The following is a 115,343-nucleotide window of genomic DNA, read 5'->3' on the forward strand; positions in this document are numbered from 1 at the left end:
TTGCTTGCTTGCTTGCTTGCTTCGTAAAAAATATAGCAGGAGAAAATTAATACCCTACATTTTGTTTCAACGTTCCTTTACTGTTATCGATTACAGCTTGCGGAATTGGCCACAATTCATTTTTTCCAGCTTTGAACGTTCTATTTTCAGAGAAAAAACGGTCCGTTAGCGACGTGTAAGTAACCTTGCCTGTTTTAGGATCCACCGCACCTTTTGACAGCGCGCCATTGACAGGACCGTTCATCACATCTTTGGCTATTCCCCAACGAATAATATCAAAGCGACGGCGTCCTTCTCCTGCGAATTCTACACGCAGCTCGCGACGAACCAACTCACGCAGTTTGCTCTGACCACTGTAAACTGCTTTATCTACTTTTGGCATCTTTGCGCGTAGACGAACCAGATCGATATTGTCATATACGCTATTATCAATGATCCCCAATTCAATCTTTGCTTCCGCATTTAACAAAAGCATTTCGGCATAACGCATCACAATAATGTTGGTACCCACGTTCCAAATGTTCGCATAACTGCTCGGATTTTGGATATATTTCTTATAGTTGTAAGCTGTGCTAGATGCATTATCTGGACCAGATGGATAATCTTCCGATTTCGGATTTAATGGATCGAAATATTTACCATTGTACAGTGCTCCTGGATAAACAATTGTTGCACTCAGGCGTGGATCTCTTTTTTCATAGGGATTGGCAGGGTCATAAGATTTCGACTCATCAATAGTCTGTCCATCGGCAGTTTCGTAAGCATCTACCAAGCTCTGTGTTGGTACAATAGACCCCCATCCTCCCATCGAATTAGGCAGCATAATACCGAGTGAAGTGTATCCTTGAACATTTACCAAATATTCGATATTCATCATAACCTCACTGTTGTTTTCATTTGCCTCTTCAAATAGGGTTGCATAATCATCGAATAATTTATAATTAGCCGAAGAGATGATCTCCTGTGTTGTATTGATGACATCCTGATATTTCTTTTCAAAAGCATAACAGCGAGCCAACAAACCAAGGGCGGCACCTTTTGACATCCGCCCGCCTCCCTTAGCAAACGACAAATCTGCTGCAGCTTCTTTCAATTCTTTTTCCACAAATTCCAATACTTCTTTTTGCGTATTTGCAGGCACGAACGAATTTTCTGTGGTCAAAGTTTTCGTAATGATAGGTACTCCCCCAAATAAGGTCGCCATATCAAAATACTTATATGCGCGTATGACGCGTACCTCAGCGGTCAGCCGTTTCTTTTTTTCAGCATTAACCGGCGATTTTTCAATATTTTCAAGGATATAATTAGCACGACGGATATGCTCGTACGTATAGCGTGCCTCTGCGTTTCCAGAGTTTGTCGGTGTTGCCGTCCCATTTCCCAAAGCTTGGAATCCTTCCCAAGGGAAATCACTATTGGAGTTATCCGAAGTACAGTCCATGTAAAAGATCTGTGTACCGTCTTCCCAAGCAGATCCTTCGGCCAGCTTACCGTCGCTTCCCCTTGTACCGCTGTACAAACCTGTTACAGCAAAATCGGTTTCTGCTTCCGTTTTCCAAAAATTATCGGCATTATATGCATCCAACGGTTCCTGATCGAGTTTTTGACAAGAGAACAATAAGGTGGCTACGCTCAATGCAATCGTTATATTTCTAAGTTTCATGATTTTCAATTAAAAGTTTACGTTAAGACCAAACACATTTGTTTTCACTTGTGGGTAGTAATTACCTCTAGAATCCGCTGGAGCCTCCGGATCAAATCCTTTAGCAAAACCAGTAAAAGTCAAGAGGTTTTGCCCACTATAGTATACCTTAGCCCCTTTAATACCGATTCTATCCGTAAACGTTTTTGGTAAGGTATAACCGAAGGTAATGTTCTTCAAGCGGACATAACTTGCATTCTGTATCCAAAAATCGGAAGGAGTGCCTGAAGGACTATTTTGTGACCAACTGGTCAATGCCCTCGGCATCGATCCATTTGGATTGGTCTCTGCATTGAAACGATCTGCAAAAATGGTTGTCGGTTTATCAGATCCCGAGATCCCGCCAATGGCTTCACCCCAAAGATAGCCCTGTACTTTAGCGGCCCCTTGGAAGAATAGGCTCAGATCAAAGTTTTTATAACTCATATTGGACGTCAGACCAAAGATGAATTTCGGATCAGGCGAACCTAGATATACACGGTCATTTCCATCGATTTTTTTATCGCCATTCTGATCTTTATAGATAATATCACCAGCACCTACAGTTCCATTTACGCCTTGAATGCCACTGTTTTTATATTCTTCATCCGAACGATAGATTCCTGCTGTTTCGTAGCCATAAAACGAACGGATTGGTCGGCCCTGCTCATAGATATAGAAAGTTCCATTGACCTGTGGTTCGTCGCTCGCCCATTTTTTAATCTGGTTGTTGATATAAGAACCGTTTGCGGCAATGCTATATTTGAAATCTCCGATACTATTTTGATAATTTACTTGTAGCTCTACCCCATTATTTTGTACTTTCCCTGCATTTTGGTAAGGTGCTGGAAGACCATATAAGTTCGATACAGGCAGTTTTAACAATACCCCATCAGTTTTACGGTCAAAGTATTCAAATACAAAGCCTAGATTATTTTTGAAGTTCAGGTCCAAACCAATGTTGGTGCTTGTCGTTGACTCCCATTTTAATATTGGGTTTGCCGATTCTACGATGGCTCCACCGGAACTGATCTCACCACCAAAAGAATAGTTATAACCAGGAGAAATGGTAAATAAGCCTGGATAATAAGCGTCTGAAGAAGGATATGAATTGTCTGATGTTGCCGCTAATTGTTGGTTTCCTAGTTTACCCCAACCGCCCCTTAATTTCAATTCTGAGATTACATCAGACAACGAGGATTCTTTAAAGAAATCTTCTTGAGAAATACGCCATCCTGCTGAGAAAGACGGGAATGTACTCCAACGATTGCTTCCCAAGAATCGCGATGTTCCATCACGTCTCACATTGGCTTCCAATAGGTACTTATCCGCAAATGCATAATTGATACGACCGAAGAAAGAGCGTAATATTAGCTTTTTGGCTCCCCCATCGACTTTCATTCCGTCTTTGCTGCCCAAATTCAGTTCTGAAAAATCATTATTTAAGAAACCTTGTGCATAAGCACTGGAGTAATCCGCACGGAATGTTTCATCCATAAAACCACCTAAAACATTGATCTGATGGTCAGCAATCTTTTTGTCATAGGTCAACAAGGTTTGAAAAGTCAATCGTTCAGATTGAAAGTTGTAAACAGTCAGATTATTCACCCCTTGCTTAGGTCCCAAATCACCGTTCGGTGCATAGTATTGGATGTCTTTGACGAATTTGGAAGACATATTGTCGATCGGTTGAAAGCCAACAACTTGTTTGATCTTCAATCCATCCATAATCTTAAATTCACCGGAGAAATTGACCTGCGTATGTTTATTGATCATATTGTCCTTTGCCTCCAGATCCATCCAAGCGATTGGGTTACCGTCGCTACCACGACCATACACACCATTGCTATATTTGTATGGAATAAAACTAGGAATACGATTTACCTGTCTAAAGATCTGTGCCATGTCACCTGTATAAGGGTTTACGGGTTCGGTAATACGTTGATAGTTATACGCCAGCCCTAAATCAAATCGAAGTCTGGAAGACACTTTTGCCCCCACATTTGTGCGTAAATTATACCGGTCCGAACTCGCTACTTTAATAACACCTTTCTGCCCTAGATAGCCTCCGGAAGCCATATACTGCACATCTTCTGTTCCTCCTGTAACCTGCAAATTATGCGATTGCTGGAAACCTGACCCTTTATACAACAACCCTAACCAATCTGTATTGGGATGACCGTCCGGATCAGATCCATTTTTGAAAAGTTCTAGATCCTGCTGGGAGAAACGCTGCATCTTCCCTTCATTTTTAAGAGCCTCGTTTAAGATGACAGCATGGTCATAAGAGTTCATATATTCCGGTAGACGTGTTGGATCCTGAATACCGGCATAGCCTGTATAATTCAATTGCGGCTTGCCACTACCGCCCTTTTTCGTCGTAATCAAGATAACGCCGTTTGCAGCCTTAGATCCATAAATTGCTGCACTAGGTCCATCCTTCAGTACCGAAACACTTTCAATATCGTTGGGGTTGATGTTATTCATCGAGCTTTCTATTCCATCGACAATAACAAGCGGATTTGCATTATTGATAGTACCTAGGCCACGGATTCGGATCGTACCGTTGTCTTTACCGGGCTGTCCTGAATTTTGAGTAATTGTTACACCCGAAAATTTACCCTGGATCGCTGAGGATACATTTGTAACGGGACGGTCCTGTAGATCCTTTGACGTGATCGCCTGTACAGCACCAGTTAGATTTACTTTCTTTTGTTTAGCGAATCCCACAACGACCACTTCCTCCAAAGCCTCATTATTACTTTCCAGCTGAATTGATAGGGTCGTTCCTGTAACTGTCACTTCTTTGGTTTTGTAGCCAACGCTGCTAACAAGCAAAATATCTCCCGCTTTAGCTCGAATTGCAAATGTTCCCTTTGCATCTGTCGATGTCGATACCGATGTCCCTTTGACCGAAACAGTCGCAGCCGCAAGAGGACCATCTTCTGCGGTTACTTTCCCGGTAACTTGGTTCTGAGCGGCCTCTTTTGCTGTATGTTTAAATGCAATCGGCATTTCTTCGGCCCACAAATTTTGCGAAGACGCAACAAGAAGAGCAATAGCAAGCAGGCTTACCTTTTGGTTACTTGTAAATTTTGAAATCATAATTAAATAGTTAGTAAAATTGAGTCTGTCAGTTTAGTATTAGAGTGACTGGTTCAGTACGTTAAATTAGAGGGATATTTTATGGGAACAAAACAATGGTGTCACGAAATCGATTGCGCAAATAACGCAATCGATTGTCTTTTATTTATTGAAATTCACTTTGTCACTTTTTTAGTATAAAAAACAATGCAACCGGCTGCATCCAAGCTGAAACGCTGTTGTTATATTAAAAACAAATACTTATATGTTCCATTAATACTTTATTAATGGACTATTAATTGGGTTAATTGTAAATAGCTAATGGAAAACAACTATCTATAACAAAAGCGCTGTGGATCGATGATCAACAGCGCTTTTTACTTTTTTACTTTCTGGCGTGATTATGCTGGTAAGCAAGCTATGTTAGTTTCCCCAATTTCGATTTGCTCTATTCCCCATCACAAATTCCAATGTGCCACCTTTCAGCACGTCGGCATGGGTCAGCTGTGGAACGTTCAGCGGCTGCCCATTTAATTTCGCCGATTGAATGTATTTGTTTTTTGCAGATGCATTCTTGCCGATAATTACAAAAGACTTGCCATTAGGAAGCTGCATGCTCACTTTCTGGAAAAATGGAGAGCCGATGCTGTAGGAAGTCAGACCTGGTGTTACAGGATAGAAGCCCATTTGGGAAAAGACCACAAAAGCTGACATCCCTCCACCGTCTTCATCGCCCGGTACCCCCATAAGATCGTTTCTAAACCACTCACCGATCAGTTTATGTATCCGTTTCTGTGTCATCCAAGGTTGTCCGGCGTAATTGTAGAGATAAGGAATATGCAAAGCCGGCTCGTTCGCCATGGAAAATTGTCCAACATTACCTGTATGATCGGGAAGCTGCGCATAAAAATCAAATTTCGACCGACCCAAAGGTTGCTGAAACATCTCATCAAGGTATTTGACAAACAATTCATTTCCCCCCATCAATTTGATCAGATCCGGAATGTTGTGCTGTACATCCCAACGATATATCCACGCATTGTTTTCACCATAATACTCCCGTGCTCCCTGTCCGCCAGAAAACACATAATCAAAAGGCATGATAAAATTTCCTTTGTCATCTTTGGGATGGAAAAATTTGGTCTGTTCGTTGAAAAGATTTCTATAATTGAAAGATTGCTTCATAAAGAGATCATAGTCAGCCTGGTTACCCAATTCTTGAGCAAGCTGTGCCAAGCACCATAAGTCGTAAGAGGTACCCAAGGTTACAGCGACAGGCTGTCTCCGTTCAAAACCGTTTACTTCTGGTATCGTTTCTTTCTCACCTGGATATAATGCTGGAATATAGCCTTTCTCCTTAAAAAATTCGTCTAATTTCCCCGCGGCTTTTCCCGACCAAGGAGCTAGCGTCTTTTCTGTAATCGCACCTTTTGCTGCCAGATAGGCTTTCTTGATGTCAAAATTACGTACTCCTTTGCGGTAAGCATCCAACAAAGTTGCTACACCATGATTGGAATTCATCCGTCTACTATCACCCGTAATCTCAGGGAAAGTAGGTAACCAAGGCTGCTCCATCTGTTCAGACATCCGGACAAAAGAATTGAGGATCAAGGATTCTGTGCCAGGCTCTAACAGTACCCGCAATGGATGATGTGCCCGGTAGGAGTCCCAGATCCAGTCATCGGTAAAAAAAGGTTTGCCCTCGTCCTGATGGACCTTACCGTCGAACGCACTATAATAACGGCCATCCTCAGAAATATTGACTGGCCTTTCGTAGGTGCGGTATAAGGAGGTATAAAACACATGTTTATTGGACTCATTGTCGCCTTCCACGGCAATTTTACCTAAAGCGTCGTTCCATATTTTACGGCCTTTTTCAGCCAGCTTCTTTTGATCAAAGTCGCTGATTTCACGCTTTAAATTGGCTTTTGCCTGTGCGACATCGATAAATGAAACACCATATTTCATGCGCAAGCTAGTCCCTGCCTGATTGAACTCCAATACCATACACGAATTCTTACCAACAGCTTCTGTTGCATTTTCAAGTTGTTGGCCTTGCAGTCGCTTTACCGCAACAGGCTTGGATTCGGGAATAGCATAAATATACACATGCGTTCCATTACCAATATCCTGTGTACCCGAAAGTCCCTGTCCGTCCCATTGAAGTTTTCCTTCCTGCGAGTTGAACTGAAGATATTTTGTAGAAGTTGTTTGAAACGTAAAGGTATACATCCCCGACTGATGCGACAGCGCATAGTCTACCTGAATATTCTCCTGATCCAACAGCACCGAATAGGCATACGGATGTATTTCCTCCTGATCGTAACTATACAGTTGTACCGGTTTCAAACTGCCTGGCAATTTCACCATGGGACTAAGATTGAATGCCGATTTTCCACGATGGCTGGTAACGATAAGCGGCAGACCGAACAGACGGTCTGACGTATAGTCTCCACGCTCAGGATAAACGCGCAAAAGGCTGTTTGGCAAGTGGACTGTTGGATAGATTGGCACCAATAAATGGCTGATGTTGCCCATATAAGGATTGACATAGTCAACATAATCTTTCGTCATTTTAGCCTGGGAAAAACCTTTTAGCATATTGACCGAAAGAAGAGAACAACAACATATTGTGCGTAACAATGTATTGGTTTTACGTTTGATATTCTTCGTTAGCATTTTAAACAATTAAGTATTTGATGGTTTAAGGGCGAAACAGTTGTTCCGCCCCCTAAAGTTAATTTTTTTTGGCAACATATTGTCTTCGCGCCCATCGATTATTTGGGACCTGTCAATAAATCAGTCTGCTTTACCTTCTTGATACTGCCGTCCTTGTTGTACTCCAAGCGGTCTACGCAGATGGAATGAAGCCCATCGTTGAATTCGCCATTTTTTTGTGACAATTCACTGTGATGGTAAAAAGCATACCATTTACCTTTGAACTGCAAGATAAATGTTGATTGATGTAGTGCGTAAAAAAAACGCTACGCTTTACGACTTAATTTGGATGTTGAACGATTATCCCTATATTCGACAAGCCAATCCCATAGGGAACTTGTGCGATATAAACCAATTTATCAATAGCAGGACATCATGAACATCCTAAAACCTTATTTACTTATCCTTCTCCTACCATTTATTTATTTTGACAGCCTTGCACAGTCCGCAACGAAGAGTATCGATCTTTCCACCTATGGTGTTGTTCCCAACACGGGCACAAATAGTACGGCATTGGTCAATAAAGCTATTCAATCCATCTTCAGCAAGATTGGCAAGAAACAACCTATTATTTTAAAATTCAAAAAGGGACGTTATGACTTTCATCCAGAAGGGGCGCTAACCCGCGAATACTACATCTCCAATCACGATCAGGACAACCCCAAAACCGTAGGTATGGCATTTGAAAATTGCGACAACATCACAATTGATGGACAAGGATCAGACTTTATCTATCATGGACGCATGTTACCTATCGCATTGATCGAGAATAAAAACCTCACGTTGAAAAATATCCACATCGATTTTGAGCGCCCTCAGATCTGCCAGGTCAAGATTTTACAAAACGATACAATCAACGGTACAATTACTTATCAAACTGCACCTTGGGTAACCTATACGATCAAAGACAGCATATTTTACAATACCGGTGAAGGCTGGCAACTGAGACCGACATCGGGGATTGCCTTTGAAGAAAAGACCAAACGGATAGTCTATAATACAAGCGATATCCGCGTGGGCACAACCAAAGTGAAAGAGCTCTCTCAGGGTATTATTCAAGCGCAGCAATGGAAGAATAGCAAGCTTATACCGGGTACCGTCGTTGCCATGCGCGCGGGATTTCGTCCCAGTCCGGGCGTATTTGTCCATAAAGGAAAAAATATACGACTTGAAAATATCGCCGTCCATTACGCCGAAGGCATGGGTTTGCTAGCTCAATTAACGGACAACATCACATTGGAAGGTTTCCGAATTGCACTTCGCAGCGATCAGGATCCGCGTTATTTTACAGCTCAGGCCGACGCAACACATTTTTCGGGTTGCAAGGGTGTTATTGTATCGAAGAATGGACTGTATGAAAATATGATGGATGATGCCATCAATATCCATGGCACCTACCTGAAGATCACCAAACGACTAGACGACAAAACATTGGTCGGTCGTTATATGCACGATCAATCCTACGGATTTGACTGGGGCTACCAGGGGGATACGGTCCAATTTATCCGATCCAGCACCATGGAACTCTGGGACCAGAAAAATAAGATCCAATCCATTAGCGTTTTACGCGAGAAAGCCTCAGAGCCAATCCGCGAATTCAAAATCACCTTAAGTACTGCTTTGGATCCAGCTATTGACCCAACAAAAATGGATATTGGCATCGAAAACCTCACATGGACTCCAGGTGTACTATTTAGCGGCAATACCATTCGTCACAATAGAGCCCGGGGAGCTTTATTCAGTACGCCAAAAAAGACCCTGGTAGAAAACAACCTGTTTGATCATACTTCAGGTACCGCTATTCTCCTGTGTGGCGATGCCAATGGTTGGTATGAAACTGGCAGCTGCCACGATATTCGCATCCGAAAAAACACGTTTATCAATGCCTTGACCAATATGTTCCAATTTACCAATGCGATTATATCGATCTATCCAGAAATTCCGGATTTAAAAAATCAGCAGAAATACTTCCATAGCCATATCGTCATCGAAGACAACCGCTTTGAAACCTTCGATAAGCCTATTCTTTACGCCAAATCAGTCAATGGATTGGTCTTTCGCAACAATCAAATCAAGACCAATAAGGAATATCCTGCATTTCATTGGAATAAAAAGCCCTTATTTTTTGAACGTGTCGCAAATAGCATTATTTCAAACAATACGGTAAATGGCAAACAAAGTGATTTAGAAACATTGGATCAATAACAAGTCCCGATATTTAAACTATAAACTGTCCCTATGTTATTTCGCAAAAACAATTCATCGTTCACCCTTGCGGTGTTATTCATGGGTATGTGTGTAGGAGGCCATGCGCAAACTGTCAACCGAACAAAAGTTAAGCAGAAGCACCAATCGGTATCCACAACAGAACGCCCCAATATTGTCGTGTTTTTTGTGGATGACCTCGGTTGGCAGGACATGTCCGAACCATTTTACAAGGTCAAAACACCGATCAACGAAAAGTTTCATACCCCCTATCTGGAAACATTGGCCAAAGAAGCCATTAAATTTACCAATGCGTATGCGACACCGGTGTGCACACCTTCCCGGGTGAGCTTTCTGACCGGTTTAAATGCTGCTCATCATCGTGTCACCAATTGGACCCATCCTAAAGCTGACACCCCGACCGATAGCAAAGATGAATTGTTGAATCCACCGGATTGGAATATCAACGGACTAAGCCCTGTACCCAAAATACCACATACGATATATGCTACTCCATTTCCAAGCATCCTTAAGGCCAATGGTTACTATACCATTCATGTGGGTAAAGCACATTGGGGATCTGCCGGAACACCTGGTGCCAGCCCTTTAAATTTGGGTTTTATGGTCAATATTGCAGGACACTCCGCTGGGCATCCACAAAACTACTATGGCGAGCAGAATTACGGAAACCTTCCTGGTAAAGCAGGTTATCAGGCAGTTCCCGACCTTATGGAATATCATGGCACATCCACATTTCTAACGGAAGCCTTAACCCGGGAGGCGCTGAAGGCACTGGAGGAGCCTATACGCCGTAAGGAGCCTTTTTTCCTTAATTTTTCAAACTATGCGGTGCATGTCCCGATCCAACCCGATCCACGTTTTGTGCAAAAATACCTCGACCGTGGCTTAGATTCCACTGAAGCAGCTTATGCGTCACTGGTCGAAGGTTATGACAAAAGTATGGGTGATATCGTTCAATTTCTTAAAGACAAAAACCTATACGATAACACCGTCATTATTTTCCTTAGCGACAATGGCGGACTAAGCCTCAGCCCTATGCGCACCGGACCAAGCCATACACAGAACCTGCCATTAAAAGCTGGGAAAGGGTCGGTTTACGAAGGTGGAATCCGGGTTCCTCTGTTGATCAAACAGGCCAAACAGCACCCTGCAAGCACAGATGCTACCCCTGTTATGGTCGAAGATCTCTTTCCAACGATTCTCAGTTTAGCCAAAATAGATCACTATCAGCTCGTACAGGAAAAACCAGATGGAAAAAATCTTTTGCCATTAATGGAAGGCAATAGGTCCGACAATTGGAACAGCCGTCCATTGGTATGGAATATTCCCAACAAGTGGACCGTGCCAGACGGCCCTGGAATTAACTTTTTCTCGGCAATAAGACAAGGTGATTATAAGTTGCTTTACGATATGAAAAATGGGAAGCTTGAACTTTATAACCTCCAGCAAGATATCGGTGAGCTCAACAATCTTGCCCCAAAAATGAAAGGAAAAACCAGCGAGCTCAGCAAGTTACTTTCGGATATGCTCCGCACGTGGAAGGCTCAGTTACCGACCTACAAAGCTACAGGACAGCAGATCCCCTATCCTGATCAAATTAAGCCGATGGATTAAGGGGCCTGCTTTGATGACTTATACAGCGAAGCCCCGATACAACGAAGCCCCGAAAGTACATATCGGGGCTTCGCTGGTTTATCCTCTCCTTCGAAGATACGATTTAGCAAAATCTGTTGCTATCCTGACAACTATCCTTTTTTTTCTTTTTTTGCAGATTCAATCAGTTCACGCATTTCTAATTTAATGAACATTAGGGGTCTTTTATTAATTTAAAATATTATTAAACCTTGACAATAAAAACCGAATTTTTTATGGCTCTGCAAGCATAAAACAAGATAAATTTCAGTACTCATCCAAAAACAAATGTACTTTTGACTATTTATTCGAAAAATTAAAAGTGAATTCTATTTTAATTTTATTCAACCTAATTTTGAGTTAATTACGGCTCAAAAACCAATTTCTTATGAATATAAGCCCAAATGATGATGTCAAATGTTTAATGAATTTCAAAAGATTAAACACAAAAAATAAAAAATACCTACAGATCTTGACCTTATTTAATAAAATCTGTAATATTGAAAAAAAGTTACATTCCTAAACCCTACCAACCCAAGGAATTCAACTTCACGCTATCATATCATGAAAAACGATAAATATCCAGCTCATAATGATGCAAGCTTGTTAGCTAAGCTTCGAGAAGGCGATTTAGAGGCTTTCAATATTCTGTATGATAAATATTGGTCTTTACTTTTAGATGAATCTTACAAAAGGCTCGAAGATTTGGCTTCCTGTGAAGAGATTGTTCAGGATGTATTTATTGAACTTTGGGAACACTGTCTCAGTAGAGAAATTCACAACCTGAAATCCTACCTCATTGCATGCATGAAATACAAAGTCTTTGAAACCTATAAGAAAAACAAACGCAGAAATATCCTTATCGAAGAAAATCATCACCTTTATCGAAGTTATGAAATTCTGGAAGGAGATCAGTATGCCGAAAAGGATTTAAAATCTTTAATTGAACAATGGGTAGCCCATCTCCCACAAAAAAGAAAAGAAATCTTTAAAATGAGATACTTAGATGGACTTACCACAAAAGAAATTAGTGATTTGACAGAAACTTCCCAAAATACAGTTCAAAATCACCTCGGAGTATCAATTCAAAAATTAAAAAAACTTGTTATCCAACATTTTTTGACGCTACTATTAATTTTATACAGCTGTAAATAAGCAAATTACAAATAAACACCAATTTAGACTAGTACATTTTTTCCTGTTAGGGGCACTATTTAAGTGAACATTGTACTAATCATATGCAATATCCTAACCAAGAGCTCGAAAAGCTAATTGACAAATACTTAAAAGGCGAAGCCAATTCGGAAGAAATAGACGTCGTGGAACGTTTTTTCGATTCATTTTCATCCCGACCGAATTTAAGCAAAACACTACCCGATCATGTACAGAAAGCACTCAAAGCACGCATTCATGGCAGAATTATAAAGAAACTGACTCGGAGGAATCAGAAAATATTCAATTTCCCTAGAATTGCAGCAGCTGCAGCTATCCTCTGTATCGCTTTTACATCTCTTTATCTTTACAAAATTACGCAATCAAACAATCAAGAACTAACGCTAACAAACGGACAACAGCAGCGAATTGTTCTAGAAGACGGTACAAAAGTTACACTTAATGCGTCGAGCAAAATAATCTACCCCGCCTCATTCAAAGATTCCAGCACACGTGAAGTTACTTTGATCGGGGAAGCATTTTTCGATGTCGCCAAAAATCCATCCAAGCCCTTCCTTATTCATACACCAAGAATGGAAATTAGCGTTCTGGGAACCGCTTTCAATGTGCGCGATTATGCCGAAGAAAATAATGCCGAAACAGCTTTGGTACGTGGCAAAGTATCCATTTGGAAAAAAGGAACTGACAATCAGAAATTTATATTAAAGCCCAAAGAAAAGTTTGTGATCAGAAAGGTATATGGAGTTGAAAAGGAATTCCCATCGACAACTACTAAAACCGCATCGGCTCCCATGGCAATAGCTATTCAGCCATTTTCCATCTCTGAAAAAGACGGATCCGCTTTAGAAACCGAATGGTTATTAAATCGGATTACCATTCAAGATGATAGATTACTGGATATCGCCTTAAAGCTAGAGCGCATGTATGGCGTGGAAATTAAAATTACATACAAAGCAGTTGCCAACCAACGCTACTCAGCAACATTCGAAAACGAACAACTAGAAAATATCCTAAAAGCATTACAAACTGTCAATTACTTTCAAATTAAAAAAACGGGGAAAAATCAAATACAACTATTCTAAAAACAATCAACCTATATAACTCACATGAACAAAACAAAACCCAAATTTAGAAAAGAGTCGAGATTGGCTTTACTGCTCATTTGTCTTAGCGCCATGCATATACAGAGCTTCGCCTATTCTCAAACTGAAAAAATTGATGTCTCCGTCCAGGGAGGAAAACTCGAAGATGTATTTCAAACAATCAATGACAAGAGCAAATACAAAATGTTCTTTAGCAAATCGACTCTCCCAAACTCGACAATCAATATTGTTGGAAAGAAAATCAGTGTAAAAGATCTTCTTTCCCAGTCTCTGGCCGGGAGCAACCTAACATGGGAAGTATTGGACAATGATATTATCGCTATAAAAGAAAAAAAACAGAATCAGCAACACATTGCGGGCCAAGTAGTCAATGAAAATGGAACGCCTTTGGCAGGAGTATCTGTTATCATAAAGGACTGGCAAAAAGCAGAATACCGCAATATGCAAACGAGTACCGCAACGGATGTCAATGGACAATGGGGGCTGCGTATTCCAAATGACGATGTCATTATTACTTTTTCTTTTATTGGTTATCAGAAGGTTGATATCACTGCAAAGCAGCTTATTGCCAATTCTACTCCTATTAAACTGAAACCGGAAGAAGGAAGCTTAGAAGAAGTGGTTGTTATTGGCTACGGTACGACAACACGTAGACTGAATACGGGATCAGTTGCTTCGATCACAGCGAAGGACATTACCTCTCAACCTGTAAGTAATCCCCTTGCCGCACTATCGGGAAGAATGTCCGGTGTATTGATCGCCCAAAACAATGGTGTGCCCGGAAGTGCTGTTCAGATTCAGATTAGGAATCAAGCGTCATTAAGTGGAACAACCTCTGGTTCAATACCGCTATACGTGGTTGATGGAGTTCCATTTACCAATTTTAACGGCGGACAACCTGCAACAGATAACCTCAATTCATTTGGTATCTCAGCTTCTTCAGGCGGCTTAAGTCCCTTCAGCATGATTAATCCAGCGGATATTGAACGTATCGATGTCTTGAAAGATGCCGACGCTACAGCGATCTATGGTAGCCGGGGCGCAAATGGTGTCGTATTGATCACCACAAAAAAAGGATCTGCAGGTCGTACTCGCATTGGTGTCAACTTTAACACCGGATTTACCGAGGTCAACCACTTTATCCCTATGTTGAACCTAGAACAATATCTCACGCTAAGAAAAGAGGCTTTTGCTAATGCTGGAGTTACACCTACAGCCGATAACGCTCCAGATCTTATGTTATGGGATCAGAACAAATCGACAGATTGGCAGAAAATGCTGATTGGAAACAAAGGACATATTACCGACGTTCAAGCGAATATGTCTGGTGGAAACGAATCTACCCGCTTTTTCTTTAATTCGGGATATAGACGCGAGAGTACTGTTTTTTATGGAGATAGCAAAAACAGTCGCTTTACCTCACGGTTAAACTTGGATCACACCTCCTCTGACAAAAAATTCAATGCCGCTTTATCAGTTAGCTATGCCAACGACAATTCCGATATGCCTTCCTCTGATGTCACATCTCTCTACAATTTGCCCCCCAATTATCCAATCTATGGTGACAATGGAAAATACTATTGGTTACCGTCATCAGCTTTTATTGACAACCCAATCGCCTTGCTCGAACGGAAATACTTTGGTAATACCAATAATCTGATCTCAAATGCCAATCTGAGTTACAAAATTATACCTGGACTGACTGCAAAAGCAAATTTTGGCTATACCATCACACAGTTGAACCAAAATAATCAACGCCCAATTACTTCCTTAAACAACACCGTCTCCAACCCGCTTGGATCTTCCAGTTTCTCTAATACAAAGGCCGAAAATTGGATTATTGAACCGACATTGGATTATGTAAAAAGTATCGGCGAAGGTAAATTTACGGCATTAATTGGAACAAGTTTTCAGCAAAATTCATCCCGTTCACAGACAACCAATGGTTCTAATTATTCAAACGATGCACTTTTAGGTTCGCTCAGTGCCGCAGGATTATTCACTGCCAGCAATAACCTCGTATATTACAAATACAATGCACTATTCGGAAAAGTAAATTACGACTGGAAAGAGAAATATTTGTTTAATGGAACTTTTAGAAGAGATGGCTCATCTCGTTTTGGACCTAAAAACCGATTCGGAAATTTTGGAGCAATAGGGCTAGGATGGGTCTTTGGAAAAGAGGATTTTATACAAGATAATCTAACGTTTTTAAGTTTTGGTAAATTGAGAGCGAGCTATGGAACTACAGGTAATGATCAAATTTCAAATTACCTTTATCTTCCACTCTACTCTTCAACAACCGCATATCTGAATAATCCTTCCATGAATATTGGAACACTTCCAAATGAATATATCAAGTGGGAAACAACCAAAAAACTGGAGTTTGCTTTAGATCTAGGTTTCTTGAAAGATCGAATTTTGTTTACTGGAAACTTTTTCAGAAATCGTTCTTCTGACCAGATAACTGATTTAGTTTTAAGTACTCAAACGGGCTACAACAGTTACAAAGAAAACCTACCGGCATTGATCCAAAATACAGGCTTGGAATTGGAGTTGAACACCACCAATATTACAAATGAAAATTTTACATGGAAAACATCTGCTAATTTCACGTTTTATAAAAACAAACTTGTCGAATTTCCTGGAATTGAAAACACATTTTATTCAAGTAGCTTTCTAGTTGGCGAGCCGCTCAATATGGTCCGTTTGTATCACTATCAAGGTGTAGACCCCGCAACAGGAAGAGCGTTATACGAAGACCGCAATGGCGATGGGGCTATAACGGGCGATGACCGATACGTTGCTAACTTAGGTACACCTTTCTATGGTGGATTTAACAATACTTTTTCCTACAAAGGCTTCGAGCTCGGCGTATTCTTTCAATTTAACCACCGCTTTGGAGTAACTAAAATCCTCAACACGAGACCTGGTGCTATGCTCAACCAAAATGATTACTGGTTGGACAGATGGACACCAAATAACAGCAATACCAATATCCCGGGAGCAATTATCCCGACAATACCGGCATCTTCAGCTGATGGAGTTGCATTAAGCAACTCTTATAATCAATATACCAGCTCTGATGCTGTCTATGGGGATGCTTCCTATATTAAATTGAGGTCTGTCAATTTATCTTACAACCTGCCCAAAAGCTGGACTTCGAGATTAAAAATGTCTAATTGTAATGTATTTATGCAAGGGCAAAATCTCTTTACTTGGGCCAAGAACAAATATGTCCTGGATACCGAAACGACCGTGCAAGGCGGTCCATCTGGTTTAGGAACTGGAACGATTGCCCAAGTATTGCCTCCATTGCGGACGATTGTATTTGGATTTAACTGTCAATTTTAAAACTAGAGATCATGAAATTAAACATCAATAAAAACATATTATTATTAGCAATTACCAGTGGAAGTCTTTTGACCAGCTCCTGCGAAAAATTTGTGGAATTGGGCGCTCCACCGACACAAGTTGTAGCTGGCGAAGCATTCTCTACAGATGCTTCTGCAAATAGTGTTATACGCGGATTGTATACCACAACATTAAGCATCAATCTCGCCGGGACTTCAACCTTTTATACAGGAATCGCTGCAGACGACCTTCAATACAATGCGGCTGATGCAAATACCTCGGAATTCGCCAGCAATAACCTGCTGAACACAAATGGGAATGTCGCTAATTTCTGGTCAAATTGCTACCAACTTATCAAGAATGCAAACAATGCGATATCGGGTCTCGAAGCATCCACCAGCCTTACCCCAAGTGTAAAAGATCAGCTCCTGGGCGAAGCGAAATTTTTTAGGGCTTATACCTATTTCTATCTCGTCAACCTCTATGGTGATGTGCCATTGCAATTACGTGATGACCTCCACGCTTTTGAAGATGCAATTCTTCCGCGAACTTCTGCACAGCAAGTATATGATCAGATTATTGCTGATCTAAAAGATGCGGAAAGTAAGATGGCGACGGCCTATGATGCAACGGCAAGCCCGAGAGGAAGAGCTAACAAAACTGCTGCAAGCGCACTATTGGCAAGAGTTTATCTCTACCAAAAGGATTATCAAAATGCCGAATCTTATGCGACCAAAGTATTACAGTCATCTGATTATGGCATGCCGACACCAGATAAAAATTTTGTAAACTCAAGTAATGAGGTTATTCTTCAACTTGGCAATCAAACGGGAGTAACGACATTTGGCTCCAATTATATTACCGCGGCTACAGCTACACCCGGCTACACTCTACCGGACGCTGTGTATAATAGCTTTGAGACATCTCCGACGGTTGACTTAAGAAAAACAAATTGGACAAGTTCAAAAACGGTCTCCAACAAAATCTATTATGCCATAACCAAATATAAAGTATCCTCGGGAACAGGTTCCGAATACCATATTATGCTTCGCTTAGCCGAGCAGTATCTTATTCGCGCGGAAGCGAGGGCTAAACTGGGAAAACTTGCCGAAGCCCGAACAGATGTGGATGCTGTCCGTTCTCGCGCTGGACTTGCAGGACTTAATTCAAGCTTAAACCAAACACAATTACTATCTGCAATAGAAATGGAACGCCTGCACGAATTTTTCGGTGAGTTCGGCCATCGTTGGCTCGACCTCAAGCGGACCGATCGTGCTACCGCTGTATTGTCTCCAATCAAATCAAACTGGCAGGCCACGGATGTCTTGTATCCTATTCCACAAGCCCAGATTTTGATCAACAATAAACTGACACAGAATCCAGGATACGAAGATTAATGAATTTAAAAAATCATACAGACAAAAAATGAAAACAAAAATCTTAACGGCTGCGTTGGTGTTTTCGCTAACAGCATCTTTTGCACAACAACCAGCAAAAAACAAATACCAACAGTATCTCCCCATTATAGAAAAAGGTACGTTGGTACAAAAGGATTCGCTTGCTAATGTATTAATGAGCGAATTAAAGACGTATAAATCGGAAGAAGACTACCGTACTACAATCAACATTTTGCGTTCTTTAGGGAAGGAAGATCTGCAGGCATCTGCAGAAGTACTGGCTAAGAAAAAATATCCAAAAGGATCACTAACCCGTGATGCCTTTATCACAGATGTTTTTTACAATGCAAGTACGCCAGTACAAAAAGAAAAAGCGTATAACGACCTTATCAAAAAATGGCCAGTTAAAAACTTCAAGGAAGAACCACTGACTTATGATTATGTATTGGCTAATTTAGCACAAAGTTTCGCGAACGATGGGAATGCACAAAAAGCAATATACTATCTAGGAGAAATGAAAGAACGATTCTGGCGCGGAAATGGATATATCCCTGTTGGTCAAATCCTCCTGAGGACAGGTGATACGACTACTGCAGCACCACTCTTAAAAACTGCTATGGATGATAGTTATTACTATTTAACCCTTCCAGAGAATCAAAAAGACAATAAGGCTCGGTTTGCGGCCATGGGATATGCAAGCTCCATGTCAGCTTATGTCAATATACTTGTTTCACAGAAAAAATTTACAGAAGCACTAGGTTATATAGAAAATGCATTAAATGCAGCACCAGAGCAAGCGGATGGTCTAGCGATGGTATACTACAAATCTTTAATGGGCACAGGAAGAAAGCTTGAGGCATATAATATTCTCACCAAGTTATATGCTAAAGGACAATTTGCGGTCGAAAATGATCTTAAAAAATTATATACTGAATTGAATGGATCTGTTCAAGGTTACGAGAATTTTAATGCATCCTTAAAAATAGAGTTAACGCAAAACATTCGCAACCATATCAAAGAAATGGCAACTTTTAAACCTGCACCTAATTTTGAATTACTCAATCTTAAAGGCGAAAAAGTATCCCTAGCCAGTTTAAAGGGAAAAGTTGTGGTATTGGATTTTTGGGCAACTTGGTGTCAGCCATGTATCCGTTCATTCCCAGGAATGAAGGCAGCACAGGACTCTTATGCAGATGATAAGGATGTACAATTCTTATTCATGAATACCTGGGAGCGTGATAAGAACTATAAGGAAAATGTGATATCCTTTATCACCAAGAATAATTATCCTTTTGAAGTTCTCTATGACGATCAAAAAGATCCACAAACCGGAGAAGTTATGGCCGCGAAATTCGGAGTCAAAGGAATTCCAGCAAAATTTATTATTGATAAGGAAGGAAATATACGTTATTTTCTTACGGGATCTACCCCAAATGTAGATTACATTAAATTAGAAATGAAAGAGCTCATCGAAGCCGCTAAAAAACCTTACAAAGGGTAAAAAAAGGGGGCGTCCAAAAAGATCGGACAGCCCCCTTTTTTTTAATATCCAGCCAACTATAATCCAACCAACTCCCGAGCGTAAAAGAAGAATTTTTATGGGCTTTAAGACTTTCTTTATATTGTGGATCGGATGAATCCGCCGAAATGAGCCATACAGCACATAAATTTGAGCTATCAGCAAAAATAGATCTGTCTAAGCAGTCTTATCTTTGTTGCTATACAATATGCAGATGGCAACAAGAAACAACAGGAAGAAGTGGCTTCTATTTTTGAAAAGAACAATCTTAGGACTGGGAGTTCTCATCGCTCTTATCGGACTATATATGATGCATCCACAATTCGGCAAAAGACCCTCGGGTGAAAGACTTCAACGCATACAGCTATCGAAACAGTTTAAAGACGGAAAATTCCAGAATAGCAGCCCTACACCACAGCTCACGCAGCCCTGGACCGTAGCCCTATACGATTATTTTTTTAAGCGCTCGAACGAAACAAGTCCCAAACATACTATACCAACAGTGGATATCGACTGGGAAAAGTTGTTAAGTCAGCCTCATGGGCTTGTTTGGTTTGGTCACTCCTCTTATTTCCTTCGTCTCGATGGTAAGAACATACTCGTCGATCCTGTTCTTAGTGGCAGTGCTTCCCCTATTCCAGGAAGTGTAAAAGCGTTTAAAGGAGCCGATGTCTCTACCGTATCTGCTCTACCGCCGATTGACTATCTATTTATATCACATGACCATTATGATCACATGGATTATAAGACGTTAAAGGCACTACAACCCCGGGTTGGAAAAGTCATTGTTGGCCTTGGTGTTGGCTCCCATCTTGAATATTGGGGATATCGTCCTGAACAGATCATCGAAAAAGATTGGTGGGACGAAATCAACTTGGGTGATGGTTTCAGTGTAACAGTTGCGCCCGCCAGACATTTTTCAGGCCGCAGTATATTCACTGCCAACACATTATGGGCATCCTATGCGCTCCAGACACCTTCCATGCGGCTCTATTTAGGCGGGGACAGCGGCTACGATAACCACTTCAAAGAGATAGGTAATCAATTGGGCCCTTTTGACCTGGCTATATTGGAGAATGGCCAATACGACCTCAGCTGGAAACATATACACATGATGCCGGAGGAGGTTGTCCAAGCGGCACATGATCTCAAAGCTTCCTTACTGTTTCCGGTTCATTCGTCCAAGTTTGTGTTGGCCAATCATGCCTGGAATGAACCTTTAGAACGCATTTCTAAGGAAGCAACACAACAACAACAGCCTTTGCTTACCCCCATAATCGGCCAGGTCATTGACCTCGATCAGCCCCCTTTAACACCTAGTTATTGGTGGCGGAAATAATTTTAAGCAACGGAATTGATAGTCGCTGGTGTTATGCCAAACTTCTCCTTGAAAGAAGCATAAAAATGAGAAAGGTTTTCAAAACCCAGATCAAGATAAAAATCAGCAGGTTTTTGTCGCTTATTTTCAATTAGATAATAAGCCTCAGAAAGACGTCTTTCTTGCAGCCATTTTCGGGGAGAGGTCTGGAATATTTTCTCAAAATCACGTTTAAAGCTTGCTAAACTCCGCCCTGTTAGTTTCGCAAAGTTTTCTAAAGGCACATTGTACCGATAGTTTTTAACCATAAACTGCTCGAGATCAATCTTATGCGGCTCCGAAAAGTCAAAAAGCAGGTCTTTTAACTGTGGATAGCTTTCCAACAACAAGGTGATCAATTCATAGATCTTGATATTTTCCATCTGCGGGCTCACTCGGTCGATGGCTTCCGCATAGGGGGTCAATGACTCAAAATAACTTTTTATAAACAGGTTACTTTCCAGTACAACATTGGACTCACCCTGATACTTTTTGTCCGAACTGAGGTGATGGTCCATCGCGTATTGCTTTAGCCGATCAGCCCCCAGCAATACTGAAACAGATTTGTAAATATTATTTTTCGCGGGATATTTAAAAGCTTTGGCCAGTTGGTTTCTACGGGCAACCACAATCTGCCCTTCTGTCGCCACCAATTTTCCTTTCTGATGGTCCAGATGTGTTTCACCAGATAACTGAAAAAAAACGACATGTTCGGGAATGAACTGTTCGTGCCCAAATGCTTTCTCGACATAACAGGAATACAAAAAGGCATTCCCAAAATCTCTCTCTTCCATGCTCAATACGATTTATTTTAAACGGCTATGCGACTATGGGTACCAATCGCTAAAATCAGTCCCAGTCTAAAGGTAGCAAATATCTCATACCTTTTGCAAAGTCTAGTTGTCCAAAAGCTCAAAATATATTTGCCGCACAGCTCAAATCAAATCGCAAAAAATGCCACACAGAAATCCACCAATTTTAATAAAGCCTGCGGTTCAATCAAGACACTTCTCGTCCATAAAAATTTGTATTTCATTACGAAACCATTCGGACTGATTACTATTTCTTCCATTAGGCTTAAATAACACAAACATGGCCTACCTTTACAGCATAACAACTTCATAAATTATGTCCAAAATTTCACATGCTCTACTTTACTGCCTATCTTTTCTTTTACTGGGCAACACGCTATTTGCACAATCCGTTTTTTCAAAGAAGGTCCTCGAACAGAGTCAGCTCGACTTTGTCAATCTTGGATTCGGTATGTTCATCCATTATGGCATGCCAACTTTTATGGAACAAGACTGGTCCGATCCCAATGCCGCACTTGAACTGTTCAAATCTCCGAAGCTCAACGCAGATCAATGGGCTAAAGCTGCCAAATCGGCCAATATGAGCTATGGTTGCCTAACCACCAAGCACCATAGTGGCTTCCCGATCTGGAATACCAAAACAACAGATTATAATGTAATGAACACGCCTTTACATCGTGATGTTGTTAAAGAATTTACGGATGCTTTCCGCAAAAATGGTTTGCGTGTTATGCTTTATTATTCCATTTTGGATATGCATCAGGGCATACGTCCACATACCATTACCAAAGCGCATATCCAATTGATCAAAGATCAGCTGACGGAATTGTTGACCCAATACGGAGAAATCGACGCCTTGGTCATTGATGGATGGGACGCCCCTTGGTCGCGTATTTCGTACGATGATGTTCCTTTCGATGACATCTATTATCTTGTCAAATCACTCCAACCGAAATGTTTGTTGATGGATCTCAATTCGGCAAAATACCCCGGTGATGCGTTGTTTTACACCGATATCAAATCGTACGAACAAGGCGCGGGTCAATTTATCTCCAAGGAGCATAACAAATTGCCGGCAATGGCCTGTCTTCCCTTACAGCAAAATTGGTTCTGGAAAACATCGTTTCCGAACACCCCAGTTAAAAATGTCAATGAATTGGTCGAGAAATTTGTAATTCCGTACAACAACGCGTATTGCAACTTTATGCTCAATGTAGCACCAAATAGTGATGGTCTGATGGATCAAAATGCGCTTGATGCACTGAAGACAATCGGTACATTATACAAAAATAAACCCAGCTACAACTCATTACCAAGTTACCAGGCACCAATAGTCGACCACAATATGGCCAAACAAGTACCTTCATACAGTAGCTGGAGCGAAGATATGAACATTATGGATTTTGCCAACGACGATAACTTTGGTAGTGCCTGGGTCTCCAATCCGGCAGTCAAAGATGAAGTATGGTATGAATTGGATTTTGAACGTAGTAAAGCTTTCAATAGTGTTGTTATTACCGAAGGAAAAGACAATCCTTCACAGTATAACTTATCCTATCTGAAAGATGGAAAATGGCATCCTATCGCGGTTACAGCGGTACAACAGGGCCGCATCAAGATCTTCCGCTTTGATGAAGTACTGGGACAAAAATTACGCTTCAGCATCAAACCTGAAAAAGGTCATGCGGTCGTAAACGAAATCGGCGTTTACCAAGAAAGACGCTAACAAGCCAAAAAACTTTCATCAAACTGAACAATACACCCTTAGTAGTAAAAAGAGGCTCCTTGCAATGCAAGGAGCCTTCTTTTATTGGGACTAATAAGTTAAATTCCTATTTACTCCAACCTGGGTTTTGTGTCAGATTTCCGTTCAGCACAATCGCTGCAGACGGAATTGGGTAAAGGTATTGCTTGTTGTTGTCATCCCAAGTACGCTTCACAGCTTTAAACCATTCCAGGTGATTGTCCGAAGTCATTGTCTGGAAATTGGTACTTTTACCCCCTATAGCCACCTTGGCTACTCCTGCAGGAACAGTTATCGAAGGAGCTGATTTACTTCCATCATAGAACACGACATCTGGAGTTCCATTGTGGTCGATATCAATCAGCTTATCTAAAGCAGGGATATAAATTCCCGTCCAAGGCAAATTTGCCATAAGCGGTCCAAGTTTCCATCGCTTCAAATCATTGAAACGGAAACCCTCCAGGGCTAATTCCACCTGTCTTTCACGACGTATTTCTAAAAGCACGGGGCTATTGACTTCGGGGAAGAAGGTATTTTTCAAGTAGGTATCCACTTTGGTTGGCAGTGTATTCGTTCCACTTGTTATTCCTGCCCTTGAACGTAATGCTCCAATAGTTTTCGACCAATCCGCATCATTGAACGTACCTAGTTCCTGTTTCGCTTCAGCATAATTTAATAGTATTTCAGCATAACGCATTAAAGGAACTGCATTAGTATTGTAACCGCCATTGTCGTAATAGGGATCGTCTAAAGTATACTTGATCGGTTGATACCCCGTATAAGTAAAACTTGCAAAATTTGGGGGAGCAGGCTGTCCATTACGGGAATATCCTGGCGTCCGGATCAACTGCGCCAAGCGCAAGTCGCGATTTTGACACTCCTCATAGAATTCCTCAGTCTGAAAGTTCGGTCTATCCGTATAAGGAGTACCGTCAACATTCAAAAAACTATTGATAAAAGGCCTTACCAAACTTAAACGTGGACCGTAGGTTGCAGATGTCCACCACCAGTTGGCGTCGTTCAAAAGCGCAAGATCTTTACTGAAAGTTACGGCCAACATAACCTCTTTTGTCACTGGAGTATTACTGGTAAACAACTGTCGCTGTGATGTTTTAGGATCTGCGGAGATATTAAGCCCATAAGGACCATTTTCCATTAAAATCTTGCCAGCGTCTACCGCCATCTGGAAAAATACTTCCGGCTGTGTAGCCAAATTGAGCTTTTGGTATTTACGAAATGTTCCTTCGAACAGCGCGATTCGGGTCTTCAAACCCAGTGCTGTCCATTTATTAACCGTACTACCGTCGCCCGCCGTATTTGTGATATTGGCGTAGGCAAAGTCCAGATCTTCCATGATGTGTTTCATGACCACTTCGCGCGAATCCCGTGGTGCTTTAAGAATATCCGTCTCATCAACCGCCAAAGGGTGATCTACCCAAGGCACATCGCCAAAACGAACTACTTTCTCATAATAGAACCAAGCTCTGAAAAAGCGGGCTAAGCCGATATAATTATTTTTGATGGCATCGCTCAATTTGGGACTATTACATTTAGCTATCAATTGGTTGATATTACGCAGGGTAGTCCAGGACCACCCCGAACTGATCTCAGCACTGTAAGCGCCGCCGACCATAAAATCATTGAGGCTATTTACGGCCGAATAGTCAGCCATAGCGTCACCTTTATAAGCGTCACTACCAGAGGTAATATTCCGATAGAATGAGTTGCTGTAATTTTTTAATCCACTTTCGCTCCCGAAGATATCCTCCTCGGTGGCACCTGCCTTCGGCAGCTCGTTTAGTTCACAGGAGGAGAACAAAAGCGCAACAATAGGTATATAAAATAATTTTTTCATGATATTAAAAAACTATAAGCCAATAGATAAATTAAAACTAACACTCTTCATAATCGGATAGTTAAATCCGTCGCCAGAACCCGTTCCGATCTCGGGATCAGATTTGCCCAGATTACCGACATCGAGATCCTTCGTTTTTTTGTAAAGAGGCGACCAGGTCCATAAGTTTTCGCCCGAGAGTCCAGCCCGAAGACTACTGATTTTTAACCTGTTGGTTACAGATTTAGGAAAACTATATCCGATCTGTATATTTTTCATCCGTATATAGGCTACGTTCTGCAGATATCTTGTCTGTGGCGTTGTTTTGATAGATTCATTGTACCCAGCATAACGAGGAAAATAACCGTTTGGATTGTCTTCAGTCCAATAATTGTTGAGGTGCCATTCCGGCAAGTTGTTGTAAGGTCGATTGTATTGTCCCCAAAAAATAGATTCATTGCTCGGATACCAATTCTGCTTACCCACACCCTGGAAGAAAGACGAGAAATAGATACCTTGCCAATCCAGATTAAGGTTAAAACTATAGATATATCGTGGATCGGCATTACCGATTACAGTTCTGTCACCATGGCTATAAATCGTATTATTTCCATAATCAATTACACCATCACCATTTAGATCCGCAAAACGTACGTCACCTGGATATATTGTACCATTGTTTGACGATTTGATCAATTTTTGTTTTGCAGCACCATCAATTTCCGCCTGATTCTGAAATAAACCCTGCGTTACATAGCCCCATATTTCACCAATTCGCTGACCTTCATAATACGATCCATCTTTGATTAAACCCTCTTTATTTTCGTAACGGTCTATATTGGATCTATAATCAGCCAAAGTACCCCTTACGGACCAATTGAAAGGACTACCGTTCAGATCGAATCTATCCTTATAAGTCAGGCTCACTTCAAAACCTTTTGTGGTCATGTCAGCATAGTTTCCTTTCGGCGACTCCGCACCAAAGATGTCAGGCAAAGCTACACCTAAGGTATACATATTTAAGGTCTTGCGTTGATAGATATCGCCCGTAAAAGTCAGTTTTCCATTTAAAGACGATAGATCAAGACCTAAGTTTGCCGTGCGCGCTGTTTCCCAAGTTAAGTTATCCGGGATCACCTTAGGTACCGAGGTATATGCCGGCTTCTGTCCGTTCAATACCCGATCCATAATCTTGATCTCGTAAATATCCAAATAGGAATACGGATCGACATTACCATTACCCAATGAGCCATAGGACGCTCTTAACTTCAGATCAGAAAGTGCTCTTTTGTCCACCTGGAAGAATGGCTCTTCAGAAATACGCCAGCCCACGGATGCGGAAGGGAACAGTCCCCATCGTTGGTTTGTCGGAAATTTGGACGAACCATCGTAGCGGCCATTGAATTCAAAAAGGTAACGGTCCTTGAAAATATAATTGGCACGCATAAATACCCCGACATTACGGTACTTGTTATATCCCGCTGTCGCTGTGGTATTCTGCCCTACTGCCAGGTTGATATTTTCAACATCATCATTGAGTAGACCTGTTTTGGTAATATAGGTTGAATTATACGTACGCTGCTCATAATTGTATCCGAGCAAACCTTTAAAATAATGATCGCCTATTGTGCGTTCATATTCACTGTAGAGATTTCCAAACAAGTAACGGTAGCGTTGGTCTACTTGATAAATATTGTCGTTCATACTTGTTTCCAACCGCAACATTTTTCCCTCCTGTGTGCTATACGGAACAGGCACACGGACTCTTACCGAATTAAAATCGCGATTTCTAAAAGTCAGATCCCCTTTAATGCGGAACGTATTGTTGAAAAACTTAGTCTCGAAAGAAGTTGTGTTGCGGAGATCCTGATTAGCCGTATTCGTACCATTTTTACCATAGATAAAATCCCCTACTGTATAGGCTGCAGAGAAGCTCATAGATCCATCAGGGTTAAAGATCGGCGAAGAAGGGTGTCCCTCATCGGCAATATTGCGCCAGATATTTCCACCTTCACCAGCAGTCGATGGGTCTCTGTATTTGGCATAATTAAAATCGATATTATTGCTTATCCGTAACCAGTCGGTGACCTGAAGTCCTGCTTTTGCACGGGTATTATAGGTCTTATATTTATCACTGTTGTAGCGGTACAGGCCATTGTAGTCGTAAGCACGTCCAGAAATATAGTAATCCATTTTTTCTGAATTGCCACTGATGGACAGGTTGTGATCCTGGACAAACGTATTGTCCTTGATCAACGTACCGTAATAATCTTCATTACCGTAGTATACATAATTACCCTGATCGTCGACAGTGACCTGTTCGGTAATGCCCTGTTCTTTTCTTCTCTTAAATTCTTCCAGCCAATCTGTTGTAAAGATCTGTGTCTTGTTGAGCTTGCTCGGAATCGAAGAATAATTGTTCCAGGCATTATAGGCTGTAAAGAAATGCGAAGCATATTCGTAACCATCTGTCACGAATTTGGGCAACGTTACAGGCTTTTGGAAGGAGCCACTTCCTGAATAGTTGATCGAAGTTTTTCCGGACTTGGCACGTTTCGTTGTAACCAAAACTACCCCAAAGGTACCGCGGGAGCCGTAAATCGCAGATGAAGCCGCATCTTTGAGTGTAGTTACACTTTCAATATCATTGGGATTGATCGCCGAAAGGTCACCCTCGACACCATCAATAAGCACAAGTGCACTTCCACCCTGACCAATGGAAGTTGTCCCACGGATATTGAAACTTGGTGCCCGATTGGGCTTACCATCTGCAGGAGTTACATTCAAGTTAGGAATTACACCTTGGAGCATCTGGCTTGCATTACCCAGTACGCGTCCCTCAAAAGCTTCTGATCCCACTTGGTCTACTGCACCGGTAAGATTCACTTTTTTCTGCGTACCATAACCGACCACCACAACTTCCTCCAGTTCGGTATCTTTGGATTCCATGATGATATCGATCTGCCCTCCCGTCACGCTGACGATCTTTTCACTGTAGCCTATCCCTGTCAATTTGAGTCTTTGCCCTATAGTGGCTTCAATCGTGAACTGACCTGCTACATTCGTTGAGGTTGTTTTTTGGCTGGTTAAATTGGTAATGGTAATTCCTGACAAGGTTGTTCCGTTTTTGTCTTTTACCACCCCTTTCACGGTAGATTGAACTGCAATACTGTGCACCTCTTGATTCAATTTGACATAATCGCGCTCTACATTAGCCCAAGTGGGGTATGAGAGACCCAATGCCATACTGATTAGTAATGTTTTTTGCATTTTTAGTCTGGTTTAGAATTTTGCATCAAAGTTGATGCTTTGACTTGGTTTATAATTTACCGTAATGTTAACAAATATTTAATTAATATCAACAACATTACTACCTAAACAGGTTTAGCACACCATTAAATAATCAAAATTTATCTTTTAGATAACATAAATCATAAAAACAAGTATTGACACACCTAAAAGTTAATCCATTCAATTCAAAAACCTAAAGTCCCATTTTTCATCATCCAGAAATACACTAATTGACCGAGAAGGGATTCCGCAAGATCCATTGTTTAGTACATTTTTTCTTTCCCTGTCTTTCTTGAACTAGTTCAATGAACAGCAAAATTAGCCCGCCTAAATTTGGGTATACAACAAATGCTTTGGGTATCTCTAAAGGATAACAGCAACTCCAAAGCGGTGAATAGATCATTGACTTATCAGATTATTTTAATACGAAAAACAAATTGACGATATATCGTCAATTTTAAAAACCAACAAAACACCATAGAAAACTAAAAATCAAAACAATAAGGAAAAAGGTAAAAGATTTGAATCTCAACAATTATCAAACAACAAAAAATTCATATTTATGAAACCATCACTAGAACTATTGTCGCCAAGCAACCATGCATTGGTATTGATCGACTTCAAAGGCCAAATGGCATTTGCCACAAAAAGCATTACCATGGAAGAACTCCGTAATAATGTCGCCGTAATCTGCGGAGCTTCCAAGATTTTCAATGTGCCGACCATCGTAACCACAGTCGCGGAAGAAAGCTTTTCAGGTCCTGTTTTTCCGGAAATTGAGACATATTATCCACAAACCAGTACAGATTATATCGACCGAACCAGTATGAATACCTGGGAAGATGAGGCCGCTTACCAAGCCATAACAGGCACAGGTAAGAAAAAATTGGTACTGGCCGGTCTATGGACAGGTGTATGTATTGTTGGGCCAGCCTTATCTGCACTAGCGGAGGGATATGAAGTTTATGTCATTGCCGATGCCTGTGGTGATGTAAGTCAAGAGGCACATGAGCGTGCTATGCAACGAATGATTCATATGGGTGTAAAACCGATCACTGCTGTACAATACCTTCTGGAATTACAACGCGACTGGGCCCGTCAGGAAACCTATGTGGCTGTAACAGATCTCATGAAAAAGCATGGTGGCAGCTATGGCTTAGGGATTCATTACGCCCACAATATGCTAAAACACGGTTAATTCAATTGTAAAAAAATACTCATTCAAAATCGTACCTCGTGCAACAGCAACAGACCATATTCAACTACATCCGTCAAGCGGTGGTCGTATTGTCGATACTCATCCTATTTCCGCATTTTTCCAAGGGTCAAACCTACAAATTAATGCGTTTCGAGGAAGATTACAGCGCCCTCGCAGACAGTACACGTCATGGTTATCAAAAGCTCAAATATAGCCCTTTAACTGCTGACAGAAAATTATGGCTTTCGATGGGTGGCGAGGCACGGTTGGAATATGTCGATTTTAACAATGAGGACTGGGGACGTGTAAAACTTGGGCATAACAACTTTCTACTGCAACGCTATAGCCTTCACGCCGATCTACATTTCGGAACGCGTCTCCGTCTTTTCACTCAACTTCGCTCAGCCCTGCAGCATGGCCGCAAAAATGGTTCACGCCAGATCGATGAAGACCAATTGAATGTACAGAACCTATTTATAGATGGAACGCTGTTCAAACAAAATGATAAATCAGTATTGATTCGCCTTGGCAGGCAGGAGCTTGACTATGGCTCCGGCCGCTTAATCTCCGTAGGTGAAGGCCCAAATGCCAGAAGATATTTCACCGGAGCAAAACTAGCTTACAACAGCAGTAAAGTGAATATTGAAGCATTTGCCATGATGGCAGATACCATTAGACCGGGCATATTTGATAACAAACCATCCAAACAGGTCAACCTGTGGGGAGCTTACGGTAAATTTATTATTCCTCAACAGGCCAATCTCGACTTATATTACATCGGCATCTATCGCGATCGTTCGGCTTTTGAGGAGGGTATAGCACAAGAAACCCGCCATACTATAGGAACCCGGATCTGGAAATATGGCGGTGGATTTATTTACAACCTTGAAGGGGCTTATCAATTTGGATCTTTTGGCCACGGTAAGATATCGGCATGGACTGCTTCCGTCGATATCGGCTACCTCTTTGAAAATACGGTACTCAAACCATCCATCAATCTACGTAACGACTATATTTCAGGGGACAAAAAGGCTGGAGATGGCAATCTGCAAACTTTCAACCCCATTTACCCCAAAGGCGGATACTTCGGTTTTAGTCCACAGATCGGTCCCGTCAACTTGATTGACATTCACCCTTATGCCACGCTAGACCTTCTTCCCAAACTCAAGATGCAGGTTGACGTAGTTTTCAACTGGCGGCATACCTTACAAGACGGTTTATACAGGCCAAGCGGATCTTTTAACCTGCCTGGATCTGCTTCGCGTAAACGCTATATCGGCACAGCTTATCTAGCCAACTTTACCTACGCCGCCAGTAAGCAATTGTCGCTGGTAACAGGTATTCAATATTTCAAAACCGGCGCTTTTATTGAAGACATCATTAGCACACCAAAAAATGGAATTTTCTTCAATAGCAGGATCGCCTTTAAATTCTAAAATCATGAAAACAATAAAGAGACTCTTTCAAAAGAAAACATGTCAATGGGCACTGATCGCCTTGCTTGGCACCCTGGCGGTCACTCCGATACAATCCTATGCACAAGTAACGGCGGCAGCTCCTATTAAAACCACAGCAATAGGCACAAGTACCATCTGGGGAAATGTCGATGGACTTGCTATTGAAGGTCTCGTTCAAGGCCCTTCGGCTGCTGCAAGTGATCTGCAGGTAGCCTGTGTATTTGAATATACCGAGGGCGATATCTTTATCTCCCCACCGGCATTGCCTGCCGCATTGAATGGTCTAGTACATTTAGATGAAGCTTTACATGGTACGTTAACTGAAATACGTAAAACAGGAAAATTTAAGGGACATGCACTTGAAACCATCCTCTTAGCTCCAAGCCAAAAGGGCACGCTCGCAAGTAAAAAACTGTTGTTGATTGGGCTTGGCAAACGGGAGGACTTCCATGCTGAACTGATGAAGGATGTAGCCCATGTTGCCATGCGCGAAGCGCTTAGATTAGGTGTCAAAGATTTTAGTTTTGCGAGTGATCTCAAAGATGCGGGTGTGGATTCGCCGACTGCTCTGGTCGCAGAGAATGTTGTTCTCGGTTGTATCGATGCCTTCAGAACCCAAAAATGGTTGGGCGAAAAAAATATGGATCAACAACCGGTATTAAACAAGATCACGTTATTAGCTGGACCGGCATTTTTTGAAACTGCTGGCGAAGGCATCAAAAACGCGATTTCTTCCTTAAACAATTAAACAAACCAGACTATGAAAGCAGACCTTATTCTATATAACGGAAAAATAACCCATTTCGGCCACAACCAGGAAGCAGTCACTGCTGTAGCGATCCAAGATGGTAAATTTGTTGCAATCGGTTCGGATAGCGATGTCCTTAAGCTTGCCAACACACAGACAAAATTGATTGACCTAGGCGGTAGACGTGTTGTACCGGGTATCAACGATTCGCATATCCACCTGATCCGTGGTGGACTCAATTATAATCTTGAATTGCGCTGGGATGGTGTTCCATCATTAGCCGATGCACTACGTATGCTCAAAGAGCAAGTTGACCGCACGCCACATCCCCAATGGGTTCGCGTAGTGGGCGGTTGGTCCGAGTTTCAATTTGCCGAACGTCGTATGCCAACTTTGGCTGAAATCAATGCCATAGCACCCGATACACCCGTTTTTATCCTTCATCTCTATGACCGCGCACTGCTAAATGCTGCGGCACTGCGTGCCGTAGGTTACACCAAAGACACACCCGCTCCTCCAGGCGGAACCATTGAACGGGACAGCCACGGCAATCCCACAGGATTGCTGATTGCATCGCCCAATGCCATGATCCTATATTCAACCTTGGCAAAAGGACCTACACTTCCCTACGAAGAGCAGGTTAATTCGACCCGACATTTCATGAAGGAACTCAATCGCTTTGGAATTACCAGCGTTATCGATGCTGGTGGCGGTTTTCAAAACTATCCCGATGACTACAAAGTCATCCGTGATTTACATAGCGAAGACCAGCTTACGGTTCGTATCGCCTACAACCTTTTTACACAAAAGCCCAAGCACGAATACGAAGATTTCCAGCAATGGATAGACAGCGTTCCTCTCCACCAAGGCGACGACATGTACCGCCACAACGGCGCTGGTGAAATGCTTGTTTTTTCTGCAGCAGATTTTGAGGATTTTCTGCAGCCTAGACCTGATCTCAGTGAAAATATGGAAGCCGAACTCGAAAAAGTTGTTCGCTTACTCGTGAGTAACCGATGGCCATTCAGATTACATGCCACATACAACGAAAGTATCAGCCGCTTTTTGGATGTATTTGAGAAAGTCAACCGCGACATTCCGTTTGACGGATTGGCCTGGATTTTCGACCACGCCGAAACAATAGACGAACGTAATATTGAACGAACCAAAGCGCTAGGTGGTGGTATTGCCATCCAAAGCCGCATGGCCTATCAAGGTGAATATTTTGCAGATCGATATGGCGCTACTGCGGCCGAACAAACACCCCCTGTCAAAAAAATGCTGGCCATGGAAGTTCCTGTAGGAGGTGGATCCGATGCAACCCGCGTGAGCAGCTACAATCCCTGGGTGTCCATGTACTGGCTTACCGCAGGAAAAACTGTTGGTGGACTCCAGCTATACCAAGATAGCAAGCTTGACCGCATGACAGCGCTACAGCTCTATACCAAAGGGAGTGCTTGGTTTTCACAAGAACAACAAAAAAAAGGAGATATTGCTGTGGGAATGCTAGCTGATTTAACGGTACTTAACAATGACTATTTTACGGTAGAAGATGAAGCTATTAAGGAGATCGAATCCGAACTTACAGTCGTAGCGGGCAAAATTGTCTATGCAGAAGGTGATTTCAGTTCCTTCTCTCCCCCACCGATCCCCATTCTACCCGATTGGTCACCTACAAAAAGCTACGGTGGTTATTATAGTGTTTCGAAAACAGCTCAAAAAAGCAGTACAACTGCATCAACAGCTCAAAGTAGCATTGTAAATTCCATCCATCTGTGTAGCGGCAGCTGTCAGGTACATGCACACGATCACAATCAAGCCCGAATGAGCAATATCGCGATAAACAATTACACCGCATTCTGGGGAGCCCTAGGCTGTTCATGTTTTGCATTTTAAGACACTGGAAAGATGGAAATACTTCAAAAACTTTTTTACACCGATTTGGGCAATACGACCAATAACATTGCCATACTGATCTTTCGAGTTCTATTTGCCTGGGAATTATTGACCGTGCACGGTCTCAAAAAAATTCAGAGAGGCCCACAAGCTGAACCTGAACATATCCCAAATCCTTTGCAGCTACCCGAAAAACTAAACGCCGCAGTAGCCCAGTTTGCAGACACTATTGTTCCTTTTTTTATTGCACTTGGCTTATTTGGAAGGTTAGCGCTACTACCGACAATAGGAGTCACCGCAGTTGGTTATTTTGTCGTCCATCGTCACGATTCACGCGAAGTGCGCGATATTCCATTTATGTACACACTTTGCCTTTTGCTCCTCTTGCTCACCGGCCCAGGAACTTATTCAATCGATCATTACATTTATCAACTGCTCACAAAATAAACATATGAAACCCCATATCGGAATACACGAAAATAATCTAGCTGAATCGGCACATATTCTTTCTAAACTCTTAGCCGATGAATACCTGCTCTATACGAAAACGAGGAATGCACATTGGAACATTGAAGGAGCCGATTTTTACAACAAACATCTCTTTTTTGAAGCGCAGTACAACGAACTCGATGAGCTGATTGACAGTCTTGCTGAGCGCATCCGCAGCCTAGGGCATTATGCACCTGCCAGCCTAAATCAGTTTCTGGCGCTGACACAGTTAACCGAACAGAAAAGGTCAGGCAATGAAAGTACTGCTTATATCAAAGAATTATTAATGGACCACGAAAGCATTATTGTTTCATTGCGCGAAAACATCGACCATTTTGCAATGGCACTAAAGGACATTGGAACAAGCGACTACGCAACAGGACTTCTGGAAACTCACGAAAAAATGGCTTGGATGCTACGTGCGCATTTATCATAAAATCATGGAAAATCAAAACAAAGCACATATAACGACACTTGTTCTCACACTTGTTGGGGGGTATTGTGACACTGTTACTTTTGTCGCAGCTGACAAAATATTTTCGGCCCATGTGACAGGTAACTTTATCGTCTTCGCCTATCAGCTTATCAATGGCGGAGATATCACGGCCTGGATCAAATTAGCAACCTTCCCTGTATTCGTCACCGCAGTGATGGCAGGCGGATGGCTTTCCTCACGCTCTCATAAGAAAAATACCGTCCTCTTTGTCGAAGCCCTATTACTTGTTATTGCAGGTTTGCTGGCAATTGTTCTTCCAGTAGAGGCTTCCAAAACCGTGATGTATAGCTTGGTTATGCTCGTCGTATTCGCTTTGGGCATGCAAAATGCATTCGGAAAACTATTTGCCAAAGCAACTCACGGACCGACAACCATGATGACCGGAAATGTGACCCAAGCATCGCTAGACCTCTGTGTACTTATCGCCAATAAATTTAAAAATCCAGACACCAACGTCAGCTTTGGGAAGCAGCTGATTACCTTATCAGGTTTTTTCATCGGATGTTTGGCGGGAGCCTATTTTGGTAAACAACTTGGATTAACTTCTATTATATTTGCAGGTATAGCGATGCTCGTCTGTTATTTCCTCTCGAAAGACAAGGATCAATAATTAGGATAAAAGCATCAAGCAAATAGAGCAAGCTACCAGTAGAAAGATAGCTTGCTCTATCTTATAACGTATGTCACCTTAATGAGAATTTATCTAATACTTAGCATTTTTATCCTTTCGATCTTTAACACATTCGGTCAGGACAACACGACTATTCATCGTCTGCTAGACAGCATATCGCATGAAAAGGATCCCGGACAAAAAGCTCGTATGCTTTATGATGCCGCTAAATGTTATCTGGAAAAACCAGGTGAATCAAAAAAAGACCTAGACAGTGCCTTATGGCTTAATGGGACATCCCAAAAACTGCACCTCTCAGTCAACCTTAAAACCGAAGCCGCGCTAAATATGCTTCTGGATGCCCGAATACAAGAGGAAATGGGTAAACCTGACCTTGCAAAAAGCCAGAAAAAGGCTAGTTTACTTTTTGCAAACGCCCATCAGCTTGCTAAAGCCTCGGCCATGATTTACCTGTCTATGGCTAACGACATCAAAGATGTGGACTTTCATCAAAAGACCAGCTTATTCCAGCAAGCGTTAGAACAAGCCAAAAAGACAAGTGACAAATCACTTGAGCCCAAAATCCTGATGGAACAATCCAGCTTCCTTTCCAATTATGGGGATTATAAAGGTGCCATAGCAACTGCTCATCGAGCCGCTGTATTAAAAAAACAGACCGGCGATAAAAATATCAGCCAGGAGCTTGTGTCCGTTGCCGGTAATCTCCGGATGCTCCTGCGCCTCAAAGAAGCTTTAAAATATGCACTCGAAGCCCGTCGGGTAGTGGAAAACGAAAGCACAACGACAACCAAAGATGATTTAGCTGCCGTGTACAATATTGTGGGATTGATCTATTACGATCTTAAATCCAATAAAGAAGCCCTAGAAAATTATCAAAAGGCATTTGAAATCGCCAAAAGTCAAGACGACAGATATGGCATCCATACGATCACACTCAATTTAGCGACTATTCTATCGCGTCTCAATCGTGTTTCAGATGCACTGAATCTGCTTGATAATGTCACCAAAGATTACGCGTCCGATATCTATTCCATACGCTATGCCTATCTGTATACCATGCTATACACAAGAAATAAAAACACAAAAAAAGCTTATCCCTATTATCAGGAACTCTTAACCTATTACAAGACCGGGAATATCACTGGGCAGGAAAGGCATATCATGATGATTGGAATCGCTAGCTATCTTTTTGCAGATGGACAGATCAAACAGATGTACCCTTACCTCGAAGAAATAGAGCGATCAATGACCAAAGAAAGCAGTCTGCTCCGTGCTTCCGAATTGCGGAAACTCTATTATCTGGCCGACTCCGCCCGCGGTGATTTTAAATCCGCATTCAAAAACTTGGCGGCTTTCAAAACTATCAGCGATTCCATTAACAGTGTAGAGCGGGCCAAGGAGCTTACCGCCTTACAATTAGATTATGATACCGAAAAAAAAGACCATGATATCGTCCTCCTCAAACAAAAAGGTCAGCTGCAAAAATCACTGCTTGAACGGGAGGCTATTATACGAAACGTATTCATAGGCAGCTTCGTTGTCCTGTTGATCTTCGCAGGCTTTTTGTATATCCAAAATGCCATAAAAAAAAGAAGTAATGCAAAACTAACGCTCAAACAGGAAGAAATCAATGCCCAGAATGAAAAGCTAAAACAGCTGATCGCTGAAAAAGAATGGCTACTAAAAGAAATTCACCATCGCGTCAAAAACAACATGCAGATTATTATCAGTCTGCTCAATACACAATCGGCTTATCTTGAAAACGAAGACGCCATCAGCGCAATTCAAAATAGTCAAAATCGCATGCATGCGATGTCTCTGATCCATCAAAAACTATATCAAACAGACAACCTTTCTCGCATTGACATGAAATGGTATATCCAGGAACTGACCGAATATCTCAAAGATAGCTTTCAATCCGAAAAATCAGTTAAATTTGAGATTCAGGTAGATCCGATTACACTGGATGTTGCACAGGCGGTCCCAGTTGGGCTTATTCTCAATGAAGCAATCAATAATGCAATCAAACATGCTTTTGCTCAAAGGGAGGGAACTGTTTTTATCAGCTTCAGGCGAATCAAAGCTACTCCTTACGATCTCTTGCTCAGCATTGCCGACAATGGTATCGGGATACAGAAAGATCTTAGCAGTAGTGATAGTGACTCTTTTGGCATGAATCTCATGCAAGGGCTAACTTCCCAGCTTGACGGAGAATTTAAACTCACATCTGACCAAGGTGTTTTCATTACCATTCAATTTTCACAGAAAGAAGGTGAAATTTAAGACGAATTTTATGCAAAAAGGAAACAAGATCTTAATTGTAGAAGACGAATTTATCGTCGCTAATGATCTCAGGATGATCCTCAAAAAAAACGGTTATGAGGTCGTTGGTATAGCGTCTTCTGTGTCGCAGGCCAAGACAATTATTGCGACAACAAAACCGAATTGGGTCCTACTCGATATCCTATTAAAGGGAAGTGAAACAGGTATCGACCTCGCTATTGAACTGAACAAGCTGGAGCTACCATTCCTATTTATCTCGGCCAATACAAACCAAGGTATTTTAGAAGCGGTGAAAGAGACAAGGCCCTATGGTTTTTTGACAAAACCATTTCGCGAAAAGGATCTTTTCATTATGCTCGATATTGCCAATGAAAGGCTCAATTCGGAAAACAAGGCCGAGGAACCGAAAATTAAGTCCATTGAAAACAGAAGCTTAAAAAATCAGCTCATCGGTACAAGCCCAGCCCTTAATGAGGTACTTTCACAGGTCGAATTGGTTGCTCCTACAGACACCTCCGTCTTGCTCCTCGGCGAAAGTGGCACAGGTAAAGAAAAGATTGCGCAGTCATTACATCAGCTATCGTTGCGCAAGCAGCAGCCTTTGGTTGTAGTCAATTGTGCGGCCATACCACTATCCCTTATGGAGTCTGAATTATTTGGTCATGAAAAAGGAGCCTTTACAGGGGCACAAAATAGAAGAATTGGTAAATTTGAACTTGCCGACGGGGGAACCATCTTTTTGGACGAAATAGGTGAACTACCGTTAGAAGCGCAGACCAAATTACTCCGTGTGCTCCAAGAACAAGAAATTGACCGTGTAGGTGGAGAGCTGCCCGTCAAGATCAATGTCCGTATTATCGCGGCGACTAACCGCAACCTGGAACAGGAGGTCGCCTTAGGCAACTTTAGACTGGACCTCTATTATCGGCTCAACATCTTCCCAATTGCTATTCCGCCACTTCGAGAGCGAACTGGAGATATTGAGGTGCTGGCCAATTATTTTCTAGCCTTTTACGCCACGAAACTCAAGAAAAACGTCACAGCCTTTTCTGCTCATGTACTTGCCAATATGCAAGCTTATCCATGGCCGGGCAATATTCGGGAGATGCAGCATCTTATTGAAAGAACCGTTCTGCTTGCAAAAGACCCTATCATCAACGACATGGTATTTATTGAACACCTGGAAAGTAAAATCTCAGATTTTTCATCTCAAAAATTAGCATCCCTTGAAGAAATTGAACGAGAGCATATTTTGCGTGTACTTGAATCATGTAAGGGCAAAATTTCAGGCCCAGGTGGAGCAACAGAAATCTTACAGATCAGTTCATCCAGTCTATATAGCAAAATGAAAAAATTCGGAATTAAATCCGACTTTTATTGATAACAAGATAGCAAATGACCATCATGCAGCATACAGCCGTAGGATCAGATCCGCAAGCGATTTATAATCGCATTCAGCAACGCGAAATAGAGCAGCTTGCTCAAATTGCTATTCAGCAGAAAATGGCTCCTATTCATACCCTAGCCGCATTGGATTTGCTTCAAAACGAAATCCAAATCTTTTTGGGACAAAATTGGCTTTCGCTATTTATTGCGGATAATCGCGAAGTTAATTATAGCCTTCTTTTTCAATCCAAAAATAAGGCAAAAACAAGCAAGAACGAATCACGTAGCTGTAAAGACACATTCTTTAAAGATTGTATCCTTTCCGCTGAACCCATCCTGTTCCGAGCCAGCGAGATTTTAAAAGCAGATAAATCCTTTCCGGCAAGCTTTGTCCACGTCATTCAAGAGGGAAATAAAGCAATTGTATCCAAAGCTTTTCGTGTACATGACCACTACTGGGCGATCTTAAGTCTAGGCTACAAAAGGCTGGAACATATCGATCCTCAGCTTGAGTATCGGATAAAAAACTTTATCCCACAGCTTGGTATCAGCATCGGCAATATTCTGATGCACGAACGTTCGGCACATGCAGCCTTAACAAACATGCCCAGCAGCCCAGCGCAGCCTCAGGGTTTCCTGCAGAACGAGGGTTACGGTAAGAAATCAGAGGCCTCAGAGCCGCAGATGATCGGCGAGAGTGACCTGATACAGGCCATAAAATCGCAGCTCAAAATGGTAGCACTATCAGAAATGAACCTGCTTATTCAAGGTGAAAGCGGAACTGGCAAAGAAGTAGCAACCCAAATTATACATCATTTTTCACTCAGATCGGCTCGTCCCCTAATAAAAGTCAACTGCGCGGCTATTGCGCCCACATTGATCGAAAGTGAGCTTTTTGGACATGAAAAAGGTAGTTTCAGCGGTGCTGTAAAGCGTAAAATCGGCAAGTTCGAACAAGCCCACGGCGGAACACTTTTTTTGGACGAGATTGGGGATCTCCCTTTAACACTCCAGGCAAAACTTCTCCGTGTGTTGCAGGAAAAAGAAATTGAGCGCGTGGGAGGAAATAAAAATATTCCTATCGATGTCCGTATAATCTGTGCCACACACAAGGACTTACAAGCTGAAGTGAAGGCCGGCAACTTTCGATCCGATCTATATTACCGGATCAGTGCATTTCCAATTACCCTTCCATCCCTTCGTGAACGACGGGAAGATATCCCTCATTTAATCCAACACTTCCTCTTAAAACATGCCGGAGAAAAACCACCTAAGCAAATGAGTAAAAAGGTATTGCAACGCCTCCATCTACATTCTTGGCCTGGCAATATTCGCGAACTTGAACATGTTATTGCACGTTCGATTCTATTGACTGAAGATTCAACTATAAAAAAAATTGCGCTATTGCCTGACGCTGATTTTGTAGGAGAAAGCAAGGTTCCGGATTTCCGTCTACAAACCCTGGCAAACTTTGAAAAAGAATACATTCTTTGGGTATTGCACAACTGTAAAGCGCGTATTTCTGGCCCAAATGGGGCGGCGACCATACTCGGTATTCCAGCCACAACGCTTCAATCCAAAATGAAAAAGCTGGGCATTGGCAAAAAGTTTTCTTACTCCAAGGAATAAAATGAAAAAAGCCATTCCCGTTTATGGAAATGGCTTATACAACTATTTAAAAACTATTTTTAGATCAACAGAAATCTTATTTCTCGATAAAATCCAAAATATCCTTATTGATGGTCTCCGCTTCTGTAGTAGGCATTCCATGCGGAAAGCCAGGATAGGTAATTAAAGTGCCATTTTGGACCAACTCAGCAGCTCTTCTACCCGTTATATCAATCGGTACGATCTGATCATCTTCACCATGCAATACTAAGACAGGAATCTCGACTTTTTTAAGTTCTTCCGTAAAATCAGTTTCAGAGAAAGCTTTGATACAATCATAGTGAGCCTTAATACCGCCCATCATTCCTTGCCGCCACCAGTTATCCATCACGCCTTGTTGTACATTTGCTCCATCGCGGTTATAACCATAAAAAGCGAGGGTAAAATCCTGAAAATACTGTTGTCTACGTGTTGCAGTATTCAATCTTATTTCGTCAAAGACCTCCATAGGTACGCCATCAGGGTTTGTTGCACTCTTAGCCATTGTGGGGGTAACCGCACTGATCAATACAGCTTTTGACACCCGAGAAGTACCATGATTGGTTATGTAGCGCACGACCTCGCCGCCACCTGTTGAGTGGCCAATATGGATGGCATCTTTTAAGTCCAATGCTTCTACCAATTGTGCAATATCCGACGCATAGGTATCCATCTCATTTCCTGTCGCCGTCTGTGTCGAGCGACCATGACCCCGGCGATCGTGTGCGATCACACGGTACCCTTTTTCGAGGAAGTACATCAGCTGCGCGTCCCAATCGTCGCTGGATAGAGGCCAACCATGATGAAATACGATCGGTTGTCCTGTTCCCCAGTCTTTGTAATAAATTTCTGTTCCGTCTTGAACTTTGAATGTTGCCATGATGATTAGTTTAAGAATTTTATTATTTACATGATATGTTAATGGGATTGCAATTTATAGTCCAACAAACATATATAACTGTATTTAAACGCATTATAAAACAAAAAGTAAATTTATAAATAACGATATATCGTTATTTATACAGTCGGTTCATCCGTTTTTTAAGATAGGTTCTATTTTCCTGCAAAAGGCTTCTCGCCGTGTGCTCAACTGTATTTAAATAGTAATCATATATTCAGTTTTCACCTAATATTTGAACCAGATCTTCCGCGCCACCGTCAAATTTCTGTCCGTTGACAAAAAATGTCGGTGTCCCATTAACGCCACTCAGCATACCACTTTCAAAATCGCCATCTACCCGATCCTGTAACGCCTCGTCCTGCATATCAGATTTGAACTTCGACATATCCAAATCCAGTTGCTCGGCGATATCCAACAGTAATCTCGCACTTAACAAGTTCTGGTTTTCAAAAATGGCATCATGCATCTCCCAAAATTTTCCCTGCAAGGCCGCCGCCTCCGCCGCTAATGCTGCGGGTTGAGCATAAGGATGCATTTCCGAAAGTGGGAAATTGCGGAATACAAACCTGATCTGGCTTCCCAGTTCGGCCATCATTTCTTTTATTATGGGATGGGCTGCACCGCAATGTGGACATTGATAATCCCCATATTCAACAATGGTCAGATCGGCCTGGCCATTTCCCAATATATGGTCAGCATTGCTGACCTTCGGTTTCAATGACATAATTATTTTAATTTAAGATTCTCCAATGCTTCGATAATACCGTCTGCACCTGGATTGACCGCAGTCGGAGATAGATAACTCCAAGCGATAACCCCTTCCTTATCAATTACAAAGAGTGCGCGCTTGCACTCACCTTCTTCTTCATCGTAAACACCATATTTTTTGGCGACATCTCCTTTAGCTTCAAAATCGGCTAGAAGTGGAAAATGTAGTTTTCGGGACTGAGCGAACGCCATATGACACCATTTGCTGTCAACGGAAATACCCATAATTTCGGCATCATATTTCTTAAAATACTTGAGCATTTCATTATATAGTGCCATCTGATCGCTGCATACCGGACTCCAATCTGCGGGGTAAAATGCCAATATCACATTATGCCCCTTGAATTCTGATAAGCTAATTTTCTGATCGGGGGTCGCATACAAGGTAAAATCAGGGGCAACATCATTTTTTTTTAACATACTAATATCTTTAAAGTGTAAGCAATATTGGCATTCCAGTCTGCCTGTTTATATATTTATAACTAGATCTGTGCCACCATAGTATAAAGGTGTGAACAGTTAAATTTGTTTTATTTAGTTTCAGGTTTGATAAAGATCTGACTTTCCGGAAGTCCTTTAAGGAATGAGTTTCCGATCCAAAAATCATTTTGAGCTGTCTCTCTCATACATCATAAATTATTTAGATTCAGAATTCCTTGAAAAGGCAGAAATTATCGTTCAACACAGCCAACTTTAGACTATTTATTTAGCCATTTACGAATCAGCTTTGTATATTTTGGCATGACAACATAAACCATCAAAAACACAATCGTACCAGAGATTAAGAGTGTATCCGAAAAGTGATTGAAGGATAAATTTAAAGCGCGCAATAATGGCACGAGTAACATGGGTGTACAAATGGATAATGGATAAATAGCAGACCAAGTGACAAGATATTGTTTCCAGCGAGGAGGGATTTTTGCACTATTCTCTGGGACTTCAAAAAGAAAATCCAAACCCGACTGGATCTGATAGTGATCGTGGCGACGAAATAGTGGCTCAACCTTTTCAATCCAGCGCTTTCGTTCCGTCGATTCTAGCCACATTTTGAGATGGTCGACCGTGTCAAAACGAATAATGATCGTATATACAAAAGTCAATTGAGGAATAGGCCTTACGATCTGAAGATCAATAAAGCCCTTTGCATGTCTAGTTAATGGCATAATCTCTTCAAGCCATTTTTCATAATCATAGATTTTATCATCCAGAATATGATGTGTGATTACAGCGGAAGCGCCTTGGTTTTCCATAGGATCAGATAAAATTAAAATGCACGTTGGTATTGCCAGGGTATTGCTATTTCTTCTCCGAGTATTTTTGCTGCATGTAAGGAAAAATAAGGATCCCGAAGGTGCTCACGAGCAATTAGTATAAGATCGGCCAAACCGTCTGTAATAATAGCATTGGCCTGCTCAGGTTCATTGATCATTGTCGCTGATGATGATTTCAACTGCCATCCTCCTTCTGAAACAGCCAAAGGCAGCATCCGTTCTTTTGGATTACATTCAGTGAGTAGCAATCCTGCTCCACCAATCGCACGGCTGCCCAAGTGGACAAGAGGCCAATCTCCTGGTATACCCTCAGTCGCACTATACTGTTGCGTAGGCGATACCACAATTCTGTTCTTAAGGTAAGATCTCGTAGTCTTATTGTTGAAAAAAAATTCATACTATTAGTTTTTTGGGTTCTTTTGCTCATAACTGATCTACTATTTTTTTAAAATTATAGTTGTTGAGCAGGAAACTTTACCATTCATCAAGACGGTCGATTCTTTTTTCTGGACCATCAGGCTATTGGTTTTCATAACATATTGATTTAATGAAAAAGCGCTATTACTCTTCATTCATTTAAAATTACCCAATTTTTTCTTTTTGCTGTATAGATTTTGTCGAACCGGCAAATTCAGTCGTTGAAAGGATGGTAATCCACGATCTGACTACAAGATCCGTTGATCTGCCTACATCCAAAATCGGTGGATTGGCCATCTTTGTATCATCAATTTATTTAAAACAGAAACACATGAAATCACAAAAAGTATGGTTCGTCACTGGTGCCTCCAAAGGGCTTGGTCTCAACCTCGTTAAAGAGCTGCTCGCCCAAGATTATTCTGTGGTTGCCACATCACGAACAAAACAGGCGCTGGAAGATGAAATCGGCAATCAGGAAAATTTTCTGCCGCTTGAAGTCGACATTACCGATGACAGCGACGTTGCCCGCGCTGTACTCTCGGCCATTGATTATTTTGGACGAATTGATGTACTGGTCAACAATGCCGGATATGGTCAGACAGGCACTCTAGAGGAGCTCAGTGACCGGGAAGTACGCCGCAACTTCGAAGTGAATGTCTTTGGATCACTTAATGCCATCCGGCATATCGCTCCCCATATGCGACGCCAACAATCGGGACATATTTTCAATATCGCATCTATCGGCGGACTCGCAGGAAATTACCCAGCTTTTGGTGTTTATTGCTCCACCAAATTTGCTGTCGCAGGCTTTACTGAAGCCCTCGCTGTCGAAATGGAGCCTTTTGGTGTACACACGACCTTGGTGTATCCCGGCTATTTCAGAACTGATTTTTTATCTGAAGGATCCTTACATACCGCAGCCAATCCGATCGCAGCTTATGTAACTGCCCGAGAAAACGAAGCCACCCATCTGCATCAGATCCACGGGAATCAGGCAAACGATCCCCAAAAAGCAGCAACCCTATTAATCGAGCTTAGCACGCTGGAGCAGCCTCCAGTCCATTTTTTAATGGGCGAAGATGCGTATGAACTGGCCAAAAATAAGATCAACATGCTTAGGGCAGAAATCGAAAAATGGAAAAGTTATACCGTGTCAACAGGTTTCGAGCATTCCGTATAACAGCTTAGTTCAGCATAAGGTGCTTCCAAGGATATTTCACAATAATCAAATTAGAAATTCAGTAAATTTACAACATGGAGAATACATTTCGCTTTCAATCCCTTTCGGAATTCCACAGCTTTTGCGGACTACCTAAACCCGAACATCCATTGATCAGCCTGGTTGATTATAGTCAAGTACATTACCCTGTGAATGATCGCAAATTGAATTGGATACAACATTTTTATTCGATCGGTTTAAAGCGAAATGTAAATGCCAGGTTCAATTATGGACAGCAGCACTACGACTTCGACTCGGGCATACTCACCTTTGTCTCACCCTTACAATTTCTAAAAGTGGAGATCAATCAGGAAGTACAGGCGCAACCCAGCGGCTGGATCCTGTTGATCCATCCTGATTTTCTTTGGAACAGCGAACTGGCAAAACATATTCACTCCTACGATTTTTTCCAATATCAGGTCAATGAAGCCCTTTTTCTTTCAGACAAAGAAGAAGCCATCATTGTCGATATTCTGCAGAATATCGAAAAAGAGTACCAGTCTAATATCGATAAATTTAGTCGTGAACTCATTCTCAAACAGATTGAACGCTTGCTGATTTACGCCGAACGATTTTACGAGCGTCAATTTATCACTCGCAAACGATCGACCCAAGAGCTGGTCACCAAGTTTGAGCAAATACTGTCAACACAGTTTCAGCAACACATACTTGTGGAGCATGGCGTACCAACCGTCAGCTTTTTGGCGCAGCAGCTCAATTTATCACCAAACTATCTGGGCAGTTTGCTGCGTATCTACACACAACAAAACACCCAGCAGCATATTCAGCATAAAATGATCGAGTATGCCAAATTAAGATTAAGTACAAGTTCCCTCTCCATCAGTGAAATCGCCTATGAACTGGGGTTCGAACATCCACAGTCGTTCAGTAAGGTCTTCAAAAAGAATACCCAACAAAGCCCCGTGGAATTTAGGCAACTGTTTCAGTAAAAAAGCTACTTTGTAAAGCGATCAATTACCAGCATTAATTAAGGCTGGAAGCAAAAATTCGCTGACGATCCGGTCGACCTGCCTATGCGCATAAGCTTGACCATAGGCACTAGCTGTAATAACGATCACATATGGAATGTCGTTCATAACAATAATGTAATTCCCGCCATTGCCAGCACAATAATATGCTTCATACGCCTTATTTCCAACATTAAAGCACTTGTTCCAAAACAGATAACCATAATATTCTTTCTCCCTTTCAGGAATCATAAGCTGTTTCGAAAGGCTCTTTTGAACCCAGGCTTGCGGAAGGATCTGCTTACCATTCCAGCGCCCACCGTTCTTATAGAGCTGGCCGTACTTCGCAAAATCAAGTGCATTCATACGAATACCACCAGCAGTATTTGGCAGTCCTTGCGGGGTGTGTTCCCAGCGGTATTTCCGTATTCCCAATGGAACAAACAGTCTTTTGTCTGCATAGGATTCCAATCCACCTTCTACTTGTTTATGGAGCAGATCTCCCAATACAACGACTCCGGCGGTAAAATAATGCCATTGTCGCTGCAGAGATTTTCGAAAAGGAAGATCTAAAGTAAAGTCTAACCAATTTGTTGTAGGATACATATTTTCCTCATTACCGGGGCTATTGGGATCTTCATCGTTACCATCAAAGCCAGCACTCATGGTCAACAATTCACGAATGGTTGTTTTATTTTTACCTGGATCAGGATGTTGATATTTTGTAAAATCATAGCATTGATCCAGTGTTTGATATTCGTCCTTGACAAAGCCATCCGCAATGGCCATCCCGGTTAAAGTCGATGCAAAGGTTTTGCCGACGGACCGGGGATCATGCAGGCTATCCCTATTTTCACCATTGAAATATTCTTCTATCAACAGATTTCCATGTTCCAATACCACAATTCCGTTTACCTTTTTAAAAATCCCCTCTTCAATCATTCCTTTTAGCTGCTGCATCCTACGGCGGTCAAACTTTGCTTTTGATAAATTCAACCCAGGATAAGACTCCGGCAACTGTAGCCTATATTTATCCGGATTTATATCCGGGTTCATGCTGACAGAAAGCTGCAGTTCACCACTTGCAATGATACCACCAACAACCAGATTATCAGTATTTACGTAAGGTCTGATTTCCATCTTAAGATGATGTTTTCCATCCGTTAACGCCTTTTCACCACCATTAAAAAGAAAACGATTCCAGAAAGATTCAGACCAGGATCCCTGTCCATTGATTTGATCGATCAGGGGACGTTTCAAGATCGTCTCCTGTTGCTGTATCTCCTGCTGAGGTGCGCCAGGAGATAAATTGCTTCTGTAAATTACTTTTCCATCTATCCATAACGTAAACTGAAAATTACCCTGTTGAAAAAGTTCGGTCTCCGTAAGCTTCGGCGCTAGGATCTTTTGATAATAGAGCAATGGCTTTTGAAGTTTGATAGCAAAAAACAGATCACTTTTCGGTGAGAGCACATAATTAGGCATAAACTCTTCTTTTTGCAACCGCTCCCGCGAGCTTGTGAACAAAATTTCACCAGGCATTTCCTGATCAAAGTGAACCTGTAAAGTATCCCGCTTCGATTGTTGTTGCGCATTAATCAACAGTGGATAACAGAATAAAAAAAATAAAGCAAGATATTTCATAAGGCTTTTTCCAGTCTATTTGTGTAAAAATAGCATTAGCCAAATGAATAAAATAGAATGAAATTAACTTTTTAAGCGTTTATCTTGTTGCGATATTCCCCAGGTGTGGACCCAAACAAACTTTTAAAACAACGTATAAAATGACTTTGATCCGCAAAACCTGATTGATAGCCTATTTCGGTTAGCGAAAGAGTCGGTTCACGCAGCAGCAGCACCGCATTTTCCACTTTCAATTTGCGGATATAATCACCCATCGTTACACCAAAATACCGGGAAAATTCACGGGACAGATAAACGGGATGTAGATCGATAGTATGGGAGATAGTCGTCAGATTCAGCTCACTGCTAAAATTCGCCCGCAAATAATCACGCAACGTATAAACCCATTGCGGAATTTTACGTTCGCTCACTATCCGATCGCGATGCAACAAAGAAAACACATGTAACAACAAACTGTCCATTGCAAGTCCCGAACTATTATCCTGATCAAAAGATTCCCAAAAGAGTTTATGGAAGAGCAGCCTTACCTCTGGCAGATGAATATCCATATTGCCTTCCAGCAGATGCAGCGCCGCCATCTCGTTCCAGTGCCAGTGTGGACTTAGTTCAATATGAAAACCCCGGGTACACCCATCTGGTTTTCTATTGTAGTGAGGGTCTTGCCAATTATGAAAAAGCAGGTCCCCAGCACTACAATGATGAATCCCTTTTTTGCTCCCCTCGAGCAAATTCCCTTCCAAAATAAACGTGAAATAAGGGTTTTCATGGTAATGCCAGTCCACTTTTTCCAGTGGATAAATAGCATCTGAAACAAGTAGTTCATTGGAATTAAATTTCCTATTTATAGCACCGTAGTAGGTACCTGCACTGAGCTGCTCCACGTCTTACTTTATTCCGCGTAATATCCCGCTACGCCAATGCCAATCGTCCAAAAGAACTTTGACTTTTTAAGGTCCTCCAGCAGCATATCCGCATTGTCTTCGTATTCGCCATCGGCTTTGATTTCCTCAATCTCCTCCTGAACATCCTCTTCAGTAATCTGTCTCCAGACACCAACAGAGCTATTTAAAAATGTATAGCAATATCCCGCTTCGGCATCATCAACCTCACCCGCATTTTTATCACGCAGGATGCTTACAAGTTCGGTCGCTTCGACCTGAAACGGATTAACACCATAGATACTGATTTCAGTTTTTTCTGGATAGGGTCCATTGATGCTTTCTATAAATTCCAATGTTCCCTGATCATTAAAATCAAGTCTCAATTCGAGTTCATCATAATAATATTGGTCGTCCAGCGCATCTGAAGGAGCACCAAGTACATTTTGAACTTCAGCACGGCCCGCACCGAGATTAACCTGACCAATACCTTCAATTTGAATCCCAACAAGTGGGACTAGTTCGATCTTTTTCATCCGTATTCAGTAAATTATAAAAAGGATACCTGCATAAATAACACTTGAACATCTGCTATCGTTTTATCCAATAATGAACATAGCTACAGCTTTATGCTGACATAAATTTACACTAATTCCCATTAAATAATTATTAACATTTTTAACTTTTCTTACGATCCTTAGCGCACATGATAATTCGCATACTCAGCCAATTATGACTAACTTTAGGAATGCATCAAAAATCGACGATTATGCAACAGACGCTAGCGACATTAGACAGTTATATCCAAAATCTAAGACCTGAACTGTATACCGATCTACAATCCCCGTTATCGGCAGAAGATTTTAGGGCCCTTGAACAGAAATATGATATTGAAATACCTCATGATCTTAAAGCACTCTATCGCTGGAAAAATGGGCAGCGCAATACAAGTTATGAAGCCTTTGTTAACAATTCGACTTTCATCCCACTAGAAGAGGCGCTGGATACAGCGCAGGAATTGACAAATATGATTGGTATGGACTTTGAAATCGAAAACTGGTGGAATGAACGTTGGATCCCTATATTCCACAACGGCGGTGGAAGTTATATCTGCTATGATCTAGGTGGCATCTTTACCGGACAGGCAGGTCAATTGATTGAATACTGGAATAAAGACAATGACCGGAATGTTATTGCACCTAACCTCGAAGGTTTTTTAGGGCTACTTAACGACTATTATGCCCATACGCCTAAAGAAAAATTCGATGATTTTTTTAGCCTAGATACCACAGGCGAATATCCCAAACGGTTTAAGGTGGACTAACAGAAACTCATCGCCCTCATTTTTTTCTCTCGATGAATTTTTAAATTTATTATACCTTTTCCCGCTGTTTCTCTTTGGAACCACAGGATAAAAACAGCGTCAACATACAATAAAGAGTAACAAAAATTAAATAAATCCTTAGCTTCATCATACTATTGGTCTTTACACTAAACCGAAGAAAACAATAAATGCTGATTTCAAATGACAGCATCAACAAGATGCCAACCATAATGGAGATGCAAAATTTCATCCAGTTCCACACATTAATAAGTTAAAATCAAAAGATATACTGTTTTTATAGAAGGTAAAATAGGAATTTAAACGAATAGATAATAACTTTGGACAGATAACACACCGTCCGTTATACGAATCAGGCCTTCATGAAATCGAAAAAAGTAAATACTTGCGACCACTCCTGCCTTATGTGCCGTTATGTCCTACAAGACTGGCTTGGACAAATCGACCTGCACCGAACAAATATCAGATTGAAAAAAGGCGAGCAGTTTATTACCGAAGGGCAATCGGTTCGGGGTATTTATTTTGTCCAGTCTGGACTTGTCAAAGTTCACCGCAATCTTGGAGATAAGGAAACCATTGTTCGTTTTGCAAAAAAGGGAGATATCGTAGGCCATCGCGGTATCAGTACTGAACAAACCGTCTATCCCATTTCGGCAACTACCTTGGATGTCACGCAGCTCTGCTTCGTGGAACTGCCATTTTTTCTGTCCACACTGCGCATAAATCCCGAATTGAGCTATCGGCTGATGTTATTTTTTGCCGACGAACTACATCTTTCTGAGCAAAAAATGACCAACCTGACACAGCTTCCTGTTAAAAACCGACTTGCTTGGAGCTTATTGTTACTCTACCGTATTTTTGGCGAGGAAAACATGGACGGATATATCGGTCTCACCTTGAGTAAAAAAGATCTTTCGTCCTATGTAGGCACTACTTACGAGACCGTTTACCGCATGCTAGGTGAACTTATCGATCTAGAGGCGATAGCGATGGACAAAAAAAATATCTTTATTAAAAACTTCCAGCTTTTGCATGATCTTTCGGAAGAAAATATGGGGAGTGAAACAGCCTAAGACGGCTAACGACTCCCCAATCCATATACTTCCCTAAAAATACATCACACTAAAATTTATAGCCTAAACCGACCCCCAAACGCCACTTGCCATCAGCAGTACCCGTTTTCGCCGCGTAAAATGCGGGCAGCTGAATAGCAATATGCCGGAATACGGCCGTCAGACCAAAGCCTAGAGACGGGGTGACCCAGGAATTCTTTGGCTTCCCTGCTTCAACCTTATCTTCTTTAAGTTTTAAGCTCGGCAATAAACCCAACAACAGGCAACTTTTCGGGCTGAATATATATTTCACCGCTGGTCCAGTACAATTGATATAAGCACCATGATCAGCGTATCCTGCCACGACAATTCCCTCAAACAAACTCCCTTTGACTGTTTTTTCCTGACTGTAAGACTCCATGCTAATAGCTAACAATAGAAGTAACATGAATAATTGTTTTATCTGATGCATAAAAATCTAGTTTTGTGAAGTCGACACTTTTTCTTTTTGATGATAGGTATAATAGATAGCCATCCCTGTAAACAGCAATCCGCCGACAATATTTCCAGCTGTTACAATCAGCTGATTGCACAGCCACCAGTCGGAGATAGTCACTTTTGCACCGAACATCATCCCGGCAGGAATCACAAACATATTGACCACTGCGTGCTCATAGCCTAATGCAAAGAATATAAAGATCGGAATACCTGCAGCCAGTATTTTGCCAAGAGTAGACTTAGACGTCATGGACATCACCACCCCCATACAGACCATCCAATTACACAAAATAGCTTTAACAAAAGCCGAAAACAAGCCTGCTGCACCATGGGCGCTGTATCCAAGCGTTTTCTTTTCGCTGATCAGGATCAGGCTCTGTTCGATGTTTCCGAGCTGGCTCGAATGTCCAGTTTCTGTACTAGCAGCCCAAAATAAAATCGCAAAGAGGACACTTCCAAGCAAGTTACCTAGAAAAACCCAGAGTAAATTATTGGCCATAGCCTTAAAATTGATTTTACCTTCAAACCAGGCTAAAGGTACGAGAGAGAAGCTGCCTGTCACCAATTCCAAACCGAGGATGACGATAATAACAAACCCTACAGGAAAAACGAATGCACCGACTAATCCCAATCCTGTCTGCGAAGTGGCCAAAAGTGCGAGTGTAACAGAAATTGCCAATAAGGCACCTGACAATGCTCCCCGTATCAGTAGATCTTTGACCGGAAGCGAAGATTTGTAGATAGCGGTGTTCATCATGGCACCAGCTACCTCTTTAGGGCTAATATAATCCATCGTATTTTTGTTTTAAAAGGTTTTAGATTCAATTATTTTTATTTCTCCTAAGCAGTCATCCCAATAAAAACACTTCCGTTTTCCACCTTCACAGGATAAGTCTTAATGGCACATTCGTCACCCGAAAGACATTCGCCTGTATCCAACGCAAAGGTTTTCTTATGGAACGGACAGGCGACTTTAGGCGTTTCACCCAAAGAGCCCAGCATGCCGCGGCTTAAAATCATCTGCCGTTTATGCGGACATTCATTTTGTGTGGCATACCACTCATTGCGGCGGGCGAAATAAAACAGCGCCACCTGTTCGTTATTCAATTTAAGACAGACTCCACCATTTTCAATAGCATCTTCTATCCGACAAGCCTTCAGCCATTTCATGTCAATTTGCGTATTCATATGATTTCAATTAAAAGGTTTAGCGATTTTATATTTAATAGGTACTGACGTTCCAATCAGCAGCTTTTTTTTGTCCGCGAAAGCTGTCAAAGCGAACAGTTTCATCCTTCTCTTCGGGTGCATTAACAAAGTGGACAAAGCGTTTGCGAATTTCCGGATTCTCCACTGCTACCTTCCATTCACAGCGATAACTATCGACAAGCAGCTGCATATCCTGCTCCCAGGCCTCCCCCATACCCAGGCCATCCTCTACCACAACATTCCTTAAATAATCTATTCCGCCTTCCATTTTATTGAGCCAGGTAGCAGTCCGGGTCAGCGGATCCGCAGTGCGGATATAAAACATCAGGAAACGGTCAATGTAACGGATACAGGTTTCACTATCGATATCCGATGCAAGCAGCAAAGCATGCTGCGGCTTACTTCCGCCATTACCGCACACATAGAGGTTCCAGCCTTTTTCCGTCGCAATAATTCCAAAATCCTTACTCTGCGCCTCGGCACATTCGCGGATACAACCACTAACAGCCGACTTTATCTTATGTGGAGCACGAAGACCACGGTAACGTTCCTCTATCCGTATCGCAAAAGAAACACTATCGTGCAGCCCAAACCGACACCAGGTACTGCCCACACAGCTTTTGACAGTCCGTAGTGCCTTGCCATAAGCATGTCCGCTTTCAAAGCCGGCAGCAATAAGTTCTTCCCAGATAAACGGCAGATCATTGAGATGTGCACCAAATAGGTCAATGCGCTGTCCGCCCGTAATTTTTGTGTATAGGCTGTACTTCTTAGCGACTTCCCCGATAACAATCAGTTTATCTGGGGTAATTTCACCTCCCGGAATGCGCGGAACAACTGAATAGGTCCCACCCTTCTGTATATTGGCCAAATAACGGTCATTACTATCCTGAGCCACATCATTACCCTTGCCAAGAATCATTTCGTTCCAAAGGCTCGCTAGCAAGGAAGACACCAGCGGTTTACAGACTTCGCAGCCATGTCCGCGGCCTAGCGCATCCAATACATGATCGTAACTTTTCAGCTCATGGATCTTGATCAGGTCATATAGTTCCTGGCGGCTCAGATCGAAATGTTCACAAATGGTACTCCGGATATATTTCCCTTGCTGTTTCATCGTATAATTGACCAGGTCCTTGACCATCGGCACGCAGCCGCCACATCCCGATCCAGCCTTGGTACATTTCTTTACCGCATCTGCATTTTCACAATGACCAGTTATCACAGCATCACAGATCTGTGCTTTAGTGACACCTTCGCAACTGCAAATCAATGCCGCATCAGGAAGAGCCTCCAGACCAGCAGAAGCCGACTTACTTTCGCTCTGCTGGCCCAAAAGAAGGAGTTCAGGGTGTTCCGCCAACGGCAGGCTATTATTGACCATCTGAAGCAACATGTTGTAACTTGCCGCTTCCCCGACAAGTATCCCACCCAGCAGACGCGTTCCATCTTTACTTACGTTCAATCGTTTATAAATACCTTTATTACGATCCTCCAATAAGATCGTGCGTGCATAAGGCTCACTGATAAAAGCGTCTCCAAAACTAGCCACATCAACTCCCATCAGTTTCAGTTTGGTGCTCATGTCAAATCCCTTAAAGGATTTCTCTTCCCCCACAATATGAGATGCCGCAATTTCAGCCATTTCATAGCCCGGTGCTACCAGACCATAGATCATATCATTCACTAAGGCACACTCACCGATAGCATAAACTACAGGATCAGAAGTCTGCATCTGCGCATTAACCAATATTCCGCCCCTTTCACCAACATCCAGTCCAATTTTCTTGGCCAGCTCATCACGGGGACGTATACCTGCTGAAATCACCAATAAATCCGTCTCTATCGACGAACCATCCTGAAAAGCAATCCCCGTCAGGCGATCATCCCCCAGCAATTGGCTTGTCGACTTTTGCAATAAACAGGTCAAGCCTAGTTCTGACAACTTTTGTTGCAACAACATACTGGCGCTATCATCAATCTGACGCGGCATCAGGCGTTGGGCAAATTCGATCACGGCAGTCTCTTCCAGACCAAGATCCACCATTGCTTTCGCAGCTTCGAGTCCCAAAAGTCCACCGCCCATTACTGTACCACGCTTCGCTTTTGCCGCATAAGCTTTGATCAGATCCAGATCTTCGATGGTACGATATAGAAATACCCCTTCCTTTTCAATGCCCGGAATCGGTGGAACAAAAGGAGCAGAACCAGTCGCAAAAACCAGATAGTCATAATTGACTGTGATACCTTTTTGAGATTCCACTTCTTTTTTTAATCGATTTACAGCAACAATTGGATCATCTAAATGAATTTTTACATTATTTTCCAAATACCACTCATTTTTTAACAAGAAAAGCTCGTCAATAGACGAAATTTTGAAGTAATCTGTCAAATGAACACGATCATAAGCTCGTATCGGCTCTTCTGAAAACACAATTATTTCCAGATCGTTTATTTTCTGCTTTAATTTTTCACAAAACTTATTACCGACCATACCATTACCAACAATAACAACCTTTTTTCTTTCCATAACTGCTATTTTTTATGATAAAAATTCAATTTAATATTTTAACAACACTAATTTATGCAATAAAAAATTAAAAAATCAAAATAAATATGATTTTAGTAATATTTTTTCAATAAAAAACTGTAAATAATTGTAGTTTTTATGATTTATATCAGATTTTTTAATAGATTTACATATAATTCAACAACAAAAACAACAATAACATGGAAAAATTAAGCACAACATCGTTATTTATTGTAGGATCTGGCCCTGGAGACCCCGAATTACTCACCCTGAAAGCATATAAAGCAATAGAAAATGCACAAGTGATCTTATATGACAACTTAATTAATAAAGAAATCCTTCAAATAGCAGATAAAAACTGTTTAAAACACTATGTCGGCAAGCATCCTTACGGAAAATACGTGCCCCAGGAAGAAATCAATAGGCTCATCCTTCACTATTGCGAAAGATACGAAAGAGTGGTACGGCTTAAAGGTGGCGATCCCTATCTTTTTGGGCGCGGCTTTGAAGAATGGCTTACCGTACAAAACAGATCAATTAACATGACCTACATTCCGGGCATCAGCAGCATGCAAGGCGCCGGCCTCAATGATATTCCGCTGACACATCGTGGTGTAAGTGAAGGCGTATGGGCATTAACAGGTATGAAAAAGGACGGATCCCTATCTGCCGATCTGGCCCTGGCAGTTCAGAGCAGATCTACTGTAGTCATCTATATGGGAATGCGTAAGCTCGATGAAATAGCACGCACCTATGTTTTGCACAGCAAAGGAGAAACAGCCGCAGCAATTATACAACATGCGAGCTTGCCGCAACAAAGACAGGTGCGTTGCAAAGTCAAGGATCTCGTCAGAATAAGCAAGGAGCATCAGATAGGGCATCCTGCTATCATTATCATCGGCGACGTAGTGGATCTGCAGCAAACATTGACAGTTGCTGCCGAACAGCGGCGCATTATTTAGGATCGATTATAGCGTTACTTGAAATATAAGTAAAGCCTATTATTATCCACTTTATTGCCGGACTAAAACAGACAAAGGTCATCAATACCTGCGAAGACTTTAATATTATTATTATTTGGAAGCTTTATATCATCTACCAAATCTCGTCAGATTTGTCGCTGTCAATTGGCTAGACAATCTGCAGGTCCATATTTCTAAAGAGATTCAATTCGGAATCATTTGAGTCCAGGTCGGTGATCAATGCCGTGAGCGAATCTATTGGACACACCCTAAACAGTTCACCTTGATATAGCTTATTCTGGCTGGCTAAGGCTATTGTTTTCTTTGCACATTGAACCATCATCTTTTTGGTTTCTCCATCTGCAGCTGACGCCGCCGAAACACCGAGCTCAGGATCTACAGCACAAGTTCCCATGATAAAGATATCGGCATTATACTTAGCAACTTCCATACAGGTTGTGATGCCTGAAGTTACAGCTAGATCGGGTTCAAAATGACCACCCAAAAAAATAAGTTCCACATTTTTGAACTTCTCGAGCAGTGGCACGATGGAAAAATTATTTGTAACCATCCGAACCCGGATATCCAATGGCATAGCATTCACTACGGCCCGCGTCGTGGTGCCACCATCCACAAAAAGAGTCATGCCATCTTTCAGAAACGGCTGTACTTTTAATGCGATAATATCTTTTTCTTTGGTCAGAAACGATTGCCTATCCTGGAAAGTCAGTGGATCTTTTTCTCGCAGTATAGCACCGCCCCTGGTCTTGGAAAGCAAGCCGTTCCGATAGAGAAGGTCTATATCGCGGCGGATGGTATCTTCCGATACCGCCAACAACACCGCCAGCTCTTCAAATTTCACCTTCCTCCGGACCGCTAATTCGCGGAGGATTATCTCAAAACGTTCTTCTTTTAACATGCGATTACTTCCTGATTTTATAGATAAGAGCTACCACTAGAAAAAGCAAAGCTATTGTTTCGAAAGCAATGATCAAAGAAAAATGCTGCGCAATAGCCCCCAAAAGCGCGGGGCCCGCCAGCTGACCGGCATAACCCATTGTTGAGATAACCGGAATGGCTACCGTCGGCGAAAGTCCTCCAATCCGTCCACCCTCGCTAAAAAATACAGGTACAATATTGGCGGCTCCCAGTCCCAAAAGGACAAATCCAATGAGCGTTAGCGATAACCAAGGACTACACACTACGATCAAAATGCCCAACGAAGCCAACAAGCTACCACCTATCACCACAACCTTACTATTCAGTTTACTTACTAATCGGTCTCCCTGCAATCTCATGACCGCCATCGCAACGGAGAATGCCGCATATCCAATTCCCGTAAACTCAGGAGATACTCCTTTGTGATCCCGCAAGAAAATAGCACTCCAGTCCAACATCGCTCCCTCAGACAAAAAGGCAATGAAACACATCAGCCCAAGTATCAGCACACTCCACCTAAACCATTGAAATCCCTTTTTTGAAACCTGAGTTTCATCAATAGGAGAAAACTGGACAATGATTTCTTTTTCCCTTTGATAGCTCAGCAACTTTCGATATTGTAAGATCAGTAGCAGTATTAATAGAATAGCTATGGTAACTGCTGCATAAATAGGAATTAACCCCATCTTTATCAGAAAACCCAAGCCGATCGATCCAAATAGCCCTCCAACACTGAACAGTCCATGTAAAGATGACATTATCGGTTTACCTATTGCATTTTGAACCTGCACACCATGTGCATTCATGGCCACATCTATACCACCTATACTGCAGCCAAATATAAAAAGAACACAGGCCATCAAATAGCTATTGGTTACCATCAACAGTACAGGGAGCACTACGGCAGCTATCAAACCTGAAATCAAAATCACTTGTCTGCTCCCAACTTTCCCGATGAAAAACCCGGAAAGCGGCATCGTTAATAGCGCGCCACCTCCCAAGCACAGCAGTAAAAGCCCCAGTTCTCCGTCATTCAGACCAAGACGGTCCTTGGCAAAAGGTACCATCGGTGCCCAGCTTGATAACGCGAGGCCACATACCAAAAACATGACCTGTGTCGCTACCTTAGCCTTTAATATCGATTCGTTCAACATATCTGATAATTTTTATATTGCAATATTGTGCAAATTTGCATAATATTGCAATATAATTAAACAAAAAGATTTGACATGCGAATAGAACACCTCGCCCTATGGGTCGATGATCTTGAGAAAACACGTGCTTTTTATGCCAAATACTTTGGTACTGTAAGCGGAGAAAAGTACCATAACCCGAAGAAGGGGTTTTCATCCTACTTCCTTAAATTCCGCGAATCCGGCGCACGTTTGGAGATTATGAATCGTATTGATATTACTACTGCCGCGGCGGATAGGAGCCTCAACAAAGGCTATACCCATCTGGCCATTAGCGTCGGTGGAAAGGATGCTGTCGATAATCTGACCGAGCAATTACGGTCGGATGGTTATATCGTCGAAAGCGAGCCGCGTACTACGGGGGATGGTTATTATGAAAGTGTCGTGCTTGATCCGGAGGGAAATCCGATAGAAATTGTAGCTTAAATAGTTCAAAAAAGTAAAGCATCCCGGACACTATCAGGATGCTTTACCTTATTCTGCATGAAAAGTAAGCCTAAAAGGCTCTAATAAGGGCTTCCATTAGGATTTTCTTATGACAGGATCGATCCAGTAATAGTCATGGTTGGTATGAGCGAAAAACTCCATCGGCGTAACATGGCAATCAATGGTATCACTGAGCCCGTCGTCGGTATAAGTGACCACATCTTCGGATGGCATCACCATCCCGCTCATAATGGCTCCATAGTCCAAGCAGTGAAGATCAGATATCAGTACATTAACTGTGTGGGCCAGCGTCCATTTTTCCATTTCTTCCTTGCTAACACGTTTCACACGCTCGGCCAAAAACCGGGCTTCCTCCAGCTCTTTTTCGACACTGTCCGGAAAAAAAAGCAACAGGAAGGCTTCATACTTATCAAATTCTTTATTTCGGATTGCTTCATTTCGCAGAAACAGCTTCTCGCCCATCTGTCCGTACTGATCGGCATATTTTTTCAGTTCCATTTCGGCTAGTTCCTTATCCGACCATTGCTGCAATTCTGAAAGTGCATGGACCTCGGTACCATGGCCATCACACTGATTGAGATACGCCCAAATATCGCCCTGTACGACTTTGGGCTTCCTGTGCTCCAGCACATTGTATCCTTGCGCTACCCATGCTTCTATTTGTTCCCTTCTCATCTTAAGCTGTTTTTTAAAAATAAACAACAGCGCAGCTGCAATGGTTTTCTTTTTTCTATTTGAGATTTCTGGCTTTCAGTTCCGCATCCACCGCTTTTTCATTCTTTCCAAAATATTTAAAGAACAAAATGGCCAATATCAATGGGAAAATTGTAGGCCAGGTTAAACCGGCTACGAATATACTGTAGGCAGCGATCCCCAAACAAAAGCCAATAATTGATGCATTGATTATTTTCGTGGGTTTAGCTTTCTTTTTGAGAACCAACAACTCTTCATTGCTCAGTTCATTTAATTTCTTTTCTTCCATCTGGTCTGTACTTTTATAGGTTAGTTATTTTATATGTTTGATGCGAATATAATTATTTAAATGAGCAATAAAAAAACACAAAAGGTTGGAAATTAGCAAAAGAATAGCGCAAAAAAATAAAAAAGGTCGGATGAAAATGGAACACCCGACCTTTTAACTAAGTTACTCCTTACATGGATACCTATAGGACAACAGCCGCAGACATATGGTTTGTTTTTTACAATTTTGTATCAACTTCTGTTCAACCAGTCTTCACCCAATCAGCTCTTGCATGTACTTTTCAAAGCCCATGCAACCAATATAGGCTGAAAAAATAAACGGGCAAGCCGCTTTCCATCCGTATCCAATCCAAAGCCGTCGCGATGGTCTTTATATTGAGCAATATTTCCGGGAAACACAGCTGCAAAAAACGCTGCTGCGATTTTTCCAACGTTCGATCGATGTTTAGCAGGTGCGAAAATCAGTGTAGCACCCAAAGCAATTTCCGCAATACCGGAATATACAACAGTATCATCTTTGGAGATCGGAACCCAGTCCGGCACCTGAGCCTGAAATTCCTTGCGGGCGAAGGACAGATGTCCAATACCGGCTACCACCAAAAAGGTACCTAGACCAACTCGTGCAATCTTCTGCATAGGTGAATTATTCATAATCTTTTACTTAGAGGACATCATTCCACTCGAAATAGTTTGTCCAACGCTGCGGATTATTTCACCTAAAAAATATATATTTGATTAAATAAAATTAACCATATCATGCACTATTATCCCTTAAATATACACAAATACATTATTTTCCTCCTTTTTACGTCCCTTGTGATTCATGCAAAAGCACAAGAAACAATTGTCACTTATATAAAGAAAAATCGTGGTATTACTGCTATAAAAGATTCAGCCGCTTACACAAACATTATTCGTTTAACAGCAAATGAATTGGGGCTTTACGAGGTAAACGATTACTATCCAAATGGCAATTTAAAAAGACATGGCTGGACAAAAGTAGCTGACCCACGAAGATTATATCTGGAAGGCATTATTGAAAGTTATTACAACAATGGCAACCTAGCGGTATCAGCCGGATATAAAGACAATAAACTGAGCGATACTGTAAAAAGATACCACGAAAATGGTCTTTTAAGAGAAATTAGATTTTTCTCCAGTTCTGAAGCCAGTCCCAACGAATTTCTTTTTCAGGACCAGCATAGCCGACTAATCTATTATGCTGATTCAACAGGCCGAAAGCAGGTCGAAAATGGAAATGGCACGTTCGAATTTAAAAACAATATAAATACTGAAAAAGGTGTATATGTTGATGGATTACGTCAAGGACATTGGGAAGGTACTTTAAAAAAAGGAAAGATCAAGTTTGAAGAATGGTATGAAAAAGGTGTGTTAAGCAAGGGAACCAGCACAGATAGTATGGGCAATGTGCATCCCTATACACGTCGAGATGTCCAACCGGAATACCCTGGCGGGATAAAAAACCTTATGATCTTTATTGCCCAGAATTATAAATATCCCAAAGAAGCTTTAAATGCAAAAGTATCAGGACAACTTCTCATCAGTTTTGTCATTGAAAAAAATGGTCTGGCGAATGAATTTGAAGTGATTAATGACCTCGGGTATGGAACAGCAGCAAATGGTATAGCAGTACTGAAGAAAGCCGAAAAATGGGCTCCGGGTTATCAATACGGTATGCCTGTACGTGTGCAGTTTACCATTCCAATCCGTTTACATACAGGTCCCGCTCCAAATTAGCCCTGATCATAATCGTCTGGACTGCATCTGCTTCAATACGGCCTTCATTTTTTCCTGATAGAGCTTATTTGACTTCGATAATTTCACAGCTCTCTGTTGTTCTTCTTCTGCCTGCGCATAAAAGCCAACCCGATACAACAATAAAGCCATCGTATAACGGAATGCTGGCACATCAGGTTTGAGATCTATTGTTTTCTTTTGCCAACGGATCGCATCAAATATAACCGAAGGATCATTTCTCTCAAAGGCCAAGATCTGTTTAGCACCATAATTCAAATTATTTGCCAGGTCATCCTGATAATATTTACGTCCTTTACCAACCAACGATTTGAACTCCGCATTTTGTGCACTGTCCAACACAAGTTGATTTCCTGAAAAATTGATCTTTCGATCTTGCGCAAAATCCATTCGAGACAAGGAATCGGGGTCCACCTTATAAAATGATTGTTCATAATAATTCCTTGCCATCCGGACGTAAGACAGACTATCTTTCATTAGCCTTTTATACTCCAAGGGATAATAACCTTGGGAATTGGAAGCGCGCAAATAATTAGATGTCCATGTCGTATAGGCAAAATAACCAACGTTTTGAGCTAATGAAAAGTTTCTCTTGTCAAGCGATTCGCGAAATGTCCGCTGAATAATTCTATTGTTTATTTTTTTACGAACGGGCAATGGCAACGAGGAATACAGACTATCCACCATTTTACTATTGGTACGTGCCAATAAATAAGATTTACTATTATATACAGGGCCACAGCTCAATAAAAAAACAACCGTCTCAAAATTATTCAATTGCTCTATCGTCAGCTGTGCTATATAGTCACTCAACAGTTGCTGGTCTGTATATTGATCAAATGTCTGATTATAGCGGAGTATTTTGTTCAGCAAGGACTGCTGACGGATCCCCTTTCGATATTCTGCTATAAGCTTACCGAGAGTTTCAGCTTTTGCAAGCGTATTTGCCGAGTCTATGAGTCTTTCCAGCTCATCTCCCCCATCAACCGCCTTGTCTATTCGTAAAATAGGAATCCCATCTTTATCAGTAACAAGGTACATCGGTTTGTTCAAATAGAAAGCCCGTTGCAACGGATGGTCAAATTCATCCCGATCCACCTGAACAATTCCCGACACAAACTGCGTACTGAGGATATCTTTTGCTTTTTTTGAAACAGAGCCTCTAAAAGGAATAAACTGATCGTCCCGTTGATGAACCACCAAGAACATCGGCTTATTTTCCTTTGCTGCGCGCTCCAGCAGCTGTAAATAATCTTCTTTTTGCGGAAATGTCTGCTGCTGTGCTATTGCAGGGTAAACAAACACCCAACACAAAAATATGAATACAGCAGATTGGAACTTGAAATGATTCATTATCTATGAAAATTAACTAGCAATAACTTATGATATAATTTATAGAACTGGATAAAAGTTTCAATTCTTCTATTCAAGAGACATCGAATTGGGAGGCCAAGCGAACAATTAAATAGCAAAAATGAATGTATAAAGCTAATAAAATACAGGCAAAAAACCACAACGAATTTAACTCTATATATAAAAAATTAATAAAAAAAGAAAGCTCTGCAATAGCAGTTCCCGTAAGCCACTAGACAAATACCGATAAAAAAAGCTTTGATAGCTAAACAGCGGCCGATCTACGAAGAGCAGGCCGTCGGCCTGGGAACGGGCTATCTCATGAAATTTAATTTTAAAGGAGAGCTTATTGCTCAACTTCGTTTAGGAAAAGATAGCGTTTATCATCCCGGGGGGATAGATTTTGATGGTCAATATATTTGGATCCCAGTCTGTGAATATCGTCCCCACGGCAGGTCGCTGATTTACAGAATAGATCCGACTACCATGGAAGCGAAGGTTGAATTTACGGTAGACGATGCCATTGGAGCCCTTGTTTGCGATCGAGATCGACATGAACTCGTTGGTTTCAATTGGGATGCTATGCAGTTTTATACGTGGAAACAACAATTGCTCGATCGTGGTAAATGGCATTTAAAATCAATCTCTAACAATAATCAGCATTTTATTCATTTTCAGGATGGACAATATGTGGGTCAAGGTTTGATGATTTGCTCCGGGGTCAACAGTTTTTTGAAAGATCCCCACGCAAAGGAGCGCATCGTAATCGGGGGCATTCAATTAATGGATATTCATACCTATCAGAGCACCTATACCCTGCCAATCCACTTAAGAAGTAAAACAGGTCGCATTATGACAAGTAATCCTTTTTACACCGATGTCGTTGACGGAAAGGTCTGCCTGTACTTTGTGCCCGATGATGATCAATCCACACTTTACATGTATGAGATAACTAATTCCAAATCATGAATTGCTCTGGGAGTCGCTATGGCTGAAATTGATATCAGACAAATACAAAAGAAATTAATTCGATGGTACACAAATTTGGTACTAAAACATTTATCAATAGTCTCTGGAATGTCGATAAACTGGTTTTGAATGATCCAGCTGAATTTGGCAAAGTGCATCAGAACGGGGCAAATATAGTCCAAGCAGATTATCCTGAATTATTACTCAGACACCTTCGTTTACATAAACTTCACCAATAGATTACAATTTATCCGGAAGTCTATCGTCCATACTAAAAATAAAAAACCACCCTTATTATGACTTTCGTTCCGTGAGGCAATAGCTGCTCAGATCAGCTCGTTTTATTACGAATAAATAACCCCCGAGTCATATTATTATTTTATTTGACCAACTCAAAAAAAATAATTTAAATTTATTACAACACAAAAATGTTCATTACAAAATTCAAATCCATATGGAAAATATTTTGATTTATATCGTTGATTCGACAGAGAAATCAATCGCGGTAAACCACACATTAGCCGATCTCGACCGCAATAGTGACATTCGTATTTATGAGTCTATAACCATCCGAAAAACAGATCAGGGTGGTTTTGACGTACTGAAAGACGCGACAGAAGAGGGCGGCTGGAAAACACTCGGCGGAGGTGCCATCGGTGCATTGATCGGTATTGTGGGCGGTCCACTAGGTTTATTGCTGGGCGGACTTACCGGAACATTTATCGGGGCGACGATGGATACCGAAGAATTTGTTGTGTCGACCGATTTTATTGATCAGGTCAATAATAGCTTGCAAGTGGGGGAAATAGCAGTGATTACTGTTGTTGACGAAACAAGCCCAGATTTCGTGGATACAGCTTTGCAACCCTTGGAAGGACGATCCTTCCGGACGAGTGTTGATGAGGCCTATGATCATTATCAGGAACGCGTAGAAAAGGCGGCTTCCGAAGAACACGCAGCGGAAAAAGCCAAACGGGAAGCCAAGAAAGCCGAACGGAAAGAAAAACGTGCGGAACTCCGCGAGAGTGTCAAGAAAAAGATTTCAGACTGGTGGGACAAACTTTAATTTAAGCATCTTTAACTTCAAGCAGCTTCGGCTAACGATAAGGGCTGCTTGGAGTTTGGGAAAAATCGCCAAAACTCCACCCCTAGCAAAACGGCGTTTGAAGTAAGCGACAAAAAGACAAAAAACGCAAGGATCGTAGTGAACAGGCGAATAAATAAACCGCTTGATACAGATACTCAAAAGGACAGGACCAACTCACAGGGTGGTAAACAGAAGATTTAGACTTTTGAAGAACGTTGCACTACTTTTGGTTTTACCCCGAAATGCTTCTTAAAACTTGCTGAGAAATGCGCAGGATTGTTATAGCCTAAAAAGCGTGAAATTTCATTTATAGGCCGGTCTCCTTGTGTAAGTAAGCTCCTAGCTTTTTGCATTCTCACCTTGGTCAAATGCCCATAAATGGTTGTACCATAGCAGAGCTTGAAATATTTCTTTAAATAGTTTTCATTCGTTCCTAATTCAGCAGACAATTGCGATAAAGATGGCGGATCGGTCAAACTATTTTCTACTATTCTTTTTGCTTCCGCCATCAGTTTTTTCATTTCCGTACTAAGGCTATTATCCGTTCGAGACACCGTATTACCAAGTTTATGCTGGTCAAATGTTCGCGCCAATAACTCCATGAGTTTACCAAAACAAAATAAGGATTCCATTCCTGATCAAGCTCCGAATTGAGCAACTCGGTTATAATCCTTTTCTGCTGTACACTGATCAAAGCCGAATTGTCAAACAGGATGCCCGATCGCGACGATTCTAAAAGCATATGAAGTTTGGCCAGAAAAGGGCTTTCCTGCGTCAAAAATGACTCGAATAAGGAGACCGGAATATTGACTTCAACAAAACTTTCTGCAGGATGTTATACTGCCGCGCTTTGGAGCAGTTTACACCATCAACCCACAGATCAATCTATATGGAACTTACGTAAAAGGCTATAATCCGCAGACAGCTTCGGCACTGGCAAACCCTAATGCCGAAGGTCCATTTGATCCACTCGAAAATGACATGACCGAATTTGGATTAAAAACAGCCTGGTTGGACGGAAAACTCCAGGCAAGTACAGCTATCTATCAGATCAATCAGAAGAATACGCTTTACCCCGCCCCCACTGCCGACAATGCAGATTTAATGGAACAAATCGGAAAAGAAAGATCGAAAGGGATAGAGTTTGATATTCAGGGTCAAATTCTCCCGCACTGGAGCGTTATTGCCTCCTATGCCTACAATGATGCAAAGATTACCGAAGGTGGAAATAATGAAGAACTGAACAGACAAAAACCAAATGCGCCTCAAAATACGGCAAACATCTGGACCAGATTCTCCATTCCTTCCGGAAAAGCAAAAGGCTTGGGAATCGGCGTCGGGGCCAATTATGTGGATAAGCGAAACCTTTCCCTTAACCAGAACCAGACCATCCCATCCTACAGTTTACTGAACGCAGCATTATATTATACCATTGGAAAAGTACAATTGCAGGCCAACTTTAATAATATCACCAATAAAACCCATTGGGTAGGTGGTTACGATTATATCCGTCTATTTCCAGGTGCACTACGTAATTTACTATTTACACTAGGCTATACCTTTTAAGCATGACTTTAAAAAAGATGATCTTGTTTTTACACCGCTGGATCGGATTATTGTCCGGTCTGGTGGTTTTTATCGTAAGCATTACAGGCGCTATTTATGTATTTGAAAAGGAACTATTTGCCCTATTTCATCCAAGTTATGTAACGGTAACGGCACAGAAAGGCAAGAAAATACTTCCCCTTTCCGTCTTAAAGGCAAATGCGCAGCGTGTCACCGATCATACCATTACCATTATCCGTGTTCCTGCTACAGATGATCAACGACAAGTTCATCTATTTGAAGCACTTAAGCGCCGTCCAAAGAACGATGTCGGGGGTGTATTTGTAAATAAAGAAATCATCTATTGGGACCGTATTTTCGTAGATCCCTACAGCGGCCGCGTTTTAGGAAAAATAGACGTTGAGACAAACTTCTTCTGGATTGTAAGGCAGATCCACCAATTCCTTTATCTCCGGCGCGACGTAGGGAGCGCAATCGTAGGGAGCAGCGTCCTGCTGTTTATCATTACACTAATTTCGGGGCTTTTCCTTTGGTGGCCAAAAAATCGGAAGGTAGCTGTAAAGCGGTTAAAAATAGATTTCAGCGCGAAGTGGAAACGTCTCAACTATGATCTTCATCAAGTACTTGGCTTTTATGCATTTTTGTTCGCGATTGTCATCGCATCAACCGGTTTGGTTTGGTCCTTCAAGTGGTGGGAAACTAGCATCTACTGGCTTATGGACGGTAAGCGGCCCAATACGAAAATAGAAGAACCAAAAATTCAAGGCAGCCCAGTGACAGAATCACGTGTAGCACTTTTAGACCTGATATGGTCTGACGTTCTGAAAAAGGACAGTACACATCAGGGCGTTTTGATCAATTTGGTTCCCGAAACTACTCAAGCTAATGTAAATATCTATACGAAAGGAAATACCTGGTGGTCGGCCTCCGATGCCTATGCCTATGATCTTCGGAATGGGAGTGCATACTACAAACGCCTACAAAATGATAAAACACTGGGCATGAAATGGCGAAACTCCAATTACGATATTCATGTCGGAAAAATAGCCGGGTCTACAGGCATGTGGATCGCTTTTGTAACAAGTTTAATCTGTGCCTCTCTGCCGGTAACAGGTTTCTACATTTGGTACGGTAGAAAATTTAAAAAGAAAAAATCACGCTTATAGCACACAGGTTTACAGCCCTCTGGGCAAATAGTTAACGTTCTGCTGTTCAAAAAATTATTTATATTTTACGTCGACTTCATCATAAACTTTTTTCTCAAAATATCCCGCTTATGCTTCACACGATATAACCGCTTGAAACAGAAGTTCCGTCTAAATAACACGACTACCCTTAAAGAATTTCTAAGAAGACTACTGCAAACAACAGAAAGAAGTTTTTTCACCCCGAACGGGTATAAAGTATGTAAAAAATATAAAAATTATACCCGATACAGTATAATTTAAGAATATTTACTATATTTATATCAGATAGGGTATAATTATGGATTCATTACGCGTGTTTGTAAAACAGAAACGAAAAGAATTAAAGCTAACACAGGAAGATTTAGCTGCGAATGCTGGAGTCGGCTTAAGGTTTGTGCGTGACCTCGAGCAGGGAAAAAAAACATTACGTTTAGACAAAATAAATGACATATTGGCGTTATTCGGTAAAGAAGTTGGTGTAATTGATCAAATTAAAGAGTGATGGCACGCGAAGCAAAAATATACTTTCATGATGACTTGGCAGGATATCTCATTGAGACAGATCATGGTTATTCATTTAGTTATGATAAGAATTATCTAAAAAAAACTGATCCACAACCTATCAGTCTAACTTTACCGATTTCCGAAAACACGTATTATAGCAATATATTATTTCCGTTCTTTGATGGATTAATTCCTGAAGGATGGTTATTGGAAATCGGTGAAAAGCATTGGAAAATCAATCCCAGAGATCGTTTTGCGCTGTTGATAAACCTATGTCGAGACACTATAGGAGCAGTTTCTGTTTATCCGATGGAGGCGGAAAACGATGGCTAATTGTTTGTTTTGCTATAAACCAGTTGAAACAGGAGACTATCATACAGCATGTTCAAGAGTGTTTTTTGGAACAACTCAAGTTCCCTATTTGGAGTTGGACCAGGAAAAATTGAAAAAATTAGGCGAAGTTACTGTAGCTGAGCGATTGGCAATAACTGGCGTACAGCCAAAAATATCACTCAGTCTAAATGGAGAAAAGGGCAGTAAGCGACTTACCTTAGTTGGTCTTTCGGGAGATTATATCCTGAAACCTCAATCAAAAGAATATCTACTCATGCCAGAAGTAGAAGATCTAACGATGCACCTCGCAGCGTTATTTAAGATAGAAACAGCAAAACACGCATTAATACGAACTTCCACAGGAGAACTGGCCTACATTACAAAACGATTTGACCGTAAGAAGGGCAAAAAAATCCACGTTGAAGATTTATGTCAATTATCGCAGCTTATGACCGAGCAAAAATACAATAGCTCCTATGAACGCGTAGGAAAAATCATCAAGCAATTTGCTTCCAACACCGGATTAGATGCAATCAAATATTTTAGGCTCGTACTGTTTAGCTTTTTAACTGGAAATAACGACATGCATCTCAAGAATTTTTCACTCATGCATACGAATCATGGTGTTTTATTATCTCCAGCATATGATCTCATCAATGTTAACTTAATCTATCCAAAAGATAAGGAAGATATGGCTCTCACATTGGGTGGTCGTAAACGAAAAATAAAACGTTCAGATTTTAACCAGCTTGCGCAAAGTTTGGGAATTCCTGAACTGGTCAGAGACAATATATATTCCTTATTCACGACAATAGGCACCATACCGATATCTTTAGAAAACTAAATAATTTCTTTCTTGATATTTTCATCCGTTTTAGGATGTGCCATGATTTCAGCTGTATTGCGCAACCATATTTGATTGGCAAAATGTAGATTCAAAAACTGTTGTGGCCTACCCGTACTATCTGCAAATTGACTCGGCAATAAGGTAGAAGAATTACTTGCAAAAATCGTTTTGTCAGCAGCCAATTGCGCTGCCTGTTTGTAAAAATCCTTTTTTATTTGGATTTCTTCTGGAATAGCTTCAATAAGCAAATCGGCATCTTTAAGCGCTTCCTCCAGATTACTCGTATAGCTCAAATGCTCCTTTGCCGCTGCTATTTGTGCATCGGTAGCTTGAATATCGATACGATAATTTTTTGCTAAATCATCAAATTTTGATTTTGCTCTATTTACAATCTCCGCATTGATGTCATAAACGGTAACATCAAAACCGTGAAAAGCAGTCTGAAAAGCGATTTGATAACCCAAAACACCACTACCCGCTACGGTGATTTTTTTATTGAATTCATTTGTACGACAATTAAAGTTTATAAAAATTAGGGTCAAAGGCTTCTTGCAAATTCGTTGGCTCTCTTCTTTTTTTATGATTAAGATCGTGCCTTGCCGTGGAAGAAGTGACGTATGCCGATTGCCTTGCTCTTTGCAAATTGCCTATAGGCGCATTTTCTTCCAACGTGCGGAATGGTGTAAAAGATAAATTTTCCATCACATCAAAATTGCCATCTACAGGAACCTGTTGTTTCGGAATTCTAATTTTTGCAACCGTTTGAAAAGGCGATAATTCCTGCGACCATTCTTCGGTCAGATCATTAATCGGCATCTTTTTTAGGTCTTTGCACAACTGAATTTGCAATTCAAAAGTCAAATCGTTTTTCGCAATTTCTTTGATAATCCCCTTGCGGTAAGGCCAATCGGCACTATCTATATCAATATCTTTTTCGGTAATAAGATTTTGAGTTTCGACAGTAGGTGCAATTCGAATTTTCGCCATATAATCGCCATGACGAACAGCACCCATACTGTAAAATTCATACAAAAAACTGTTTATAGAAGGGATTTTTTCAAATGTTTTTAAAGCGCCCAATTCCTTTAATGCTTCAAAATTTGGGAAAGCTTTTTTGTTTTCAGTCACCCATAAAGTGGCAAATTCCAACTTACCCAAAGCACCTCTTTCAAAGAAATCGTTTAGCTGTAAAAATAACTTCGAAATAAACACATAATGTGCTGCCGTGTTGCAGAAAAACACTGGATTATTAATCAAATTATAATCAACATTAGGTGAATCTTCCTCACCCGGAGCTAATTTTTTACCTTTAATACCAAAAATTTTCAACGCAAAACCCTGTGCATTTCCGCTTAATTTATCGGGCAACACACGAGATGATCCGTTCGAAAACCGCACGACAGCTTCGTATTTTCCAGCTTGCTTATAAATGCCTTGAGCCAGTTCTTCGGGTAGATTGGTTAAAATTTCAACCTCTGCTTTTAGTGCGGCATAGCCATTGGCATGCGCATCACGCGTATGGTGTGCTATTTTACTAATCTCAGGCGTATTTCTGATATAATCTTGAATATCTTTATTAATCTTAGCTATATATTTGTCAAAATTCGCAGGAATTTCTTCTAAATCATAGCTGTATTTTATATTTTCGCTCATGCTTACATTTTTAGCTGTTACAATTCACTGATCCATTTTAGAGCGGAAATACTCGGAATAAAACAATATTCACCACCTTTTACTAAGTTGAACGTTTGCAAACCACGGTATCTTTTCACCAATGGATCGGCAGGCATCGTAAACAATCCCTCTTTATCCTGAACGCCAATCATTGGGTCTTTTTCGGTTCCCAAATTCTGAGAATTCCCATCATTTGCCCATTGTTTTTGCAAAAATTCAAGCGTTCCCATCGCATCAGCACTGATACCCATGAAATATTGACCCCGCTCTTTGCCATCATCCTTGGTAACTTCTGGTGGAACAATGTCCCCAAAAGTCACACTACGTCGAATAATGCGGTGCAGACGCTCATCTTCCAACACAAATGATTTGGAATCTCTAGGATTCATTCTTCGGATATGCGAACTGAAAGGACATTTTTTACCATCTTCATCCCCTTTGAAAGAGAAATGATTGTTCTTGTTCATATCCTCACCAAGCTCTTTATCGTCTTTATCCGCCGACAAAACCAGCGGAGCACCACTTCGCCAACGTCCCACCATTTTCGCAGCCAAAAGTTCGCCCTCTTCGGCAGAATTGGTATTTTCTTGAATGTATTTATTGAAATCGGCAACTTGACTTTGGTATTTTCTAAAAATCATAAACGAGCTGTTCTTGCCCAAAACATCGGGTTGCGGATACGGTTTCGTAATGTCGCCTTCGCCAGGGTAGCCCAACACAAATTCGCCAGCTTTCAAGGGTCTATCAAAACCTGGAGGAACATCAATACCGCTGCCTTCAATTTCGGGATTGCTGATGCCATCGCGGAATCCAAAGACATTTTTCACTTCTTCGGTCGCCCCAAAATCGTGACTAATTAAAACCTGAACGCCAGAACTATCGTGTAATTTGGATTTAAACTCTTCAAATTTTGCCTTCCAATCGGTTTTGTTATTGGCAATAATAGCTGCCGCAATATGGATGTTGGCATTTTTGAAATCCCTCTCCCAATTTTTAGGATCATTAACCCCGATATCATTTAAAAAACCAGCCCTTTTAGCCATTCCTTCCTTGAAAGATTCAGGAAAAGAATCCAAAGAATCTTTGGGAAGGCCAATTTTCTCCAATCCTTTATAGGTGAAGGTAATAGAAACCGAAGAGCCGTCATTTTGATCCCAATTTTCTGCTGAATTCACCAAAGGAATTAGGTTTTTCAACGTCTGTTTTGCGTTAGTCGCATCTTTAATCTCCAAAAGAGCCACTGTACCGTAATAAGGAATTGGTCTGCTTCGGAGTACCAAAGCCTGAATTTCTTCTAATGCTATATTGACTTTATCCCTATTGAAAATTCTTTTTAAGAAATCTATTGCCATAATGAATCTATTTAGTAGGGTTATTTTTCAATTTTGTTCGCGTCGTCAATAGCTTTATTTAGACCAGTGATGATTTTGTCGTTTCTGCGAATATCATTCACCGTTAAGTGCGGAACCCCCACATACCAACCTGTAGCCGTGATTTGTTTGCTTAAAATAAAATCTTTAATCGTAGGATCTTTGATACCCGGCCAGCCTTCGATATTCCCAAAAATAATGTCCATCAACTGTGGAATTTTTGTAGCGAAGTCGTTGATATAAGCATCCCAATCGCCGTCATAAGCGGTACAGAAAAGAATTTTTTTATCATCATCGAACAATACAATTCTCAAATCGTGAAGCGTACCTACTTTGGTTGCTCCTTTCAGGTTTCCGTTGGCAATTTCCATGATTTTACGCAGGTTGTCTGCACCTCCTGGTTTCAAATCTGCCATAGCGGTAAGCTCTGAAACACGACCCGAACGCAATCCTTTTCTACCTGCCGAAGTGGTAGAATGATCGTAACCATCTTCAATTCCTTCGGATAAATTTGCTTTAATAAGCTCTGCTGTAAGTTTTAAATTATCAAATAGTGACATAATATGAGTGTTTTTAATTTATAAATTCATTCTTGCTGATTGATTTGAAATGACACGAATAGATTTCTCATTTCAGCTTAGGATGCTTTTAAATTCTATACATTAACAATAAGAAAACACATATATAATGTAGTTGATCTTGTTTTTGTACATATCTAATTTCATATATTATAGACCTTAGTAGCATTAAAACAACGTAGTTAAGAAATTGTTTTTTGTGATTAAAATATATCTACATATGTGACTTAATACAAAGCGCTTTGTCCTTTTATTTTGTAGTCATGTAGTCACGTGTTTTTTAAAACTTTTCAATTACAATGAAAAATCGGAGAAAATACTCAACAAACAATTCACCTCATTAGCTCCTCTTATTGCATACTCAAGGTTTAGTTGACTATCATGCCTAAAATAAGGCTCAATATAAAATAAAAGGACACAAATGATATATTCAATGATTAATAATAAAAACCCAAACGATACAATTCGCACACCTCTTTTCATATTTTGTTAAGCTAGTCTACTATAAATCACTTTCATACTTGTTCCTCTCTCAGAAATCATACTCACATTAAATGATCCAGAATTAAAGAATGAAGTGTTTTTTTTGGCCTTTTTTTTACTGAAGCAAATATATAACTTTATTTACTTGGAAATAAAAATTGTAACCATTACTGAAGATCTAGCTCAATTCACCAACAAATAATTATATTCTCCATAGTTGATAATATAATATACCAGTTGGCGATCCTAACCGCTTCAGCAGATTGGACGATTGATATGGCAAAATTAGCGATAAGCACATGAAAAACTTCGACAGAAACGGAAACGAGTACAAAATGAAACCCCAATTAGGAACCTATGTTCCTTTGGTTGCTATATTTTCTATTATGACCCTAGTTGGGTTCATCAAAATGCCGGAATCCCCTTTCAAATGGTGGATGCTGGGAGTTGTCGTAATCTTGATGATTTCCCTGCTTAGAGCCTATTTTATCATTGACATGGACAGAAGGGAAATGCGCGTCCGCAAGGGACTTTTAGGCAAAGAGGTGACTGTTCCGCTGGAAAGCCTACAGGGATTTACAATCCATAAACTCAAGCAGTACGGCCTCATCACCGTGAGCGTATCGCTTCACGCCCGTTATCGAAATGAAGATGGTAAAGAAAAAAAGGTGGAGCTCGCACAGCACTATTTTACAAAACCGATACAGCGGATATGTAATGAGATCGACGAAATCATCGCTGAAGAGAATAATCGGTGATCCGCTTATCCATAATCCTTAAGCCTGTTGAAACGACACTCTTTCGATTATGCCCGATTTAAGAATCCTAAAACGACAATTTCTACATGTACTGAAACGCGGAACAGGTGAAGCATATCTGATTGTAAAAGAGCATCCTGAAATTGACTTTTCAAATCAAATTATACAAGGCGCATTAAACATTTTCGCCTATGACGGACAGTCTGAAGGTGACCGGGCAACTTATATTTTTGAGATTATTTCTATTTCAAAACAAAAAGACAAAATCCGTAAAGCCGTTTTGCAGGGCTTGGCAAAAGAACAGGATGACACCTGGAATCTGACACATTTGTTTGCCCTGGCAAAACTTTACGCGCAGCAAAATGACACCGAGGCAAAACAAGCTATTTATGACCGGTTTTTAAACAATCCGATCGTCGGCGCTGATTGGGTCGGCGCTCATGAAACACTAGAACTTGATGGACTAAACGGCTTATTTTACGTAGCCGAGAAATTTGGAAAACACATTGAACAACACCCTGACGATTGGCAAGACGATGGCATCATTCGGCATTTTCAAGCAGAAAACCAAAGCATACAGGTTGCTGAAGAACTTAAAAAGAAAGCCCAAACCAATAAGTTCATTCGATTTTACCTTGACAACATACAGCGAACAGAAATAAACCAGAAAACACAGCGGACAAAACCCCAAAAATACAAAGACATCATTGATGAAGTGTTAAATAGCAAAGCCCGGATTTCTTTTGCAAGAATGAGAAAGCTAACAGAAGAAGAGATAAACACCATTGCAAAGCATCTTTTGAAAGAAACGGACCAGGGAAATATTGAACGCCTTTTGGATATTTTTGACTTTCACAAATTTCCTTATGATAGCCAATTCATTTTAGACTTTGCTAAACAAAAGGGAACAGGCAAAAACAGCATAGCTGAAAATGCCCTTAATGCACTAAAACATCTAAAAAGCAAAGCCATTAGAGACTTTGCTCTGGAGAAAATACAAACAGCCAAAAATCCGATTGACTATTTAGAATTGCTGATTTCTAATTACAGAAGTGGCGACTCGAAGCTACTGACCGAAATCGCCGAAAAGGCAAAAAATGAACACGAAATTGAGCGATTGGCAGGGATATACACAGCTATTTTCAAAAAAAACAACACCAAATCCTGTAAAAATCCCCTTGAAATCCTGTATAGCAAAATGAATTGTGCGCTTCACAGAAAAGATATCATAGAAGTCCTGCTGCATAACAACGTTCTCTCCGACACGATAGAAAAAGAACTTCACTATGACTGCAACCTGGAAACAAGGATGATAGCTCTTCAAGCTGGGTTGCAGCATCCTAGTGACCGTAATTTCTGATTAAATTCTCCAGCACCTTATTGTTCAAAGCCGTGGAGCACTTAGATATTATTATCTTTTTTCTTGAAAACAGTTCATTTGGCTCAACAAGGATATAAATCCCTATATAATCATCAAACTGCAAAAATTTATTATTGATAAAGCAATAGTAACTTATAGACATGAGCTGTGATTTAGCATATCCATCTTTAAGTCTCCAACCACTATTTTCCTTGGTGAAGTATTCGAGTAGAAAATCTTCTAAATTATGACTTTTATAATAATTAGCTACTTTGGAATCCAATAAAAAACAATCAGCGCTACTTAAAATACGCGTATCATCTACCTCTATTTTTTGGTTCAAAGCTAAATCCAAAAACTTTTCATAAGACAAGTTTTTCGGATTTTCACGATGAATTCCCCACAATGCAGGTTCATTAATCATAGCGACTTTGCCATTATTGCATCGAACAAAAAAGTCAAAATCAAATCTTGAGGGCGTTGTTCTGTCATCATAAGCCATTTCATAAATTATCCTTGAATCAATGCGCTTTGTATTCTTATTTCTAGAACAAGAGCTTAAAACGATGAACGCTATCAATATAAATTTTAACATATTTATTCAGATCATTCCGGATCAATCCCAACTATTTTCCTATTGCTAAGTTTGCTATTATCTGATTAATTTCTTGTTGTTCTTCAACAATCTCCGGATCAATCTGGATAACAGTGTCAATAGTGTAACTGCAATAAACTACTTTATTATCATCTGCAAAAATCCAATTAAAAAAAATTAACGCTTCGCCGCTATTTTCCGATGACGAGATATAATAAAGATAATATAAATCAAATGACTTGGATAATTAAATTTTGTCCACCCTCGGTTGGAAACAAATGATTATACTTCATAGCGGTTAATTTACAAAATTCTCTACACTTCCGATCATCAGATTCAAGGAGCCTTTTTCTACTGAGTTGTCGCATTAAGGTCGTTAGAACTCCTTCCTTATCTCCTCCGCAAACTTATTACCCTTTTCGGAATAAACAGCATGGAAAATGCAATGATGACCGTATTTGGACTTAGGAAAATGAAAAAGTCAACAGTTAAAAAAGCCACATCTCCCGACGTGGCCTTCACTTAAATAAACATAAACATATGAACCATCACCTAATCTAGCGGTTCCAACTAACTCTTATTTCACATTCACATTAAATGTAAACGTCGCCTGCACGGTTTTCGCTCCTTCGTACGTATACACCAGTGCCTGCTTAATGGTATATTTCTTTCCAGCTGCCAGAGCTCCCGGATATTGTCCGATCGAGAACGTTATCGTACTTGCGTTAAATTCCGAAAACAAGCCCGCACTAGCGCCCCAGTTGGTGACGGCCCCGGCAGGCGTAAACCAATGCCCGTAACCCGTGGCCGTATTGTTGGGATTTAAACTTCCATTCGGCTCCACGGCATAGAACTTAATTTTTCCACTGCTCATCAAACCCGCCAGGTCTGCCGAAGGTATGGCCAAGGCCTCCCCTAGCTGCGCTGCATTGACGCTTACTTGCGTACCCGAATACCCTGTAGCATCTGCCGGGAAGCTCAGGTCATAATTCAATGCGATATCTTTCGGCTGACTGCTCACCTCATTGTATCCCGTAGCCGTTGTACCCTGAATTTTGATTTCGTAAGGCCATTGCTCATCGTTGCTGTCGTCATCATCCCAGGCATGTGGCTGGTAAACAGAGGGGGCACCAGTGACCACAAACCAGAGGTTGCTGCAATTGGCCGGAACAGTAAACGCTATCGTATTCTCCGTGCCCTCCGTCCGATCACCATATACCCGCGTGCCGTCTTTCAATAATGCCACATAACCATAGCGCCATCCGGCACGGCTGGCATCCACCGGATTGAATCCAGCAGCATTTGGCAGTCCCTTAAAAGCTACCGAAACCTGGGTTCCCGCAGCCGGAACTTCCAGCGGAATCACATTGTACCCCGTAGTACCCGGACAACGATCATAGGCAACGCGAAGACTACCGTTGGATTGACGCGTAAATTTGGTCGTCAGCTTACCGATATAATTCTTCCCATACTCCCGGATGCTGTTCAGGTCCCAGGTCACAAAGTGGGCCGCCGCATCATAGATTTCATTGTTGAACTGCTTCACATCGATACCCGTTATACGCATATAAGCCTGCACCGGATCTTCGGGTTTTAAAGCTTCGCGCCAGATGCGGCCAATCATATCGATCCCATGTTTGCTGGTCCAATACCAATGGATGAAATAGCTGGCATAACGATATTTCTCGTGATGAATATGACGATGATAATTTTCGGTATAGACGGGAAAATCGGCTCCCGAAAATGCCTGTGCGGGATAGGTTTGGTAGGCCTGCCATTGCGCGGTCTGCTCCCAGAACCCGTTGCCGCTGGTTCCGCCGTAGCCGTAACGAAATCCATGTCCGCCTTTCAAATCTGCAAATACCTGATATTGAAAACTGTGCCCGATCTCGTGTGCAATCACGGCACCTACCGGCTTACAAGTCGCCGGATTAATCCACAGTGCCCCTATTGTATCGTCGTAACCGCCGCCATACGCCATCCATTCTGTCGTATAATGCACAAAAATCATCATTTTGTATTTATCCAGATTGGATCGGTTCACTTTGCGTTCTGCAAACTTCAGCGTGCCGACGTTCAATGCGTAGAACTGTTCGGCCTTGGCCAAAAGATCATCAATATCGACGCGATATTCTTCAGGTACGGTGTTCGCATTGGGATCGTTCTTCCCATAACTTGCACCCCAGAACACGATAAAATGCTCCGACTGACGGCTGCGCGAATAGGACCATTTGCTCCCTTTATCGTTATAATCCATGCCTTCAAATTCTTTGGGCTTATAAATCTTCAAAGAATCTGTTCCCACAGTAACGGGCGGCGTGGTGACCTCTTCCTCGACAGGAAGCGCTACTTCTTTTTTGCTGCATCCCTGCGAAAGGAAAACAAGTGCTGAAACCAGCGTCAGCAGGACTTTATGCAATACGATACTTTTCATCATTTGAGCGTTTAATAGGTAGAGATCAACTATGTGTAATGGTCAAAAAACGGAAGCGAACGGTATAGGTACCACTTCGGTAGAATTTAATGGTCGATACGGGGTTAAGATTACGTCCCAGCGTAGTCGCCGTACCAACAATACGGTAATAAGAAATGGGATCACCCGACCAAAATTCTGTACCTACATAAGTACCGTTCATGATGGGATACACCAGACCCGAAACATCTGGATAGCGATACACCAAGCCCGTATCGGTAACTTCCTCCGGATAGTAAGGCGACCAATTTTTGAATGTCGGCCGGTCCCCACGTTTGATGACCTCGCCTTTTTTAGGATTGAAGGGCTTGCCGTTTTTATCTTCCCATTGATATACAATTTTGTTTTCTCCTTCCGCCTGATGCTCTACGACGATCTCATAGTCTGTATACGGTAGAAAATTGGATTCGGCCCCGTAGTCCGAACTCGTGCACGACTTAAATAAAATATCTTCCTTCTTAGCACCGATGACATTAAAGTTCAGTATATTCTTAAATTTTTTCTGTCCGGCGACATTGCTCACCTCCACATCGATCGTGTATTGTCCCGGGGTCACAAATTGCGTCGCCTGTGTAAAACCCACGCGACCACCGGTCGCATTGAGCATCATCGGTGGATATTTAGCTTTGCCGATCTTGGCATTCAACAGTTCCAGGGTGGTATCCCGCCAGGTGATCTCAGCGAGGTAGGTGGATATCTCATGTTCTTTTGAAAATTCTGTTGAGAGCTCGCCGGTTTCCTTGTTCCTTACCGCAAGCAGATTTACGGTCAGCGGGGTTGTGCTTCCATTGGCAACAATGGCATCCGTGTACACCACTGCCCCCTGATTGACTTGCAGATTCTCCACATTATAGCGTATATTTTCACTTAAATAACCTATTTGATCACTCTTGCAGGAATCCAATAGCCCGAGGGATAAACCTGCTAAGCCGATTATAAAACTTCGTTTTTTCATCTGTTTTATTTTTTCATGTGTGACGAAACCATCCGGTTGATTCAGCACAGCAAAGGAATCAACCCTGATAGGTTCATAATTTATTTGATCTTAATGTTGAATACAAAAACAGCATTCAAATCACCCTTTGTTTTCGACTTGTACACGAGGGATTGTCGTACCGTATAGGTACTACCCACCGTTGTTTGCCCTGGATATTGCAGTATATTAAAGGTCATCGTTGAGGTTGCCAGCTCAGATACAATGCGTGCATCGGCACCCCACGAACAGGTCTGCCCTTTGGCATCGAACCAGTGTCCTGGTGCGTTCGCGGTACTGTTTGCATTTAAGTTACCATCAGGCTGCACGGCATAATAGGTGATGTCCTTGCCTACCAATGCGGATATTGCCCCACTCTCTACGCCATAAAAGCGTGCTAAACGCGGAAGCAAAACGTCTACTGTGGTGCCAGTATAACCGGCGGCATCGTATTTAATGCTCAGGTCGTAGGTAAAAGTCAGTGTAGCACCAGTTTCTACAATTTTAGGCCCCGTGAGGATCCGCGGCACAAAATCGCCGATAAACGTATGTGTATTGGCCAATACATTCAGCGTTGTTCCTGAAGCCATTTTTATCCCGGTTGTCTGACAATATACTCGCATATCCGCCTGATCATCTTCTTTGACCGTCACAATACCGTCTGGACTGATCTGATCGGCCTCGCCACGCACTTTCACGTAGTACAGGTAATAAACGGGCTGTGAGGACCAGGCTGCTTTGGGCTGCTTTTGCTTATGATAGAAAAATCCACCCACATTGGCCGCATTGCTGATCGTCGTATACGCTGTGCTGGCCGTTTCCAAATTGTAAGGGGCATCGTTGTAGATGTATGCCCTGACCGAATCTACAGGGATTTCGTTGAGAAACTGGTCAAAAGAATACTGTGCATTTTCGTCCACATACTTTACAGAGTCTGCCTTCTGTTTATAATAACGGTTGACCGAATAATCCGAAGGCGCCCAAAAGGTTTTCGCCTTGTTGATTTCGTCTTTGAGTTTAAAATGGTCAATCACCAGCAGCAGGGTATCAAACATCCCATTGGGATGAGCCGCCAGATAGTCGTAAGTAGACAGATTGACTTCGGCTGTATGGAGGCCGTCATCCGTCAGATAAGCTGCTTTCTTGCAACCGATCACGGTCAGTCCAAAAGCCAGCAGCAACGCAAATCGATATAAGGTTTTCATTTTTTCAGGTTTAGTGGTTTACATATTGACAGTTCCCCAGTATGGTGTCTGATTCAGCAACGGATTGGTAGACAACAACGATGGATCAAATGGCCAAAGGTATTTCTTCGCATTAAATTGCGCCTGGTTCATTTTGCCTTCCGGAAATTTATAGACATTGAAGTGTTTATACAACCGCACGAGATCGTAATAGCGATGACCTTCCAGAAACAGTTCGCGCGCTCTTTCACTAAAGATGGCCTCAATAAGCGGTTCCTCGTTTGTGTAGGCAGGCAGTCCAGCTTGCGTGCGGATTTCATTTAAGATGGTTTCTGCGGAGCTATTTTTACCTGTTGCGGCCAATCCCTCTGCCATAAGCAGCTTAATGTCGGAATAGCGAAAGATGATGATGTTATTTTTAAATATCGCATTGGCATTTGACGCATTACTCGAAAACTTAACATTCGCATATTTTGTGCACAGCGCATAGTTACTGTTATAAGCAATATCAAACACACTTTTAAATCGTTTATCGTTGCTGTCTTTAAAGAGCGTTTTAATATAATCCTGACTGATTCTTAAAATTGGATCTGTTAAAGACCGAAAATAAGGCCCGGCTAGCGAAAAGTATCCTATTCCCGAGCTTGTGCCTTCGTTTTCACTATTTTGGGAGATTTCAAAAATACCTTCATTGGATTTTCCCTGATAAATACTACGGTAGTTCAAACTATCCCTTCCCACAAAAGAACACTCGCCGCTTTCCAATACCGATTTAGCGGCCTCGATGCAGTCCGCATATTCACCGCGCCATGCACTCAGATGCGCCTGCAGGGCAAGCGCTGCTCCGGCATTTGCACGCAATGCAAAATCATCTTGGTCGATATTGCTCCATTTCAGTAAAGTCAACGCTTTAGTTAAATCGGCCTGGCTCTGATCCAGCACATCACTCTCTTTACTTGCAGCCAGATTTACAGCATCGATGGGCACCACAGATTCTGTTATAATCGGCACTGTTCCCCATACCCTCGCCATATAGAAATAGGCAAATGCACGCACAAAGTAAGCTTCGCCGATATAGTAATCCCTGGTCGATACATTGTCAAAGGCATTTTCGTCCATCTTAGGGAGCCTCTGGATAACGCGGTTGGCCTGATCTATGGCCTGATAGAAGACATCATAGCGCCGCAGCTGATACGCGGGCCGCCAAGTTTCCGAAGCTGCTACAGCCGTGTTGAGCTGCATATTGACAATCGGACTAAAGTCTGCGTTGGTCGAAGAAGTAATTTCGTCCGTTAGCAAATCGCCATAGGCATAGTAGGCCATACCGTTGGCTTGATTTAGGGCCTTGCGCAGCAGCGCATACATGGCGTTGGTTGCGCTATTGGCATCTTCCTGCGTTTTCCAGAAGTTCTCGTCGGTTGCCGAACTGACAGGCTCAATGTCCAGAAACTTGGAGCAGCCTGAAGCGAGATACATGAAAGCACTCAGCATTAAAAACAATATTTTTCTTTTCATCTCTAAATAATTTTAAGCCACCGTTATCCGATGGAACTGACATGATTAAAAGGTAACATCCAAGCCTATTGTCCATTTCTTCGGGATCGGATATCCGTTACCCGTTGAATAACCATTGGCTTCCACTGCTTCAGGGTCCGGCACAGAAGACCAGGACTTAACAGCCACATTATCCACGACCCCATAAATGCGGAGCATTTTCAACTTAAGTTTCTTAATCATGGCCTGCGGGAATGTGTAGCTCAGCTGAATATTTTTCAGGCGTACAAAACTGGCATTTTCCACAAACGTGCTGTTGGCGATGTGCCAGTTGTCTACCGTATTGCGAAACAAAGTCGGGTATTTGGTCTGATCGCCGTCTTTCATCCAGAAGTCGCTGGGCTTAAAATCGCCTGCAATAGCCGAATTTGTTCCCCAAGTCGAATAAAGGGCAGATGAACCGGCATCCTGTAATTTGTCCGACAGGTATCCGTTCCACAAAGAGCGTCCAAAGACAAAACTCACGAGTGTGGATAAGCTAAAATTCTTGTAGGAAAATTGGTTGATAAAACCGCCTACGAGGTCGGGATTTGGATTTCCCATATCAATTTTGTCGTTGTAATCGATCACATAATCCCCATTGACATCCCTTCGGCGCGGATCGCCAGCCTGATAAAGGACCGACCGATTAAAGTGCGCTATTCTTCTTCCGGTCAATGGATCGACAGGCACGTCAGCATTGGTCGCATATACGCCATCCACATCCCATACCTTGAATGGAAAAATAGGTTGGCCTACATTCAGGGCGCGTTGCATCCAGGGTGGTCCCACTTGTATTTCCTTTCCACCATCCGGCAGGCTGGTGACATAATTTTTATTATAAGCCATATTGAAATTGGTCGTCCACTGGAATGCCGACGAAGGAGCCATATTTCGGGAGATAATCGTCATTTCCACACCACTGTTTCTCACACTGATAAAATTATTGGAGACGGTGCTATATCCCGAAGTAGCGGGCATCGTCAGATCGTAAACCAACTCTTTGGAGTCGCGCACATAAAAATCGGCAGTTACCGTAACTCGGTCGTGCAGCAGGTTCATATCGAATCCGGCATTAAACTGCGGTGAGCGCTCCCATCGGATCGTCGGTGATGTTGCCGCTGCCGCATAATTAGGAGATACTGTCGGCTTACCGTTATACGAGAGTACCGAACCGGCAATACCATTTTCCAGCACCGATCCTGCATAAGATGCATCAAAAGTCAGTCCTGTATAGCGTGCGTAGTACGAACCCGGGTCGCGCCCCGTAATACCATAGCTACCCCTTATTTTGAAAAAGGATATGGCATTTTTGGCTCCCTGGAAAAAAGGCTCTTCCGAAAGTACCCAGCCGGCAGATATGGACGGGAAAATACCCCAGCGGTTATCCTTGCTGTAACGCGACGAGGCATCCATCCGGTAACTTGCAGAAAGCAGGTATTTGTCCTTATAATCATAGCCAAAACGACCGAATACCGAGACGCGTGAGCGCTCGCTGATGGAAGTCGTCGCATAGAGATCAGGCCCGGAAGGGATACCGGTTACGGTTTTCACATAAGTTCCATTATCGTTATAGCCGGACATTAAACTATTATTGGAGGTATTGCGTTCGATACCGGTTCCCAAAACGGCACTAAAATTATGGGTGTTCTGAATGCTCTTTATGTAGTTAAAATAGGTTTCCCATTCCCAGCGCTTATTTTGGTTCGTCCAGTTCTGTGCAAAGTTTCTGTAGCCTGTAAGCAATACGGGACGAAAGAGATCGCGGGTATTGTTATTGACATTAAACGAGAACTGCGAGCGCAGGGTCAGGCCGTTGATCAGAAACTTTTTGAGTGTTCCGGCGAAATTTCCATTTAAGCTGAAGGAGTTATCGCGGTCCATCATGCCATCGTAGCGCCCGGTATAGATCTGCTCATCTACGTCTGTAATCTGATAGAAAGAAGAAGGAAATCCCCAAGTACTAAATGGATATTTCGTATCGTCACCCGAACCATGTTTTGCTTTAGTAAATCCTGCGAACAAGTTGGTTTCAAATTGGAAATTGTCCGTCGGGTTGGCCTGTAACATCAGGCGCGGCGTTAGGTTTTCATTTTCAAAGCCCATCATTACGCCTTGCTCATAATAGCGCTGTGCCGAGAAACGGTATAAAAATTTCTCCATAGTGGCACCAATACTCACATTGACATTGTTGATATTGGCCGACTGCAGAAAAAGACCCTGCCAATCGGTATTGTTGTTAAAAGCCGGATTTAAACTATCGGTCAACATGGGGCTAATGGACCCATTGTTGAACCAGTCATAAGACCCACCCTGATAGAGCAGATTCATTTTCAGCCTGCGCTCGGCAGCCCCAACGGTGATGGGCTTCATGGCCGGACGGCTGGAAACTCCGTTGTATGCCGAGATCCGTATTTCGGGTTTACCCTGCGCCGGACGTTTGGTTTTGATGATAATGACCCTATTGGCAGCACGGGCGCCATAAATGGCCGATGCCGAAGCATCTTTTAGGATATCGACCGATTCGATGTCGTTGGGATTAATGGCCTGCAACGGACTCGCATTCCCATAAGCGGCCTGTATATCACTCACGTCGTAGATAATATTGTCGATCACATATAAAGGCGCCTGCAGCTGGTTATCTGCTAGCCCGAGGTTGCTCGTTCCGCGGATATTGACAATGTTATTGGTACCCGGTTCGCCCGAAGTGCTCAACACCGTCAGACCGGCCACACGTCCCTGCAACATGGCATCGAAGGTGGCATAAGGTGTATTTTCAAAATCCTTCCCTTTTACGGTAGCAATAGCACCGGTCGTCTTCCGCCGCTGTACATCCTGATAGCCCATGACGACCACCTCATCAAGCCCCGTTCCATCTTCCTTCATGGTGATCTGCAGTGTATTTTCACCGGTACGCAGCTGTTTCTCTTGCCGCACATAACCGACGTAACTAAAAATCAGGGTTGGATTTGTCGATTTTAGCGGTAGGCTGAATTTACCGCCCGCATCCGTTTTGGTGGCATTGCGGATGCCTTTCTCTAAGATACTCAGATCGGACAAAGGTATACCTTTTTCATCTTTAACGATCCCCGTGACCGTTCTCTGTTGTTGCGCATACAGCTGTTGACAGACCAACAGCAGCAACATAAAAATACCTGTTAAGCATTTTTTTGGAAGATTTTCATACATAGTCATAATTTCGTTAAGCAGGTGTTCAGTTTAGCATACTGTCAATGACACATCTATCCCTGGGATAAATGGATTCCTTTTGCAAAAAAGGCTGTAACAGCATGTTAAAAAATTGATTAGTTCTTCTTTCTGTAACAAAATTAGTACTTCGGGGTAGCGATTTTCGGTCAGATCTTACCCACTCATTCTAACATTTTAACAAAAGAAAAAGAGGCCTATTGCGAGGTGTAGGATTGCAGCATAGTGCATAAAACAGCAATTCCGTCTAACCATAACAGTAAAAATATTTCTGTTATGGTTAGACGGAATTGAATCAGAGCCGAAATCGCGCAGGAAATTGAGCGACTTTCTACCACATGGGATCAAATAGCCAAAAATGATTAAAAAGTCCGTTAATCGTATAGGTAATTCCGGTAGTTGCGAACGTATATCTTGGGAGATACCCCTAATATATTCCGGAAAACACGGTTAAAATTAGTGATGCTATTAAAGCCAGCATCGTAGGCTATTAAAGAGATCGAATCGTGCCTTCCTAAACCCAATAATTTACAGGCTTCGCGGATACGCAGTTCATTCAAATAGGCGATGAATGTCTTTCCCGTACAGTTTTTAAAATAGCGGCAGAAGGCGTGCGGTGTCAGATTTGCTTTTTCAGCGATTTCATCCAAACTGATATTCTCTTTAAAATGCTCCTCCAAAAATTTACATAGCTTTTCAATACGGAAAGGTTTGGAGATTTCCCTTTTGGGCAATTGTACACCCGAAAGGGGCTCCAGTTCAGTAAATACTTTGCTGAGTGATTTTAACAAATAAAAAAAATTGACAAGCTGATCCAGAAAGTCGGACTTTTGCAGTATTTCAATATAATAGCACACCTGCCCCTGAAGTTTCGGCGGAACCTTAAATCCCCGCTGGCATTTATGCACAAAATCAAGCAGGTTTCGAAGTTCGGGCATGGTAGCCATGGTAGACAGTGCTCCTTTCGCGCTAAAAAATAAGGAGACAGACCGCACACTTTCACCTGCAATGAAACTTTTAAACACATGGGCCTGGTTTGTCCCCAATAGAAAAATGTCACCGGGTTGAAATTCATGCACATTATCGTCAAGGAGGAGCTGGCCAATGCCTTCTTTAATCCAGATTAATTGATATTCCTCATGACGATGCATATGCGGATAAAACTTATCCAGCACATCTTCTTGAATATAGATCGATTTATCCTGAGGAGCAGGAACTTTGAACTGAACTGGCTTCATAACAATTTAGATTTAAATAAATGTCAATATGACACTAAATATACCATAGCCAATTTAGTATTACAATGCTTAACTAAAAGAGGTTAAAATAAGGTGATATTAGGTTATAATTTGCACATGAAGGAAGCCACTTCTAGCTGTTAGCCAGCCCCCAGCTCTTCCGCCAGCGATTGTAAGCCTTGATTAGCTTCTTCAAATCGTTTGAGTTCGACCGCATAAGATTCCGTAACCGTTTCGAGCAAGGCACTTCCCGCGGTAAAGTCAACATACGCCATCACCGTGTCACCACCCCACATCCAGTCAAAAATCAGGGCCTACCCCTCCAAAACATAGCCCTCCAGTTGTTTTAAAAGAGCCAGCATCGGCAATATTTCAAGATAGTTTTCACTGAAGTTCAGTACGGCGAATGTCCAGTGTTGCTTTTCCTCATCATAATACTCCTTCGCACCATAAAATCGATCCTTGAGCAGATTATCGAAGACTTCACGAATGCGCGCCTGCGAATAACTTGGAATAATTTCCAACGTTGTTTTGCTGTACATCTGCCGACTCTCCCACCACTGCGACCAATTATCATCTTTGTTCGGGGAAATCGGTTTAGAAGAAAAATATTCGTTTAATCTCGATTTTTCTATTTTAATACTTATGTAAAGGCTATCCAGTTCCATACGATTATTCTAAGCTATTCTTAACTTTTTTAAACGTTACCAGCTCGACAGTTTGATTTTACCATCGCTATCAAAATCCGAATTGTCCGTCACCCTTTTGAGGTTCAGCTGCTTTAATGACAAGCCTTCCTGCAGAGGCACCCCTGTAGACTTTATCCGAAATAAGGGATATGATAGTGGCTTCTCGTTCCATTCCAGCACAAACTCGTATCCATCTACGATCTTTTGTTGGTCATCTGTTTTGATGATCAAGATATTGTGAAAGGTTTGCTCCGGCTTGGCCATATCGCTATCTGGTGAGATACCCCTTGCCTTATAGGTGGCGATAAACTTATAATAATGGTACTTGCCATTAATGGGATTAAATACTAATTCGCGGCTGTTGTTTTCTTTGATTAAAGCTGAAAAAGACTGCTCAAAATCATCCAGTAACTTGTAATTAAAATCGGTATTGATCTTATTGGCGACCAATATATAGGTCTTTTCATCTTTACCGGCACTATTTCCCTTCGCTTGGTTTTGTGCAGCGACCGAATAACAAGTAAACCAGCCTAACAATAGGACTATTAAATATCTCATCCCACTAATTTATTAAAATTCAAAGAATAATACCTTAGTTGGCCAACAATCATTTCATTTTTCGATTTCTAGCTGACACAAGCGGAGAACTTTTGCGCTATCCCAATAAATTTTCCAATAGCCTATCATGTATTGGTCAATTGAGAGACATTATCCTCGCAAATGCCCAATCATATGTAACCAAATTGCAGTTTTTAGCTTCTGGAGCGAATTATTAACTTATATTTATTAAGTTTGTAGCATAACGCATATTATTTCCGTTTGCAATAGTATAGTATCAAAATAAATTATGAAGAGGCCTATTTTTACGAAATACAAAAGAAAATCTGATACCATATAAGTTTATATTTCTAGTAAGTATTAGCGCTAATTAAAAAGAGAAAACAATTATAAAATCTATCATCATACATTCAATATGCTTAACAAATTACTTTCCAGGATATTTCTTTCCGTTTTAACTTTATCAGCAACCGGCCTCTATGCGCAGCAAAACAATAGTGGCAGTTATGACATCGAACTTTCTATTACTCCCCTAGCTGAGCGTACTATTGGACCTCGGAAAAGCCTTATGGGAGCCGGTAGCGACGACAGTAAGAATTATATCGCTGGATTGCTCCGCGTAGGCTATCACTATAATGAAACATGGTCTTTTGGTGCAGGTGTGGGCTATTCCCATCTGAACATAACGACAACATTGGCAATAGTCGATCCATCGGTGGAGCGGATGCAATATTCCTCGGAACTCTCTATTTGGGAATTCCCTTTAGATGCCAGGGTAAAATTTTTGAAATATCTCTACGCAAATGCGGGACCGCTGTTACACTTCCAGCAGAACGCAAATAGTTATGTAGACAAGCAGCATGGCATAGGTTTCCATGTTGGACTAGGCGCAAAGGTTCCATTATCCCAACAGTTTGCTGTCTTGCTGTCGCCACACTACAAAATGAACTCCCTCATCCCTTTCCAATCGGGGAGAAATTATGATCGTGTGCAGGCTTTGGGAATTGCGGTTGGCGTGAATTATAAGTTTGCAAAATAGCATTTGCCGGATAAAGGAAATACGGCTGACCTATCAGCAAACTACTGACATAGTCCACCTGTAAGTCAGCCACAGCTATATCATGAATGATTTAGCAATATGGCTTTTAGGTCTTCTCAAACCAACGTTTAAAATCAGCAGCATGGTAACGGCTTACCAATATATCATCTTGCTTCTCAAAAGCCGGCTTTAGTTCAATCGTTAATATCCCGTTGTCTAAAGCACGATATTCTTTAATGATACTCCGATTAACGATATAACGCCTGTACATCAGATAATATTGATTATGGTCGAGGACCTTCATCAATGTCTCGAGGCTATAGTTGTGTGTATATTCCTTACTACTCGTCAAGGTCAGGAGCTTCTTATCATTCGCCGAGCTTTTGATAAAGGCAATGCCGTCAAGTGCGACATAGTTATCTTCATAACCGTATTTTACCCCAAGACAAGGTGCAAGCTTGATCGCATCGGAAAGGTCCTCACTCCGCTCATCCTCCAATTTCAGCTGCAGTGCCTCATAGGTTTCAATCACCTCTTTGAGGGCTGCATTTTTAATTTCACTCTCTAAGTATTGATCTTTCACAAATCGGGCAAAGCGGATGACGTATATCACCAGAAATAGCAGATTCAAAATAAAAATAAACAAAACCAAAAACCTGAATTCGTTGTGTATGTAGGGTATGATTGCACCCCAACCTTTTGCATTTAAGGGTAAGAATACCAGCATCACTAAAACCACTGTCAGCAAGGCGGGCAGTACCAGTCCGTAGAGGATTTGCCTGATCAACCGAGGCTTAAAATCCGTCAGCCATGATAATCTTTTATCCATATACCGATTAAAAATATGTGCTCCACGAAGCACAGCCATAACGATCAGCGAAGAAAGAAACCAATAGAGATAAAATTTGGGCATTGCATACCTCGCATCAAAAACAAGAAATTTGTTGGGCGAACAGAAAAAATTACCCAACAAAACAGCCAACAATAGCTGAACCCTAATCGGGATGTAGTTAACCTGAATCTCGGAATGAAATTTCTCAATAAGTTTTTTAGTTTGCATAAAGTTTAATCGGTTAAGGCAAACTAAAATAAAAATTTTCCGGATAAAAAATTAAAAATAGCGTTGCAGGATTCCGTCAAAATTTACGGAATCCTGCTTTATTTTGCTTGCGTACTTAAATATGCACCACCATTCGTGCTATAATCTCATTTTTACATAAGACACAAATAACCGCCTTAAACAACCTCAAAGCAATATTCTAGTTCAATCTCACTTACCATTCGTCTGTTTTTCCAACATTTCACCTTGTCTTCAACGAAAGACCTTCATAATTTTACAATAACGCAATTAATTATTGGATAAACAGCTACATCCAGGCCATTTGACAAAAGCCATACGACTATAGACCAAAAGAAATGATGAGAAAATTAAGAATAACTTATGCACATTCTTTTTATAGTTCCTCGATAGAACAGTGTTTCTATTGCGAACGCCACTTGAGTGACCATAACAACTGGACCAACCTCCAGCGGTGCAATGACCTATTTCGTCCATCGACGAAACTAAGCGGCAATAAGATCAGGGTTGTCGTATGCCATACCTGCCAAAGAGCCAAATCACGGCTTGAACCCGAAGAGTTTATCGAAATACTGCAAGCCAGCTTTGACAAAATACAGGAATTTAAATATATTGCTGTATCGCATATCCAGACTATCATCAGCAATATTCTTTACATCCTGGATCATCTGGAGCCTGATCTCAACGGACGGGATCTTACTGTCCTCAAGAGAACGGACTCTGAAAACCCTCAATTAAAGTACCAGGCGGTGTCCAGCCCCCTTTCTATCCAACCGAACGCATCGCAGATGAATACAAGTCTGACTTGCTATTACTGCAATACAGCATTGGACATCTCACGGCAAGATCCCAGCCGTCAGATCACCCGCGATCATGTACGCCCTGCTTCCAAACACCCCGAATCGAGACAAATTGTGTTCAGCTGTCATAGCTGCAACAACAGCAAGGCGAATGATGAGCCTGAAATTTTCCTAGCAAAACTAAAAATTGCCAATACCCATAAACAGAACTATAAGAAAATACCGTATCATCTGCTCAGCACTATTATTGTTAATCTACACGATTTGATCCATAAATCCCTGAAGCCTTTTGCTCGATACCCTGTTCTAAGCATCCTCCAACGCTACGACCTTTCGCTCCTGCGACAACAGCTTCACGGTAAAAATCGGCAACTTTGGCTCGAGCGGATTGATGACTACGCCTTGCTAGAATTGCTCTTGCTTTGTCTCGGTGCTCAAAACAATCGTTCGCAGGATGGCTTAGCACATGATGCCGCTTTTTTTAACATCACACTTTGGCAAGAGCGACTTGAACTTGCCTTGGAGATCGGATGGATATCCGCATTTTACCGCATCGATACGATCGATTTTCACGCGCTGATGGAAGAGCAGGATTTTGATCAATTTTATATTCTAAGCGATCGAGGCCGCGCGGCCCTTAAGCTGGAGACGGTCTGTAGTCAACAACAAAAAAAGTAAAATTAATGGAACATAGTGGATCATATCAAAAGCTTATCAAACATTTAGAATCCTACAGAAGGCTCACTGAAAGCCAGGAAAATATCTTACGCAAGCTGATTACTGTCAAATACTGTAGCCCGAAAGAGGTGTACCTCGAGCGAGGTGGTATCGCCAAACATATCTGCTTCATCCATACTGGTTATGCTTTGGGCTATGAGCATATTGACAAGGAATTCCGACTATCCCGTATCTGGCAAGAAGATCAGATTATCTTAAAGACCGATAGCTTACTGGCCTTCCAGCGTAGCGAAATGAATATTATCTTTCCAGAAGGCGGCAATATCATCGAGATCCCTGTTGAACATCTCTTACAAGCGACAGAACTAATCCCTTTTTTCCATTATCTGCTCCTGCAAGAGCTCAAATATTACCAGCAGCAGGAAAATTTATTCAGATTAAAAAACAGCAGAGAATTGATACGCTGGTTTCATCATCGCTATGCTGATATTCGGTTTAAACTCACCGATCTTCAGATCGCCCAGTTTCTGGGAATCACACTCAGGTGGTACAATCAGAACAAAAATAATCCTAGCTTGGAATAAAAACAGCAGAAATAGGAAAAGAAACTCAACAGTTAGGAATTAATGTCCGCACTATAAGAATTAATGCTATAGTAATTCCTTGCTGACGAGTCTACCTTAGTATCATAATCAAAAACATACGATTATGATGAAAAATAAATTCGCAGTGAAGGCATCACTCTTCACTTTAATCTTGGCAATGCTCGCAATCGGTACGTATGCGGCAGTTGCAGTGATGAAGAAAAATGTATCACCTGAAGTAAAAGCGTCTACGACGTATTATTACAATGGTCCGTCCACCAATTTATCTACGAATGTAATGGACCCCACAAATTGGAGTCCATCACAAAATTCGAGTTTTACATGTGGACAACCGACTGACATTCCTTGTAGTTTAGATGTTCCATCTGACCAAAGTATTGACGAACATCTTGATAATCTAGGCAGTCTGTCAGCTGTCCAAAGCGCTGCTCCTTCGCGAAGAAGCAAATAACTCAACGTGGGTTTTGGGTAATCCCCGATTGCTCAATCACTTTCTGAGGTATTAAAATGTTCGCGCGAGAATCATTCGGTGGCAAAAGATATTCTTTTCCCCGAATGGTTCTTTTTAATGTGATACCTGCCCCCAACCTATTGAGGCGCTTTACATCGCCAAACCGTATACCACGCCATAACAATTCTTTTCTTCGCTCACATAAAACCTGATCCAGCACCGTAGTCTCAGGCACTGGGATCATTTTGTCAAGCCTATAACTCAAAAACTCCTGCAAGGTACTGCTTGCTTCATTGATTTTTCCTGTTCGGGCAGCACATTCCGCCCGGATGAGATACATTTCAGCAACCGTGGGTCCACAGAAGGTACCACCGCCGCCGCCGCCATAATCCCCCCGGAATAAAAGGGCGTCATCTTTTTTATTAAAGAATAAGGATCTCCTCAAATCTCCCTCCCCATAGCTTTGATAGAGCATACTATCCATACAGCTCACGTCGATGCTAATGGAATAATATGCCGTTGTCAGAAAACGGGGATAAATGATTTCAGAATTGTTATTGACATTAAAAGGGAATTTCTTTCCACCGTCAACCTGATGATAATCCAACAGTTTAAAATTTGATTGGATGCATTTTTCAGCGTATACTCTGGCCTTTTCATAATTTTGCATATAAAGATATACGCGAGCCAAATAGGCCCATGCAGCAACCTTGCTGGCCCAATAAATATTGCTCTGCTGATCCGGCAATAGCGCCTCTGCTTTTTGCAGATCTTCGACAATAAGATCAAAGGTTGCCTTTAGCGATGCCCGGACAGTCTTTTCGTTAAAATCATCGGTCACTTTAAGCGGAAGCCCCAGTGTACTTTCCCCCTGCTGAGGATCAAATCCAGCACACCACACCTGCGCCAGTTCATAAAGATTGATTGCTCTATTGAAGTAACCCTGCCCTTTGACATCAGCTGAACGAGCGCTGATACCATTTTCCTTTTCAAATGCTTCCACACCATGTATGGCAACATTCGCTCTATATATATTTCCATAGGCCAAAGACCAACCTCCACTACCATCACATTCCTGGATCATGGGACTATCTTCCAAGCGGTAAAGGTCGCGGTCCGTTTGACAAAACAAAGCATCATATTCATCATCAGGAAGATAATGATCTACCGACATTACTTCACCTTCGGGAACAGCCAAGCTATTATTAATACTGTTCATGAGCGCCCGATAATCTTCCAATGAAGTGGGAACTGCCAGTTTGCTATCCGATTTAACATCCAAAAAAGATGTACAACCGGTAGAGCCAAGCAACAGCAGGATAAAAATGGAAATTAGAATAATTGTATTTTTCATGATAAGTTCATTAAGCATTTAAAAACTAATGCGGCATCCAAAGGACCACTGCCATGGTGGACTGATTGCATTAAAGCGATTTTCGTATTCAGGGTCAAAATCCTTCTTTGTAGCTTTCCATAAAAGTCCCACATTTTCGACATTCAAAAACATGGTCGCATCGATCTTGCTCTGCAGTATCTTCTCCAAGTTGTATTGCAGATTGACATATTGTAATCGAATATTCGAAGCAGGTTCGATCAGCACAGAGGCATTGCGGTAGTAGTTTTCCCGATTAGTATTTAGCGGATAGATCATTGCGGGTACGGAAGTTTTGTTTTCATCGCCTGCTTCTTGCCACCGAAGCTCATAGTCTGCATGCGTTATATTCTGCGCAAAGAGAGCACTATAGTCTATGCTCCGGGAGCGGATATAATGCCCCAATTTATAGAGCAAACGAAAGTCTACTGTCAGCTTTCTGAATCGAATGCTGCTCCCCGCAGAACCGAACCAACGCGGCAGTGTCGGCCCTTCGTACACCATATCTTCCAGCGTTGTATTATTATATATTTGTCGGTAATCTTTGGACTCTACCCCATCCATATAACCGATGGGATTTCCGTCTGTGTCAAGTCCTTTCCAAGGGTAAGCGAAAAGCGAATAGACAGGTTTGCCCACGATACCTGCAATCGTACGTTCATTGATAAAATTCCGTCCAATGGCATTGTTCAAATAATACTTTTCCACTTTGTCGGTACTTCTGCTGAGATTTATCTGAAACCTAAGCCCCCAATCTCTTCCTTCCAAAGCGTTTACTCCGATGGCAAGATCCAGCCCCGAAGCTTTCATTTTTGCCGAATTGCGCACGACCGTGGCACCTATTCCAGCCGTGGGATCCATTTCATCCAACCCGTAGAGGTCGCTTCCTTTTTTTGCGTACCAATCGAAGGTCAGATTGAGCTTATTTTTCCAAAGCACAAGATCAGTCCCCAGATTTAATGTCGCTATACTCTCCCATTTCAATTCGGGATTAGCATACGAAGCAAATGTGGCAATCGGAAAATTGTTCAGCACATTGCTCCCGATATATTGGATCGTATTGACCGACGCCATAGACGGATCCACATTACCACTGAAACCATAAGTAGCGCGCATGGTTAACTTATCGACCTGACCTTTATTTTCCATCGCTTTCCAGCTTGCGCCTACAGACCAAAGCAGGTTCCATTTATCATTGGTCCGCAGTCCAAAAAGGTTGGTCGCATCACGCCGTACACTGCCTGATAGATTAACCTTGTTTTTATAAGAATAGACTGCATTAGCAAAGACCGAAAGATAGCGGACTTCTGTCTGCGACAAAGATTGACCATTCGGAATCGTATTAAGTCCACTTGTTGCCAAATCGGGAAAACGCGAGGTATAATCAACGTTCGCAAAGGAAAGGGTCGTCGGATTATAGCCATAGAAACGAGATGACTCCCCTGCCCCCTTATTCATGCGGCCCTCGAAACCCAAGATCCCCGAGATTCCGTGAACATCTATAGTACGGTTAAAATTGAGCTGTAACCTCGCGTTGTGGGCAGTCTGTCGTGCTACAGACTGATCCAGAACTCCCCCTTTGGGTATGTGGTAGGTGACGACACCTGTTGAACGGTCAATTTCCGAAAAGGAATTGACTAGGTTACGGCTAAAATAACTATCCGGACCATGCAGATTTTTACCATCTGTACGATCGAGCATCAGGTTATATTTGAGATCAATGCTTAATGATCGAGAGACATCATATTTAAGCCCCGTATTCCAATTCACAATCCATTGTTGACTACCGTTATCCTGATGACGGTAATCGGTCAATGGATAATAGTTCCAATCAAGGATATAACCTTCCTTCGCCATCCGATCCACATAATCGTTGTTACGCTGTGCAATGCGAAGAGGAATTCCATGATCATCAGCGAAAGTAGCATAAGGATAAAGCTCATAAGTTGACATCTTAACATCACCATATGCAGGCATCCCCGTCGACGTATTGAAATGGATAAGGTTAAGATCCATTGACAAGAGCATATCCTTACGGATCTTCAAGGCGTTATTGAGTTTGTAGGTCAACCTCTCACTTCTATTTTTTGTCGACCCAACCTCCTTATCGTATCCCAGCGAGGACATCCAAGCAAATTGACTGCTTCCACCATTGCCCTGTAAGTGATATTGCTGAAAGAGTGAATTGCTATAAAAATGTTTTCGGTATTCATCGCGTACATCTAAACCGACGAGACCAGCTTTCAGGTTGTCATATTCCTCTTGGCTTATTTTCTGCTTTTTCAACCGGTCCAAAGCTTCCACCACTGGGCTCAAAGGCAGCATGGCACTGCTGTTAATCCGGCTATTGTAATAGCCCTTATTGAACAGGAATTCTTCCACCCCGATAAAGTCCGGCGTCGACATCAGATCTAACCTATTCAAATCTGGAGGAGCACCCGTTTTTATCGCTGTAGAAAAGCGAAAGCGCTGGCGCTGATTAAATTGTCCTTTCTTGGTCGTTACCACGATCACCCCATTACCGGCACGCACGCCCCAAATCGCTGATGCCGCAGCATCTTTGAGCACCGTGACATTTTCAATATCTAGCGGGTTAATATCATCAAGATTTCCTTCGTAAGGAAAGTTGTCCACGACAACCAAAGGATTCTTTTCGGCTTTAATAGTGCTTAAGCTTCTTACCATCAATCGGTTTGCCGAAGTACTGTTATTGTCCAACATCACACCATTCGCTAATGAAGGCAACATTCCAGTAATACCGCGGCCTATCTGTTGTTCAAGCTGCTGTTTGCTCACGCTGGAAAAGGATCCTGTCACACGATCTTTTGGAATACTTTGATAACCTGTATTAATAACCACTTCATCGATCATCCCATGCTTTAAAGCAAGTGACACCGTCAGCTCAACATGCTGCCGATCTGCTTTGACGAAAATGCTCGTATCCTGATAAGCGATATGTCGAAAAGTCACCTGCTGGCCACCTATCTTTTCGGCAATTGAGAACCGTCCCCTATTATCCGTCTTTGCTTTAGCGGCATCCTTTATTACGATGTTTACATCCTTAATAGGCAATCCAGATTCTTTATCCAATACTGTTCCGCTTAGTTGAGCTCGAGCGGATGCCGCAACCAAAAGCATCAGCAAAAGCCAGATTATTCTATTTCTTGCCATCTTTTGGATTGATTAAGTTCAACATGTCTTTGATATGTCCGTCTGTTACACTAAGGGCTAGCGTCAATCCGATCAGGTCGCCACGTGGCCCTATCCATACATACCGGGGGTAGATATAGTTAGGAAACAATTGCTGAAGGTAATCCTCTTCGATGATGGACTGGAATTTTCCTGACAGCGAGCGTTCGGCAAGTCGATCCTGAATCTTGGCAATATTTGTATAGGTGTCTTTTGTTTGTGTTGGATTGACATAGATAAGCTTTGCATCAGCGGGAAAACGGCTGAACAACTCATCTTTTTCTTTCATCTGTCCCAGACATATAGCGCACCATGTTGCCCAGAAATCCAACACCAATAATTTCCCGCGGTAAGCTTCGAGCGTCTGCCGGGTGGTATCGCCATTGTTGTAGACGAGGTATTCCCTTTCCCAAAATTCTTCGGGCAGCTTCTGACCGATAAGCAATGGATTCGCTTTAATAAGCCCATCGGCCCCGCTGTCCTTGCGGGGCGTCTGAGCTGGTAAACTAAACATAGAAACTAAACATAAAAACAAGCATGTCAAAATCATGCGATAGGCACGCTTATAATCTGCGACGAATAAAAAGCATTTTAAAGCCCGCTGAACAACTGGACCTAGTAATCCAAGCAAAGTATTGACTCGAAACACCAAAGCCTTAGAGATCGACTTAAAGAACCTTAAAACAGATCGTTCAGATTTTACTCCATACGTCAATTTAAAATCTCCCACCTTTTGGAAAGCTCGCTTTTGTTGTGTGGGCCTTGTGCAATCGTTTAGTTGTCCTTGTGTATAACAAGGGCTTAGCAAGGGTGAACCTAGGGTCGCGCTATAGTCAAGCTTGTGTGTTTCTTGTGCCAAGCTATAGTTGACCATTACCAGATTAATTCCTGCCGAATTTTTACATTTCATCGGATTTTCATCGAGTCTGCATCGGGTTTTGATCGGTGTGGCCCGATGAGATCCCGATGAAAACTCAAGTCCTACTGCATGAAAGGCAGAAGCTGGAGCGAAGTTGGTCAGGCAAAAGTCCGAAGAAGGTGATGCCTTTCCCCCTCGTCGACTGGCCTTCGGCTCTGCTTCGAGACTTCTTCGGGACATGGTCGAGACAGGCTCGGGAGCGTTTCGACTCGGCTTCGGCAGGGCTTCGAGTACGCTTCGACTCGTACCCGAAGCGCAGTCGAACAACAGTCGAAGCCTTCCCGAAGAAGAGGCGACGCTGGTACGACGCAGTGTCGAACGATCCTCAAACAAAACCCGAAGGCTGCCCGAAGAATTTACATTTTTTATTAGGTTCTGAGCGCTAATCTTACAGCGCTTTTTTAACAGGATCGAAGTATCTTTAAAGTACATTTTTCCTTGTCTAATTTTCTTACGCAAATTTTGCGTAATTAGTACTATATCTGTGCTTAAGTAGTGCTTCACAGGTACTTGAAATATATAGGTTATATAGCCCCTTAAAAAGGCTAAAAATTTCAGGATATTCATAATTTGTTTGTTGGCGGTTATTTCGATAACCTACCGAAAAATTCAGCGACCTTTTTGCTCAATTCTAGCTCTTTTCTGATGCGTACTTTTGATTCTGCTGACAGCTGCATTTTACCCAGATCTATATTGCGATGATTGACGATACAATAAGCAATCAATATGCGATACAACGCAGTTGCAAATTCCTGCATTTCCTCATCTTTCAAGAGCCTATTCACTCCTGCGCCACCGTCAAGATATGTGCTCAACAGTTGCAGTATATTAGCAGAAACAGTCTCTAGCGCATAGTGATTCCAGAATGCTTCAATCTCCTTTATAGGATCATAATCGACCTTATGGACATCATAAATCATCATGTCAAAAGCAAGTTGTAGCGCTAAAATCCTGTTCATTTTTCAGTAATTAATCGTAACCAAAAGTACATAGCATCCCCTCTCCGATCGAAATCAGCTTTTTATTGGGAGCCTGATGTTACTCAGTTCACATTAGTAATAATTAATTCATTCTAGGAGCCAGATCGCGTTTGAATGAGGGGTCACACAGGTGTATAATATTGGCGTTACGCGGTCCATGGCAAAGAGAAGCCAAATCTTATTTGGCCAAACCAGCCGAGCTACTCGGGGGCTGTGATGATGTTCTTTGATTGTTGTTTTTTGTTCATAACTCGTTTTATTGGTAACGAGTCTTTTCGGCAGGTATTAGAGACGGCAATGGCGTGACATCCAACCTACTGTCAACGAGGCCGTGAGAAGCCCATGGAACGAGTAAGCGGACGCCACGCCATTGCTGACGGGCGTTTTGATCCACTTATCGCCTTGTTCCATTTGAAATTTCTCACGTTTCGTTAACAAGACTCATAAGTGCATCCACCTGTATGAGATGGTGCAAATGTATTATATTTTATCTTACTTTACAATCTGTCTTTTTGCTTTTTTTATTATATTTGGTAATTAACTTTACAAAGATTTAAATTTCTGTACTACAATCAAATAGCATTCAGTTATATATACATAACTTTGAGTTATAATTGGTTATAAACATTATTAATATGACAACTGGTACTAAAATAAGATTATTGAGGGAACAAAAAGGTTGGGGTCAAGACGTGTTAGCAGCAAAACTAGGAATCTCTCAACCCGCTATATCCAAATTAGAGTCCGATCAGAATAAATTATCTTGGGATAATGCGGTCGCGCTTAGTGAATTATTTGAGGTTGATCCAGAGTACTTTTTCGATTCAAAAATTAATAACTACATCTCCCATAATCAAAAGGTAAATCAGTTATTTAACTCCGATTATAATGATAATAACATAGAATTCATTAAAGGATTATATGAAGCTCAGATTAAATCAAAAGATGAGCTGCTTGAGGAAAAACACGAAAGAATTGTGGAGCTAAAAAAGCAGGTTGAGGAGTTGAAAGCAGAGTTAGCTAGTTTGAAAAAAGCTTAGAGCCTTTTTAATAATTTACAAAAACTTAATTCATTATTATTTATAGGTTCTTATAAAAAATTTGGATCTAGCCTAACAATATCTAATATATTATGGGGGAAATTTCATTTAAAGTTTCGGCAAGAACCGCCCAACTAATAGGGCAGCAAAACTTTTCTACCGCCGAGGGTGCTGTAGTTGAACTAGTTAAAAACTGTTATGATGCGGATGCTAAAAATGCTATTCTAGTATTTAACAACATTGATTCAGATGTAGCGAACCAATCATTAATAATTATTGATAATGGAAATGGAATGACCCAAGAAATTATCCAAGATAATTGGATGATGATAGGTACTGACAATAAAGAAGAGGATTATCAAACAGATTCTGGAAGAATAAAGACTGGTGCAAAAGGAATAGGTCGATTTGCTCTTGACAGACTAGGGACGGTAACTGATATGTATACTTTACCAAAAGACTCGAATGATGGATTATACTGGAAAGTTGATTGGAGTGATTTTAATAAAAAAGGAGCGGCAATAAATGATATTAAAGCTATTTTAGAGAACGAGAAAGAACTAGAACTTACAAAAAAGCTATTTTCTCTTGTTGGTGATTTGCCTGAATTATCTAATTATATCTCTAATAATGGCATCACTTTTAAAAATGGCACATTAATAAAAATTAGCAATTTAAAAGATGAATGGGATTTTGAAAATATTACAAAATTATTTGAAAATCTTGAAATACTAACTCCTCCCAAAGAGCATCCTTTATTCTCGATTTCATTATTCTCCAAAGCAAATCCTGATCTGTTTGGTGAACTCGAGGGTGCATATTATGATGATTATGATTATAAAGTTTCTGCCACTTTTGAAAACAATGAAGATCAAATTGTTCAAATAGATGTTGAAAGGAATGAACTTGACAACGATTTAGTAGAGAAAAATTATAAAGAAGTGTTCTCATTAAAGGAAATGACTAATTTTCCATTCGATTTTGAAACATTTAAGAAAAAAAGATTTTCCTATAAAATAAATCTTAGTGAACTTGTCAAAGGTTTAAAAGAAATCGACACTCATAATCTCTTAAAAAAAACAGGAGGGTTCAGCTTTTCATTTTATTATCTCAAAAACTCAAAAAGTGACGACAAAAGTGATTCTGATGTAAAGAAATTTCCTTATAAAGATTTCAATAGTTCAAATCGTCGAGCATGGCTTAAGAAATTCGGTGGAATAAAAATATTTAGAGACGACTTTCGAATTCGACCTTACGGAGAATATGGACAAGATTGGCTAAAACTTGGAGAAAGACAAGCGCAGAGTCCGCAAGGAGCTGGACAACGACTAGGTGCCTATCGCATTCGCCCAAATCAGATTTCAGGAACAGTTCATATATCAAGATTAACTAACTTATCATTTCAAGACAAATCTGGTCGTGAGGGAATTCAAGAGAATGAAGTTTTTGATCTATTTAAATCGTTACTAATTGGTATTATTAACGAATTTGAAAGAGATCGGAATATCATAATGTACTCCTTTTCCCAGCTTCATAAAGCTCGAAATAAAGCGGAACAAGATCGAATAAAAGCGGAAGAAGAAGCTAATAGAATTTTAGAAGAAGCAAAAAAAAATGAAGGACCGATTGAAAATCAAAACTTACCCCAAAATCCTTCTACTCCTGACGAAAACGGTATACTTACTCCCAATGAAAAGAATAAAGTACCTAGCGACGCCGAGATTGCTTTAGCAAGCACTTATCAAATTCAAAAAGAAGAAATTGAAGAAAAAGATAATGAAATTAGATTATTACGGAGTTTATCAGGTACCGGTCTAATAGTTGCTACTTTTGCTCATGAACTAAGAAGTTTAAGGACATTATTAATTTCTCGTACTGAAGATTTAAAAAAGGTTCTAGAAACTAACTGTGATTACGCTATTCTGAATGCTTTACCATCTGAAAAAAATCCTTTCACGATGCTTAATTATATGAGAGATCAAGATATTCAAATTAAGCATTGGCTAGATTACTCTTTATCAGCACTAAAGAAAGACAAAAGGAAAAGAACAAATTTGGATTTAACTGAGTATTTTAAATCATTTTATGATAACTGGAGAAGTGCACTAAACAGGAGAAAAATCTCTTTAAAAATCCACAACAACTTAAATTCTCCAAAAAAAATCAGAGCATTTACAATTGATTTCGATACTATTTTTAACAATCTTTTAATAAACTCACTTGACTCCTTTAAAAGACGAAAAGATGGTGAAAAAAGACAAGTCAATATCGTGCTTGATTATAAGGACGATTTCATCGTTATAATTTTTGGTGACAATGGAGCTGGTTTAGCAGAAGATTTTAAGAAAAAACCGGAAGACATATTTATTGCATTTGAAACATCTAAAGTTGATAAAAGAGGTAATAAAATTGGGACTGGAATTGGAATGTATTTAGCTAAATCAATTATCGAAGAATACGATGGGAAGATGGAGATTTTACAGATTGAAGATGGGTTCAAATTAGGAATTTATCTTCCATTAAGAAAAGATTAAATAAAAAATTAACACAATGAAATATACCATAGGCTATATCGATGAAGAACCGCAGTTTGTAGATAAGTTCAAACGCGATCTAGAAGATTATTTTGAAATAAAGACTTTTAAAATATCTCCTGAAACTTCAATAGATAATATTATTCAAGAAATAATAAATGCAGAATTGGACTGTTTGTTAGTGGATTTCGAATTAAATGAAACTGAGGCTATTCAATTTAATGGAAATGAAATAGTAGATAATTTGAGAAAATTACGTCCTTATTTTCCAGTATTCATTATTACAGGAAAGGAAGAAGATGATGTTTTAGATCAGGTTGAAGACGGAGACATAGTAAGGTTGAAAGAAGAATTAAACGATAAAAGAGAAATACTGGTACAAAGAATCAAGATCAAAATAGAATCTTACTTAAAACAAATTGCAACTGCGGAAACTACGATCAAATCATTAATTCAAAAACGTGATGAAATGGGGGGGTTAAGTATTAAAGAAGGTGAACAGCTTCATAAAAATTACACATTCTTGAATGCAGTCTATCCTGAGGAAATTACAGTACCAGAAACTTTTATCCAACCTAATGTGATTACAGAGATAAATTCGTTTTCAAATGAAGCTAGAGAAATTTTAGAAGAACTCAAAAAGCTCAATAATAATGGCTGATTTCAGATTATTAACACCGAAAAGACGTAATATCACCGCTAAAGTGTCTTCACATGGAGGACATAGGGACGATCTGAAAATTGACTTTGGAAATCGTTGTGGATATTGCAATTCACCAGACAGATGGAAAACAACATATTTTGAAATTGATCATTTTATTCCTGTAGCAATACTTACAATAAAAACACCGACAGATTACAGCAACCTTGTATATTCTTGTCGCTCTTGTAATAATGCAAAAAGAAAAAAATGGCCTACAAAAGATGAAAATTTTCCCAATAAGAATGAAGAAGGTTTCATTGATCCTTGTGACGATCTCTATAACCACCAGTTTGGGAGAAATGAAAATGGTGAAATAATATATAGAACAAATTTGGGAAAATGGATGTATTATGAACTAAAGTTTCATAAACCTCAACACAGAGTGATTTGGAATTTGGAACAATTAGAAGATTCAATAACCGAAATAAAAAAGTTGCTTAAAAAATCTGTGATACCTGAAAAACTAAAAGATAAAATAATTAGTACTTTGATAAAATATACCGACTACGTTGATGATTGGCGTTGTTTATAAATTGGTTTTTTGATTACAAAAGATTTATTACCTTCGTGGATGAAAAAAATATTCGCTTTTTTAGCATTTCTCGATCCATTTGAAGCGGACCGACTAATCGTATCTGCGTATATTTATGCGAATGAAATAGTTATAAGAAACAACCAATTTTTGCACGGATATCTAATTACCCGAAGACATTGGAAAAAATATAGAATACTTAAAGAATTTCAAGAATTACTTGCAGAACAATTTAGTGAAATTACATTAGAGACAGTTATTAAGCTTTTTGAAAATGTCGTTTCTCCTGCTGATCGAATAGTTAATGGAGCTATATACACTCCTATTAACATACGTGAATATATTGTTAACAAAGTATTTCAAAATCAAGCCAATTTAGAAGAAGTTGTTATCGGCGATATTGCATGCGGTTGCGCAAGTTTCTTATACACAGCAGCCCGAGAGTTAAAAGCTCGTACACACAGAACATATTTCCAGATCTTTAGCGAGAACCTCTACGGATTGGATATTCAAGAATACTCAGCAACAAGAGCTAGACTTTTATTGTCTCTTTTAGCTCTTTCTGAAGACGAGGATCCGGAAGAGTTTAATTTTAACCTCCATGTTGGCGATGCACTTACATTCAACTGGGCAGATAATGTTGCTGGATTTATCGGATTCTCCATTTTATTGGGTAACCCGCCTTATGTTCGTTATCGCAATATGGATGAGCAGACGCGCCTCAATTTGCAGCATTGGGAAGTTGCCCAAGTTGGCCTCACTGATTTATATATACCATTTTTTCAAATCGGAATCGAAAACCTCCAACCGAACGGCGTATTGGGGTTCATCACGATGAATAGCTTTTTCAAAAGCTTAAATGGGAGAGCTTTACGACAGTATTTCTCAGATCATCAACTTGATTTTATAATCGAAGATTTTGGAGCAGAGCAAATCTTCAAATCAAAGAATACTTACGTCTGCATTTGCTTTATATATAATCGCCAAGCCGAAGCAATACGTTATGCTAGCATTACCGAAGAAACTCTGAATGAACCTAGAGAACATCATATACGGCCATATGTGACATTAAATAACCGAAGCGGCTGGAATTTAAGAAACACAGCAACTGTAACTGCTATTGAGAATACGGGTCGACCGTTTGGAGATATATACACTACGCGGCATGGTATAGCAACACTAAAAAATGATATTTACATCTTCTCACCTGTTGATGAAGATGATAATTTCTTTTACTTACAGAATGGGCATCGTTTCGAAATTGAGCGCGGTATATGTAAGGAAATCGTTAATTCGAATAAATTGAGCCGTATTAAAGATATAAATTCTTTGAAAGAAAAAGTTATATTTCCTTATGAACAAATTGGTAATAGAGTAACAGTCATGCCTGAGCAAAAGATTCGGGATGAGTTTCCTAATGCATATCGTTATCTTGAATATAAAAGAAATATTTTAGAGGACCGAGACAAAGGTGGCGCGAAAGATTATGAACATTGGTATGCCTATGGCCGTACACAGTCTTTAGAAAGAATGAGACATAAATTATTCTTTCCAAAATTCTCTGATGTTACTCCTTTTTTTCTTGTTGACCATGACGAAAATTTGATGTTCTACAATGGTTTGGCGCTCATAGGCGAAAATGAACGGGACGTAGAAATCGCCCGTAAGATTATGGAATCAAAAGTGTTCTGGTACTATATAGAATCAACCAGTAAACCATATTCCAATAAATACTATTCTTTGAATAGTACCTACATCAACAATTTCGGTGTATGTGATCTGTCGGAAGAGGAGATTACTTTTTTACTTAATGAAACAGATAAAGCTCTTTTGGATGAGTTTTTTGGCGATAAATATGGAGTTATAGTTTAACCCCATATTTATTATATACCCTCTCTATAATCTGGTGGTAGACATATTGATCTTACATGCTTATGGCTTTGAGATGTAAGGGACAAGCTGTTAATTTCATATTGAGAGGTAAATTTTGGACTGTATAAAACAACTGTCTTATCTTCTACATCTTGTTTAGAACTAGCCCATTTATAAAATTCTTTTATATCTTCCAACAAACTTGAATCAGCAATTTTATCACCAATCAATCCTAGAAATTCCCTAAAACCATCATTAGGGAATATTCTTGAACAGAAAGGCTCGCCAACATGTAAATAAAATTCTATATCGTATTTATTTGGGCCGGTATAATATGGTCTTATAAAATACTCTAGATAATTAGTCGGATTTTTCGCAATATAATTACGGAACTTCTCTATTGCTTCTGGATGTAAAACAACTCTCCTGTTAGCCTCCATATCAGTAACGCAATTGTAAAATAGTTCTATAATTAAATTATAATCCTTTCTTTCATCAATTGCATCTGTAAGAGCCTTAATATTGACTTGTTCAAGCTCTTTTTGTAAAAGATCTATGTTATCTTTCTTACCAATTTCTTCTAAATTATCTTTGATATTTAATATAAATCGAAATACAAAAGCATTAACATTGCTGTTATCCTTAGAAATACTGTCTGAGATTATGGTAACAAATTCTTTTATACTTGCTTCCGAAAGAAGTATTGAATCTAATACTCTATATATAGAATTGAAAAGGAATTGCTGAATAGGGATATTATTATCATTTGTAATGCTTAACATTCCGCAGAGAATCTCTATTAGCTTCTTATACTCGTTATCATATTGACTAAGTCCTTTTTGTTCTAAGGCACCAAGTAAATCCAGTTCTTGATGATTATCTCTATATTTAATCAATATATCTTTTCTCATTAATCGTTAAATAAATTGTTTAAATCTTCCCTACTCACACCTTCATAATTAAACTGATGATAATTTGAATAATTGGACGCATAATGGAAACTGAAGTCACTATTAAAATCATTTGAAAGCGGCATAACGACTAAATCAACTAAGAGCTCCTTTAATATTCCATGTAATTTTTTGTCAGGTACTCCCATAATCATTTTACCAACTTCGTCTAGGTTAAGCTCGTTAATCTTCAAAAAATTATTTGATCCTTCTTTGATAGAAATCCACGCTTTATTTTCAAACAACTGTCTAAAGAGGCCGATATCCAAATATTTTATAAGCTCTAAAATAAAGACATCTAACAAATAAACTATCTCATGTGAATCTCTTAAAGACACTACTAATGAGTTTACAAATCTAATCAAATCCCTTTTATTTCTAAATATATTAAATATAGTTCGACCAATCACCGAATACTTCACTGTGCCTACCATTGTTGATCTATTTGTCAATAATACCTGCTCAAATTGGTCGATGATTTTCTTTTTACTTTCAACATCTAGTTTATTTAACTTATCCAAGGTTTGCTTAAACATTACATCCAATACTCGAGTCAACTGACGTTCATTAATTGGAGGTAGTGAAATTTCGACATCAAAAATCTTCTTTAAATAATCCTGTGGTTTATGTATATTAAGTTTATCCAAGGAATAGTGTACATATTCTTTATCAAACGGAGTAATAAAAACCATTCCTGAGAAATTTGCCGAATTACGTATTACTTGAAATACAGCAAAAACCTCTTTATTGTCTAACCGATCTAGATCATCTATCGCTACTATAATACGCTTATTTAATTTTAAAAGCAGAGAGTTGACATCCTGAAAATATTTTTCATTGGATTTTTCTGATACCCAATTATCCGGTAGATACTTAAACGGATTGAAGGGACTATTTATATTTGTCAAACTCTTAGCGTATTTCCTTAACAAAGAGCCAGTATATATGTATTTAGACAAAGTATCATCTAGTGTATGAAAGAAATCCAAAGTCAAGTTGTTGCTATTCGTAGAATACCAAGGATTAAATTCAATAAATATCGTATTCTCGTCTTTTAAAAATTCTTTCTTTAAAAACCCTATAAATGATGTTTTCCCCTCTCCCCATTTATTTACTAATCCTATACTTAATGCTCTTTCCACCGTCCCCTGAGAAGTAGCAAGAGTGTCAATAAGAGATTTGTAAAATTGGCTTCGATCATATTCGTCTTTCTCTTGATCCATCAATGGACTATCAACAATCATCAATGAATCTTTAGCTTCTTTAGCTTTCAGCTGAAAAATCGAATAGAATAGTATAACTATTATAAAAATTACCAAAACTAAAATTGGGAGATCCAATATCTTCAAAGAACCTCGTGTTTCGCCTTTAAAAACACCATAAAAATAAAAGTCGTTTGTAAATAGCCTATAATACCAATATAAATATATGATTGCCAGGAAAGGAGATAGATATTTGAATGGAATAACATATCTATTTTCTATAAATTTATTGGCGCGCAGAACAAGCGGTAAAATCATTAATAAGCTAACCACAATAACAAGTGCACTATTACTTCCGTCCTCCAAATCTTTATTAAACAGATAGTGTAATAAATTATCTTTGAAAAAGGTTGATATCGGAGTAAAAAACCAAATTGCTATCCAAATAGTAGAATATAAAATACAATACCCCGCTTGGCTCAAAATATTAGTTCGAAACTTATAATTTTCTCTAACATTCCAAATAAACATTACAACTAGTTTTAAAAAGTTGAAGAATACTATCCAGAGCAGCAATAATTTGCCAACAAATTCATTGGTAATTTTCATTCCTTACTTTTTCAACAATCCTAGGTGTAACAATAGGCCCAATGCTGGTGAATGTGTACGTGGCACATACGGTTTAAAATTTGCCGTTTTAAAATCAGTTAATTCCAAGTATGCCTGATGCACTCCTGCCAAATTCATAGACCATTTTTCACCTGTTGAAACTCTCACAAACTTCATTTTATCAGCGTCTAATGACTTTACATCATATTCTTTTCCAGTCAAACTTTTAAACTTCGTAACAGGCAGAACCATATTATAAAAGTCAGTATATGATATTTTAGGGTTAGTTTTGGTGTAATTCATAAAAATAAGTTTTCCATTAATTAATTTTATAGCTCATAATGCTTTAATTGGACTCCCTCTTCTGTTTTCCATTCCAACGGTCCACTCGCCGATCTCGCTAATGTAGCGCACGCAGCCCTTGATGAGGAGGTGAACACATAATCTTTCATCAATATATAGAAATCGCCTTCAATCTTTAAAATACCATCATGTACCATTTGCGCTCGTTCAATACGGATTCCTTCAGACAATGAAGGCTGTTCTAATATCATGAAAATAGAATCTTTGTAAACAATGAACCCTTCTGTGGATGGGCTACCTTTGCTTTCAGCCCCTGCCCCATTTTTGCAGAAAAAAATCTGTCGCTGTGTTTCATTGTGATCCACAGTTTCTTCTAGATCTTCAAATATACGATGCCCTAATGTTGCTGTGAGCACTTTTATATTTGCTAAGAATTCTTCCAACTCAGCCTGCTCAGCTTCTGACAATTCAGATCGCGTTGGAATATTTTGATTAAGCGTGAAACGTCCGGCCCTCAAAGCTAAGTCATAAAGTCTATTTTCCAGATACTTTACGCTAGCCTTATTAAGATACTTATCTTTACTACCAAAAAATATCACCTCATTCCAAAACTCCTTTTGAGCGATATGATTGGTCAATCTCTCAGCAATAATTTCCGCTTCACCAATATAAGCTGCATCTTCATTGTTTTCCCCCTTACCAATCAAGATATACACGCCTGGTTTTTGAAATTCTGATCGATTGCTATATTCTTTAATTTTGATACGAGGTACCTTAACGCCTATTCCTGTCCAATTACTCAGCTCTGCTGTCATAAGCCCATTAGCTGTGCCGTCTACTAAAAACAAGCGTATCGTTTTTCCAAAAGTCTTCATATTGAACTATCTCTCCAAATAACGTTGCGTGCTATTCCTAAATTCCTGCTTAAACTGATCATCCATTAGACGTTTAGCAAATTCCATTTGAAACTTACGCATAGACAAAGCTACATCATCAAATATCTTCTTATAAGCTAGCTCACGCGTATAAGGATCGAGATTATCGACATACTTCTGTTGATAATCCGGATGATCAGCAATACGCTGCGTAAAAGTTTCATATACCTGTCGCTTATCCTCTGGTGTAGCTTCCCAATCCGCAAACCAGCGATCATTGAAATCGCGAATAATCTTGTCCAACGCATCAGTCTCATCATCGCCATGCACACCACGCGGGTTGGAATTGGCAGGATCTAATGTGCTCTCAGCCTTATCCAGCAACAATGATTCATTCAAACGTACACGTTCGATACCGTAAGTAGACAAGTCTACCGCATCCAATAACTCATCCAACAGTTCATCTTCTCTACGCTTTACAATCATCTTGGGAATAAGGAATTTTAGGAACCAAAATAGCTTTTCCCAAAACATATTCTCAAAACTGATCACCGCAGCCACCTGCCCATACACTTTTACAAAATGCTTAGCCTTGATTTTGAGGTCCGCCTTTTGCTCTTCATTTAAATCCAGGGTGTTATTAAATCGTAATGCAGCTTGGTCGATAATAGGGCTCAATTGATCTGCCTGTACACTTTGAAAAAATTTAGTATTGAAAACCTCCACCTCGTGCCACTCGTATATACCCGAATCATCAAGGCTATCTTTTAGATCGTGCAGTACATTTACATCGGTAGCACCACTTAAGGATGTCGCCGTATAAAATGGATCGAATGCGGCTTTGATATCAGCACTATCATTAAAGAAATCAAGTACAAAAAGGTTCTCCGTTTTCTTTCCGTATTTATTGGCCGAACGATTAAGTCTTGACAACGCCTGTACGCATAATACCCCTTGCAATTTCTTATCCACATACATCGTGGTCAGCTTAGGCTGATCAAAACCCGTAAGGTATTTATTGGCGACCACAAGGATACGATTTTCATCTAGATCAAATTGATCTTTTGTTTCCGAATCTGGAAATCCATTCAATGATGCTTCAGTATACTCAATACCATCCACAAGCTTTTTGCCTGAAAACGCAATAACAATTTTAAAAGGATTGTCGTATTCGGTAAGTATAAGCTTTAATGCCTGATAGTAGCGTATGGCCGATTCGATACTCTGAGTGACGACCATTGCTTTAGCTTTTCCTTTAAGCAACTTTTTGTAATAAACCTGCTGTAAAAAATGCTGTAGCATAATCCGTGCTTTGGCCTGTATGGTACGGGGATCACGCTCTACAAAGGCTTTTAAACGTTTCTGTGCCTTGCTGGTATTGAACTCAGGATTATCCTCAACAGATTTTTGTAATTGGTAATAGCTTCGAAAAGTGGTATAGTTAGCCAATACATCTAAAATAAATCCTTCTTCATTCGCCTGCTTCATCGAATAAAGATGAAACGGTTTAAAGGATCCATCGGCTTGCTTGGTGCCAAAACGCTCGAGTGTAGCATTTTTTGGTGTTGCTGTAAAAGCAAAATAGGAAGCATTTTGACGCATCTTACGAGCTTCCATTGCACGCAAGATTAAATCCTGTGCATCGACCTCTCCTTCTTCATTTGCTTCCAATTTGCCCAGCACCTGGTTCATCTTATCCGCTGCCGATCCGCCTTGGCTACTATGCGCTTCGTCGATAATAACAGCAAAGCGCTTGTCGCTCATGTCATCGATATCCTCAAGGATATGTGGGAATTTTTGTATGGTGGTAATAACGATACGCTTTCCGCTTTCGAGAGCTAATCTTAGATCACTGGAAGAAAATGCTGCACCAATAATATTTTTCACCTCGGAGAAGCTCTTAATGTTATCGCGCAATTGCCTATCCAATACTCTCCTATCAGTAACAACAATAACAGAATCGAAAAGCGGCATGCCTTGCTGATTTTCGACTTCGATTAGCTGAAATGCAGTCCAGGTAATGGAATTGGATTTACCGGAACCAGCGGAGTGTTGCACCAAATAGGTACTTCCAACTCCTTGTTTACGTACATCAGCTATAAGTCGCAGCACCACATCCAATTGATGGTACCTCGGGAAGATGTAAAACTTCTTATTAAGCGGATCGCTATCTTTACCCTCTAACAGCATAAAATGCTGGATAATGCTAGCCCAGCTTTCTTTGCTAAATGTTTCTTCCCAAAGATAGGCTGTACGGTGTCCATTAGGATTTACAGGGTTTCCCTTTCCCATATTATCCCCTTTGTTGAAGGGCAAAAAGAAAGTATCCTTCCCTTGAAGTTTGGTTGTCATATACACTTCGTCCGTATCAACAGCGAAATGTACGAGACAACGTCCGAACTGCAATAAGGGTTGGTTACTATCACGTGTATGTTTATACTGGTGTATTCCCTGTACCGCAGCAGTCTGGCCCGTCCAAGTGTTTTTTAACTCGATCGTACAAAGGGGTATGCCGTTGACTGTGATGACCATATCAATTTCCTCTCCCGGATTGAGACCGGAATAGCGGACTTGCCGGGTTACAGCAAATTGATTATGCTCAAAATTATCCCGCACAGCCTGTGCACTGCTGGCACTAGGGGCTTCATAAAAAAGTGTAAAATGTGCATTGTCTACATCGAGTCCCTTCTTGAGTACACGTAATACGCCATACTTTTTGACCATCCGATCATAACGTTCCAAGATCTTTAATTTCCAATCCCCATAAACTTGCAGCTTGGCAAGTTCTTTTGCTTGCGTAGACTGAAGGAAATTCCAGAAACGGAATGTATCCAACGCGTAGCTCTTATCAAAGTCAAGTGCATCGCCTAGATAATATCCTGCTCCTGAGAGATACTGACCGTATTTGTCATTGGCATCTGCAATATTGGTTCCCTGCTCTTTCAGATCTTCCAATGATGATCCTGTAAGTGCCTTTTCAATAAGGGATTCTAAAGCCTGTTCGTTATATTTTGAGGTCATACTTTTCAATTAAGGTTTATGATTGATAGGTGAAATTAGTCAACTACTTTTAGTTTACCAGTCACTACTTCATTAATCAAACTTTGCTTGTATTCTTTCAGTTTGGCAATCTGTTCTTGTTTCTGAGCAATGGCGCTGTCTATTTTTGAGGTTTGTTCTTCTAAATAGGTGACAATCGCTTGTTGTTCGGACGGAGGGGGAACAGGAAAAAAGAAATTATTAAAATTTTCAGTAGGGAATCTCCATCTCCCTAACATAGATACTCCTTGACCATGCGCATAAAACATCTTACTAGTATAACAATCCTGTAATAACGCTAAAAAATATAAAGGAATATTTGTATTATGTATTAATCGAAAAACTCGATAATCAGGACTTATAACACCGTTGTATTTCGAAATATCAACCCAACCAGTAAGTAAATCCATATGATTCATGGCGAAATCTCCTTCGAATGCAAACTGATATTTTGAATAGTCCATGGCTAATTGGCCTTCTCCACTTTTTACATCTTTTACTTTTATTCCTCTTTGGGTAATTGACAATACATCATACCCTTCCTCTCCCGCGATTCTTTTTAAGATATAAAAAATGTATTTCAACTTCTTCACTTCCCAATGTTCAGGTATCTTACCAATCCAATCGACTCTAGAGTTTTTCATTTTTGGAGATGATGCGGCAGACTTAGCATGATGAGGAAGACCCTTGGTTATCGCATTGTGAATGGTAATCTGTCGTAGTTCCTTTAGCTTTTCGATCTGTTGTTCTTTGAGGCTTACCGTAGCATCTACCTTTTCACATTTCTCATCGAGAAAGTTTGCTATGGATTCTTGTTCTACGACAGGTGGTAAACAGAATACAATTTCTTTTTGAGCAGAAGTATTAATTATTTTCACAACATTTCCATTTGAAAATTTATCAAATACTTTCTCAGCACTGAACACCATGTACTTAGAAAACCCGCTATTAACTTTTTCATTAAACACAAAAGAATTTATCTGTTGATTAGTAATCAAATTATCACCGGCTATTCCAATTTTACCGATTGTTCCGATAGAACAAACAAGTATAGAATTTATTGGAATTAGATATCCCTTTCTGATGGCAGTTAAGCTCACTTTTTCATCCGTTTCATAAATATACTTTAATCCCTGAAGGTTATTGGGCTTAACCCATAAAACTCCATCTTCATGAAAGTTATCTTTATTCTCTGTCGGAGGTGTATAACCCGTGTAAATAGCACACAAATATTTCAATTTACTTCTATTCCAATGCTCTGGAATCTCACCCAACCAGTCTATCCCGCTATCTTTATATTTCTCGTATCGCTGCATCTTTACTTCTTCTTTTTACTTTCTAAACTCTTCGCAGTGGTATCAATGAAGGCGACAAAATCCTTCTCCACTTTGGATAGTTCGTCCTTAGTCTTCTCCTTGTACTTGGCATATTCAAGCTCCGCCTTTTTCACTGCTTGATCATGACTTACTGCTCCGGCATGCTGCAGAACTTCATTTCCTACCATGCGTAGAAAATCATCTAGTCGTGTTATCCAATCCTGCATATACATCGGTTTGCGATTGAGTGCCTGCAATTCTGCCAACTCCAAATAGGCTGTTACCGTACGATTGAGAATATTAAGCTCCTCCTCTGTCAAATAATTTTTAGCAACTTGAATCTCTTGTTTACTGGGTTGCTCATCTTTGAAGTTAGTTAATCCAAGATTCGGCTTATCAGCATCAATGCGTTTGTAAATAACCTCAGCAGCTGTATTTCCATGCGCAGCAAAGTGCATCTTGTTCTGTACAGTCTTAAAAAAATGCTGTGATACCTCCGTCTTAGGGTCGTAATCAATACTCGTCGCATAGATATCCAACACTTTGCGCCAAAATACTTTTTCGGATGAGCGTATATCACGGATGCG

At 40.8% G+C, this 115,343-nt stretch carries 97 protein-coding genes (1 of these 97 cut by a window edge); 45 read left to right on the forward strand and 52 right to left on the reverse strand.

Going from position 1 to position 115,343, the window contains the following annotated elements; genetic code table 11:
• Window positions 1-46: 46 nt before the first annotated feature.
• The 4 genes from B4Z47_RS22235 to B4Z47_RS22250 form a co-directional block, all read right to left on the reverse strand.
• Window positions 47-1,663, reverse strand: coding sequence for a RagB/SusD family nutrient uptake outer membrane protein (locus tag B4Z47_RS22235; RefSeq protein WP_115047539.1), 1,617 nt, complete (start codon window positions 1,661-1,663; stop codon window positions 47-49).
• A 9-nt stretch (window positions 1,664-1,672) separates the two neighbouring features.
• Entirely contained in the window at window positions 1,673-4,786 is a 3,114-nt protein-coding gene (locus B4Z47_RS22240; RefSeq protein WP_286727913.1) for a SusC/RagA family TonB-linked outer membrane protein, read from the reverse strand.
• 402 nt (window positions 4,787-5,188) lie between these two features.
• Window positions 5,189-7,444, reverse strand: coding sequence for a GH92 family glycosyl hydrolase (locus B4Z47_RS22245; RefSeq protein ID WP_286727914.1), 2,256 nt, complete (start codon window positions 7,442-7,444; stop codon window positions 5,189-5,191).
• A gap of 98 nt (window positions 7,445-7,542) precedes the next feature.
• A complete protein-coding gene (locus B4Z47_RS22250; RefSeq protein WP_158638917.1) occupies window positions 7,543-7,713 on the reverse strand; it encodes a hypothetical protein in 171 nt (56 codons plus the stop codon).
• A gap of 145 nt (window positions 7,714-7,858) precedes the next feature.
• Here B4Z47_RS22250 and B4Z47_RS22255 point away from each other — a divergent pair, with 145 nt between their 5' ends.
• The 8 genes from B4Z47_RS22255 to B4Z47_RS22290 all read left to right on the forward strand — a co-directional run bounded on the left by B4Z47_RS22255 (window position 7,859) and on the right by B4Z47_RS22290 (window position 21,226).
• Complete coding sequence (locus tag B4Z47_RS22255) at window positions 7,859-9,688, forward strand: right-handed parallel beta-helix repeat-containing protein (protein ID WP_070567428.1); 1,830 nt, start codon at window positions 7,859-7,861, stop codon at window positions 9,686-9,688.
• 33 nt (window positions 9,689-9,721) lie between these two features.
• Window positions 9,722-11,323 carry a sulfatase gene (locus B4Z47_RS22260; protein ID WP_236560140.1) on the forward strand — a complete coding sequence of 534 codons (1,602 nt, stop codon included), beginning with the start codon at window positions 9,722-9,724 and terminating at the stop codon, window positions 11,321-11,323.
• 582 nt (window positions 11,324-11,905) lie between these two features.
• Window positions 11,906-12,496, forward strand: coding sequence for an RNA polymerase sigma factor (locus tag B4Z47_RS22265; RefSeq protein WP_286727915.1), 591 nt, complete (start codon window positions 11,906-11,908; stop codon window positions 12,494-12,496).
• 83 nt (window positions 12,497-12,579) lie between these two features.
• The gene (locus tag B4Z47_RS22270) at window positions 12,580-13,596 is read left to right on the forward strand and encodes a FecR family protein (protein WP_286727916.1); all 1,017 of its coding nucleotides are present in this window, start codon (window positions 12,580-12,582) and stop codon (window positions 13,594-13,596) included.
• A gap of 24 nt (window positions 13,597-13,620) precedes the next feature.
• On the forward strand, window positions 13,621-16,971 hold the full coding sequence (locus B4Z47_RS22275; protein ID WP_286727917.1) for a SusC/RagA family TonB-linked outer membrane protein: 3,351 nt from the start codon (window positions 13,621-13,623) through the stop codon (window positions 16,969-16,971).
• 11 nt (window positions 16,972-16,982) lie between these two features.
• Window positions 16,983-18,368, forward strand: coding sequence for a RagB/SusD family nutrient uptake outer membrane protein (locus B4Z47_RS22280; RefSeq protein ID WP_083296015.1), 1,386 nt, complete (start codon window positions 16,983-16,985; stop codon window positions 18,366-18,368).
• 28 nt (window positions 18,369-18,396) lie between these two features.
• On the forward strand, window positions 18,397-19,869 hold the full coding sequence (locus B4Z47_RS22285) for a TlpA disulfide reductase family protein (RefSeq protein WP_070567438.1): 1,473 nt from the start codon (window positions 18,397-18,399) through the stop codon (window positions 19,867-19,869).
• A 232-nt stretch (window positions 19,870-20,101) separates the two neighbouring features.
• The gene (locus tag B4Z47_RS22290) at window positions 20,102-21,226 is read left to right on the forward strand and encodes an MBL fold metallo-hydrolase (RefSeq protein ID WP_070567656.1); all 1,125 of its coding nucleotides are present in this window, start codon (window positions 20,102-20,104) and stop codon (window positions 21,224-21,226) included.
• Window positions 21,227-21,228: 2 nt separating this feature from the next.
• On the opposite strand, the gene B4Z47_RS22295 is transcribed toward B4Z47_RS22290, so the two are convergent.
• Window positions 21,229-22,038, reverse strand: coding sequence for a helix-turn-helix domain-containing protein (locus tag B4Z47_RS22295; RefSeq protein ID WP_286727918.1), 810 nt, complete (start codon window positions 22,036-22,038; stop codon window positions 21,229-21,231).
• A 334-nt stretch (window positions 22,039-22,372) separates the two neighbouring features.
• Between B4Z47_RS22295 and B4Z47_RS22300 the strand changes: the two genes are divergently transcribed.
• A complete protein-coding gene (locus B4Z47_RS22300) occupies window positions 22,373-23,782 on the forward strand; it encodes an alpha-L-fucosidase (protein ID WP_286727919.1) in 1,410 nt (469 codons plus the stop codon).
• Between the two features lie 106 nt (window positions 23,783-23,888).
• On the opposite strand, the gene B4Z47_RS22305 is transcribed toward B4Z47_RS22300, so the two are convergent.
• The gene (locus tag B4Z47_RS22305; protein WP_070567448.1) at window positions 23,889-25,655 is read right to left on the reverse strand and encodes a RagB/SusD family nutrient uptake outer membrane protein; all 1,767 of its coding nucleotides are present in this window, start codon (window positions 25,653-25,655) and stop codon (window positions 23,889-23,891) included.
• 12 nt (window positions 25,656-25,667) lie between these two features.
• Window positions 25,668-28,904 (reverse strand): SusC/RagA family TonB-linked outer membrane protein, encoded by a 3,237-nt coding sequence (locus tag B4Z47_RS22310; RefSeq protein WP_070567450.1) that lies wholly within the window; start codon window positions 28,902-28,904, stop codon window positions 25,668-25,670.
• A gap of 583 nt (window positions 28,905-29,487) precedes the next feature.
• On the opposite strand from B4Z47_RS22310, the gene B4Z47_RS22315 reads away from it, so the two are divergent.
• The 10 genes from B4Z47_RS22315 to B4Z47_RS22360 all read left to right on the forward strand — a co-directional run bounded on the left by B4Z47_RS22315 (window position 29,488) and on the right by B4Z47_RS22360 (window position 41,138).
• A complete protein-coding gene (locus B4Z47_RS22315) occupies window positions 29,488-30,123 on the forward strand; it encodes a hydrolase (RefSeq protein ID WP_286727920.1) in 636 nt (211 codons plus the stop codon).
• Between the two features lie 38 nt (window positions 30,124-30,161).
• Window positions 30,162-31,559, forward strand: coding sequence for an alginate export family protein (locus B4Z47_RS22320; protein WP_254667732.1), 1,398 nt, complete (start codon window positions 30,162-30,164; stop codon window positions 31,557-31,559).
• Between the two features lie 4 nt (window positions 31,560-31,563).
• A complete protein-coding gene (locus B4Z47_RS22325) occupies window positions 31,564-32,328 on the forward strand; it encodes a M17 family peptidase N-terminal domain-containing protein (RefSeq protein WP_070567661.1) in 765 nt (254 codons plus the stop codon).
• 12 nt (window positions 32,329-32,340) lie between these two features.
• Window positions 32,341-34,224, forward strand: a complete 1,884-nt coding sequence (locus tag B4Z47_RS22330; RefSeq protein WP_070567454.1) for an amidohydrolase — start codon at window positions 32,341-32,343, stop codon at window positions 34,222-34,224.
• Window positions 34,225-34,236: 12 nt separating this feature from the next.
• The gene (locus tag B4Z47_RS22335; RefSeq protein ID WP_070567456.1) at window positions 34,237-34,671 is read left to right on the forward strand and encodes a DoxX family protein; all 435 of its coding nucleotides are present in this window, start codon (window positions 34,237-34,239) and stop codon (window positions 34,669-34,671) included.
• 4 nt (window positions 34,672-34,675) lie between these two features.
• On the forward strand, window positions 34,676-35,149 hold the full coding sequence (locus B4Z47_RS22340; protein WP_070567458.1) for a Dps family protein: 474 nt from the start codon (window positions 34,676-34,678) through the stop codon (window positions 35,147-35,149).
• A 4-nt stretch (window positions 35,150-35,153) separates the two neighbouring features.
• A complete protein-coding gene (locus B4Z47_RS22345; protein WP_070567461.1) occupies window positions 35,154-35,819 on the forward strand; it encodes a YoaK family protein in 666 nt (221 codons plus the stop codon).
• A gap of 81 nt (window positions 35,820-35,900) precedes the next feature.
• Window positions 35,901-38,123, forward strand: coding sequence for a tetratricopeptide repeat-containing sensor histidine kinase (locus B4Z47_RS22350; RefSeq protein WP_070567463.1), 2,223 nt, complete (start codon window positions 35,901-35,903; stop codon window positions 38,121-38,123).
• 10 nt (window positions 38,124-38,133) lie between these two features.
• Window positions 38,134-39,504 (forward strand): sigma-54-dependent transcriptional regulator, encoded by a 1,371-nt coding sequence (locus B4Z47_RS22355; protein ID WP_070567663.1) that lies wholly within the window; start codon window positions 38,134-38,136, stop codon window positions 39,502-39,504.
• Between the two features lie 14 nt (window positions 39,505-39,518).
• On the forward strand, window positions 39,519-41,138 hold the full coding sequence (locus B4Z47_RS22360) for a sigma-54 interaction domain-containing protein (protein ID WP_070567465.1): 1,620 nt from the start codon (window positions 39,519-39,521) through the stop codon (window positions 41,136-41,138).
• Between the two features lie 76 nt (window positions 41,139-41,214).
• On the opposite strand, the gene B4Z47_RS22365 is transcribed toward B4Z47_RS22360, so the two are convergent.
• The 5 genes from B4Z47_RS22365 to B4Z47_RS22385 form a co-directional block, all read right to left on the reverse strand.
• Window positions 41,215-42,036, reverse strand: a complete 822-nt coding sequence (locus tag B4Z47_RS22365) for an alpha/beta fold hydrolase (RefSeq protein ID WP_070567467.1) — start codon at window positions 42,034-42,036, stop codon at window positions 41,215-41,217.
• 235 nt (window positions 42,037-42,271) lie between these two features.
• On the reverse strand, window positions 42,272-42,781 hold the full coding sequence (locus B4Z47_RS22370) for a DsbA family protein (RefSeq protein ID WP_070567469.1): 510 nt from the start codon (window positions 42,779-42,781) through the stop codon (window positions 42,272-42,274).
• A gap of 2 nt (window positions 42,782-42,783) precedes the next feature.
• Complete coding sequence (locus B4Z47_RS22375; RefSeq protein ID WP_070567472.1) at window positions 42,784-43,245, reverse strand: redoxin domain-containing protein; 462 nt, start codon at window positions 43,243-43,245, stop codon at window positions 42,784-42,786.
• A 278-nt stretch (window positions 43,246-43,523) separates the two neighbouring features.
• A complete protein-coding gene (locus B4Z47_RS22380; protein WP_070567474.1) occupies window positions 43,524-44,075 on the reverse strand; it encodes an antibiotic biosynthesis monooxygenase in 552 nt (183 codons plus the stop codon).
• A gap of 14 nt (window positions 44,076-44,089) precedes the next feature.
• The gene (locus tag B4Z47_RS22385; RefSeq protein ID WP_217493550.1) at window positions 44,090-44,440 is read right to left on the reverse strand and encodes a hypothetical protein; all 351 of its coding nucleotides are present in this window, start codon (window positions 44,438-44,440) and stop codon (window positions 44,090-44,092) included.
• 302 nt (window positions 44,441-44,742) lie between these two features.
• On the opposite strand from B4Z47_RS22385, the gene B4Z47_RS22390 reads away from it, so the two are divergent.
• Entirely contained in the window at window positions 44,743-45,693 is a 951-nt protein-coding gene (locus B4Z47_RS22390) for an SDR family NAD(P)-dependent oxidoreductase (RefSeq protein ID WP_254667733.1), read from the forward strand.
• Window positions 45,694-45,767: 74 nt separating this feature from the next.
• Complete coding sequence (locus B4Z47_RS22395) at window positions 45,768-46,682, forward strand: helix-turn-helix domain-containing protein (protein ID WP_070567478.1); 915 nt, start codon at window positions 45,768-45,770, stop codon at window positions 46,680-46,682.
• A gap of 21 nt (window positions 46,683-46,703) precedes the next feature.
• Here B4Z47_RS22395 and B4Z47_RS22400 read toward each other — a convergent pair whose 3' ends face one another.
• From B4Z47_RS22400 to B4Z47_RS22410, 3 genes are all read right to left on the reverse strand, one after another.
• A complete protein-coding gene (locus B4Z47_RS22400) occupies window positions 46,704-48,344 on the reverse strand; it encodes a serine hydrolase domain-containing protein (protein WP_070567480.1) in 1,641 nt (546 codons plus the stop codon).
• A 71-nt stretch (window positions 48,345-48,415) separates the two neighbouring features.
• Complete coding sequence (locus B4Z47_RS22405) at window positions 48,416-49,225, reverse strand: helix-turn-helix transcriptional regulator (RefSeq protein ID WP_286727921.1); 810 nt, start codon at window positions 49,223-49,225, stop codon at window positions 48,416-48,418.
• 8 nt (window positions 49,226-49,233) lie between these two features.
• Window positions 49,234-49,758 (reverse strand): hypothetical protein, encoded by a 525-nt coding sequence (locus B4Z47_RS22410; RefSeq protein WP_070567484.1) that lies wholly within the window; start codon window positions 49,756-49,758, stop codon window positions 49,234-49,236.
• Window positions 49,759-49,991: 233 nt separating this feature from the next.
• Between B4Z47_RS22410 and B4Z47_RS22415 the strand changes: the two genes are divergently transcribed.
• Both B4Z47_RS22415 and B4Z47_RS22420 read left to right on the forward strand, forming a co-directional pair.
• Window positions 49,992-50,546: an SMI1/KNR4 family protein gene (locus B4Z47_RS22415; RefSeq protein WP_075994677.1), complete on the forward strand. Its 555-nt coding sequence runs from the start codon at window positions 49,992-49,994 to the stop codon at window positions 50,544-50,546.
• Window positions 50,547-50,926: 380 nt separating this feature from the next.
• A complete protein-coding gene (locus tag B4Z47_RS22420; protein ID WP_070567486.1) occupies window positions 50,927-51,637 on the forward strand; it encodes a Crp/Fnr family transcriptional regulator in 711 nt (236 codons plus the stop codon).
• 49 nt (window positions 51,638-51,686) lie between these two features.
• Here the strand turns inward: B4Z47_RS22420 and B4Z47_RS22425 are convergent, their stop codons facing one another.
• The 4 genes from B4Z47_RS22425 to nirB are packed head-to-tail and all read right to left on the reverse strand — an operon-like array spanning window position 51,687 to window position 55,853.
• Window positions 51,687-52,064, reverse strand: coding sequence for a hypothetical protein (locus B4Z47_RS22425; RefSeq protein WP_232475702.1), 378 nt, complete (start codon window positions 52,062-52,064; stop codon window positions 51,687-51,689).
• A gap of 30 nt (window positions 52,065-52,094) precedes the next feature.
• The gene (locus tag B4Z47_RS22430) at window positions 52,095-52,907 is read right to left on the reverse strand and encodes a formate/nitrite transporter family protein (protein ID WP_070567490.1); all 813 of its coding nucleotides are present in this window, start codon (window positions 52,905-52,907) and stop codon (window positions 52,095-52,097) included.
• Between the two features lie 47 nt (window positions 52,908-52,954).
• Entirely contained in the window at window positions 52,955-53,302 is a 348-nt protein-coding gene (gene nirD, locus B4Z47_RS22435; RefSeq protein WP_070567492.1) for a nitrite reductase small subunit NirD, read from the reverse strand.
• Window positions 53,303-53,336: 34 nt separating this feature from the next.
• Entirely contained in the window at window positions 53,337-55,853 is a 2,517-nt protein-coding gene (nirB, locus tag B4Z47_RS22440) for a nitrite reductase large subunit NirB (RefSeq protein ID WP_083296018.1), read from the reverse strand.
• Between the two features lie 200 nt (window positions 55,854-56,053).
• Between nirB and cobA the strand changes: the two genes are divergently transcribed.
• Window positions 56,054-56,815 carry a uroporphyrinogen-III C-methyltransferase gene (cobA, locus tag B4Z47_RS22445; RefSeq protein WP_070567494.1) on the forward strand — a complete coding sequence of 254 codons (762 nt, stop codon included), beginning with the start codon at window positions 56,054-56,056 and terminating at the stop codon, window positions 56,813-56,815.
• Between the two features lie 169 nt (window positions 56,816-56,984).
• Here the strand turns inward: cobA and B4Z47_RS22450 are convergent, their stop codons facing one another.
• Window positions 56,985-57,734: a DeoR/GlpR family DNA-binding transcription regulator gene (locus B4Z47_RS22450; RefSeq protein WP_070567496.1), complete on the reverse strand. Its 750-nt coding sequence runs from the start codon at window positions 57,732-57,734 to the stop codon at window positions 56,985-56,987.
• Between the two features lie 4 nt (window positions 57,735-57,738).
• Window positions 57,739-58,908, reverse strand: coding sequence for an MFS transporter (locus B4Z47_RS22455; RefSeq protein ID WP_286709864.1), 1,170 nt, complete (start codon window positions 58,906-58,908; stop codon window positions 57,739-57,741).
• 75 nt (window positions 58,909-58,983) lie between these two features.
• On the opposite strand from B4Z47_RS22455, the gene B4Z47_RS22460 reads away from it, so the two are divergent.
• Window positions 58,984-59,373: a VOC family protein gene (locus B4Z47_RS22460; protein ID WP_070567500.1), complete on the forward strand. Its 390-nt coding sequence runs from the start codon at window positions 58,984-58,986 to the stop codon at window positions 59,371-59,373.
• A gap of 96 nt (window positions 59,374-59,469) precedes the next feature.
• On the opposite strand, the gene B4Z47_RS22465 is transcribed toward B4Z47_RS22460, so the two are convergent.
• From B4Z47_RS22465 to B4Z47_RS22475, 3 genes are all read right to left on the reverse strand, one after another.
• The gene (locus B4Z47_RS22465; protein ID WP_070567502.1) at window positions 59,470-60,069 is read right to left on the reverse strand and encodes a hypothetical protein; all 600 of its coding nucleotides are present in this window, start codon (window positions 60,067-60,069) and stop codon (window positions 59,470-59,472) included.
• Between the two features lie 55 nt (window positions 60,070-60,124).
• The gene (locus B4Z47_RS22470) at window positions 60,125-60,376 is read right to left on the reverse strand and encodes a hypothetical protein (protein ID WP_070567504.1); all 252 of its coding nucleotides are present in this window, start codon (window positions 60,374-60,376) and stop codon (window positions 60,125-60,127) included.
• A gap of 260 nt (window positions 60,377-60,636) precedes the next feature.
• Window positions 60,637-61,026: a DoxX family protein gene (locus B4Z47_RS22475; protein ID WP_070567506.1), complete on the reverse strand. Its 390-nt coding sequence runs from the start codon at window positions 61,024-61,026 to the stop codon at window positions 60,637-60,639.
• Window positions 61,027-61,131: 105 nt separating this feature from the next.
• Here B4Z47_RS22475 and B4Z47_RS22480 point away from each other — a divergent pair, with 105 nt between their 5' ends.
• Window positions 61,132-62,133 carry an energy transducer TonB gene (locus B4Z47_RS22480; RefSeq protein ID WP_070567508.1) on the forward strand — a complete coding sequence of 334 codons (1,002 nt, stop codon included), beginning with the start codon at window positions 61,132-61,134 and terminating at the stop codon, window positions 62,131-62,133.
• A gap of 6 nt (window positions 62,134-62,139) precedes the next feature.
• Here the strand turns inward: B4Z47_RS22480 and B4Z47_RS22485 are convergent, their stop codons facing one another.
• Complete coding sequence (locus B4Z47_RS22485) at window positions 62,140-63,504, reverse strand: hypothetical protein (RefSeq protein WP_070567511.1); 1,365 nt, start codon at window positions 63,502-63,504, stop codon at window positions 62,140-62,142.
• Between the two features lie 258 nt (window positions 63,505-63,762).
• Between B4Z47_RS22485 and B4Z47_RS22490 the strand changes: the two genes are divergently transcribed.
• The 3 genes from B4Z47_RS22490 (at window position 63,763) to B4Z47_RS22500 (ending at window position 65,539) form a co-directional block, all read left to right on the forward strand.
• The gene (locus tag B4Z47_RS22490; protein WP_070567514.1) at window positions 63,763-64,473 is read left to right on the forward strand and encodes a DUF6454 family protein; all 711 of its coding nucleotides are present in this window, start codon (window positions 63,763-63,765) and stop codon (window positions 64,471-64,473) included.
• A 62-nt stretch (window positions 64,474-64,535) separates the two neighbouring features.
• Window positions 64,536-64,712 carry a hypothetical protein gene (locus tag B4Z47_RS22495; RefSeq protein WP_157698392.1) on the forward strand — a complete coding sequence of 59 codons (177 nt, stop codon included), beginning with the start codon at window positions 64,536-64,538 and terminating at the stop codon, window positions 64,710-64,712.
• Window positions 64,713-64,927: 215 nt separating this feature from the next.
• Window positions 64,928-65,539 (forward strand): DUF1269 domain-containing protein, encoded by a 612-nt coding sequence (locus B4Z47_RS22500; protein WP_070567516.1) that lies wholly within the window; start codon window positions 64,928-64,930, stop codon window positions 65,537-65,539.
• Between the two features lie 218 nt (window positions 65,540-65,757).
• Here the strand turns inward: B4Z47_RS22500 and B4Z47_RS22505 are convergent, their stop codons facing one another.
• Window positions 65,758-66,192: a helix-turn-helix domain-containing protein gene (locus B4Z47_RS22505; RefSeq protein WP_070567518.1), complete on the reverse strand. Its 435-nt coding sequence runs from the start codon at window positions 66,190-66,192 to the stop codon at window positions 65,758-65,760.
• A 208-nt stretch (window positions 66,193-66,400) separates the two neighbouring features.
• Here B4Z47_RS22505 and B4Z47_RS22510 point away from each other — a divergent pair, with 208 nt between their 5' ends.
• From B4Z47_RS22510 to B4Z47_RS22530, 5 genes are all read left to right on the forward strand, one after another.
• Window positions 66,401-67,126, forward strand: a complete 726-nt coding sequence (locus B4Z47_RS22510; protein ID WP_286709867.1) for a TonB-dependent siderophore receptor — start codon at window positions 66,401-66,403, stop codon at window positions 67,124-67,126.
• Window positions 67,127-67,128: 2 nt separating this feature from the next.
• On the forward strand, window positions 67,129-68,292 hold the full coding sequence (locus B4Z47_RS22515; protein WP_070567522.1) for a PepSY-associated TM helix domain-containing protein: 1,164 nt from the start codon (window positions 67,129-67,131) through the stop codon (window positions 68,290-68,292).
• A 319-nt stretch (window positions 68,293-68,611) separates the two neighbouring features.
• On the forward strand, window positions 68,612-68,815 hold the full coding sequence (locus B4Z47_RS22520; RefSeq protein ID WP_070567525.1) for a type II toxin-antitoxin system Y4mF family antitoxin: 204 nt from the start codon (window positions 68,612-68,614) through the stop codon (window positions 68,813-68,815).
• Window positions 68,815-69,150, forward strand: a complete 336-nt coding sequence (locus B4Z47_RS22525) for a HipA N-terminal domain-containing protein (protein ID WP_070567527.1) — start codon at window positions 68,815-68,817, stop codon at window positions 69,148-69,150. Before B4Z47_RS22520 ends, B4Z47_RS22525 begins: the two co-directional genes overlap by 1 nt.
• A complete protein-coding gene (locus B4Z47_RS22530) occupies window positions 69,143-69,994 on the forward strand; it encodes a HipA domain-containing protein (RefSeq protein WP_083296020.1) in 852 nt (283 codons plus the stop codon). The genes B4Z47_RS22525 and B4Z47_RS22530 overlap by 8 nt, the downstream gene beginning before the upstream one ends.
• Here B4Z47_RS22530 and B4Z47_RS22535 read toward each other — a convergent pair.
• Genes B4Z47_RS22535 through B4Z47_RS22550 form a run of 4 tightly spaced genes read right to left on the reverse strand, consistent with a single transcriptional unit; the run spans window position 69,991 to window position 73,601 of the window.
• Window positions 69,991-70,539: a 3-hydroxyacyl-CoA dehydrogenase NAD-binding domain-containing protein gene (locus B4Z47_RS22535; protein ID WP_070567529.1), complete on the reverse strand. Its 549-nt coding sequence runs from the start codon at window positions 70,537-70,539 to the stop codon at window positions 69,991-69,993. The two genes, B4Z47_RS22530 and B4Z47_RS22535, sit on opposite strands and share 4 nt — an antisense overlap.
• Entirely contained in the window at window positions 70,514-71,650 is a 1,137-nt protein-coding gene (locus B4Z47_RS22540; RefSeq protein ID WP_070567531.1) for a catalase family protein, read from the reverse strand. The genes B4Z47_RS22535 and B4Z47_RS22540 overlap by 26 nt, the downstream gene beginning before the upstream one ends.
• A gap of 17 nt (window positions 71,651-71,667) precedes the next feature.
• Window positions 71,668-73,023 carry a Dyp-type peroxidase gene (locus B4Z47_RS22545; protein ID WP_070567533.1) on the reverse strand — a complete coding sequence of 452 codons (1,356 nt, stop codon included), beginning with the start codon at window positions 73,021-73,023 and terminating at the stop codon, window positions 71,668-71,670.
• A 20-nt stretch (window positions 73,024-73,043) separates the two neighbouring features.
• A complete protein-coding gene (locus tag B4Z47_RS22550) occupies window positions 73,044-73,601 on the reverse strand; it encodes a hypothetical protein (RefSeq protein ID WP_070567536.1) in 558 nt (185 codons plus the stop codon).
• An 800-nt stretch (window positions 73,602-74,401) separates the two neighbouring features.
• Here B4Z47_RS22550 and B4Z47_RS22555 point away from each other — a divergent pair.
• Complete coding sequence (locus tag B4Z47_RS22555; protein ID WP_070567538.1) at window positions 74,402-74,860, forward strand: hypothetical protein; 459 nt, start codon at window positions 74,402-74,404, stop codon at window positions 74,858-74,860.
• Window positions 74,861-74,909: 49 nt separating this feature from the next.
• On the forward strand, window positions 74,910-76,220 hold the full coding sequence (locus B4Z47_RS22560; protein ID WP_070567540.1) for a hypothetical protein: 1,311 nt from the start codon (window positions 74,910-74,912) through the stop codon (window positions 76,218-76,220).
• Here B4Z47_RS22560 and B4Z47_RS22565 read toward each other — a convergent pair.
• From B4Z47_RS22565 to B4Z47_RS22610, 10 genes are all read right to left on the reverse strand, one after another.
• Complete coding sequence (locus B4Z47_RS22565) at window positions 76,201-76,815, reverse strand: hypothetical protein (protein WP_139145031.1); 615 nt, start codon at window positions 76,813-76,815, stop codon at window positions 76,201-76,203. The genes B4Z47_RS22560 and B4Z47_RS22565 overlap by 20 nt on opposite strands.
• Window positions 76,816-77,392: 577 nt before the next feature.
• Window positions 77,393-79,252 carry a DUF4859 domain-containing protein gene (locus B4Z47_RS22570; RefSeq protein ID WP_286727922.1) on the reverse strand — a complete coding sequence of 620 codons (1,860 nt, stop codon included), beginning with the start codon at window positions 79,250-79,252 and terminating at the stop codon, window positions 77,393-77,395.
• 22 nt (window positions 79,253-79,274) lie between these two features.
• Window positions 79,275-80,243 carry a hypothetical protein gene (locus tag B4Z47_RS22575; RefSeq protein WP_139145032.1) on the reverse strand — a complete coding sequence of 323 codons (969 nt, stop codon included), beginning with the start codon at window positions 80,241-80,243 and terminating at the stop codon, window positions 79,275-79,277.
• A gap of 80 nt (window positions 80,244-80,323) precedes the next feature.
• On the reverse strand, window positions 80,324-81,466 hold the full coding sequence (locus B4Z47_RS22580; RefSeq protein ID WP_115047493.1) for a DUF4859 domain-containing protein: 1,143 nt from the start codon (window positions 81,464-81,466) through the stop codon (window positions 80,324-80,326).
• A gap of 18 nt (window positions 81,467-81,484) precedes the next feature.
• On the reverse strand, window positions 81,485-82,960 hold the full coding sequence (locus B4Z47_RS22585) for a RagB/SusD family nutrient uptake outer membrane protein (protein ID WP_083296021.1): 1,476 nt from the start codon (window positions 82,958-82,960) through the stop codon (window positions 81,485-81,487).
• 45 nt (window positions 82,961-83,005) lie between these two features.
• Window positions 83,006-86,167: a SusC/RagA family TonB-linked outer membrane protein gene (locus B4Z47_RS22590; RefSeq protein ID WP_286727923.1), complete on the reverse strand. Its 3,162-nt coding sequence runs from the start codon at window positions 86,165-86,167 to the stop codon at window positions 83,006-83,008.
• 392 nt (window positions 86,168-86,559) lie between these two features.
• Window positions 86,560-87,423 carry an AraC family transcriptional regulator gene (locus B4Z47_RS22595; RefSeq protein WP_286727924.1) on the reverse strand — a complete coding sequence of 288 codons (864 nt, stop codon included), beginning with the start codon at window positions 87,421-87,423 and terminating at the stop codon, window positions 86,560-86,562.
• Between the two features lie 140 nt (window positions 87,424-87,563).
• Window positions 87,564-87,701, reverse strand: coding sequence for a hypothetical protein (locus tag B4Z47_RS22600; RefSeq protein ID WP_286727926.1), 138 nt, complete (start codon window positions 87,699-87,701; stop codon window positions 87,564-87,566).
• A gap of 36 nt (window positions 87,702-87,737) precedes the next feature.
• Window positions 87,738-88,091 (reverse strand): hypothetical protein, encoded by a 354-nt coding sequence (locus tag B4Z47_RS22605; protein WP_286727928.1) that lies wholly within the window; start codon window positions 88,089-88,091, stop codon window positions 87,738-87,740.
• 36 nt (window positions 88,092-88,127) lie between these two features.
• Window positions 88,128-88,670, reverse strand: coding sequence for a hypothetical protein (locus tag B4Z47_RS22610; RefSeq protein WP_286727929.1), 543 nt, complete (start codon window positions 88,668-88,670; stop codon window positions 88,128-88,130).
• A gap of 415 nt (window positions 88,671-89,085) precedes the next feature.
• On the opposite strand from B4Z47_RS22610, the gene B4Z47_RS22615 reads away from it, so the two are divergent.
• Window positions 89,086-89,709 (forward strand): outer membrane beta-barrel protein, encoded by a 624-nt coding sequence (locus B4Z47_RS22615; RefSeq protein WP_286727931.1) that lies wholly within the window; start codon window positions 89,086-89,088, stop codon window positions 89,707-89,709.
• A 106-nt stretch (window positions 89,710-89,815) separates the two neighbouring features.
• On the opposite strand, the gene B4Z47_RS22620 is transcribed toward B4Z47_RS22615, so the two are convergent.
• The gene (locus tag B4Z47_RS22620) at window positions 89,816-90,769 is read right to left on the reverse strand and encodes a LytTR family DNA-binding domain-containing protein (RefSeq protein WP_286727932.1); all 954 of its coding nucleotides are present in this window, start codon (window positions 90,767-90,769) and stop codon (window positions 89,816-89,818) included.
• Between the two features lie 356 nt (window positions 90,770-91,125).
• On the opposite strand from B4Z47_RS22620, the gene B4Z47_RS22625 reads away from it, so the two are divergent.
• The 3 genes from B4Z47_RS22625 to B4Z47_RS22635 all read left to right on the forward strand — a co-directional run bounded on the left by B4Z47_RS22625 (window position 91,126) and on the right by B4Z47_RS22635 (window position 93,321).
• Complete coding sequence (locus B4Z47_RS22625) at window positions 91,126-92,265, forward strand: hypothetical protein (protein ID WP_286727934.1); 1,140 nt, start codon at window positions 91,126-91,128, stop codon at window positions 92,263-92,265.
• Between the two features lie 5 nt (window positions 92,266-92,270).
• A complete protein-coding gene (locus B4Z47_RS22630; RefSeq protein ID WP_286727935.1) occupies window positions 92,271-92,849 on the forward strand; it encodes a hypothetical protein in 579 nt (192 codons plus the stop codon).
• Window positions 92,850-92,994: 145 nt separating this feature from the next.
• Window positions 92,995-93,321: a hypothetical protein gene (locus B4Z47_RS22635; protein ID WP_286727937.1), complete on the forward strand. Its 327-nt coding sequence runs from the start codon at window positions 92,995-92,997 to the stop codon at window positions 93,319-93,321.
• Between the two features lies 1 nt (window position 93,322).
• Here the strand turns inward: B4Z47_RS22635 and B4Z47_RS22640 are convergent, their stop codons facing one another.
• From B4Z47_RS22640 to B4Z47_RS22655, 4 genes are all read right to left on the reverse strand, one after another.
• Entirely contained in the window at window positions 93,323-94,675 is a 1,353-nt protein-coding gene (locus B4Z47_RS22640; protein ID WP_286727938.1) for a RagB/SusD family nutrient uptake outer membrane protein, read from the reverse strand.
• Between the two features lie 18 nt (window positions 94,676-94,693).
• Window positions 94,694-97,864, reverse strand: coding sequence for a SusC/RagA family TonB-linked outer membrane protein (locus B4Z47_RS22645; protein ID WP_286727940.1), 3,171 nt, complete (start codon window positions 97,862-97,864; stop codon window positions 94,694-94,696).
• The gene (locus tag B4Z47_RS22650) at window positions 97,851-99,233 is read right to left on the reverse strand and encodes a TlpA family protein disulfide reductase (protein ID WP_286727942.1); all 1,383 of its coding nucleotides are present in this window, start codon (window positions 99,231-99,233) and stop codon (window positions 97,851-97,853) included. The genes B4Z47_RS22645 and B4Z47_RS22650 overlap by 14 nt, the downstream gene beginning before the upstream one ends.
• 152 nt (window positions 99,234-99,385) lie before the next feature.
• Window positions 99,386-99,760: a hypothetical protein gene (locus B4Z47_RS22655; RefSeq protein WP_159332766.1), complete on the reverse strand. Its 375-nt coding sequence runs from the start codon at window positions 99,758-99,760 to the stop codon at window positions 99,386-99,388.
• Between the two features lie 656 nt (window positions 99,761-100,416).
• Between B4Z47_RS22655 and B4Z47_RS22660 the strand changes: the two genes are divergently transcribed.
• From B4Z47_RS22660 to B4Z47_RS22680, 5 genes are all read left to right on the forward strand, one after another.
• On the forward strand, window positions 100,417-100,821 hold the full coding sequence (locus tag B4Z47_RS22660) for a helix-turn-helix domain-containing protein (RefSeq protein ID WP_286727943.1): 405 nt from the start codon (window positions 100,417-100,419) through the stop codon (window positions 100,819-100,821).
• Between the two features lie 92 nt (window positions 100,822-100,913).
• Window positions 100,914-103,355: a sensor histidine kinase gene (locus tag B4Z47_RS22665; protein WP_286727944.1), complete on the forward strand. Its 2,442-nt coding sequence runs from the start codon at window positions 100,914-100,916 to the stop codon at window positions 103,353-103,355.
• A 16-nt stretch (window positions 103,356-103,371) separates the two neighbouring features.
• Window positions 103,372-104,016: a hypothetical protein gene (locus B4Z47_RS22670; RefSeq protein ID WP_286727945.1), complete on the forward strand. Its 645-nt coding sequence runs from the start codon at window positions 103,372-103,374 to the stop codon at window positions 104,014-104,016.
• Window positions 104,009-104,590: an HNH endonuclease signature motif containing protein gene (locus B4Z47_RS22675; protein ID WP_286727946.1), complete on the forward strand. Its 582-nt coding sequence runs from the start codon at window positions 104,009-104,011 to the stop codon at window positions 104,588-104,590. The genes B4Z47_RS22670 and B4Z47_RS22675 overlap by 8 nt, the downstream gene beginning before the upstream one ends.
• Window positions 104,591-104,599: 9 nt before the next feature.
• Complete coding sequence (locus B4Z47_RS22680; protein ID WP_286727948.1) at window positions 104,600-106,462, forward strand: Eco57I restriction-modification methylase domain-containing protein; 1,863 nt, start codon at window positions 104,600-104,602, stop codon at window positions 106,460-106,462.
• An 11-nt stretch (window positions 106,463-106,473) separates the two neighbouring features.
• On the opposite strand, the gene B4Z47_RS22685 is transcribed toward B4Z47_RS22680, so the two are convergent.
• The 7 genes in view from B4Z47_RS22685 to B4Z47_RS22715 are tightly spaced (at most 35 nt apart) and all read right to left on the reverse strand, a layout consistent with a single transcriptional unit that may run on beyond the window.
• Window positions 106,474-107,373, reverse strand: coding sequence for a hypothetical protein (locus tag B4Z47_RS22685; RefSeq protein WP_286727950.1), 900 nt, complete (start codon window positions 107,371-107,373; stop codon window positions 106,474-106,476).
• Window positions 107,373-109,223, reverse strand: coding sequence for a KAP family P-loop NTPase fold protein (locus tag B4Z47_RS22690; protein ID WP_286727951.1), 1,851 nt, complete (start codon window positions 109,221-109,223; stop codon window positions 107,373-107,375). The genes B4Z47_RS22685 and B4Z47_RS22690 overlap by 1 nt, the downstream gene beginning before the upstream one ends.
• A gap of 3 nt (window positions 109,224-109,226) precedes the next feature.
• Complete coding sequence (locus B4Z47_RS22695) at window positions 109,227-109,526, reverse strand: hypothetical protein (protein ID WP_286727953.1); 300 nt, start codon at window positions 109,524-109,526, stop codon at window positions 109,227-109,229.
• A gap of 26 nt (window positions 109,527-109,552) precedes the next feature.
• Window positions 109,553-110,401, reverse strand: coding sequence for a GIY-YIG nuclease family protein (locus B4Z47_RS22700; protein ID WP_286727954.1), 849 nt, complete (start codon window positions 110,399-110,401; stop codon window positions 109,553-109,555).
• A 6-nt stretch (window positions 110,402-110,407) separates the two neighbouring features.
• Window positions 110,408-113,422, reverse strand: a complete 3,015-nt coding sequence (locus tag B4Z47_RS22705; protein WP_286727955.1) for a type I restriction endonuclease subunit R — start codon at window positions 113,420-113,422, stop codon at window positions 110,408-110,410.
• A gap of 35 nt (window positions 113,423-113,457) precedes the next feature.
• The gene (locus B4Z47_RS22710) at window positions 113,458-114,756 is read right to left on the reverse strand and encodes a restriction endonuclease subunit S (protein ID WP_286727956.1); all 1,299 of its coding nucleotides are present in this window, start codon (window positions 114,754-114,756) and stop codon (window positions 113,458-113,460) included.
• Between the two features lie 2 nt (window positions 114,757-114,758).
• A protein-coding gene (locus B4Z47_RS22715; RefSeq protein WP_286727957.1) for a virulence RhuM family protein crosses the window boundary here: on the reverse strand, window positions 114,759-115,343 show its 3' portion. Its footprint extends 411 nt past the window's final position; 585 of the gene's 996 nt are visible here — the last part of the coding sequence; its start codon lies off the right edge, out of view; it ends in the stop codon at window positions 114,759-114,761.

The organism is Sphingobacterium sp. UBA2610 (genome assembly GCF_002339225.1).
Lineage (GTDB): Bacteria > Bacteroidota > Bacteroidia > Sphingobacteriales > Sphingobacteriaceae > Sphingobacterium > Sphingobacterium multivorum.

Excerpts from the sequence above, each read along its gene's own strand:
- B4Z47_RS22235 (WP_115047539.1), bottom strand. The coding sequence starts at position 1,663 with ATGAAACTTAGAAATATAACGATTGCATTGAGCGTAGCCACCTTATTG.
- B4Z47_RS22240 (WP_286727913.1), bottom strand. The coding sequence starts at position 4,786 with ATGATTTCAAAATTTACAAGTAACCAAAAGGTAAGCCTGCTTGCTATT.
- B4Z47_RS22245 (WP_286727914.1), bottom strand. The coding sequence starts at position 7,444 with ATGCTAACGAAGAATATCAAACGTAAAACCAATACATTGTTACGCACA.
- B4Z47_RS22255 (WP_070567428.1), top strand. The coding sequence starts at position 7,859 with ATGAACATCCTAAAACCTTATTTACTTATCCTTCTCCTACCATTTATT.
- B4Z47_RS22260 (WP_236560140.1), top strand. The coding sequence starts at position 9,722 with ATGTTATTTCGCAAAAACAATTCATCGTTCACCCTTGCGGTGTTATTC.
- B4Z47_RS22265 (WP_286727915.1), top strand. The coding sequence starts at position 11,906 with ATGAAAAACGATAAATATCCAGCTCATAATGATGCAAGCTTGTTAGCT.
- B4Z47_RS22270 (WP_286727916.1), top strand. The coding sequence starts at position 12,580 with ATGCAATATCCTAACCAAGAGCTCGAAAAGCTAATTGACAAATACTTA.
- B4Z47_RS22275 (WP_286727917.1), top strand. The coding sequence starts at position 13,621 with ATGAACAAAACAAAACCCAAATTTAGAAAAGAGTCGAGATTGGCTTTA.
- B4Z47_RS22280 (WP_083296015.1), top strand. The coding sequence starts at position 16,983 with ATGAAATTAAACATCAATAAAAACATATTATTATTAGCAATTACCAGT.
- B4Z47_RS22285 (WP_070567438.1), top strand. The coding sequence starts at position 18,397 with ATGAAAACAAAAATCTTAACGGCTGCGTTGGTGTTTTCGCTAACAGCA.
- B4Z47_RS22290 (WP_070567656.1), top strand. The coding sequence starts at position 20,102 with ATGGCAACAAGAAACAACAGGAAGAAGTGGCTTCTATTTTTGAAAAGA.
- B4Z47_RS22295 (WP_286727918.1), bottom strand. The coding sequence starts at position 22,038 with ATGGAAGAGAGAGATTTTGGGAATGCCTTTTTGTATTCCTGTTATGTC.
- B4Z47_RS22300 (WP_286727919.1), top strand. The coding sequence starts at position 22,373 with ATGTCCAAAATTTCACATGCTCTACTTTACTGCCTATCTTTTCTTTTA.
- B4Z47_RS22305 (WP_070567448.1), bottom strand. The coding sequence starts at position 25,655 with ATGAAAAAATTATTTTATATACCTATTGTTGCGCTTTTGTTCTCCTCC.
- B4Z47_RS22310 (WP_070567450.1), bottom strand. The coding sequence starts at position 28,904 with ATGCAAAAAACATTACTAATCAGTATGGCATTGGGTCTCTCATACCCC.
- B4Z47_RS22315 (WP_286727920.1), top strand. The coding sequence starts at position 29,488 with ATGAAACCATCACTAGAACTATTGTCGCCAAGCAACCATGCATTGGTA.
- B4Z47_RS22325 (WP_070567661.1), top strand. The coding sequence starts at position 31,564 with ATGAAAACAATAAAGAGACTCTTTCAAAAGAAAACATGTCAATGGGCA.
- B4Z47_RS22330 (WP_070567454.1), top strand. The coding sequence starts at position 32,341 with ATGAAAGCAGACCTTATTCTATATAACGGAAAAATAACCCATTTCGGC.
- B4Z47_RS22335 (WP_070567456.1), top strand. The coding sequence starts at position 34,237 with ATGGAAATACTTCAAAAACTTTTTTACACCGATTTGGGCAATACGACC.
- B4Z47_RS22340 (WP_070567458.1), top strand. The coding sequence starts at position 34,676 with ATGAAACCCCATATCGGAATACACGAAAATAATCTAGCTGAATCGGCA.
- B4Z47_RS22345 (WP_070567461.1), top strand. The coding sequence starts at position 35,154 with ATGGAAAATCAAAACAAAGCACATATAACGACACTTGTTCTCACACTT.
- B4Z47_RS22350 (WP_070567463.1), top strand. The coding sequence starts at position 35,901 with ATGAGAATTTATCTAATACTTAGCATTTTTATCCTTTCGATCTTTAAC.
- B4Z47_RS22355 (WP_070567663.1), top strand. The coding sequence starts at position 38,134 with ATGCAAAAAGGAAACAAGATCTTAATTGTAGAAGACGAATTTATCGTC.
- B4Z47_RS22360 (WP_070567465.1), top strand. The coding sequence starts at position 39,519 with ATGACCATCATGCAGCATACAGCCGTAGGATCAGATCCGCAAGCGATT.
- B4Z47_RS22365 (WP_070567467.1), bottom strand. The coding sequence starts at position 42,036 with ATGGCAACATTCAAAGTTCAAGACGGAACAGAAATTTATTACAAAGAC.
- B4Z47_RS22370 (WP_070567469.1), bottom strand. The coding sequence starts at position 42,781 with ATGTCATTGAAACCGAAGGTCAGCAATGCTGACCATATATTGGGAAAT.
- B4Z47_RS22375 (WP_070567472.1), bottom strand. The coding sequence starts at position 43,245 with ATGTTAAAAAAAAATGATGTTGCCCCTGATTTTACCTTGTATGCGACC.
- B4Z47_RS22380 (WP_070567474.1), bottom strand. The coding sequence starts at position 44,075 with ATGGAAAACCAAGGCGCTTCCGCTGTAATCACACATCATATTCTGGAT.
- B4Z47_RS22390 (WP_254667733.1), top strand. The coding sequence starts at position 44,743 with ATGGTAATCCACGATCTGACTACAAGATCCGTTGATCTGCCTACATCC.
- B4Z47_RS22395 (WP_070567478.1), top strand. The coding sequence starts at position 45,768 with ATGGAGAATACATTTCGCTTTCAATCCCTTTCGGAATTCCACAGCTTT.
- B4Z47_RS22400 (WP_070567480.1), bottom strand. The coding sequence starts at position 48,344 with ATGAAATATCTTGCTTTATTTTTTTTATTCTGTTATCCACTGTTGATT.
- B4Z47_RS22410 (WP_070567484.1), bottom strand. The coding sequence starts at position 49,758 with ATGAAAAAGATCGAACTAGTCCCACTTGTTGGGATTCAAATTGAAGGT.
- B4Z47_RS22415 (WP_075994677.1), top strand. The coding sequence starts at position 49,992 with ATGCAACAGACGCTAGCGACATTAGACAGTTATATCCAAAATCTAAGA.
- B4Z47_RS22420 (WP_070567486.1), top strand. The coding sequence starts at position 50,927 with ATGAAATCGAAAAAAGTAAATACTTGCGACCACTCCTGCCTTATGTGC.
- B4Z47_RS22425 (WP_232475702.1), bottom strand. The coding sequence starts at position 52,064 with ATGTTACTTCTATTGTTAGCTATTAGCATGGAGTCTTACAGTCAGGAA.
- B4Z47_RS22430 (WP_070567490.1), bottom strand. The coding sequence starts at position 52,907 with ATGGATTATATTAGCCCTAAAGAGGTAGCTGGTGCCATGATGAACACC.
- nirD (WP_070567492.1), bottom strand. The coding sequence starts at position 53,302 with ATGAATACGCAAATTGACATGAAATGGCTGAAGGCTTGTCGGATAGAA.
- nirB (WP_083296018.1), bottom strand. The coding sequence starts at position 55,853 with ATGGAAAGAAAAAAGGTTGTTATTGTTGGTAATGGTATGGTCGGTAAT.
- cobA (WP_070567494.1), top strand. The coding sequence starts at position 56,054 with ATGGAAAAATTAAGCACAACATCGTTATTTATTGTAGGATCTGGCCCT.
- B4Z47_RS22450 (WP_070567496.1), bottom strand. The coding sequence starts at position 57,734 with ATGTTAAAAGAAGAACGTTTTGAGATAATCCTCCGCGAATTAGCGGTC.
- B4Z47_RS22455 (WP_286709864.1), bottom strand. The coding sequence starts at position 58,908 with ATGTTGAACGAATCGATATTAAAGGCTAAGGTAGCGACACAGGTCATG.
- B4Z47_RS22460 (WP_070567500.1), top strand. The coding sequence starts at position 58,984 with ATGCGAATAGAACACCTCGCCCTATGGGTCGATGATCTTGAGAAAACA.
- B4Z47_RS22465 (WP_070567502.1), bottom strand. The coding sequence starts at position 60,069 with ATGAGAAGGGAACAAATAGAAGCATGGGTAGCGCAAGGATACAATGTG.
- B4Z47_RS22470 (WP_070567504.1), bottom strand. The coding sequence starts at position 60,376 with ATGGAAGAAAAGAAATTAAATGAACTGAGCAATGAAGAGTTGTTGGTT.
- B4Z47_RS22475 (WP_070567506.1), bottom strand. The coding sequence starts at position 61,026 with ATGAATAATTCACCTATGCAGAAGATTGCACGAGTTGGTCTAGGTACC.
- B4Z47_RS22480 (WP_070567508.1), top strand. The coding sequence starts at position 61,132 with ATGCACTATTATCCCTTAAATATACACAAATACATTATTTTCCTCCTT.
- B4Z47_RS22485 (WP_070567511.1), bottom strand. The coding sequence starts at position 63,504 with ATGAATCATTTCAAGTTCCAATCTGCTGTATTCATATTTTTGTGTTGG.
- B4Z47_RS22495 (WP_157698392.1), top strand. The coding sequence starts at position 64,536 with ATGGTACACAAATTTGGTACTAAAACATTTATCAATAGTCTCTGGAAT.
- B4Z47_RS22500 (WP_070567516.1), top strand. The coding sequence starts at position 64,928 with ATGGAAAATATTTTGATTTATATCGTTGATTCGACAGAGAAATCAATC.
- B4Z47_RS22505 (WP_070567518.1), bottom strand. The coding sequence starts at position 66,192 with ATGGAATCCTTATTTTGTTTTGGTAAACTCATGGAGTTATTGGCGCGA.
- B4Z47_RS22515 (WP_070567522.1), top strand. The coding sequence starts at position 67,129 with ATGACTTTAAAAAAGATGATCTTGTTTTTACACCGCTGGATCGGATTA.
- B4Z47_RS22520 (WP_070567525.1), top strand. The coding sequence starts at position 68,612 with ATGGATTCATTACGCGTGTTTGTAAAACAGAAACGAAAAGAATTAAAG.
- B4Z47_RS22525 (WP_070567527.1), top strand. The coding sequence starts at position 68,815 with ATGGCACGCGAAGCAAAAATATACTTTCATGATGACTTGGCAGGATAT.
- B4Z47_RS22530 (WP_083296020.1), top strand. The coding sequence starts at position 69,143 with ATGGCTAATTGTTTGTTTTGCTATAAACCAGTTGAAACAGGAGACTAT.
- B4Z47_RS22540 (WP_070567531.1), bottom strand. The coding sequence starts at position 71,650 with ATGAGCGAAAATATAAAATACAGCTATGATTTAGAAGAAATTCCTGCG.
- B4Z47_RS22545 (WP_070567533.1), bottom strand. The coding sequence starts at position 73,023 with ATGGCAATAGATTTCTTAAAAAGAATTTTCAATAGGGATAAAGTCAAT.
- B4Z47_RS22550 (WP_070567536.1), bottom strand. The coding sequence starts at position 73,601 with ATGTCACTATTTGATAATTTAAAACTTACAGCAGAGCTTATTAAAGCA.
- B4Z47_RS22555 (WP_070567538.1), top strand. The coding sequence starts at position 74,402 with ATGAAAAACTTCGACAGAAACGGAAACGAGTACAAAATGAAACCCCAA.
- B4Z47_RS22560 (WP_070567540.1), top strand. The coding sequence starts at position 74,910 with ATGCCCGATTTAAGAATCCTAAAACGACAATTTCTACATGTACTGAAA.
- B4Z47_RS22565 (WP_139145031.1), bottom strand. The coding sequence starts at position 76,815 with ATGTTAAAATTTATATTGATAGCGTTCATCGTTTTAAGCTCTTGTTCT.
- B4Z47_RS22570 (WP_286727922.1), bottom strand. The coding sequence starts at position 79,252 with ATGATGAAAAGTATCGTATTGCATAAAGTCCTGCTGACGCTGGTTTCA.
- B4Z47_RS22575 (WP_139145032.1), bottom strand. The coding sequence starts at position 80,243 with ATGAAAAAACGAAGTTTTATAATCGGCTTAGCAGGTTTATCCCTCGGG.
- B4Z47_RS22580 (WP_115047493.1), bottom strand. The coding sequence starts at position 81,466 with ATGAAAACCTTATATCGATTTGCGTTGCTGCTGGCTTTTGGACTGACC.
- B4Z47_RS22585 (WP_083296021.1), bottom strand. The coding sequence starts at position 82,960 with ATGAAAAGAAAAATATTGTTTTTAATGCTGAGTGCTTTCATGTATCTC.
- B4Z47_RS22590 (WP_286727923.1), bottom strand. The coding sequence starts at position 86,167 with ATGTATGAAAATCTTCCAAAAAAATGCTTAACAGGTATTTTTATGTTG.
- B4Z47_RS22595 (WP_286727924.1), bottom strand. The coding sequence starts at position 87,423 with ATGAAGCCAGTTCAGTTCAAAGTTCCTGCTCCTCAGGATAAATCGATC.
- B4Z47_RS22605 (WP_286727928.1), bottom strand. The coding sequence starts at position 88,091 with ATGGAACTGGATAGCCTTTACATAAGTATTAAAATAGAAAAATCGAGA.
- B4Z47_RS22610 (WP_286727929.1), bottom strand. The coding sequence starts at position 88,670 with ATGAGATATTTAATAGTCCTATTGTTAGGCTGGTTTACTTGTTATTCG.
- B4Z47_RS22615 (WP_286727931.1), top strand. The coding sequence starts at position 89,086 with ATGCTTAACAAATTACTTTCCAGGATATTTCTTTCCGTTTTAACTTTA.
- B4Z47_RS22620 (WP_286727932.1), bottom strand. The coding sequence starts at position 90,769 with ATGCAAACTAAAAAACTTATTGAGAAATTTCATTCCGAGATTCAGGTT.
- B4Z47_RS22625 (WP_286727934.1), top strand. The coding sequence starts at position 91,126 with ATGATGAGAAAATTAAGAATAACTTATGCACATTCTTTTTATAGTTCC.
- B4Z47_RS22630 (WP_286727935.1), top strand. The coding sequence starts at position 92,271 with ATGGAACATAGTGGATCATATCAAAAGCTTATCAAACATTTAGAATCC.
- B4Z47_RS22640 (WP_286727938.1), bottom strand. The coding sequence starts at position 94,675 with ATGAAAAATACAATTATTCTAATTTCCATTTTTATCCTGCTGTTGCTT.
- B4Z47_RS22645 (WP_286727940.1), bottom strand. The coding sequence starts at position 97,864 with ATGGCAAGAAATAGAATAATCTGGCTTTTGCTGATGCTTTTGGTTGCG.
- B4Z47_RS22650 (WP_286727942.1), bottom strand. The coding sequence starts at position 99,233 with ATGTACTTTAAAGATACTTCGATCCTGTTAAAAAAGCGCTGTAAGATT.
- B4Z47_RS22655 (WP_159332766.1), bottom strand. The coding sequence starts at position 99,760 with ATGAACAGGATTTTAGCGCTACAACTTGCTTTTGACATGATGATTTAT.
- B4Z47_RS22660 (WP_286727943.1), top strand. The coding sequence starts at position 100,417 with ATGACAACTGGTACTAAAATAAGATTATTGAGGGAACAAAAAGGTTGG.
- B4Z47_RS22665 (WP_286727944.1), top strand. The coding sequence starts at position 100,914 with ATGGGGGAAATTTCATTTAAAGTTTCGGCAAGAACCGCCCAACTAATA.
- B4Z47_RS22670 (WP_286727945.1), top strand. The coding sequence starts at position 103,372 with ATGAAATATACCATAGGCTATATCGATGAAGAACCGCAGTTTGTAGAT.
- B4Z47_RS22675 (WP_286727946.1), top strand. The coding sequence starts at position 104,009 with ATGGCTGATTTCAGATTATTAACACCGAAAAGACGTAATATCACCGCT.
- B4Z47_RS22685 (WP_286727950.1), bottom strand. The coding sequence starts at position 107,373 with ATGAGAAAAGATATATTGATTAAATATAGAGATAATCATCAAGAACTG.
- B4Z47_RS22690 (WP_286727951.1), bottom strand. The coding sequence starts at position 109,223 with ATGAAAATTACCAATGAATTTGTTGGCAAATTATTGCTGCTCTGGATA.
- B4Z47_RS22695 (WP_286727953.1), bottom strand. The coding sequence starts at position 109,526 with ATGAATTACACCAAAACTAACCCTAAAATATCATATACTGACTTTTAT.
- B4Z47_RS22700 (WP_286727954.1), bottom strand. The coding sequence starts at position 110,401 with ATGAAGACTTTTGGAAAAACGATACGCTTGTTTTTAGTAGACGGCACA.
- B4Z47_RS22705 (WP_286727955.1), bottom strand. The coding sequence starts at position 113,422 with ATGACCTCAAAATATAACGAACAGGCTTTAGAATCCCTTATTGAAAAG.
- B4Z47_RS22710 (WP_286727956.1), bottom strand. The coding sequence starts at position 114,756 with ATGCAGCGATACGAGAAATATAAAGATAGCGGGATAGACTGGTTGGGT.